This is a genomic window from Flavobacterium sp. J27, assembly GCF_004303025.1.
Lineage (GTDB): Bacteria > Bacteroidota > Bacteroidia > Flavobacteriales > Flavobacteriaceae > Flavobacterium.
On record NZ_PJQW01000009.1, the window covers coordinates 120,670 to 203,758 of the forward strand.

67 protein-coding genes and 2 tRNA genes (1 of these 69 cut by a window edge) are annotated in these 83,089 nt (G+C 31.0%); 24 read left to right on the plus strand and 45 right to left on the minus strand.

The genetic code is table 11. The features are described from left to right. Positions 1–494: the end of an adenosylhomocysteinase gene (gene ahcY / locus CX675_RS13395; RefSeq protein ID WP_130735753.1), read on the plus strand. It extends 823 nt beyond the left edge of the window; the window shows 494 of its 1,317 coding nt (coding positions 824–1,317); its start codon lies beyond the left edge, outside the window; its stop codon occupies positions 492–494. Positions 495–742: 248 nt separating this feature from the next. After that, positions 743–1,846 (plus strand): DUF4407 domain-containing protein, encoded by a 1,104-nt coding sequence (locus CX675_RS13400; protein WP_130735754.1) that lies wholly within the window; start codon positions 743–745, stop codon positions 1,844–1,846. Between the two features lie 83 nt (positions 1,847–1,929). On the opposite strand, the gene CX675_RS13405 is transcribed toward CX675_RS13400, so the two are convergent. The 4 genes from CX675_RS13405 to CX675_RS13420 form a co-directional block, all read right to left on the minus strand. Then, positions 1,930–2,130, minus strand: coding sequence for a hypothetical protein (locus CX675_RS13405; protein ID WP_130735755.1), 201 nt, complete (start codon positions 2,128–2,130; stop codon positions 1,930–1,932). Positions 2,131–2,136: 6 nt separating this feature from the next. Next, positions 2,137–6,672, minus strand: a complete 4,536-nt coding sequence (locus CX675_RS13410) for a T9SS type A sorting domain-containing protein (RefSeq protein WP_130735756.1) — start codon at positions 6,670–6,672, stop codon at positions 2,137–2,139. 118 nt (positions 6,673–6,790) lie between these two features. Beyond that, on the minus strand, positions 6,791–7,015 hold the full coding sequence (locus CX675_RS13415; RefSeq protein ID WP_130735757.1) for a hypothetical protein: 225 nt from the start codon (positions 7,013–7,015) through the stop codon (positions 6,791–6,793). A 383-nt stretch (positions 7,016–7,398) separates the two neighbouring features. Continuing rightward, positions 7,399–8,574 (minus strand): glycosyltransferase, encoded by a 1,176-nt coding sequence (locus CX675_RS13420; RefSeq protein ID WP_130735758.1) that lies wholly within the window; start codon positions 8,572–8,574, stop codon positions 7,399–7,401. Between the two features lie 191 nt (positions 8,575–8,765). On the opposite strand from CX675_RS13420, the gene CX675_RS13425 reads away from it, so the two are divergent. From CX675_RS13425 to CX675_RS13435, 3 genes are read left to right on the plus strand one after another with little or no spacing between them, the layout of a single operon-like run. Then, complete coding sequence (locus CX675_RS13425) at positions 8,766–11,855, plus strand: hypothetical protein (protein ID WP_130735759.1); 3,090 nt, start codon at positions 8,766–8,768, stop codon at positions 11,853–11,855. Further along, positions 11,855–13,084, plus strand: coding sequence for a hypothetical protein (locus tag CX675_RS13430; protein ID WP_130735760.1), 1,230 nt, complete (start codon positions 11,855–11,857; stop codon positions 13,082–13,084). Before CX675_RS13425 ends, CX675_RS13430 begins: the two co-directional genes overlap by 1 nt. Continuing rightward, positions 13,071–14,624, plus strand: coding sequence for a glycosyl hydrolase (locus CX675_RS13435; RefSeq protein ID WP_130735761.1), 1,554 nt, complete (start codon positions 13,071–13,073; stop codon positions 14,622–14,624). Before CX675_RS13430 ends, CX675_RS13435 begins: the two co-directional genes overlap by 14 nt. Here the strand turns inward: CX675_RS13435 and CX675_RS13440 are convergent. The 4 genes from CX675_RS13440 to CX675_RS13455 all read right to left on the minus strand — a co-directional run bounded on the left by CX675_RS13440 (position 14,621) and on the right by CX675_RS13455 (position 17,866). Beyond that, positions 14,621–15,829, minus strand: a complete 1,209-nt coding sequence (locus CX675_RS13440; RefSeq protein WP_130735762.1) for a glycosyltransferase — start codon at positions 15,827–15,829, stop codon at positions 14,621–14,623. The two genes, CX675_RS13435 and CX675_RS13440, sit on opposite strands and share 4 nt — an antisense overlap. Before the next feature lie 94 nt (positions 15,830–15,923). Further along, on the minus strand, positions 15,924–17,177 hold the full coding sequence (locus tag CX675_RS13445) for an oligosaccharide flippase family protein (RefSeq protein WP_130735763.1): 1,254 nt from the start codon (positions 17,175–17,177) through the stop codon (positions 15,924–15,926). Positions 17,178–17,217: 40 nt separating this feature from the next. Further along, positions 17,218–17,520, minus strand: coding sequence for an STAS domain-containing protein (locus CX675_RS13450; protein ID WP_130735764.1), 303 nt, complete (start codon positions 17,518–17,520; stop codon positions 17,218–17,220). Positions 17,521–17,563: 43 nt separating this feature from the next. Further along, positions 17,564–17,866, minus strand: a complete 303-nt coding sequence (locus CX675_RS13455) for an STAS domain-containing protein (protein WP_130735765.1) — start codon at positions 17,864–17,866, stop codon at positions 17,564–17,566. Positions 17,867–18,011: 145 nt separating this feature from the next. Here CX675_RS13455 and CX675_RS13460 point away from each other — a divergent pair, with 145 nt between their 5' ends. After that, positions 18,012–20,084: a tetratricopeptide repeat protein gene (locus CX675_RS13460; protein ID WP_130735766.1), complete on the plus strand. Its 2,073-nt coding sequence runs from the start codon at positions 18,012–18,014 to the stop codon at positions 20,082–20,084. 268 nt (positions 20,085–20,352) lie between these two features. Here CX675_RS13460 and CX675_RS13465 read toward each other — a convergent pair whose 3' ends face one another. From CX675_RS13465 to ruvC, 15 genes are all read right to left on the minus strand, one after another. After that, positions 20,353–22,785: a DUF4114 domain-containing protein gene (locus tag CX675_RS13465; protein WP_130735767.1), complete on the minus strand. Its 2,433-nt coding sequence runs from the start codon at positions 22,783–22,785 to the stop codon at positions 20,353–20,355. 117 nt (positions 22,786–22,902) lie between these two features. Further along, the gene (locus CX675_RS13470; protein ID WP_130735768.1) at positions 22,903–23,631 is read right to left on the minus strand and encodes a LytTR family DNA-binding domain-containing protein; all 729 of its coding nucleotides are present in this window, start codon (positions 23,629–23,631) and stop codon (positions 22,903–22,905) included. A 13-nt stretch (positions 23,632–23,644) separates the two neighbouring features. Then, positions 23,645–23,962: an Hpt domain-containing protein gene (locus CX675_RS13475; RefSeq protein WP_130735769.1), complete on the minus strand. Its 318-nt coding sequence runs from the start codon at positions 23,960–23,962 to the stop codon at positions 23,645–23,647. Position 23,963: 1 nt separating this feature from the next. Then, a complete protein-coding gene (locus CX675_RS13480) occupies positions 23,964–24,995 on the minus strand; it encodes an ATP-binding protein (protein ID WP_130735770.1) in 1,032 nt (343 codons plus the stop codon). Then, entirely contained in the window at positions 24,995–26,128 is a 1,134-nt protein-coding gene (locus CX675_RS13485) for an FIST signal transduction protein (RefSeq protein WP_130735771.1), read from the minus strand. The genes CX675_RS13480 and CX675_RS13485 overlap by 1 nt, the downstream gene beginning before the upstream one ends. Before the next feature lie 3 nt (positions 26,129–26,131). Beyond that, positions 26,132–28,822, minus strand: a complete 2,691-nt coding sequence (locus CX675_RS13490; protein WP_130735772.1) for a PAS domain-containing protein — start codon at positions 28,820–28,822, stop codon at positions 26,132–26,134. A 3-nt stretch (positions 28,823–28,825) separates the two neighbouring features. Further along, a complete protein-coding gene (locus CX675_RS13495; RefSeq protein WP_130735773.1) occupies positions 28,826–29,368 on the minus strand; it encodes a heme NO-binding domain-containing protein in 543 nt (180 codons plus the stop codon). 1 nt (position 29,369) lies between these two features. After that, positions 29,370–29,783 carry a response regulator gene (locus CX675_RS13500; RefSeq protein ID WP_130735774.1) on the minus strand — a complete coding sequence of 138 codons (414 nt, stop codon included), beginning with the start codon at positions 29,781–29,783 and terminating at the stop codon, positions 29,370–29,372. A gap of 188 nt (positions 29,784–29,971) precedes the next feature. Next, positions 29,972–30,727 carry a PH domain-containing protein gene (locus tag CX675_RS13505; protein ID WP_130735775.1) on the minus strand — a complete coding sequence of 252 codons (756 nt, stop codon included), beginning with the start codon at positions 30,725–30,727 and terminating at the stop codon, positions 29,972–29,974. 35 nt (positions 30,728–30,762) lie between these two features. Further along, positions 30,763–31,134 carry an MmcQ/YjbR family DNA-binding protein gene (locus tag CX675_RS13510; protein ID WP_130735776.1) on the minus strand — a complete coding sequence of 124 codons (372 nt, stop codon included), beginning with the start codon at positions 31,132–31,134 and terminating at the stop codon, positions 30,763–30,765. Between the two features lie 30 nt (positions 31,135–31,164). Continuing rightward, the gene (locus CX675_RS13515; RefSeq protein ID WP_130735777.1) at positions 31,165–32,631 is read right to left on the minus strand and encodes a glutamate synthase subunit beta; all 1,467 of its coding nucleotides are present in this window, start codon (positions 32,629–32,631) and stop codon (positions 31,165–31,167) included. 4 nt (positions 32,632–32,635) lie between these two features. Beyond that, positions 32,636–37,141 carry a glutamate synthase large subunit gene (gene gltB / locus CX675_RS13520; protein WP_130735778.1) on the minus strand — a complete coding sequence of 1,502 codons (4,506 nt, stop codon included), beginning with the start codon at positions 37,139–37,141 and terminating at the stop codon, positions 32,636–32,638. Positions 37,142–37,558: 417 nt separating this feature from the next. After that, positions 37,559–38,326 (minus strand): cyclase family protein, encoded by a 768-nt coding sequence (locus tag CX675_RS13525; protein ID WP_130735779.1) that lies wholly within the window; start codon positions 38,324–38,326, stop codon positions 37,559–37,561. Between the two features lie 11 nt (positions 38,327–38,337). Then, positions 38,338–39,486 (minus strand): radical SAM family heme chaperone HemW, encoded by a 1,149-nt coding sequence (gene hemW / locus CX675_RS13530; RefSeq protein WP_130735780.1) that lies wholly within the window; start codon positions 39,484–39,486, stop codon positions 38,338–38,340. Next, complete coding sequence (gene ruvC, locus CX675_RS13535; RefSeq protein ID WP_130735781.1) at positions 39,483–40,037, minus strand: crossover junction endodeoxyribonuclease RuvC; 555 nt, start codon at positions 40,035–40,037, stop codon at positions 39,483–39,485. The genes hemW and ruvC overlap by 4 nt, the downstream gene beginning before the upstream one ends. A gap of 52 nt (positions 40,038–40,089) precedes the next feature. Between ruvC and CX675_RS13540 the strand changes: the two genes are divergently transcribed. Then, a complete protein-coding gene (locus CX675_RS13540) occupies positions 40,090–41,037 on the plus strand; it encodes a lysylphosphatidylglycerol synthase domain-containing protein (RefSeq protein ID WP_130735782.1) in 948 nt (315 codons plus the stop codon). A 71-nt stretch (positions 41,038–41,108) separates the two neighbouring features. Beyond that, entirely contained in the window at positions 41,109–42,134 is a 1,026-nt protein-coding gene (locus tag CX675_RS13545; protein ID WP_240723641.1) for a glycosyltransferase, read from the plus strand. On the opposite strand, the gene CX675_RS13550 is transcribed toward CX675_RS13545, so the two are convergent. Together CX675_RS13550 and CX675_RS13555 are read right to left on the minus strand one after the other, a co-directional pair. Continuing rightward, positions 42,135–42,620, minus strand: a complete 486-nt coding sequence (locus CX675_RS13550; RefSeq protein ID WP_130735784.1) for a hypothetical protein — start codon at positions 42,618–42,620, stop codon at positions 42,135–42,137. Positions 42,621–42,700: 80 nt separating this feature from the next. After that, positions 42,701–43,183, minus strand: coding sequence for an energy transducer TonB (locus CX675_RS13555; RefSeq protein ID WP_130735785.1), 483 nt, complete (start codon positions 43,181–43,183; stop codon positions 42,701–42,703). 276 nt (positions 43,184–43,459) lie between these two features. Here CX675_RS13555 and CX675_RS13560 point away from each other — a divergent pair, with 276 nt between their 5' ends. Further along, positions 43,460–43,960, plus strand: a complete 501-nt coding sequence (locus CX675_RS13560; protein ID WP_130735786.1) for a DUF456 domain-containing protein — start codon at positions 43,460–43,462, stop codon at positions 43,958–43,960. A gap of 55 nt (positions 43,961–44,015) precedes the next feature. Here the strand turns inward: CX675_RS13560 and CX675_RS13565 are convergent. From CX675_RS13565 to CX675_RS13595, 7 genes are all read right to left on the minus strand, one after another. Continuing rightward, positions 44,016–44,089: transfer RNA gene (locus CX675_RS13565), tRNA-Asp, on the minus strand. Positions 44,090–44,331: 242 nt separating this feature from the next. Further along, positions 44,332–44,405: transfer RNA gene (locus CX675_RS13570), tRNA-Asp, on the minus strand. 97 nt (positions 44,406–44,502) lie between these two features. Further along, positions 44,503–45,429, minus strand: coding sequence for a DUF58 domain-containing protein (locus tag CX675_RS13575; protein WP_130735787.1), 927 nt, complete (start codon positions 45,427–45,429; stop codon positions 44,503–44,505). 149 nt (positions 45,430–45,578) lie between these two features. After that, positions 45,579–45,896, minus strand: a complete 318-nt coding sequence (gene trxA / locus CX675_RS13580; RefSeq protein WP_130735788.1) for a thioredoxin — start codon at positions 45,894–45,896, stop codon at positions 45,579–45,581. A 138-nt stretch (positions 45,897–46,034) separates the two neighbouring features. After that, positions 46,035–46,619, minus strand: coding sequence for a peroxiredoxin-like family protein (locus CX675_RS13585; RefSeq protein WP_130735789.1), 585 nt, complete (start codon positions 46,617–46,619; stop codon positions 46,035–46,037). A gap of 69 nt (positions 46,620–46,688) precedes the next feature. Then, complete coding sequence (dnaE, locus tag CX675_RS13590; RefSeq protein WP_130735790.1) at positions 46,689–51,209, minus strand: DNA polymerase III subunit alpha; 4,521 nt, start codon at positions 51,207–51,209, stop codon at positions 46,689–46,691. Positions 51,210–51,366: 157 nt separating this feature from the next. Beyond that, positions 51,367–52,053: a DUF6252 family protein gene (locus CX675_RS13595; protein WP_130735791.1), complete on the minus strand. Its 687-nt coding sequence runs from the start codon at positions 52,051–52,053 to the stop codon at positions 51,367–51,369. A gap of 170 nt (positions 52,054–52,223) precedes the next feature. Between CX675_RS13595 and CX675_RS13600 the strand changes: the two genes are divergently transcribed. From CX675_RS13600 to CX675_RS13610, 3 genes are read left to right on the plus strand one after another with little or no spacing between them, the layout of a single operon-like run. Continuing rightward, the gene (locus CX675_RS13600; protein ID WP_130735792.1) at positions 52,224–52,766 is read left to right on the plus strand and encodes a 30S ribosomal protein S16; all 543 of its coding nucleotides are present in this window, start codon (positions 52,224–52,226) and stop codon (positions 52,764–52,766) included. A gap of 16 nt (positions 52,767–52,782) precedes the next feature. Next, positions 52,783–53,310, plus strand: coding sequence for a ribosome maturation factor RimM (gene rimM, locus CX675_RS13605; RefSeq protein WP_130735793.1), 528 nt, complete (start codon positions 52,783–52,785; stop codon positions 53,308–53,310). Between the two features lie 25 nt (positions 53,311–53,335). Next, positions 53,336–54,043: a tRNA1(Val) (adenine(37)-N6)-methyltransferase gene (locus tag CX675_RS13610; RefSeq protein ID WP_240723642.1), complete on the plus strand. Its 708-nt coding sequence runs from the start codon at positions 53,336–53,338 to the stop codon at positions 54,041–54,043. A 2-nt stretch (positions 54,044–54,045) separates the two neighbouring features. Here the strand turns inward: CX675_RS13610 and dgt are convergent, their stop codons facing one another. The 5 genes from dgt to CX675_RS13635 all read right to left on the minus strand — a co-directional run bounded on the left by dgt (position 54,046) and on the right by CX675_RS13635 (position 60,267). Then, the gene (gene dgt, locus CX675_RS13615) at positions 54,046–55,386 is read right to left on the minus strand and encodes a dGTP triphosphohydrolase (protein ID WP_130735821.1); all 1,341 of its coding nucleotides are present in this window, start codon (positions 55,384–55,386) and stop codon (positions 54,046–54,048) included. Between the two features lie 47 nt (positions 55,387–55,433). After that, positions 55,434–55,664: a hypothetical protein gene (locus CX675_RS13620; protein ID WP_130735794.1), complete on the minus strand. Its 231-nt coding sequence runs from the start codon at positions 55,662–55,664 to the stop codon at positions 55,434–55,436. 110 nt (positions 55,665–55,774) lie between these two features. Further along, a complete protein-coding gene (locus CX675_RS13625; RefSeq protein ID WP_130735795.1) occupies positions 55,775–58,174 on the minus strand; it encodes a ribonucleoside-diphosphate reductase subunit alpha in 2,400 nt (799 codons plus the stop codon). Between the two features lie 276 nt (positions 58,175–58,450). Further along, positions 58,451–59,428 carry a ribonucleotide-diphosphate reductase subunit beta gene (locus tag CX675_RS13630; RefSeq protein WP_130735796.1) on the minus strand — a complete coding sequence of 326 codons (978 nt, stop codon included), beginning with the start codon at positions 59,426–59,428 and terminating at the stop codon, positions 58,451–58,453. 272 nt (positions 59,429–59,700) lie between these two features. Beyond that, a complete protein-coding gene (locus CX675_RS13635; RefSeq protein ID WP_130735797.1) occupies positions 59,701–60,267 on the minus strand; it encodes a DUF3109 family protein in 567 nt (188 codons plus the stop codon). Positions 60,268–60,372: 105 nt separating this feature from the next. Here CX675_RS13635 and CX675_RS13640 point away from each other — a divergent pair, with 105 nt between their 5' ends. The 3 genes from CX675_RS13640 to CX675_RS13650 are packed head-to-tail and all read left to right on the plus strand — an operon-like array spanning position 60,373 to position 61,815. Continuing rightward, entirely contained in the window at positions 60,373–60,960 is a 588-nt protein-coding gene (locus CX675_RS13640; protein WP_130735798.1) for a MarC family protein, read from the plus strand. 12 nt (positions 60,961–60,972) lie between these two features. After that, positions 60,973–61,170, plus strand: coding sequence for a hypothetical protein (locus CX675_RS13645; protein WP_130735799.1), 198 nt, complete (start codon positions 60,973–60,975; stop codon positions 61,168–61,170). Positions 61,171–61,203: 33 nt separating this feature from the next. Next, a complete protein-coding gene (locus tag CX675_RS13650) occupies positions 61,204–61,815 on the plus strand; it encodes an FAD-dependent oxidoreductase (protein WP_130735800.1) in 612 nt (203 codons plus the stop codon). A 74-nt stretch (positions 61,816–61,889) separates the two neighbouring features. Here the strand turns inward: CX675_RS13650 and CX675_RS13655 are convergent, their stop codons facing one another. Together CX675_RS13655 and CX675_RS13660 are read right to left on the minus strand one after the other, a co-directional pair. Then, on the minus strand, positions 61,890–62,393 hold the full coding sequence (locus CX675_RS13655) for a DUF6252 family protein (RefSeq protein ID WP_130735801.1): 504 nt from the start codon (positions 62,391–62,393) through the stop codon (positions 61,890–61,892). A gap of 14 nt (positions 62,394–62,407) precedes the next feature. Beyond that, complete coding sequence (locus CX675_RS13660) at positions 62,408–62,998, minus strand: hypothetical protein (protein WP_130735802.1); 591 nt, start codon at positions 62,996–62,998, stop codon at positions 62,408–62,410. Positions 62,999–63,115: 117 nt separating this feature from the next. On the opposite strand from CX675_RS13660, the gene CX675_RS13665 reads away from it, so the two are divergent. Together CX675_RS13665 and CX675_RS13670 are read left to right on the plus strand one after the other, a co-directional pair. Then, on the plus strand, positions 63,116–63,667 hold the full coding sequence (locus CX675_RS13665; protein ID WP_130735803.1) for an RNA polymerase sigma factor: 552 nt from the start codon (positions 63,116–63,118) through the stop codon (positions 63,665–63,667). Continuing rightward, the gene (locus tag CX675_RS13670) at positions 63,664–64,392 is read left to right on the plus strand and encodes a tol-pal system YbgF family protein (protein ID WP_130735804.1); all 729 of its coding nucleotides are present in this window, start codon (positions 63,664–63,666) and stop codon (positions 64,390–64,392) included. Before CX675_RS13665 ends, CX675_RS13670 begins: the two co-directional genes overlap by 4 nt. Here CX675_RS13670 and CX675_RS13675 read toward each other — a convergent pair. From CX675_RS13675 to CX675_RS13690, 4 genes are all read right to left on the minus strand, one after another. After that, a complete protein-coding gene (locus CX675_RS13675; protein WP_165396050.1) occupies positions 64,389–67,403 on the minus strand; it encodes a CHAT domain-containing protein in 3,015 nt (1,004 codons plus the stop codon). The two genes, CX675_RS13670 and CX675_RS13675, sit on opposite strands and share 4 nt — an antisense overlap. A 147-nt stretch (positions 67,404–67,550) precedes the next feature. After that, complete coding sequence (locus CX675_RS13680) at positions 67,551–69,122, minus strand: S41 family peptidase (protein ID WP_130735806.1); 1,572 nt, start codon at positions 69,120–69,122, stop codon at positions 67,551–67,553. Next, positions 69,123–69,548 carry a dCMP deaminase family protein gene (locus CX675_RS13685; RefSeq protein WP_130735807.1) on the minus strand — a complete coding sequence of 142 codons (426 nt, stop codon included), beginning with the start codon at positions 69,546–69,548 and terminating at the stop codon, positions 69,123–69,125. It abuts the gene before it with no gap. 1 nt (position 69,549) lies between these two features. Then, positions 69,550–70,143, minus strand: a complete 594-nt coding sequence (locus CX675_RS13690) for a HupE/UreJ family protein (protein WP_130735808.1) — start codon at positions 70,141–70,143, stop codon at positions 69,550–69,552. Between the two features lie 176 nt (positions 70,144–70,319). Here CX675_RS13690 and CX675_RS13695 point away from each other — a divergent pair, with 176 nt between their 5' ends. After that, positions 70,320–70,751: a TerB family tellurite resistance protein gene (locus CX675_RS13695; RefSeq protein ID WP_130735809.1), complete on the plus strand. Its 432-nt coding sequence runs from the start codon at positions 70,320–70,322 to the stop codon at positions 70,749–70,751. A 36-nt stretch (positions 70,752–70,787) separates the two neighbouring features. Here CX675_RS13695 and fbp read toward each other — a convergent pair whose 3' ends face one another. Beyond that, positions 70,788–71,792: a class 1 fructose-bisphosphatase gene (fbp, locus tag CX675_RS13700; RefSeq protein WP_130735810.1), complete on the minus strand. Its 1,005-nt coding sequence runs from the start codon at positions 71,790–71,792 to the stop codon at positions 70,788–70,790. Between the two features lie 263 nt (positions 71,793–72,055). Between fbp and CX675_RS13705 the strand changes: the two genes are divergently transcribed. The 5 genes from CX675_RS13705 (at position 72,056) to CX675_RS13725 (ending at position 81,635) form a co-directional block, all read left to right on the plus strand. After that, positions 72,056–72,538, plus strand: a complete 483-nt coding sequence (locus CX675_RS13705) for a GNAT family N-acetyltransferase (RefSeq protein WP_130735811.1) — start codon at positions 72,056–72,058, stop codon at positions 72,536–72,538. Between the two features lie 42 nt (positions 72,539–72,580). Then, positions 72,581–73,834 carry an aspartate kinase gene (locus CX675_RS13710; protein ID WP_130735812.1) on the plus strand — a complete coding sequence of 418 codons (1,254 nt, stop codon included), beginning with the start codon at positions 72,581–72,583 and terminating at the stop codon, positions 73,832–73,834. A gap of 69 nt (positions 73,835–73,903) precedes the next feature. Beyond that, entirely contained in the window at positions 73,904–77,305 is a 3,402-nt protein-coding gene (locus CX675_RS13715) for a hypothetical protein (RefSeq protein ID WP_130735813.1), read from the plus strand. Positions 77,306–77,376: 71 nt separating this feature from the next. Further along, a complete protein-coding gene (locus CX675_RS13720; protein ID WP_130735814.1) occupies positions 77,377–80,880 on the plus strand; it encodes a T9SS type B sorting domain-containing protein in 3,504 nt (1,167 codons plus the stop codon). Beyond that, positions 80,880–81,635: an enoyl-CoA hydratase/isomerase family protein gene (locus tag CX675_RS13725; protein ID WP_130735815.1), complete on the plus strand. Its 756-nt coding sequence runs from the start codon at positions 80,880–80,882 to the stop codon at positions 81,633–81,635. Before CX675_RS13720 ends, CX675_RS13725 begins: the two co-directional genes overlap by 1 nt. A gap of 121 nt (positions 81,636–81,756) precedes the next feature. Here CX675_RS13725 and CX675_RS13730 read toward each other — a convergent pair whose 3' ends face one another. Beyond that, on the minus strand, positions 81,757–82,380 hold the full coding sequence (locus CX675_RS13730; RefSeq protein ID WP_130735816.1) for a 2OG-Fe(II) oxygenase: 624 nt from the start codon (positions 82,378–82,380) through the stop codon (positions 81,757–81,759). A gap of 97 nt (positions 82,381–82,477) precedes the next feature. Here CX675_RS13730 and CX675_RS13735 point away from each other — a divergent pair, with 97 nt between their 5' ends. Then, positions 82,478–82,930: a 6-carboxytetrahydropterin synthase gene (locus CX675_RS13735; protein WP_130735817.1), complete on the plus strand. Its 453-nt coding sequence runs from the start codon at positions 82,478–82,480 to the stop codon at positions 82,928–82,930. The last annotated feature ends 159 nt before the right edge of the window (positions 82,931–83,089 follow it).

The following is an 83,089-nucleotide window of genomic DNA, read 5'->3' on the forward strand; positions in this document are numbered from 1 at the left end:
CTGATATTGTTATTACAACTACAGGTAACAAAGACATCGTTTTAGGTTCTCATTTCGAAAAAATGAAAGACAAAACAATCGTGTGTAATATTGGTCACTTTGATAACGAAATTGACATGGCTTGGTTAAACAAAAACCACGGTGCTAGCAAAGTTGAAATTAAACCGCAAGTTGACAAATATACTATCAACGGAAATGATATTATTATTTTAGCTGAAGGTCGTTTGGTTAATTTAGGCTGTGCCACTGGTCACCCAAGTTTTGTAATGAGTAACTCGTTTACGAATCAAACTTTAGCGCAAATTGAATTATGGACTAATAGTGCTGCTTATAAAAATGAAGTATACATGTTACCTAAACATTTAGATGAAAAAGTAGCAGCGCTTCACTTAGCAAAATTAGGAGTAGAATTAGAAACCTTACGTCCAGAACAAGCGAAATATATCGGTGTTGCTGTAGAAGGTCCTTTCAAACCAGAATATTATAGATATTAATCTTTTGTCATACTGAACTCGTTTCAGCATCTCAAAAATAATATAATTTAAACCCTTGCATGTATTTGTGAGGGTTTTTTATTGGGCGTTTCCTTGTTGTACAAAAACAACATAAAAACAAAACACCTACCCTACTATTTTTCAACATTTTAACACTAACATGAAACATTTGGCGTTATATTTGTACTAATCATCAGAAGCAATTCGAAACTTTCGATATACTTCAAAAATCAAAATCATCAATCATCATGTTAAAAGACTTTTTTATCCTTTGTTCTGGTGCAGACAGACAAATCATTCAATCTTCCTCTAATGGCGAACAAAACAAGTATGCAGGTATCGGTGCTACAGTATTCTTTACTGCTGTTATGGCATTTATAGCAGGTTCCTATGCTTTATATACTGTTTTCGACAATGCTTTTACTGCCATAGGTTTTGGCCTCGTTTGGGGTTTGCTTATTTTCAATCTCGATCGTTTTATTGTTTCTACCATAAAAAAAAGAGACAGTTTCTTAGACGAATTATTGCAGGCTTCGCCCCGAATTGTATTGGCCATTATTATCGCTATTGTGATTTCAAAACCCTTGGAAATCAAAATTTTTGAAAAAGAAATCAATACAGTTTTACTAAAAGAAAAAAATGCCATGGCTTTAAATAACAAAAAAGAAGTGGCCAATTATTTTCAAAGTGACTTGGATAAAAATAAAGCTCAAATAGACAGTTTAAAAAGCGATATTCTAAAAAAGGAAAAAGAAGTGAACGCTTTATATTCGGTTTACATCACTGAAGCAGAAGGAACAGCTGGAACTAAAAAGTTAGGCAAAGGACCGGTTTACAAAGAAAAAAGAGACAAGCACGACGCAGCCTTACAAGAACTTACGGCTCTTAAAGCAACCAATAAAGCAAAGATTTCTGAATTAGAAGCCAATGCAAAAACCATTCAAAGCGATTTAGATAAAAAAATCACAGAAACACAACCTGTAATTGAAGGTTTTGATGGTTTAATGGCTCGCATCAATGCTTTAGATAAATTACCTTGGTTACCTTCCTTTTTTATTATGCTATTATTTTTAGCCATAGAAACTTCTCCCATAATTGCAAAATTATTATCCCCAAAAGGAGAATACGATTTCAAGCAAGAAGACAATGAATTAGCGCTTAAAAGCGTTTTGGCACAAAATAAATATCAAAGTGAATTGCAACGCAAAACAGATGCTGAAATCTACGATAAAGTATATGCTGATATTAAAGAAGATAATGAACTGTACCAATACAAAAAGCAAAAAGCAACAGAATTACTTCAGTTACAAGCAGATGGCTTTGTAGCTAAACAAAAAAAATCGATGTCATAAACAACATCTTGAAGACAAAACATGTTACAAATTCTACTTTTATATTAAAAAAGCCCTTAATTGGGCTTTTTTATTGCCTCACTTTATATTTTTTTATGCTTATTGATTTGTTTTATCAATACATAACCCAAACCAATCGCTCCACCAATCGCTAAGATTAAATGATTATCTATGGGAGCAGCAGGACCTACATCATCAACATCGTCTCCAAATCCTGGCTGTGCTTTTATTTCTAAAATTGAAAATATAAATACGAGTAGCAGTACAATCTTTTTTTTTGCCATTTTATATTATTTTACTATTAATTTTTGAATACTTGTTTTTCCTGATGTTTTTATTGAAACGTGATAAACACCTGCAGATAAAGAGTTTTCAGTTCTCACTTCAATTTTTCCATCTACATTAGCTATTATTTTACTAAATATTTTTTGTCCTATAGCATTATAAATTTCAACCAAAGCCTCATTCACAGGTTGTACTACTTTTATAGTAAAACCTTGATTGGAATCTATAGGGTTTGGAAATAACACGAATTCGCTGCCTAATTCAGTATGAGGAGTAGACAAAATGGAATTTTGGAAGACAATTTTAAATCTATCGGTATCCATACTACCTGTATCAGTTGCAGAAACCGAATAATTATAAATCGCAGACTGGTTTGATGGAATAATCGTATAGTTTTGAGTATGTTTATCATACAAATACGTATATAATCCATTATCTAAACTAGATGTCGCTACAATGGTATAATTGGTGTTTCTATACTGATCTACATGTAACGGTAATTCATCTGTTTCAATTGGGAAATTACGTCTTTCAATACTTAAGGTTTTTGAATTGTTTTTTAATCCAAAATTTTCATCTTGATTGATCGGTTTCTCAGCATCGTATTCATCTATCGCATTTGAAAAGGAAGCATCAAAATGAACTAATAAAGCATCTGCTTCCGAACCTCCATCTAAAAATGCTTGGCTTTCATACAAAACCAATTTTAATTCTGGCACATCTAGCGTGTTTCTAAAAATAGTGGAAGATGAAGTATTTACTACTTTATCCGTTTCTTTAAACAGCATCTGAGAAGCGCCATTGGTTAAAGTTTGTACAAAAAAAGCTTGACCCGATTGCGCATATTTATTCGCTGAAGAACTTGGAAAATTATTGATATTATTTATCACATCAACCGTTACATAAGCCCCTCTAACGTTTCTTGTTGGGTCCCATACATAATAAAAGTTTTTATTCAAATTTGTCGAAGCTTGTAACACTACATTCATATCTACAGGACATTGATAAGGGTTACCAACAAAACTATAACCGTTTGCAACTGCACTTAAATTGGTTACAGCAAAATTTCCTGTTACTAAACTTCCTTTTACTCTCAAAGTCGTATTGGTAGGTGTTGGTGTATTGGTTGCTAAACTAATGGTTCGATCCCCACGCACTAAAATTCTATACGGTGTTCCTGCAGCAATAGTAGAAGACGTATTAGAAACCGAATTCCAAATTTGATTACTATTATCATAAGTAAATAAAGACGGATTTCCTGTATTAGTTACATCAAAACCACTTGCTGTTTGATTAGCACTCACATTACCGCCACCCGTTATATGTGTACCCCATCCTGGAGTATTCACTCCATTTTCCTGCCAATTTTCTTTTACTGTAGTAGTTGAAGTTACCGAAGAACTTAAGAAACGAAATGCTCTTTTAGCAGGAACAAATCGTTCCACTTCCACTATTCCAGAAATGGTAGCACCTCCAACTACGGGAGCCACAACGGCTGTAGTTAATGCGTTTGATTTTAGTGTTAATATTTTATTTGTATCAATTAGCAACTGTCCTGCTGTAAGAGTTAGAATTCCTGTTAATTTAGTATCCTGATTTAAAAGAACCTGACTTTTTGAATTGATTTCTAATCCATATAATGTATTCGTAACTAATTTATTAGCATCCAAAGATTGTGCAGTAATACCTTTCATTATCAAAGTAGAGCCCAAAGCAGTTGCATCAATTAAACCATCACTTACACCACCTGTCAATACTAATTGATTCGTTACGGTAACTCTATTTCCATTTAATATGAACTGTTTTGAAGAGGCATTTCTTAATGACCCAATTGTTTTATCAGAAAGTAAAATACAATCATTTAAAGGAGTCGTTGCAAATTGAATATCAGCACCAGAAATAGGTACCGCATTTCCAACCCAATTAGAAGCAACTGCAAAATCAGTACTACCTGCTGCTCCCATCCAAACGGAAGAAGTTATATCTAACGTCGTTGACCCAAAAGCCGTTGGATCTAGAGGATTTATGGCATTTATTTTTATTCCAGTGCCAATAGTTCCTAATGTCATGGTATGAGAAGCAAGCACACCATTTACAAATGAAAGCGTCTCGCCTCCACCTGATAATATTGAAGTGGAACTACTAAGTACTACTTTACCTGTAAAACTGGTTACCACTGAACCGGTTCCGTTTAAACCGTCCATTGCAGTGATTTTTATATTAAAAGGTATACCAGAAACTTGGTTTCCTAAAACACCATCTGAAGTATTAGTAATTTTAAAACTAGCCACTCCAACAACGGTAACTTCAGCCGAACGAACCGAAGTAACTCCGCTTACTGTATTCGTTGCAGAAATTTTGGCACCTCTATATATTTCAGATGTACTGTAACCTGTTAATCCAGCTGCCCCATTCCAATTCGCAGCAGTAGTGGTTAAAACTGTAGTACCTGTTGGATTTCGCAACCGAACTCCATCTACATAAACCGTTACATCTCCTTGACCTAAAGTTCCTTTTATTAATGTAGCATAAGCATTTATGGGTGCGCTAACTGTTGGAGCAGCAGGTAAACTTGTTGCTACAGTTACGGCATTTGAAGTAGTACTTATTAATTTCCCATCTGCTACCGCTTTAGCCGTTAAAACATCTCCTCCAACCAATGTAAGTCCGGAAATACTCCAATTACCATATGAATTTACAACAGCAGTTCCAATTTGTGTACTTCCTTTGAAAAGCGTAATTATAGTACCTGGAAGTTCGGATGAAGTTCCAGTCACAGTAGCATTGGAACCAGCCACATAGCTACCCGTTATTACAGGGCTATTTGTAAGCGTTGTAGTATTTACAGTTACTTTCACTGTATTGGAATTATCTGACAACACAAAACTTCCAGTTGTAGCAACGGCTCTTGCTTTAACAATATCTCCTTGAAGTAATCCTGAAACACTTATATTAGCTGTAGCACCTGTGGCAAAATTAGTGCCAGCTAATGGCGCAACAATTTTTCCATTTACATATAAATAAATTTTTACTGCTGAACCATGATTATTGGTTACACTAATATTTTGACTTCCAGAAGCAGCATAAATAGGATTGGTATTTACCGTAGGAGCAATGGTAGTTGGCGAACCATTTTTAACAGATGCATTCGAATAATCAGAAGTACAAGTAGCAGATTCCACAACTGCAAAATAATCCGAATTATTAAAGGTACTTTGTGGAGCATCTACATCAAAACTCCAAGTTCCGTTGGTGTTAACATATGAAATAGCTCCTCCTAATGCAAAAAATTCTGTTGCTACCAATCCATTATTAGCCAAAGCATATAATCTTATTCTATAAGTGGTTGCGTTAGGTATAGGATTTCCATTAGACCAAGTTCCATTAATTAATTGCGTCCCATTGGTTCGAGAAGTAATTACAGGTTCTGGTAAATAACAAACTGGAACACCAGTTACTGTTTTTGCATTTGAACTTATAGATTCCGTTTTACTAGTTGCAGTAGCTTTAGCTGTTATCACATCGCCTACATTTAAACCCGCAACTCCTGTTAGGCTCCAAGTTCCTGATGTAACCGTAGTTGATCCTATTTGACTAGCTCCATTAAAAACTTTTATGATAGTTCCATTACTTTCACTTGAAGTACCAGAAATTGTTGAACTTGCCGTATTTATTGACCCTAAAATTACAGGTGCAAGTGTAATACTTGGACCAAAAGTAGCCCCTTGTACCAATGTCGTTAAATCTGTTGGTGGGAAAGTACTGATTAAGCTGTTCAGCATAGAGGAAGTGTTACCTCCAAAATTAATTCCGTCTACCCCATTAACATCTGCAAGGTTCCCAATAACACCACTTTGAGTACTCGTTACAGTTGTAGCTGCAAATCGTACAGGGCCTGAAATTCCCAAATCATCCAAATTGACAAAGAAATCATAGAAATAGTCGAGGTCTCCATTATTAGTACTTAAAGCAATCGTTCTTTGATGGCGTTCTTCTACATCATATGAAATGGTATTGGTTATGGTTCCTAAAGCCACATTAAGCGTATTAATTTTAACACCAACCCCTGTTTCCAAAATAATTTCTTTTTCAAATCCTGGATTAGAAGAAGTAGTAGACCCAAATTGATTATTCGTATCTATCAATAAGGAATATCCTTTTCTAGCGGTTGACGCTTTATCCAATCTAAAACGAACTATAAAATAATTCGTTCCATTCACATTTTTAGTGAGTACAAAAACAGAGTTAGTTCCGTTAAAACTAACAATATCTAAGTATCCGCTACTTCCTCCAGAAGCCAAATCTAATCTTGGTTCGCTCGTAATCTCAGGAATGGCAATCATTTGTAATTCACTTTCAGCACCATAGTCTATGGTAGCAAATCCAGAAGTAGTCACAGAGGCAAAACCATCTCCATTAAAATCCAATACACTTTTACCAAAAGCAGTTGAAGAAGGCTTATATATCAAACCTGGAGTTTGTGCCTGTAATAGGAATAAATTTCCTAAAAGGAGGAATAACAGAAAATCTTTTTTTATCATAAAAACACGTTTATTTAATTATTTAGTTATAATCAATTGATTTTTAAATTTTCAACATTAAAAAGCACTGCAAATAGCATTTTCATACTAAAGCAATTTTCATTTATTGTAAAAAAATTTAGTGGGAAGTTGAAAAAGAATAGGATGCTCTTTTCATTGGAAAAAAGTGTTTATTCTTTTTAAGTAAAGAAAAATCAAATTGATTTTGATTGAGTTCTTTAGGATTTAATAGGTTGCATCCAAAAAGCGATTTGGGATAATCATTTTTTTCTACTGTAGGATAACCATCTGCATTTAAATTGCCTTTTCTCAATGAAAAAGCATTGAGTAGTGTTAACTTCATATTCAAATTTAATTTATGTTTTATAGAAACATGATACTTTTTGGGTGGTTAATAACAAAAAAGCAATTTGAACTAGCAACAAAACAAAATTGAAGTAATCAACACTACAACAATTAGTCTCTAAATACTCGTGAAAATAGAATTAAAATAAACGATATTATTTTCAAGGCTAAAGTAAAAATAAATAGTTTATTAGCACTATAAAAGTAGTTAAATTTAGTACATATAATCTTTATTTAACAAATACGAATCACAGTAAAAACTACTACAGATTTTACATGTAAAAATTCTTTACTAAATTTATAATAAACAAGAATGATTATACAATAAAAAAAAGAGCCGTTAAAAAAACAACTCCTTTTCTATTTAAAACTACCTACTTTTTATTTGTATTTCAATGCAATTTGTCCAATTTGCCCAACAATTTTAAAAGAGTCTTTCATACTCAATTTTGAGCCATCTGCATGGATCCATCTTTTTAAAGGTTGTTCACAAATTAATTTTTTTGCTTGTTGTAAACCATACACTTTTTTCATACGCATAAATATTTCAACATCAAAAAGCCAACGAGTTAGAAATTTAGTTTGAAATGTTTTCTCAACAATTTCTTTAGTCATTATTTTAGCACCACATTGTGTATCATTAATTTCCATACCCAATGTTTTTCTAATAATAAAATTAATTGTTTTGCTAATGATTGCTCTGGCAGATTCTTTAGTAATATTAGCTCCCATTCTCGACATTCTTGAACCACTTACAATTTGAAATTCTGAATTTGAAATTGTAGTAACTAAATCTTGAAAATCATCAAAATTGGTTGACAAATCAGCATCTAAAAACCCAATATAGTCAAACTGTTGAATTTTAGAAAGATGCAACATTCCTAAACGTACCGCTTCTGCTTTTCCTCCATTTTTTTCACAATTATAAACACTAATTCTTTCTTCATGTTCTGCAGCTAATTCATTCAGTATTTCCAGTGTATTATCCTTGCTACCATCATTTACAAAACATAAATGATACCCTAAATTTTTATCAATAAATTGTTTAAATGCTTCACTTTGTAATCTTTCAGCTTCATTATAACAAGGAATTACTACACCTATCACTCCTTTTTGTAATAATTTGTTAGTTTGTTCCACTTTATAAATGGTTCCTGAACCAATTAATCGTTTTACTCTCAGACCAATTTCAGTTAAACTTAATGGTTTCTTCATATAATCCTCTGCACCTAAAATAAACCCTTTTTCTATAATTGCTTCATCAGTATTGCCAGATAAAATCATAACTGGTGTTTTTGCTTCACGCAATATCTTTATATGTTCAACAACATCTAAACCAGAAACATTTGAAGTTAATTCGTGATTATTTTGAACCATTTCATTTTCATTCTCTGGAATATTAATATCGACAATTACTAAATCTGGCAAATGATTGTCATACTTTAATATACCATTAGTTACACTTTTAGAAGTAATTACTTCATAACCTAAATCTGTTAGCGATTTTTCTAAAGATAGTAATACTAAATCTTGATCGTCTATTATTAAAATTTTCATATTGGGGTAGTTTTAAATTAATTCTTTTTAATTATTTGATTCAAAGGTACATACCTATTAAAATAAAATACTCAATTTTAGATGAATGGAAAATTACTGTAGACGAAATGAAGTTTTAATAAGATAGTAAAAATTGAAGAGTATTATCTTTATTATTATCTTTATCTTAGAGAGATTTTAAAAATGATGTATTGAAAGAAAAGTCTAATAAATATTTAATAGTTGCTTTACTTTTTGGAATTACATTCCACGGTAGTGCTATTTTTTTCACTCTTGAAAACACATATGACGCATTAATCCATCTTTTTTTTGGGAATCATTATGCAACGAGTTGGTTTGAACCTTGGAATTACAGTTGGTACACAGGCTTTACTGTTATGGGTTACCCGCCTTTAGTACATCAAGCCATAGGATTATTCTCATATATAGGTGGATTAAAATTTGGTCTATATGTTGTTGCTATTATTGCTATTATACTATTTGTTACAGGTAGTTTTAGGTATGCAGTTTTAATTACAGGTAATAGAACCGTTGCTGGTTATGCTTCAATTGTTGCAGTAATTTCCTCTTCATTTGTAGAAACCTTACACATATTTGGACAATTACCTAGTATTATTGGTATTTCTATTTTAATGCACGCTCTTCCTGAAATCTATTTGTACATTAAAACAGGTAAGTGGAAGTATTTTTTTACTTCTTTATCTTTAATTGCAGTTACTGTTTGTTCACATCATGTGACTCCTTTATTTGGTATGGTCTTTTTTATTTCACCTTTAATTGGGATGATTATTATGGATGCTTCCAGAGAAAAAGTAAATTCATTTAAGGATGTTACGTTTGTAGTTTTTTTTAAAACCTTTTTATCTTTATTAAAACGAATTGTTCTTTTTTGTGGATCCGCTGTTTTCTTAATTGTCTTTTGCATTCTACCCTATTGGATAAATTCTAAAGCAAATCCGATTACCCAAGTACCTATTCCACATGGAAGTAGAGATAATTTCATAGAAGTTACTTCGTCTGGATTGATGTTCTTTCTAATTCCATGGGGAATTTTACTCTTTATTTTACCTTATATTTTTTATCGTTACTACTCTAAAAGATATTTGTTTTTTGGTCTATCCTTAACGTTATTAACCATTTTAGGGACTGGTGGTACAACTCCTATTCCCTTAAAAATTTTGGGAACCAATGCTTTTAACATTCTTACATTAGACCGTTTTACATTATGGGCATCTATTATGAGTTTACCTATTTTCGGTGAATTTGTTTACCGATTAGTTGAAGGAGACTTAAAAACCAGCCTACAAAATCGTTTCGGAACTGTGTATCATAGAATTTTAGGTGGTTTATTTGCTGGGTGTTTTTTATTGTTTTCTATTTTCACCATCACATTAGGTTATTTTAGACCTTTACAACCCGATAAAATTAATTTCTTACCCATAGTTAATTTTTTAAATCAGGATCAACACGATCAATGGCGTTTTTTACCTCTTGGTTTTGGTGATCAAATGGCGTTTTTATCTACACAAACTAAAGCAATGACAGTAGATGGTAATTATCATTCTGCTAGAAGACTACCCGAGTTAACCACAAGAGCTGTAGAGCGTTTAGAAAACTCAAAATTTAGAGGTATTGAAGGTATTGGCTCATTACAGCAGTTTTTAACTGTCCCTGAAAAATACAACTTAAAGTATGTGTTCTCTAATGACAAATTTTATGACCCCATTTTATATTTCTGTGGTTGGCATCGCTTAACCCAATTAGAAAATGGAATTATGGTTTGGGAAAAGCTAAACGTACAACCTTTATCTAAAATTTTACCAAAGGAAGATGTCTCACTAGCTTTAAAACTTATGTGGGGTATGTTACCTCTTTTAACAGTACTTATAGCTTTTATTTTAAACATTCAAATGATTTGGTTTCAAGCGCTAAAAATCAAACCATTAGAAAAACCTGCTTTTTTACATCATGGAATCATGTATACTGATTTTAAAAAGAAAATGATTGAACTCTTACATGTTTGGGTATTTATAGTATTGCTCATTTTTGGCTTTGGTATTTATCGAACTTACCTCAAAAATGCAACACAAATAAGTCCAGAAAATGTGGTACATTCCTATTATGACGCTTTGGATTTTAAATTCTTTGAAAAAGCACATACTTATATTGTTCCTACAAAAGAATATTCATTAGCACAATTTATGTTAGAAATATCTGTCTCAGATGGTATTTTAAATTCCTATGGGAAATTAGATGCGATAGAAACTAAGATAAAATATCAATCTAAAAATAAAGCACAAGTAATTGCCTATACTAAATGGATAACTCCTCTTGAAATCATTGAAAAAAAATACACTCATGATGTTCAAAAAATAAATGGTAAATGGTTTATCATCGCAGAAAAAAAAGATACCGATTTACCTCCAGATGAACTTATCTCTTCAAATAATACCACTTATTATAAACAAGGAAGAAGAAAAATTTCAACACAACAAACTTATCATGAAGATATTTTACGTCAACCTGACCTTGAGATAATAAAAGCTAATTTAATTTATTTCCAAAACAAATACATGATTGTTGGAGAAGTTCAAAACATAGATAACGTAGCTGCTGATGTGGTAGTAAAAGCTACTTTGTACAATCAAAATGATCAATCTTTAGCGTCTCATAATGCAAAATATGTTATAAAACACAAATTAATGCCAAAAGAAACCACAAGCTTTAAAGTAAATTTTGAAGACATTGCTTGGTTAAATACTTCAGATGTAAAACCAACCAGTTTTAATCCAAATGAATTTACTGATCAATATTTTGAAGAAGAACCGATTACTTTTGACATCCAGAGTGCTGGAAATGTAGCCATCTCTGACTTATATACTTCGGTAGCTATAACAGAAATAAATTGTGATAAAACTAAGGTTGAAGGTACCTTATTTAATTTTGGTATTCAAGAAGTAACAGTCCCTGAAATTTTGATCTCATATTACGATGACAAAAAAGAACTACTTTATGTAGATCATCAATTTCTAAAAGAAGGTATTCGCGTACAAAGAAAACAATATTTTACTTATTCTTTTCTAGATTTAACCTCTCTAAAAAGTATTTTATATTCTACAGAAAATTGTTTTGTAAATGGTATTTCAAACGAAGCCATTGCAAGAGATGTTATTTCAAATAGAAAACCAGATCAAGAAGAAGCGCAATTACAAAAAATTGATGGGAAAGGTTTTTCATATATAAAAATAGAATTAAACAACTATATAGGTAATCCAAAATGATGAAACAAAAAATACATATTCTTATTTTAAACTGCATCATTTTTGGATTAGTAGCCATAACAATGGTTGCCACCAAAACTCCCACAAAAAAAACACTTACCTGTCTTACCAAGCAGGAACAATTTGTTGCTGGAACTCCCATTTCTATTTTCTTTAAAGGTAATCTACAAACTCCGCGATTATTTCTGATTCATTCTTTTGGAAAAACTATTTTAGATGGACAAATTAAAAACGATACTATTCAATTTACGATACCTGTTAGCTATACGAAAAAAACGGGACTAGTATCTTGGTTTTTACTTGAAAATAAAGAAGAAATAGTCAAAGGAAGTTTCTCAATTATTCCAAATAACACTACAAGAACACATTTAGAATCTTATCTCGGACCGCCAAGTACTCTAGCTGGTGACAATCATTTTGTTATGTTTGTTACTATTCCAACTGATGATTTTGACAATCCTAAAGCATCGAATACAGCTGTAGCTATACAACATCAGTTTTTAAAATCTATTGAAAAGGAAACGGTAAAAACGAAAAATTTTATTGCTTGGAAAAATGTTCAAGCACCAGAAAAATCGGGAACTGTATTAATTGCATCTCAATGCCATGATGCTTTAAGTAAAGAATTTGACGCAGTAATTTATCCTTCTATAGCTACAGATTTCAATATTTCTTATACTAGAAATCATGAATTCGCAGATGGAAACCAAATCACAATTATAAGTACTTCTCCAATAAAGGATAAATTTGGCAATATGGTAAGTAATGGTACTTTGGTTTCTTTTTTAATTACCAATAATCAAAATATGATTTTAAAGACATTTGGAACAACAATTAATGGTATTGCTGAAGGTCAAATATTACATCCTGAACAAGAGAATGAATATACCGTTACTGCTTATATAAATGGCATTAGTAAAAGCAATTCTTTACAAATTAAATATCTTCCTATCACGCCAACCATTACCTATTCCTTTTCTAATGGGAATAGAACTATTTTAGTAGGACCAATTAAAAGCTTTATGGACCAATTGGTTCCAGATGGAATTAAAGTCAATGTAAACGTATATCATGATGAAAAACTAATAGCGCAATTAACTGAAAACAGCAATAGAGGAATGGCAAAATTTCAACTTCCAAGTGAATTTTATACTGAAAAGACCTACTCTATAACCATTGAATCTTTAGGTAAAACCATAAAAATCAACCCATTTAATGTCTCTAATTAATAATAAAAACAGTTATCGTATCTTTTTAATCACTTCATTCATTGCTGTAAATGTATTTGTTTTGTTTGCTATTAGTCAAATTTTGGGTTACTTAAATAAAGGAGCAGACAGAAATAACATGTTACATTTGGATAAAACAACACAAAGCACCTATTTGCCAAAAATAAAATGGTTACGTTTAGAAAATCCAGGCAGAAAAATGGAAAAACAAACTTTAGCGACTTTAGAAAAACATTATCTATTTTCATGGTTTGTTAAAAACAATGCTTTACAGACTAATTCTCCGGAAGGCATTGCAGATTATTTTACAGAAAATCCTAGAAAAGTTCTAGATACCATTTTACAAAAGAATAAAGAAAAAAAAATTACAATTGAAACAACTACTTTAGCACATCATCCTGTGTTAGATTTTTATAGTGAAGATGGGCAATTAGTCGTTTTTACAGATCAAAATGTGATCGAATTTCAAAATATTTACAAAGACAAAAAGTTAATTACTTCAATTAAAGATACTGCATCTTACAAAATTTTAATGCTTTTAGAAGATGGTTTTTGGAGAATTAGACATTGTGAAAGAATGTCCAAAATACCTGATACTTTGCAAGCCAATTTAGTAAAAAAAACATTTGAAATAAGCGGGAAAAAAATAATTAAAGAGGGTAAACCCTTTCATATTAAAGGCATTAACTATTATCCTAAAAATTCAGCTTGGAACATGTATGGAGATACGTTTAATACAGACACTATCGCAGCTGATTTAGACCTCATCAAAAGAGCAAAACTAAACACGATTCGCATTTTTGTGCCTTACGAAGATTTTGGTAAAGGTGAGGTAAAAGTTGAAAAAATAGAAAAATTAAAGCAAGTTTTAGATTTGGCCAAAGCCAAAGAATTAGCTGTAATAATAACTTTATTTGATTTCTATGGAGATTATGCTATTAATAATTGGACATTAACACAACGGCATGCAGAAACTTTAGTTTCTACATGCAAAGATTACACCAATATTCTGGCTTGGGACATAAAAAACGAACCCAATTTAGATTTTACCTCTAGAGGCAAACAAAATGTAATCCCATGGTTAGAAGAAATAATTCATGTTATTAAAGAAAACGCCCCCAATCATTTAGTAACTATTGGTTTTTCAAACATAAGTTCGGCTACAATTTTAGAAAACAAAGTCGATTTTATTTCGTATCATTATTATGAAGACATTACCCATTTTGAAGAAAAACACAATCAACTTGAAAAAACGACCAGCAAACCTATACTACTTGAAGAATTTGGAATTTCTTCTAATCGAGGACTTTGGAGTTGGTTTGGCAATTCACAAAATAAACAAGCAGAATACCATAAAAAAATGCAAGCTATTTTTAAAGAAAAACAACTTGCATTTATGTCTTGGACCTTATACGATTTCCCAAATGTTCCAAATGCTGTAGCGGGAAAATGGCCTTGGATAAAAAACAAACAAAAACAGTTTGGTTTTATTGATGTTTATGGCAAAAAGAAACCTTCTTTTGAATATATTTCTAATTAGATATATTCTACCATGTTTTCTTTTTCAATAGCAACCTGCGCTTTTATTTGATGGAATTCTTTTACATACATCGCCGTTATTTTATCCATAGAAAGCGCACTTGCGGCTTTGTAATTTGCTATGGCCAATCTTCTTCTGTAACCATCGTCATCTAAAATTGTAGCAATAGCCTTAGCCAGAGAGGAAGCACTTGTAGGATTAAAAAATTCTCCTTTATATCCTTCCTCATCCACTAACAATGCCAAATCGCCTAAATCGGGCATGACAACTGCTTTTCCATAACTGCCTGCCTGATGCAACACACCAGAACTACCTGTTGTAGAAGTATAGGGAAACACCACGATAGTACTTTCCGTAAAAATACGCTCCACATCATTTTCTTCCACATATCCTGTAAATGTTATTCCTTCAACAGATGCATATTTTTCTTGCACACTTTGTAAATAACCTGGTGTATTCGGACTGTCGGTTCCAGCAATTACTATCTCTATGGCTTCATTATTTTGCTTTCTTATTTCTTGAACCGCTTCAATTAAAATTTCGACTTTCTTATAGGTTCCAAATTTACCAAAAGCCATAATTTTTTTAGGTCCAGAGGGCAAATTAAAGTTGGGTTGTTTTATCGATTCAAATGTACCATGAGGGATTAACACCACATTATCAGACTTATATTTTGCATTCAAAACAGCAACATATTTATTAATTGTAACAGCAACTTTATTTGCTTTAAGAATACATCTAGTTAGCGTCGTTCCAATAAAATTATAAACAATTTGAGCTACTTTATTTGAAGTAAAACCAGCTTTTTGTAAGTCTACTTGTTCTAAAATGTTGTGCATTAGAACCATAGTTTTAAAACCTAGAAAACGCAACATCATTGGTAATAATAATCCTAAAGCTGCGGGTATTTTTTTATCGCCAAATTTCACAAACTGTAAGTTAAATAAAATGGTATCTGGTTTTTCCTTTATTACTTGTCTTATAACTGAAAAAATGGTTTTATAGCTATTGAATGTCCAACATTCATTTACTTTTACTTTTTCTTTATTCTCAAAATCTAATTGTTTTGGTGCTGTTGTTTTGTCGCATAACAAAACTAATTCTGAGATTTCGTCTTTTTGAACAAAATTTTTCACTAAATGATATCCATATTCATTTAAAGTTACTTTACTCGGCGGAAACGCTGTTACAACTGCTATTTTCATATGTTTGTCTTTTAAATTTATATTATGTTCTTGATTACATTACAAATATCTTCTGAAAAAACATCAAAATCAGTGTTTTTCGATAAACCGTAATTTACTGTAGACGAATCCTTTTCTTCTGTTGATAAATGAAATAGATAATTTGTAATGCCAATAGAAAGATCATTGCAATTATTTGCATATACACTACTTGATGTAAGGAATTGTGAAAAAACAATAGTAAACCCACTTGTACAATTCCTAAAAATGCAGATACAATAACAGGCACATAATTCCCAATAGAAAGAAAATAATACGCAAAAACATTAGCTACTGCAAAGACAGCCGTAGCCAATGCATATTTCCACAATAAAGGAGCGATAGCTAAGTAAGCATTACCAAACATTATTTTTACAATTAGTTCTGGCATTATGAAAGTTACCAAAACAATACTACTGGAGAAAAAAGAAATGAATAAAACATATTTCATTAGCATAGGCTCTGTTTGCTTGCCTTCTTTTTGTAATTGAATTACTTTAGGCAATAAAAGCATTACAAAAATCCAAGTAACAAAATAAACTACTCTTCCTATTAGTGCTAATGAAGCATAATAACCTGCTTCGGTATTATTAAAAAAATGTTTTACTAAAATAACATCACTGTTATTGATAATTATTTGTGTTAATTCATAAAAAGCCGTCAAAACAAAAAATGTAAGTATCGGTTTCATTTCTAAAACAGCTCTTTTCGCTTCTTTTTTTTGAAAAACTCTTTTTTGTAACGGAAATAATCCAAAAATAAAAGAAACAACAATTCCAAATGCTACCAAAACCGTATTAGGTAATTGCAATGTAAAATACAACAAAACAACAGTGAGAAAAAGTCTGGCAACCATTTCAGTAATATAAGTAACTGATAATTGTTTTAAATTTTGTGCACCTTGATATATTCCTCTATTAACGCTCATTAAAAAATAAAACGGAATTCCGATGCCAAATAATTGAAACATCGTTTGTGTTTCAGTATGTAATACATTTTGTAAGTCTTTACTGAAAAACATAAAAAAGGAACCGATGCCTATACCTGCTAAAATGGATACCTTGGTCATCAATTGAATAAATTTATTCTTTATAGGTTCTTCTAAAAGCACACTATATTTTGTAGTTACAATCTGAAAAGTCATCCCTACAAAAGAGAGCACTAACAAAAAAGTAATTAAAATAGCAGCATCAGCAAAAGCCTTTGGTCCTAAAAATCGTCCTAGTAATAGGTTGTAAAGATAATTTCCTGCATTAACCAGAAACATCGTGAACATAAAAATTTGTTCTGAAGAAATTTGTTTTGTTTTTATAGTAATGGTAGTTATCATTTTTTATTTTTTTTTACAGTTTGTAATTAACATTCCAAAATTAAGCTGCTCTATTTTGAAGCACATAATTCATTTTTTCAGACTGGAATAAAGAAGTAACTTCTTTGTTTTTCTCACTAATAATGTAGAATACTTTATTTTTAGATAAAGCTTTTTTGTATAAATTAATTAAGGTATCAAAACCAGATTTATCCATTTCAGAAACTTTATTTAATGAAACAATAATAAAGCTAGAGTGCATGATTAGAGCATCAAAATAATTTTTCAATGAGAGGGCATTTTGAGCATTTAATTTCCCTTTTACTTCTATAATTCCTGCGTTATCATTAATTTGTAAAGCCATGATTTCTTGATTTTAAACGTTATAATTTTTCTTTTCTTTTGAGTTATAAAATATCTCTTCTTAAAACATAGAACATCTTTTCTTCTCTAAATCGATCTCTCACATTTTTATTTTCAGAACCAATAATGTAAAATATCTTGTTTTTAGCCATGGCTTTTTTATACAAAGAGCCTAAACATAAAACAGCTGTAGCGTCTATATCATTTATCTTGTCTAATGAAATCGTAATTGCTCTTGCATTCTCAATTAACGATTCAAAGTAATGCTTCATTAAAGATGTGTTTTGTGCGTTTAACAAGCCACAAATCTCAAAAATTCCCTGATTATTATTAATTTGAAGTGCCATAACATTTAGTTTTATGATTAATACTAGTACAAATATCGCTTCAGAATTAAAATTAAATGGGTCTTTTTCGACGAATGACAAATTACTGTAGGTGAATATTCTAAGTTTATACTTAAATTGCATATAGAACCATTTTATAAACAGAATGAAAATTATATCACCAATCATTTTTAGTATAATTCTATTTATAACTTCAATAGCCTACACGCAAAATATGCAAGAAGGTTTTGAATACTTAGAACAAGGTAATTTTCAAAAAGCTACATTATTTTTTAAAAATATCCTTATAGAATATCCAAATAATAAAACGGCTCAATTATGTTATGCTAGAGCAATTGGACTAAGTGAAAATCCTATTTTAGCATTAGATCTTTTCGAAACTTTAAAGAACGAGTATCCTAATGATTTAGAAATAGAACTAAACTATGCAGAAGCCTTACTTTGGAATAAAAAATTTGAAGAAGCTAAATTATTTTACGAACAATTAGTTGCTGAAAACCCAAATAATTTTGTAGCTCACTTAGGCTTAGCAAATACGCTTTCAAACTTAAAGATATATACAGAAGCATTGATCCATATTAATAAAGCCTTAACTATTTCACCCAAAAATGAGGGTGCAATGGTTTCAAAAAAATATATTTTGTTAGGTTATGCATCTGAAAAAATTAAAGAAAAAAAATACGATGAAGCTGAAAATTTATACGATGAAATTTTAATCTATTTTCCAAATGACAAAGAAACATTACAAAACAAAGCAAACTTATTTTTAATAACTAAACAAATAAAAAAAGGAAAAGAAGTATACTTACAATTAGAATCAGATAATCCAAATATTGCTTTAAATGGATTGGCTCTTTTAGCTCATTTAGAAGATAAAAATAAAAAAGCGTTAGCAATAGCAACAGAATCTTTAAAACGAAGTGATTCCATTTCAAATCAAACGATTGTAAAACAAACGAAAGAACGTTATGTTCAAGCTTTAATTTGGAATAATAAATATAAAATTGCTACAGAAGAAATCAATATATTAGAACAACTATATCCTAATGAAAATTGGGTTTTAGCTTTAGCCGCAACTTTAGCTATCTATAAAAGTGATTACTCAAAAAGCACTATTTATTATACCAAAATTCTTCAAAATGATACCCATTCTTTTGATGGTAATTTAGGGATTGCCAATGCCTATTATGCTTCTGGAAAAATAGACAAAGCATATGAAGCAGGTTATAAAACGTTAACTATTTTCGAAAATCAAAATGATGCGCTTCAATTTTTAAAAAAACTAGATCGAGAGCACACTCCGTTTTTAGAAGAAAAAATGAGTTACTCTTTTGATAACGGAAAGAATACTGCTTTTACTACACTAACCAAAATACATTTTCCTACTTCTTTTAAATGGTCCTTTTTTTCTTCATATCAATTCAGAAGAACAAATAATAAAGTTACTGCTGCTCACGCTACAACAAACGACATCAGTCTAGGAGCAACCTATAAATTTTTGCCTAAAATTAGTTTTTCATTAGCTACTGGTGTAACAAATGCTTCTAGTTTTACAACTAGTTATAATCAAATAGTATTACATAGTTACTTTAAAATAAAACCGCTTCCTTTACAAGACTTAGAAATTGGATTTAAAAGAGAAATGCAAAATTTCAATTCCGATTTGATTGATCGGGAAATCGTTACTAATAATACCTATCTAAATTATAATGTAAGTACTAATTTTAAACTCGGTTGGTTTACCCAATATTTTTACACGACACAATCTGATTCAAATACTAGAAATTTATTATTCACCTCTTTATACTATAGTTTTTTATCTAAACCAGTCTTAAAAGCGGGATTGAATTATCAATTTATTGCTTTTAAAAATCAAGTACCAACTGCTTATTTTAGTCCAAAAAAGTTTAATGCTTTCGAAATTTTTGTTGATCTGTTGAAAGATGAAAACAACATGGCTTCAAAAAATATTTTTTATAACATTAATGCGGCTACAGGTATACAATACATCGAAGATAATGATCAACAATGGACTTATCGTATACAAACAAAATTAGGATATCAGTTTTCAGAACGCTTTTTAGCTAACTTATATGGACTAAGAAGTAATATAGCTTCAGCAACAGCTGCTGGTTTTACATATAATGAATTTGGTTTACGTATAAAATGGTATTTCTTAAAGAATCCGATTTTTAAAACTAAAAAAGCCGAAGATTAATCTTCGGCTTTTTCTTGGTTAATAACATCATTTATTCCATATTCCGATGTTTTATATGAGTTATTTTAAGTGTGTGTGCAAAATAACTTCTTTATTTTTATAATAATTTATTTTCTATTTTGATACTGCTAAATTATTAAAAACAATTTACTTCCTATTTTACTCTTCGTCAATTCCATTTTTTGTTTCGACAAACGGTAAAAAAGTATAGACGAACAAACGGTGCAAAATTAGGTTTTCTTTTTCAACTAATACTATTTTTTTTAATTTATTTTATAACACATCTTACCTTATATGCTCTATATAAGTCATCTATAATTAAAATCGTATATATACCGCGTACTTGGAACGCATTGGTAAAAATTATTTTTTTATCTGACACCTTCTGCTTTTTTTGATACACGATTCTTCCCGTAATATCTAATAATGTTAAAGTCGCTTCAGAAGCAGTTTCGGGTAACACTAATGTTGTTTGGTCACTAAAAGGATTAGGATAAGCGTATACTGTTCTTGATAGTTCGGGGAAAGAGGAATTACTCAGTACTGTATTGTTCGTTAATTTTAGCTCGGAGACATGCAATTCAAAAGGCTGGAACTGATTATAATTGCCTATAACAGAAAAAACAATCCCTTTTATTCTTTCATTGTTAAAGCTATTTCCATTTGGACTATAAAAATCTTGAAAAGAAATAACTATCTCCGTATAATTACTATTAGGATTCAGTTGATATCGTAATCTCTCGTTCCAATCTGAAGTATTTTCAGTTACTAAAACCAGTTCAACAGGTAAGGTATTCAGAATTGAAAATTGTAAAGCGTCAAAATTAGAAGCGTCAAAAAATAATTCTCCAGGCAAAATATTTCTAAATAAATTAGCCGTTCCTTTCACTTCACCTACAACTGTAGCATTTCTTTCAACAACATATATTTCCGAAGAGCTTACAGAAGTAGAAGAGGTTAATTGAAATGTATTTATGGTAGTTTCTGTATCTATATAATCTATTCCCCAAGGACCATCAGCCAAATACAAAGCATCATCTTGTATGTCATTATTTCCTAAAATTGTAAAACCAATATCAAAAAGAGAACCAGTGGTAATTTCTATCTCACTTTCATAAGAGGTTGAGATTGGAATATTCATACTAAAATTAGTTTCAAGAGACAATTCTGTTTCTTTTTTATTCCCTTCAAATTGTAAGCTAGACGCTCCTGCTTTATTGATTAATGTCAATTTTATTTTTCCATCTTTATAAACTCCTTTTTTCACAAAAAGTTTAGGAATTCTATGACTCACATTATCTTGAGATAAAGTCCCTTCTTGTAAATAGGCATTTAAAATGGCATAAGCAATATGCGCCACTTGCCCCATAGATGAACCCCAAATTTGAAAATTATTATAATCTCCCGATGGATATTGATTGATATTCCAATAACTATGAATTTTATTTTCATTCGCTAACGTTTCAATGGAAAAATGAAGTGCAAATTCAACTTCCCCGTTAATCCTTTTTAATTTAGACATTATAATTTCGTATCCATTTAAGCTAATAGTTCGAATATCCTCTAGTTCAGAATCGTTTAATCTATCACAAATAACCTTAGAATGATTATAAACTTCACCAGACGTTTTTGTTCCTAAGGCTGCAGCAACTCTATAATTTCCATCATAATAATCAATTGAAAAAACTTCTTCAGCATTTGTAATTTGAATTAAATCAGTTGGACTAGAAACAAAAGCCGTTTCTGTTCCAAACATGCCCGTAGCAGGAAAAAGAGTATTCAGGTTTAAAAGATTTGTTTTATTCAATCCATAAGTAACGGTATCTTTTACAAAAGGTCTTTGAAGTTGTTTTTTATTTGCGAATTTTTGTTTTTTTATGCGATTAAAATTTCTTTTTGCTATCAATGTTGCTAAACTTCCTTCACTCTCTAGACCTCCTTCATTGGCAGAAGTTATATTAGCTCTGCTACTCACATCGGCAACATTAACCGTTCGTATAGCTGTATATGGATTAGCTGTTACATAAAAAATAGCATCATTAAAATCGTTGTCACAACCAGAATTATCTCTTCTAATATCTTCAAAGCCTAACAAAATTCGTTCGTTATCTGGATCATTTAATAATACATTATGATATTGCAAATTAGGATCTGCCTCTGGATTAAAACTTGGGTTTGAAAACAATCGCCATAAGCCATTCGTTACTTGGCTCCCATTCCATCCATTAGCTAAAAGTACCCAACCGATACCTGTCCCAGCTGGAAAATTACCTATTTTCACTTTATTCCCAGCAAGTAAGCTACCACCACTTCCTGCTCCAGAAACATTAGGAAAAACAATTGTAATGTCTGAATCTGTAGGTGGAGTGACTGGAGGATTATTTAAATCATAAGTATAGAAGCCTAAAACATTTTTATATCCAGCACCTTCGCTCACAAAAGTGACCCAAACTTCAGCGGTTTCATCTATAATTAAATCCGTATCATATCCTGAAGAAATATACTGTGGATTATAAACAGGTACTGGGTAATTTTCTGGTAATGAACTGGCAACTAAGTCTAACGTTTCTTGACTCACCGTATCATTTGTTGCAAAATATAAAGGAGTACCGTCTGCTGTATAGGGACCTAAAAACTGATAGTTTTGAGATTGCAATGAAAAAGTGAATATCAGTATCAAATAGAATAATGCTTTTCTCATAATATTTCTTTTTTATTATGAAATAAAATTACTTCTATCTTCTCTTAAAAATTTATTTTTTAGATAAACTTAAGCTAAGTAATGCCCAATTGTAGATATGTATAGATGAATGTTTTTCTACAATAAATTTAATCGTTTCATTAATTCTGGTCTATTAGCACGGCTTACAGGAATTACTTCTTTTCCAATTAATACACTATTGTCTTCTATATCGATTATTTTTTGGGTATTAATAATGTAAGAACGATGTACTTTTAAGAATAAATTATCTGGTAGTTTATCTTCGATTTTTTTTAAAGTCGAATGAACAATATAATTTTTATCATCTGTTTTTATATGAATATAATCTCCTTTGGCTTCCACCACCTTTACCGATTCAAATTCGATTTTAATCAATCTCCTATCAATATTTACATAAAACTCTTTGGTATTATCTTCTGTCACCTCTTTCTCAATCTTTTTAGCTACAGTTACCGTTTGGTCTACAGAAATAGATTGAGCTGTTTTAGCTTTTTGTAGCGCTTTCAAAAAACGTTCTTCTGTGATTGGTTTTACCAAATAATCTACAATACAATCATATTCAAAAGCTTCAATAGCAAAATTCTTATCAGAAGTTACTAAAACTATTTTGGGAGGGTTTTTAATCGTTTGAATAAAATCAAAACCCGTAAAATCGGGCATGTGAATGTCTAAAAAAATCAAATCAACTTGATTCTGATTTAAAAATTTTATGGCTTGGATTGCATTAGAAAATTCATCAATCAAAGTTAGTTCTTTATGTTTAGAAATCATTTGAGCAATAATTGCTCTAGCCATTTCTTCATCATCAATTATAATGCAATTCATGTAAATAAAGTTTTTATAGTGATTTTACAAAAGTGTCCATTGCGTTTAAAATTGTTTCAAACTCTTTCTGCAATTGGATACTATTTTCTTTTAAATTTTCTTCAAACGTTTCAGCAAGATAATAACTTTTTTCAAGTCCTAAAATAGACACTTTATGTTTTAATTTATGGACACTTTGGGCCGCTGCCAAAAAATTATTCTTTTGAATTTGTTCTCTATAAATTTGAATTTCTTCAGGTAATTCTCTTTTTAAAATAGCAATCATTTTTTCTCTAAAAGCAACATTGTCTCCAGATAATTGATTTATATATGTGGTGTTTGGTTGTTCCATTTTATTTTGCAATTGTAAAAAAGAATGTGGTTCCTTTACCTAATTCACTTGCTAACCAAATTTCTCCTTGATAATAATGTACTATTTTTTTAACGATAGAAAGACCTATTCCAGAGGAAGAAGTATTGTTTTCTAATTTAGTAAAGACTTTAAAAATGCGATCAAAATAATTAGAATCGATTCCGATACCGTTGTCTTTTATAAAAAATTCAAAATGGGCTTCTTTTTCTATGGCGCCAATTTCAATACATCCTTCCTCTTTATCGTTGTATTTAATGGCATTTTGAATTAAGTTTTGAAAAACCTGTTTAAAGCGCCAAGCATTTCCTGTTAATTTTGGCAAATCATCCTGAATGATAAACGTAATATTTTTTGGAATTGAAATGGTTCGTAAAACATCTTCTATCACAAGATTAATACTTAAAACCCTATCTTCAGATTCTAATTTATCAATGGTAGAATAATCTAAAATACCTTTGATTAATAAATCCATTTTTTCCACATTGGATAATACTAAATTCAAGGAATTCAAACCACTTTCGCTGATTTCTCCTTGGTTATCGTCAATTACCCAGTTCACCAAAGTATCGATATTTCGTAAAGGTGCTTTTAAATCATGAGAAACAACATGTGCATACTCGTTGAGTTCTTGATTCTGAGCTTCTAAATTTTTAAATAATTGTTCTCTTTGATTTGTTATTGCGATTATTTCTAAAGCTTGTTTCTTTAAGTATTCAGTCTGATTAAAATTCTTTTCATCTTCTAATTCACTGGCGTCTAAATTTAAAGAATTGAGAACATTCGATAAGTTTTGATTAATTTCTTTTAAATTATTCGTTTCCTCTCTCAGTTTTTTATTCGCTTCAAAAAGTTCATCTGAACTAATTTGCATGGCACGTTGCAACATACGCAATTGATCTTCGTAATTTTCATAGGAATCGTTGACCGCATCAAAAAACGGAGCTAATTCTTCTAGTATTTCCGGTTTGGTTTTAATTAATTTGTCTATTTGTCTTTTTAACAGTGATTTCATTATTCACTTATAAGGGTTAATGTCATGGTTTGATTATGCAAGTCGCAAAAAGTGTTATTTGAAAAAGGAGCCATTTCTCCATAGGAGTAAAAACCCGTAATAGCTGTATCGTTTCCAACTACTTCTTGTACTCTTTCTATTTCTTCTTCTACTCGTTGATTCATCACTAATTTTCTACCCACACAACTAACTAAAAGAGCTAATTGGGGTTTATTTATTCTTTTAAACATTGCTCTTTTAGCCGCTTCACTTGCCCCTTCTGCAATAGCATCTACGGAAGCCATCATGAGTTGTACTTTTGAATTCTCTGGCACATCTCCAGCTAAGGTCATAGATTGTTTTTCGTTATCAATTCCTAAAATGGTACGAACAACAGCTGCTTCTTTCCCTTCTGGAGTAACATTTAATGGATACAACAACGATGCTTGAGGCAATTGATTTGCTTTTTCTCCTAAATATTTTTTATATAAATCTAATGCTGGTTGTCCGTCTATTTCGTATAAAATATTAGCCTCTGATTTTGTAATAATTCGTTCTGGACCAAAGCTTGTCCATCCGCCAAAACTGGCAAACGAAATTTCTAGAGTTGCTCCATAAAAACCAATTAAAACGACTTCTCCCTCTTTAGGATTTTCTTTATAAGAAGCCAATGTTTTTTCAAACTTTGCATCATCTCCACACATCCCACCTGAAATAGGAATACTATTTTGTATCTTCTCTTCTAATCCTTCAATTAGAGAACTTCCGTTAACAAAACTACCTTCAGATAATACAAACAAATGCTTTAATTTTTCTTTTGGCATCGCTTCATACAAAGCAACTCCTAATTTTTTAGCATCCTTATTATAATTGAAAATGTTTTCTGTACGAATTTCGAAAGTACTTTTTTCAAATTCTATTGCAGTTACTACAACCGAATTATCATATACATTATTATCAATAATTTCTCCTGAAGTGGAACCAAATACCAGATGTTCATAAGGAAATTCTTTTCTTATCCCATCTATAACGTCCTTCTTTTCTAATACCATTCGGTTACCAAAAATTAAAACTAAAGGATTTTTCAATACTTCCTTTTTTTGAAGATACTGCCATGCTTCTCCTTCTAGTTGATATGCTTGATTGATTTTCATACTTTATAATTTAGGTAATTTAATAAAAAAAGTAGTTCCTTCATTTAATTTGCTCTCAATCCAAATTTTTCCATTATAATTGTCTACAATTCTTTTTACTATCGACAGTCCTATTCCTGTAGATTGTTCATGGTTTGTAAATGATTGAAAGATTTTAAATATTTTTTCCTGATTTTCAGGAGCAATTCCTGGTCCATTGTCTTTTATTGAAAAAACATAACTGTTCTTTTTCTCGATACAATCAACCTCCACAATACCTTCTGGTTTATCGATATAATTAACCGCATTACTTATAATATTTTGAAAAAGTTGTTGCATCCTAAATTTTTCGACTTGTAATATTGGCAATCTATTTTTGATAACAACCTCAATATTTTCTGGAATATGTATAATTTGAATGCAATTTTCCACCACATCATGGATACTTACTTTTTCACCAATAGTCGCATCAGAATGTACTTTAGAATACATTAAAATGCCTTGAATTAAGTGATCCATTTTTTCGACTTTGCTTTCAATCATAGCAAGATATTGTGTCGTTTGCTCACTAAACTCTTTATCATTATCTTCTTTTATCCAAGTTATAAGCGAATGAATACTTCGTAGTGGAGATTTAAGATCGTGGGAAACAATTTGTGCGTACTCATTAAGTCGTTCATTTTGTTTTTCCAATTTAGATAATAATTGCTCTTTTTGCAATTCCAAACTTTTTTGTGCTGTAATATCTAAATGAATTCCTATGGAACCTGTAACCTCACCGTTTAAGTTGTAATTTGGAGCACCACTTATTAACCAGTGTTTGATTTCACCAGTTTTGGTTTGCGAAGTGATTTCATACGAATCAGAAACTCCGTTTCTTCTTACATTATTCTTATTTTTGATAATATCTTTACTATCATTTGTTAAAACTAAATCAGCGGCCTTATTTCCTAATAAATCTACTAACGAATACCCGCTCATATCACAAAACGATTGGTTGGCAAACAAGACAACATCATTATTATCTACTTCTAGCAAGCCCATATTCATATTTGCAATAATGCTACTGTATTTTTGTTTTTCTGCTTCTAGACTTTCTTTATATCGCTTGGTAATAGTTACATCATCATAACTCCATAAATGTCCTGCATAAGCACCATCTTTATAAATAGGCAAAAAACTTCTTTCAAAAATTCTACCATCTATTAGTTCAATTTCTTCAGAAACAATCCTTTTCTTCTCTTTTAATATTATTGCAATTCGTTCCAAAAACTGTTCAGGATTTTTAAAAAAATGTTTAGACTCTTCAGCAGCTATTTCACAATCAACTCCTTTCATTTGTTCAGGTTCAACTGGAATATGAAACATTGTACAGAATTTTTTATTCACAATACGTATTTTTCTATTCTCATCTTCTAGTAAAATACCTGATTGCAAGTTCTCAATTAAAGAAGTAAGTCGGTTTTCTGAATCAATTAATTGTTGCTGAAATTCTTTTTCTAACGTAATATCTTCTTCAATGGCAAAGAATTTGATGATTTCCCCAGCTTTATCAAGTAATGCCTGACCTTGGATACGAACCCAATATTTCTTTTTATTTTTTGTATAATTAATTATTTCACAATTAAAAGGTAAGCCTTTACGAATTCTTTCTGATAAATAATGAATTGTATTTTTATCGGTTTCTGGTCCTTGAAGTAAATGCCCTGGTTTCCTCCCAATCAGTTCTTCATTGGAAAAACCAGACATTTTAAGAAAACTATCATTTACCCATTCAATAGTACCTTCTTTATCGCAAATAATAACAGAATTCATGTTTTTTTCTGCAATAGAAGACAACATCAACAATTGCTCTTCTCTGTACTTTTCATTAGTATGATTTTCAATAATAGCAAAATATTGAATTAATTTTCCGGCTTCATTATATACGGGTTGTCCTTTAATTTTGGAACAAAAAGGAACTTCTGTTTTATGCGCATGATAGCCTTCTACATCAAAATGTTCACCTTTAAAAAAAGCAGTAACCATTTTATTAATTTCTTCTGGATTAGACAAATGGCATTTACCTATTTGCACAGGTGTTTTTCCTATGATTTCTTCAGAAGAAAAACCAGTTAAATCGATATAAGATTGATTACACCAAAATATTTTCCCCATGGGATCAGTAAAAACTACACCATTTTTATTAGCACTAGCTACTAAAGAAATTTTATTCAATTCTTCTTTGTCTTTCTTTAGTTTTTTTCTTTGGAAATTGACGGTATCTAGTAACTCTTTCAGTTCTTGATTATTTATTTCTTGATTTTTTAATACGTGCAATAAATCTAATAATGGATCAAAAACAGCAAAGTCGTGTAAAGTTAGTTTTTTTTCGATTACATGCTCCATTCTTTCAAACCATGGTGTACCAATGAAAAGAAAATTATCCTCATGAGGATTAATCTGACCTCTTAGAGATACAGATGGGTCATTGATTGCTTTAAAAACAACTAAGGTGTGAAAAGTTTCATGAAAATTGAGAGATGACAGTTTTTCAAGATGTGGTCTTTCTAGTTGAAAAATTTCAGTAAAAAGAATATCTTCTTTTAAGTTTGGTAAGATTTTCTGCAAACTCTTACCTAAACTGATAATATGTAGATTTTTATCAATTAAAATGTAAAATGGAAAAATAGTGTTAAAACTAGTAACATTAAAATTGAATTGAAAATCTTGCATAATTTACCAACTTACTTTAAAAATTTCGTGACTATTGCCAGAATCTCTAGTTTGCAAAAGTTCGATAGTTGCTGGAGTATGAAACATAATTCCTAAACCTTGCAACAAACCTCTTACAAATTCTTGCAATCCTTCTCTTTTTGAAAAGTAATGTAAGTTAAGACTATTTTCTGATATTTCACTAATTTTAAACTCAGGAGGTGTTAATTTTGGATAAATTAACATAACTCGATTATGAAAAAGAGGCAAATTAATTAAAAACTCTTTGAACGTTGTTCCACCAGATTCCATTAAACCACCATATTTTTCTTTGGTAGTTTTCACAACCCACCATTCTCCAAAAGCGATTAAAACCTCTTTTATTGGCATTTTCATTTCGTCTGAAACGGCTTGAGCTAATTTAAAAGTAATATCATCGTCATAAGCTTCATTACTTATAAAAAAATCTTCTTCAATACCGCTTTTCTGTAGGATTTTCTCCCATTTTTCAATTCCAAAATTTGTGATTACTAAATCCTGGATAGCTTTATTAACAATACCATACATCTTATTGAGATATTAATTCGGTAATACTCCAGTATTCTATAAGTTTTTTAATCCTGTCTATATAATCTTCATATTTTAAAGGTTTTAAGACATATCCAGCGATTCCTATTTTATAGCATTCTAACATATCTTTATGATTACTAGATGTGGTTAAAATTACGGCAGGAATATATTTTAATATTTCGTCATTTTTAAGAATTGTAAGAAATTCTATTCCGTTTAATTTGGGCATATTTAAATCTAAAATAATGATATCGGGAATAATTTCTTTTGTTTTTAAAATCGTTACTGCTTCTTCGCCATTATTAGCTTCAATGATTTTATGATTTAAGTTTAAGGTTTTCAAAACCCTATTAAATTTCATTACTTCGATAGCATCATCTTCAATTAAAAGTATGTTTAAAGATTTGATCATGTTGTTTTTAATTATTTTTAGTTATAGCAGACACTTATTCAATCACAAAGTTATTTTGAATTTTATATTTTTAATCTGATTTTCGATTATAACTAAATAACTGTAGACGAATGGAAAAAAAGTGTAGACTAACGGCATAAAAAAAGCCTACAAATTGTAGGCTCAATGTGCAATATCGATTTTATAAATTACATATACTTTAAAATTGACGCTTTTAATTTATCATATTCTCCTTGTAAAATAAGACCATTATCGAGTAAACGTTTATAATTTTGTAATTTTTCGAATAACTCTTCTGGAGACAATTCACTTAATTTATCATCCGAATCATTTATTTTGCTTACTTCTTCGAAAGATTTTTTTCTATTATCAGCAGGAATAATTTCTGCAAAATCAAAAACTTCTTCTGTCATAGTTTCTTCAACCTCATCCTGATTAAATTGTGTTTCTTCAGCTAAAAAACTAGGTTTATCAATTTCTTTTTCATTAGCTTTTCTTTGATTGTCTTCCAAAACAGTAATCTTATTTATGATAGTGTTGTGATCTATTTTTTTAAATTGATCCAATTGTTCTTTAGCATAAGTATACAATTTCCTAGCTTGATTTTTAGGCAAATAATCTATAGTTTGGGTAAGTTGTGTTTTGGTTGTAAAAGTAAAATCGGTACCTAAAATTCCTTCTTTTACAAAAGCGGCCTCAATATCTTCCCAATCATAATCAACAAATTCCATAGATAATCCAAGATTTTTTGGCTTACAAAGAATAATTCTTTTGTTTGTTACCACGATACTGTCTGGAAATATGGTAATGGCAGGTTTTTTTTGAACCGCTATATAACCTACTTCTTCATTAGTCATAATTAGATTTTCTAATTTAGAAGTAATTTTTTCGATAGCCTTTGGATCCTGATCCTCGTTTAAAATCTTTTTTAAGTTATCTAACATGGTATTGATTTTTATTCCATTAGCAAATGTAATGGCTAATTTTCTGTTTTTTCAATTTCTTGCTTGATTTTTTTGGGAAGACTTTCAAAAACTAGATCATACGAGTGATTGATTAATTCTACCATCATTTTAGTAGGAACATCACTATGAAAAAAAACCGTATTCCAATGTTTTTTACTCATGTGAAATCCAGGCTGAATCGCTTCATGTGTTGCTCTCAACTCTAACGCTTTTTCTGGATCACATTTTAAGTTTAATGACGGATTGCCTTGTTCCCATTTTTGCAAAGATGTTAAACAAAACATTTTCCCTCCTACTTTAAACACTAAAGTATCTTCATCGAAAGGAAAATGTTCGGAAACACCTTTTTTAGAAAGGCAAAACTCATATAATTGTTGTATATTCATTCTTTTAAAAAGAACTAATATACTAAAATATTAGAGTCTAGGTAAATCATTTTCGTCTTTTAACGGTAAATTAGAATTTCCCATTAAAAAGGCATCTAAATGATATGCTGCTTGACGTCCTTCAGAAATGGCCCAAACAATTAAAGATTGTCCTCTTCTCATATCTCCAGCAGTAAAAATACCTTTTACTGAGGTGGCATAATCTTTTGTAGTTGCTTTTACATTTGTTCTGAAATCCATTTCAACGCCAAATTGTTCTGCTAAGGTTTTTTCAGCACCAGTAAAGCCTAAAGCTAACAATACTAAATCACATTCCCATTCTTTTTCAGTATCTGGAATTTCGATTAATTGAGGACGTTCTCCCTGATTAAAAACCCATTCTACCTCAACCGTTTTTAGACCGATAAGATTCCCCTCTTTATCTCCCATAAATTCTTTGGTTGATATACTAAAAAAACGTTCTGCTCCTTCTTCGTGGGAAGAGGTTGTCTTTAATTTCATAGGCCAATAAGGCCAAGGTTGATGAGCTGGTCTTCCTTCTGACGGCTTGTTTAAAATTTCAAAGTTAATTACTGAAGTAGCGCCATGACGATTACTAGTACCAATGCAATCGGAGCCAGTATCTCCTCCACCGATAACAATAACTTTTTTATCTTTTGCTGAAATAATTTTGTTAAAATCAATCAAATTATCTACATACTGATTATTTAATTTTAAAAAATCCATAGCTTGATGTATTCCTTTCAAATGAATTCCTTTTACTGGCATACTTCTTCTTTCCGTAGCGCCTCCACATAATAAAACGGCATCGAAATTGGCTTTAATTGTTTCTACACTAATATTTTTCCCAACATGTGCATTCGTTTCAAAAACAACACCTTCTTCTTTTAAAATGGCCAATCTTCTATCTATAATTTTCTTTTCTAATTTAAAATCGGGAATACCATAGCGTAATAAACCTCCTATTTTTTCATCTCTTTCAAAAACAGTTACCCAATGTCCTGCTCTATTTAATTGTTGCGCGGCGGCTAAACCTGAAGGCCCTGACCCGATAATTGCTACTTTTTTATCGGTTCTTTTTTTAGGCACTTTTGGTGTAATCCAACCTTCTTTAAAAGCGGTTTCTACTATATTTTTTTCAATATTCTCTATAGTTACTGGATTTTGATTAATCCCTAATACACAAGCCTCTTCGCAAGGAGCAGGACACAATCTTCCAGTAAATTCTGGAAAATTATTTGTAGCATGTAAGATGGCTGCTGCTTCTTTCCATCTTCCTTTATAAACTTTGTCATTAAAGTCGGGAATTAAATTTCCCAAAGGACAACCACTATGGCAAAAAGGTATCCCACAATCCATACATCTAGCTCCTTGCGTATGTAATTCATTTTCAGGTAAAGGAACCGTAAATTCATTATAATTTTGAAGTCTTTCTTCTACTTTTAGGTAGCTTTCGTTTACCCGTTCGTATTCTAAAAATCCTGTTGACTTTCCCATATTATTATTGTTTTACGAGGTTTTCTTGTTGTATTCTTATTAAGGCTTGTTTATATTCTTCCGGTAAGACCTTTATAAAGTGCTGCAATTCATTTTCCCAATTTTCTAAAATCCGTTGTGCTAGAGGACTCATTGTAGCATTATAATGATTTTCAATAAGCTGCTTTAATTCTAAAATATCTTCTTCTAGTACAACTGGTTCTAAATTTAATCCTTCTGTATTACACTGTTTTACAAATGTTTTTTTATTATCATACGCATACGTTATTCCTCCACTCATTCCAGCACCAAAATTGCGGCCTACTTGACCTAAAATAACTGCTCTTCCTCCTGTCATGTATTCGCAACCATGATCACCAATACCTTCTACCACAGCTGTAGCTCCAGAGTTTCTAACACAAAAACGCTCTCCTGCTTTTCCATTTATATAAACTTCTCCAGAAGTAGCACCATATAGAGCCACATTTCCAATGATTATATTATCTTCAGGAACAATAGTGGCTTCTTCAGGAACTTTAACAATTAACTTTGCCCCTGACAAACCTTTTCCTAAATAATCATTAGAATTCCCATTAATTATTAAGGTTAATCCTTTAGTTGCAAATGCTCCAAAACTTTGTCCTGCCGAGCCCGTAAAATTAATTTTCAAAGTATTCTCTGGAAGACCTTGTGAACCATAAATTTTAGAAATTTCGTTACTTAAAATAGCTCCAAAAGCTCTGTCTCTATTTGTTATTTTAGACTCTAAAACTGTTTTTTCTTTTCTAAACAAAGCAGGATGTGCCTGACGAATTATTTTAAAATCTAGTGCCTTTTCTAATTGATGATCTTGAGATTCGGTATGGTATAACTTCGTCTCATGAGACACGTCAACCTTGTGTAAAATAGGTGTTAGATCTAATCCTAAAGCCTTATAATGTTTAATGCTTTTATTTCGGTTTAACTTTTGCACTTGACCCACCATTTCATTTACAGTTCTAAAACCAAGTTGGGCCATAATTTCTCTTAATTCTTGTGCTACGAAATACATAAAATTGACTACATGTTCTGGTTTTCCTTGAAATTTCTTTCTGAGTTCGGGATTTTGTGTGGCAATTCCTACTGGACAAGTATTCAAATGACATACCCGCATCATTACACATCCTGAAGCCACTAATGGAGCTGTAGCAAAACCAAATTCTTCAGCGCCTAATAAACAAGCAATAGCCACATCACGACCCGTTTTTAATTGTCCGTCACACTCTAAAACAACTCTATTTCTAAGATTGTTCATTACCAATGTTTGTTGGGCTTCGGCTAAACCTAACTCCCATGGTAATCCAGCATGTTTTAAAGAAGTTAAAGGAGACGCTCCCGTACCTCCATCATGACCCGAAATTAAAATAACGTCTCCTTTTGCTTTGGCAACACCAGCCGCTACTGTCCCAATTCCTACTTCAGAAACCAATTTAACATTTATACGCGCCTCTCTATTGGCCGATTTTAAATCATAAATTAATTGAGATAAATCCTCAATAGAATAAATATCATGGTGAGGTGGTGGAGAAATTAATCCCACATAAGGTGTAGAATTTCTGGTTTTAGCGATTTCAGGATTTACTTTTGGACCTGGAAGCTGTCCACCTTCACCTGGTTTTGCTCCTTGTGCCATTTTTATCTGAATCTCAGAAGCATTGGTAAGATAATTTGAGGTTACACCAAATCTTCCAGAGGCAACTTGTTTTATGGCTGAGTTTTTCCAATCTCCATCAACATCTTTATAAAATCGTTCTTCATCTTCGCCACCTTCACCAGAATTACTTTTACCACCTATTCTATTCATAGCAATGGCTAAATTTTCATGAGCCTCTTTACTTATAGAACCATAAGACATGGCTCCCGTTTTAAATCGCTTTACGATTTCTGTCCATGGTTCTACTTCTTCTAAAGGAATTGGATCATAATTTGTAAATTCAAATAGACCTCTTATAGTCATTAATCGTTTCGATTGTTCATTGATAATTTCTGAATATTCTTTAAAAGTACTATGCTTATTACTTCTAACTGATTCTTGTAATTTTGCTACAGACAGTGGATTAAATGCGTGTTTTTCGCCATTTCTTCTCCATTTATAATCTCCACCAAACTCTAAACTTAATGTTGCATCAATATCACTTGTTGCATAGGCTTTGTAATGTCTTTTTGAAATTTCGCTTTCGATTTCCTTTAAACCAATTCCTTGAATTCTAGTGATGGTATTTGGAAAATATTCTTCTACTAGTTTTGTATTTAATCCAATGCATTCAAAAAGTTGTGCACCACGATAAGAGTTTAAAGTAGAAATACCTATCTTATTCATTACTTTTAAAATTCCCATTCCAATGGCTTTATTGTAATTTTGTATCGCTTGAATATAATCGATAGATTCAATTTCTTTTTGTTGCACCTGATCATATACAATTTCATTTACTATATAAGGGTTTATAGCACTCGCACCATAACCAAATAACAATGCAAAATGATGCACTTCACGAGGCTCAGCTGATTCAATAATAATACTTACTTTGGCCCTTTTACCCATTTTATACAACTCATGATTAACATAAGAACAAGCTAGTAGAGCAGGAATTGGTGCCAACTTATTAGTAACCCCTCTATCAGATAGAATAATAATATTACCTCCTTCATCAATCACCTTTGATGCCGTTTCCACTAATTTAGTTAAAGCCCTTTCTAATTCATTTAATCCTTTACCTACTTCATATAAAATTGGAATAGTCGTTACTACAAAATCTGGATTTGTCGTGTAATTTTTGATTTTATCTAAATCATGTTTTGAGATAACTGGATTTTGGATTTTTAATTTTCTACATTGATCTTCATTAATCTTAAAAATATTGGTATCGCTACCTAATGTTAAACTAATATCTGTAATTAACTTTTCTCGAATACCATCCAAAGGCGGATTGGTTACTTGAGCAAACAACTGTTTGAAGTAATTATATATTAATTGTGGTCTTTGAGATAAAATAGCAATTGGGGCATCATTTCCCATAGAACCAATAGGCTCTTTACCAGTTTGAGCCATAGGTAAAATAATAGTTCTTAGATCTTCCTCAGTATATCCAAAAACAATTTGTCTTTTTTCTAGAAGGTCTTCTTTGTGCTTGATAGGTCCTTTCTTTGCAGGTATCTCTTTTAAATGGACTAAATTTTTATCTAACCATTTTTTATAGGGTTGTTGAGAAACAATTTTTTCTTTAATCTCTTCATCATTTACAATTCTTCCTTGATTCATGTTTACTAGAAACATTTTTCCTGGTTCTAATCTTCCATGTCGCTCAATATTTTTGGGATCAATATCAATAACACCCGTTTCTGAAGACATAATCACATAACCATCTTTGGTAACAGTGTAACGAGATGGTCGCAATCCATTTCTATCCAAAACGGCTCCTATATAATTTCCATCGGTAAAAGGAATAGAAGCAGGACCATCCCAGGGTTCCATGATACAAGAATTATACTCATAAAATGCTTTTTTGGCTTCAGACATATTTGGGTTTTTTTCCCATGCCTCTGGCACTAACATCATCATCACCTCGGGTAGAGAACGGCCTGTCATGAGCAACAATTCTACCATCATATCCATTTGAGCTGAATCTGATTTACCTGGTAAAATGATAGGGAACAAACTTTTAATTTCTTCTCCAAACCAATCACTTTCCATTAATTCTTGTCTTGATAATGTTCTAGATACATTTCCTCTAAGTGTATTAATTTCCCCATTATGACACATATATCGAAAAGGTTGTGCTAAATCCCAAGTAGGAAATGTATTTGTTGAAAATCTTTGGTGTACTAGGGCTAATCGAGTTACTAATAAAGGATCTTGTAGATCTTTATAGTATAATTTTATATCCTCAGGTATTAAAAGTCCTTTAAAAATAATTGTTTTAGTAGATAAACTTGGGAGATAAAATTGTTTACTTTCAGAAAGTTTAGACGTATTAATATCGTGTTCGGCTTGCTTTCTAGCCGTAAATAGTTTAAGATTAAAAGTAAAATCATCTTGCTTTTTATCTTGTTTACCAATAAATATCTGTTTAATATACGGTTCCGTTTCCGCCGCTATTCTACCAATAACAGTAGTATCTACAGGTACTTCTCTCCAACCTAAAACCGTTAATCCTTGTTTTTCGATATAGAATTCTAATTTTTGAATGCAATAAGCTCTTTGGTTTTCTTTTTTTGGAAGAAACACATTACTTACTGCATATTCTCCTTCTTTAGGAAGTGTAAAATGACATTTTTTAACAAAGAAATCATGAGGAATATCAATTAAAATACCAGCTCCATCACCAGTTTTACCATCAGCGCTCACTGCACCTCTATGCTCAAGTTTTTCTAAAATTTCTAACGCTTTATGAATAATATCGTTTGATTTATTCCCTTTTAGGCTACAGATAAAACCAGCACCACAATTATCGTGTTCAAACTCTGGCAAATAAAGTCCTTGTTTTTTTAACATAGTTGTTGATTTTTAGATTTTTAACATCCCTTTCACAACTAAATTATAACTAAGATCTTTAATAATAAAATATCGGTTTCATTATTATGATTTTAAAAATATAGCGCTTGAAAAATAATTAATTTCGTATTTTAAACTTTGTTTTTTTACGAATTTCAAACATAATAAAATATCGTTTTGACAAAATAATTGCGTTTAATTCAATTTTAAGTATAAATACTTAAAAATAATTACTTAATAACTTATTTTTACTAATAATATATTAAAATATTAACAAAACAAAAAAATAGAAAGTAACACATTTAAAAATATACCCTTTTAAAAATAGGGGTTAATATGTAAATTTTAAAAAAAATAAAAGAAGAACCCTTAAAAAAACAGGGTAAATAAAAATATTTTTATTTTAAAAAATATTTCCTACATCATTTTATACAAAACTGGCTTACTAGGTGATGCATCATTTTCAAAAGAAACAATTTGCAAATTCAATAGGTAGCTTCCGTCCAAAATTGCATTATCTACATAAATCATTTCCGTAATCGTTGCATTAAAACGTGCTGTTTCATTTACTTGATAAACGTCTTTTACATTCCAAAACGCCTTATGAGCCAATAATTTTCCTTCGTCATGCTCTTTGTCAACACTTGGCAAATCGATTAGAAGATGCAATACCTTAATTTCTCTGATAAAAATAGCCGCTTCCTCTGAAAGAAAAGGAGGGTTTGTATTAGAGTAATTCAAGTGTTTTTTATACTCTTTATTCGGCAATGTCCTTATAATTAAGGCTTCTGGTCTTTTAGTTTCTAAAAGTACTTCCACTTGCTCTTTTGTTATAATAAGATCCTCTCCAAAAACCTCTGGATATACCGAAATTACTTCAGCAGTAAAGAAAAATTGTTTTAACGCTTGATTAACGCTATAAAAATCATTAGTAATATGTCCTAAACATTCGGTATGCGTTCCATGCGCATGAGGGTTAAAAAAAATATTATTAAAATTGGTCGACGATTTTCCTTCAGAGACTTTTCCAATCCAATCTCCCATTTTAACAGGTGTTATTTCTGGAACACCTTGATACCAAGCTATAGGGTTTTGAGCATCATTGGTAAGTGAAATAGAAATATCTAAAGGCTTTGATAAATCGATTTGAATCGTTTTATTTTGATACAGAATTGTTGTTTTCAAAAGAATATGTTTTATTTCAAATGTACTAAAAACAGATCACTTGCAATTCCATCACTTAAAAACTTTCCTTTTTTTGTAGTTACTAAAACCGAATCATTTTTAATTTCTAACAACCCTTCTTGTAAGTGACGCTGCATTTGGCTTTGTAAGTAATCAACATAAACTGTTCCAAACTCTGTCTCGATTCGCTCTAAAGAAACACCCCATATCGTTCGCAACCCTGTCATAATATATTCGTTATAACGATCTTTTTGCGTTAATACTTCCACTTCTGCCGGAAGTCTCCCATCAGTAACCGACTGTATATACAATGTATTATTTGCTATATTCCAACTCCTGTTTTTTCCATCATAACTATGAGCCGAAGGACCAATACCTATATATTTCTTTCCTAACCAATACGCTGAATTATTTTTAGAAAAATAATTTGGTTTACCAAAATTAGACAACTCATAATGCACAAACCCATTTTGTTCCAATGTTTGAATTAATATATGAAATTGCGCTTCAGCAATTGCATCATCTGGCACCTTAACAATTCCTTTTTTCACAAATGCATCTAAAGCTGTTTTGGGCTCAACCGTTAAAGCATAACTAGAAATATGAGGCACTCCAAAAGAAATTGCTTTTTCTATATTTGCCTTCCACTTTTCATTATCCGAACCTGGAACACCATAGATTAAGTCGATTGAAATATTATCAAAATATTGTGTAGCAATTTGTAAACATTTTTCTGCTTCTGTTGCGTTATGTGCTCGATTCATTAGTTTTAAATCATCTTCAAAGAAAGATTGCACACCAATAGACAAACGATTGATTCCATTTTTAGAAAATGCAATAATTTTTTCTTCCGTTAAATCATCTGGATTGGCTTCAACTGTTATTTCTGGGAAAGCAACAACTTTATAGTTTTGATAAATTGTATCTAACAAAAAATTCAAATCTGTAACTGTTAAAATACTAGGTGTTCCTCCTCCAAAATAAATAGTTTCAACTGCTAAAAATTCGGGATCATATTGAAATTCATTTTTCCGCATTTTAATTTCTTCTGCTAATGCCAAAATCATAGCTTCTTTCTTTTTCAAATTTGTAGAAAAGTGAAAGTCACAATAATGACAGGCTTGTTTACAGAAAGGAATATGAATATAAATACCGCTCATTTTTTTACTCTATCTTCATTTTGTTTTACAAAAGCTTCCCAACCCGAATAACTTTTTCCCACTTCCACACGACCGGAATTAAAGAAATGACATACTGCTGCTGCTAAACCATCTGTAGAATCAAGATTTTTAGGTAGTGTTTTTAAACCTAACAATTGTTGTAGCATTTTAGCCACCTGTTCTTTACTGGCATTTCCATTACCTGTTATTGCCATTTTAATTTTTTTCGGTTCGTATTCCGTAATTGGAATTTGTCTAGATAAACCAGCTGCCATCGCTACTCCTTGTGCGCGTCCTAATTTCAACATTGATTGTACATTTTTACCAAAGAAAGGCGCTTCAATAGCAATTTCATCAGGATGGTGCGTATCGATTAATTCTATAGTTCGCTCAAAAATGACTTTTAATTTAGTATAATGATCATCGTATTTATTAAGAATTAGTTCATTTAACTGAAGAAATTCCATTTTCTTATTTATCACTTTTATTAAACCAAAACCCATAATGGTTGTTCCTGGATCTATTCCTAATATTATACGTTCGTGAGCCACAATTTTTTAACAATTTAAGCAACTAAAGCACAAAGTTTGTTATTTTGCACTTATGAATGCAATTTCACACAAAGCTAAACAATTCTTATTAGTTATTATCAAACTTTTAGTTGCAGGCTTTGCTTTATATTACATTTACCAACAAATAGAGACAAAAAAACCAGATTGGTCATTAATCCATCAATATCTTTCTTGGAAGCATTTTTGTTTTTTAAGTATACTATCCTTTGGAAACTGGTTGTTAGAAATTTTAAAATGGCAGAATTTGGTTTCTTATTTTAGAAAAATTTCATTTATTGAGGCTACCAAACAAAGTTTAGGTTCATTAACAGCCTCTATTTTTACCCCTAATCGAATAGGAGAATATGGCGCAAAAGCTTTATATTATCCTAAAAAAGACGTAAAAAAAGTTATTTTTTTAAACTTTATTAGCAACACTTCTCAAATGATAACCACTTGTTTTTTTGGACTATTAGGTTTTATTTTACTTCAAATAAAGACTTCCGAAACGATGTTTTGGTTTGTCATAAAAATAAAAGTAAGTCATATTGTTATTTTTCTATTTCTGATTATTGCAGCTATACTGCTATTCCGATTTAAAAGAATAGAATTTTACGGATATTCAATTGAAAAATTATTCGCAAAAATAAAGGATTTTCCAAGTAACATTCTTGTAACAAATTTTCAGTTGGCCACATTCCGTTATTTACTATTTTCACATCAATTTTATTATTTACTTACACTTTTTGATTGCCCTATTAATTACTCAATTGCCTTAGGCTGTATTTTTTTAATGTATTTTTTAGCGTCTATTTTACCTAGTATACACATTATGGATGTTGCTATTAAAAGTAGTGTTGCTGTATTTTTATTTACTAAATTTGGTATAGACGAATGGAAAATTCTTACTATCAGCACATTGATGTGGTTTTTCAACCTATTTATTCCTGTTGGCATAGGAAGTTATTTTGTCTTTCGATTTAAACCTTATAAAGAATGATTTATATATTGTTTATTATATTAAGTATTTACACATTGATTATTGGCGTTCTTATCTTTGGTTTTACCAAAATGAAAACAATAACCATTCATGAAACAACACCTAAAAATTCCTTTTCCATTATAATTCCTTTTCGAAATGAAGCTCAGAATTTACCACAATTATTAAAATCTATTTCTCAATTAAACTTTCCCAAAGAACATTTTGAAGTTATTTTAGTTGATGATGATTCGGAAGAAAAGTTTCAAATTCAGAGTTACAAATATGAAATTACACTTTTAGACAATATTAGAAAATCTAATTCTCCAAAAAAAGATGCCATTGAGACCGCAATCAATATCGCTAAACACGATTGGATTATTACTACTGATGCGGATTGTTTGGTACACCCAAATTGGCTCCTTATTTTAGATAATTACATTCAACAAACCCATGTTAAAATGATAGCAGCTGGTGTGGCTTATTTGGAAAAAAAAGGGTTTTTACATGCTTTTCAAAACTTAGACTTTTTAAGCCTTCAAGGAGCAACTATTGGTAGTTTTGGAATCGAAGAACCATTTATGTGTAATGGAGCCAATTTTTGTTATAGAAAGGATTTTTTTTTCGAATTAGAAGGATTTCAAAACAACAACAACATAGCTAGTGGCGACGATGTTTTTCTACTACAAAAAGCTATAAAAAAAGACAAGAAAGCCATTGGTTTTTGCTTACACCAAGAAAGCATTGTACATACAAGTAGTGTTGATACATGGAAAAAAGTTTTTTTTCAAAGAGTACGTTGGGCTTCCAAAAGCACAGAATATCATTCCTTATTTGGAAAATCAGTAGCTATTATTGTTTTTCTTGCTAATTTATTCTGGATTATATTTCTGATGTTGCATTTATTGAATCAAATAAACACCAATTATCTACTAATTTATGTGGGTGTGAAATGCATTATAGATTACATCATACTATTACAGACTGCTACAAGTTATCAATCAAAATTACGTTGGTTACTAATCAGCATGATTGTATACCCTATTTTTAGCACAACTGTTGCTTTTTATTCTTTATCAGGTAAATACCAATGGAAAGGAAGAACGTTCAGGCGCTAACTATTCTTCTACTTTTAAAATAACTGGTAAAACAAACTGAGATTTCACTTTAACACCTCTTTTAACAGCAGGTTCAACTTGAGGAAAATTTACTAATTTACTTTGCAAAATACTATCTATCACTTTAATATCATAAGTAATGGTATCTGTTGGCTTTTCAGTAGTAAATACAATTGAAGCATCTGGATTGATTGTTACCATCAGATTAATTGTATCCACTTCAGGATATAAAATTTGCAAGGTATCAAGACCTATTCTTTCTTGAATATTTTGAATAAGATAATCGAAAAAGCAATGTTTCTGTGCTTCCTTATCTAACAATGAATCACAGTTGTTCACAGTAGGAAACTCATCAACTTCTTCCCAATTAATTTTTTTTAATTCCTCTTGCAACAATTCTTCTTTATTAGGAACTTTTTTATCAAAAAACTGACATGAAAAAAAAGCAAAGAAAAGTAGTAATAAAATATAAGTTTTTACCTTCAAAATGTATTTTTTGTAAAAATAATATTTTTTATTTACAAATATTTTGAAACACTAAAATATAGAGACAATTAATAGATGATTTACATCATTCTAAAAGTAATTGGCAAACCATACTTTACATTAACCAATTTACCTTGATGTTTTCCTGGTGTAAATTTAGGTAGCATCGAAATAATTCGTTTTGCTTCATATTCTAATAATTCTCCATCGCTTTCTCTATCATTTGATGCTTTTGCAGTGATATCTTTTATTAATCCTGCATTTGTAATAATAAAACTAACATCAACCCTTCCTTCTATTTTTCTATCAACAGCTTCTTCAGGATAAGTAAAGTTTCTTTTTATATGATTCATCATCTTCTTATTAAAACACTCCACTGCTTCTTTTCTTGTCATAAATCCATCACATCCTTTAAATTGAGGAATTTCTTCAGCAACAGCAAAATCAACAAAGTCTTCTATAATAAACATTTCAACCCTATTTTTAAATGAAGTTAAACTAAAAGAAATAAAAAAAAGTAGCATCGAAACTACCCATTTTGTTTGAATAGTATTTTTTAACATAGTTGTTTGGTTTTAGGTTAATAATTCAGTTAAAGTGTGTCTTTTTTTCGAACAATTGTTCTTGTATTAGTAAAAACCCTTTACCAATGTACAAAAAAATGTTAAATCAGCAACCAAATAAACATAAATTTAATAATAAAACATAAAATGAATTAATAAAAACAATTATTAACAATAAAAACATCAGTTTATTATGAATTATAAAGATTTAAAACCACCTGATAATAAAGATTTATTAAATATACTTTTTATATTTATAAGAATTATATTTATAAAATGGAGTATTTATTATTAATTATTGGTTTTTGCTGTATGATTATAGGAATTATTGGAAGCTTTTTACCTGTACTACCAGGACCACCTATAAGCTGGATTGGGATATTGCTACTTTACCTAACACCTGAAATAAAATTGAATTATTGGGTTTTAGGAATTACACTAACCGTAGCCTTAGGCATTTCGATTTTGGATTACATCATACCCGCAAAAGGAACTAAAAAATTTGGGGGCAGTAAATATGGTATTTGGGGAACCAATATTGGTTTAATAGTAGGATTAATAGCCCCAATTCCTTTTGGCTTCATCATTGGTCCATTCGTTGGCGCATTTATTGGAGAATTGCTTTACGATAAAAAAAATCATAATCGTGCTTTAAAAGCCGCAACAGGTTCCTTTTTTGGCTTTGTAGCGAGCACTTTTATGAAGTTTTTAATTTCCATAATCTATTTTGGTTTATTCTTTGTAATTGTTTGGAAAAACTCAAATGTTTATTTTTAAGTTTTTATCATAAAAAAAGCATCTCAAAAATTGAGATGCTTTTAAAAAATTGAAGCGGTCTGGACGGGACTCGAACCCGCGACCCCATGCGTGACAGGCATGTATTCTAACCAACTGAACTACCAAACCCAATTTTATATTTCCTATTAAAATTAACAAATACTTTAAATTAATCTCAATATTTTAATATTTTCAATAAAAACAACACTGTTTAAACAAAAAAGCCATCCACCTTTAAGGTGAAAAGCTTTTCATCGGTCTAACTACTAAACCATTCCGATTTTACTCGGAACTAAACAACACAACTATTTTAGATGCTTTTAAGGGGCAAAAAAGCATTCCGATTTCTCAGAATGCTTCTCCCAATTAAGCGGTCTGGACGGGACTCGAACCCGCGACCCCATGCGTGACAGGCATGTATTCTAACCAACTGAACTACCAAACCAGTGCCTTATTGCGAGTGCAAATATACAACGCTTTTCTAATCTTGCAAATATTTTTCAAAAAAAAATTCAAAAAAATTCAAAATCAAGAAACAAAAATTAGCCAAACTTTTGTTTTTCAATCAAATACGTGGTTAAAATTTTTTCAAATTTTTTCCCAGCCTCAACAGGTAAATACTGAATTTTATATTGCATACAGGTATTTTTTATCTGTTGAAAATAATCTTGCACCTTTTTTTCATATTCTTCTTTAATATTTTCAGTAAACAATTGAACACTTTCACCTGTTTCTACATCTATAAATTTCCTTGGAACATTGTTAAAATCAAAATCAAGCTCTGTTTTTTTATCATAGACATGAAAAACTACTACTTTATGCTTATTGTGCTTTAAATGCTGAAGCGCTTTAAATATTTTTTCTTCATTCTCGTACTGAAACATATCCGTAAATAAAATCACCATAGAACGTCTGTGAATATTTTCGGCAATTTGATGCAATAAACCAACTGTATCCGTTTGCTTTTTAGGAGAAACATCATTTAAAACGGTTTCCAGTTTATTTAAAATCATACGATGATGTCTTTCACTCCCTTTTTCATTGGTATAAAATTCATATGTATCTGAATAAATACTCATTCCTACTGCGTCTCTTTGTTTTTTTAACAAATTCATCAAAACAGCTGAAGCTAAAACCGAAAAACCAATTTTATTCTCATAAAAATTTTCATCCTTTCGCAACATTGGATAATGCATAGAAGACGAATTATCTATAATTAAATGACACCTTAAATTAGTTTCTTCTTCATAGCGTTTGGTATACAAACGATCTGTTTTTGCGTAAAGTTTCCAATCTATATGCTTTGTACTTTCTCCAGCATTATAAATTTTATGCTCGGCAAATTCAGCTGAAAAACCATGAAAAGGGCTCTTATGCATTCCTGAAATAAAACCTTCCACTACTTGATTAGCAAGCAATTCTAAGTTTTTAAAACTGGCTATTTTTTCTAATTGAGATTCTAATTTCATATCGTAAAGATAAAGAATTCTATTTACCTATTAAGAACACATAAACAAGATTCTGATAATGTAAAAGAATAAATAATACTTTTTTTACATAGAGACAAAAAAAACCCAACTTAAAAAAGCTGGGTTTTTACTTTCTTTTTCAATATATCTTATAACAAAGCATCTATTGCATCTGTATATGTTTTTTTAGGTGCTACTCCTACTTGTCTTCCTACTACTTCTCCGTTTTGGAATACTAAAACAGTTGGAATGTTTCTAACACCATATTTTGCTGCGAATTCTTGGTTTGCATCTACATCTACTTTCCCTACAACAGCTTTACCGTCATATTCTGTAGCTACTTCATCTATAACTGGTCCTACCATTCTACAAGGACCACACCAAGCTGCCCAAAAATCTACTACTACTGGTTTATCTGATTTTAATACTACTTCTTCAAAAGTTGCATCTGTAATTGCTAATGCCATTTCTTTCTTTTTTTATATTTTTAAATTGCTTTACCTAACTTTGAGTTTGTTTGAACTCAATTACAAATTTAGAAATAAAAATCCCAAATTTGCTATTTTAATATAAATTTTACCTATGGTTCAATTTATAAAACGAATTTATAGATTCTTTAACACACTTACTAACAAACTCCCTTTTAATCGTTTAGTATAATCTGGATTGATATATAAAAAGTCAATTTCTTGATTCTCATTAACCACATACACGGTAGGAACTGGCAACCAACTGGTGTTTTTATTATCTGAATATTGTCCTAACATTTTGCCATATTTTTCAGGTGAAGCAAAGGCTATTCCTAAAGCTTTCGAAAAAAAACCATCACTATCAGAAAACAAACTATATTTTAATTTGTCTTTTTCAGTAGTTTCTTTTAAAAAAGAAGGCGCATCTGGACTAACTGCTATGATTTGGTAACCCAAACTCAAAATATCTTTTTCTATCTCTTGCATATCGGCCAATTGCGCATTACAATAAGGACACCAACCTCCACGATACATAATTAAAACTGTCTTTTTTGCAAAAAGAGAATTGGTAGCTACTTTTTTTCCATTAACATCCCGAAGTTCTACGTTTGGTATTTTTTCCCCAATTAATAAAGGAGCAATATTTTCAGGTTTATCTGCTATTTGTGCTTGCAATGATACCATTAGAGTAAACACAATAATTGTAAATACTTTTTTCATTTTATTATTTTATAAATTCTAATACAAAAGTATCTCATCTATTGTTTTAGGTTTGTTGGCTAGCTAACATTAATTGAGTTTAAAATTAATTTGCATATTTTCTAGTTCTTGCAACAATTCATTAGAAATCTTAATTTTCATTTTTCTACTAGGCATACTCAGTTTTGTGACCACTTTTATCTCTTCCACTTCCTTTATTTCTGGTTCAATCTCTACTGCTTCAAATTCCGATTCTGATTCTGTTTCATCACTCACATCAATCGTTTCATTTTCAATAGTTTCTATAATTTGTTTTTTTACTTTTTCCAATTCCATTACTTCAATAGTCACCGTATTTTCACCTTTTTCTTTGGTAAACAAATCATACAACGCCTGAATCAGATGTTCACTTAAATCGGTTATACTAAACTGTAAAATCAATTTTTTAGCAAAAGTTGTTAGTACATCTTGTAACATTTTTACTTCTATAAATTGCAATCTAGGATCTCCTTTTTTACCTTCCGCATTGACCCAACCTTCTTTAACAACTAACTTTATAAACGTAAAATTATTTTGAATTAAAAAATGTCTAAATTTTAAATACTCTTCCCCAAAAATCCTGAATTCATAGGTTTCATCATAACCTTCAAGCGTAAACATTCCCCAACCTTTCCCATTTTTTGCCACACGGTGTTCCACTTTTGTAATAATTCCACCAATACTAATATTTTTACCAACGAAATTATTTAAATCTTTCAGCTCTTCTAATTTAGCATTACAGAAATATTTCATTTCGTATTTATAATCATCTAGAGGATGCCCTGAAATATAAATACCCACTACTTCTTTTTCTTTTGCCAATTTTTCCATAGTATTCCATTCTTCACATGGCGGAACAACTGGCTCAGCAATTTGCACTTCAGAAGCATCACCAAACAAACTTACTTGAGAGGAATTCTCATTTTCTTGAAATTTAGCTCCGTACTTCATCGCTTTTTCTAAAAATGTAACATGATCTCCTTCATCATGAAAATATTGCCCTCTATGTGTGTCAGAAAAACAATCAAATCCACCGGCTAAAGCTAAATTTTCAAAGGCTTTTTTGTTAGCAGCACGTAAATCGATTCGTTTGGCTAAATCAAAAATAGATTTGTACCTACCCTCTTTTCTACTTTCAACAATGGTATTTACCGCTCCTTCACCCACTCCTTTTATCGCTCCCATTCCAAATCGAATGGCATAATCTTCATTAACAGTAAATTTATAATACGATTCATTAACATCTGGACCAAGAACAGCTAATCCCATGCGTTTACACTCTTCCATAAAGAAAGAAACTTGCTTAATATCGTTCATGTTATTCGAAAGTACTGCAGCCATATATTCTGCAGGATAATGTGCTTTTAAATAAGCTGTTTGATAAGCAACCCAAGCATAACAAGTCGAATGTGATTTATTGAAAGCATAACTTGCAAAAGCTTCCCAATCTTTCCATATTTTTTCCAACACCGTTGCATCGTGTCCTTTCGCTGCTGCTTGTTCCACGAATTTAGGCTTCATCTTATCCAAAACATCCTTTTGCTTTTTACCCATAGCTTTACGCAAGACATCAGCTTCACCTTTAGTAAAACCTGCTAAAGATTGAGATAGAAGCATTACCTGTTCCTGATACACTGTAATACCATAGGTTTCTCCCAAGTATTCTTCACAAGCATCTAAATCATACACTATAGGTTCCTCTCCATTTTTTCTTCTTACGAATGAAGGAATGTATTCCAAAGGACCTGGTCTATATAACGCATTCATTGCAATTAAGTCACCAAATACCGTTGGTTTCAAATCCTTCATATACTTTTGCATTCCAGGAGACTCATATTGAAAGATTCCTACAGTTTCCCCTCTTTGAAATAATTCGTACGTTTTGATATCATCAATCGGAAATTCATCTGGATTGAGTTGAATTCCAGTTCGGTATTTCACTAATTTAACCGTATCTTTTATCAAAGTTAGGGTCTTCAAACCCAAGAAATCCATTTTTAATAACCCAGCACTTTCTGCTACAGAGTTATCAAATTGAGTTACATATAAATCGGAATCTTTTGCAGTAGTTACTGGAACATAATTCGTAATATCTGAAGGTGTAATAATTACTCCACAAGCATGAATTCCAGTATTACGCATGGAACCCTCTAGAATTTTAGCCTGCTGAATCGTTTCCCCTGCCAAATCTCCTTCATTTGCGATGGTAATTAATTCCTTTACTCGGTCAAACTCATCAGAACGCAAGGCTTTTTTCACATCTTCTTCCTTTTCAGAAATAAATCGGGCCAAATTCCATTTGGAAGGCATCATTCCAGGAATTAATTTTGCAATTCTATCTGCTTCAAACAAAGGTAAATCCAGTACACGAGCCGTGTCGCGAATAGCTGATTTAGTAGCCATTTTACCATAAGTAATAATTTGCGCTACCTGATTGGCTCCGTATTTTTTAATTACATAATCCATCACACGTCCACGTCCTTCATCATCAAAATCAATATCAATATCGGGCATCGAGACACGATCAGGATTTAAGAAACGCTCAAAAAGTAAATCGTATTTAATAGGATCTATATTCGTAATTCCTAAACAGTATGCTACCGCAGAACCCGCAGCTGAACCACGACCAGGACCAACAGAAACATCCATTTTTCTAGCTTCAGCAATAAAATCCTGTACAATTAAGAAATAGCCAGGATAACCCGAATTCGAAATCGTTAATAATTCAAAATCCAAACGTTCTTGAATATCAGGGGTAATTTCGACATACCTGCGTTTGGCCCCTTCCATAGCGAGGTGTCTCAAGTAAGCATTTTCACCTCGAACACCACCATCTTCAGCATCGGCAGGATCTACAAATTCATCTGGAATATCGTATTTTGGTAGTAATACATCGCGATAAAGTGAGTAAATTTCGACCTTGTCAATTATTTCTTGGATGTTTATAATGGCTTCTGGTAAATCGGTAAAAAGTTTTTTCATTTCTTCTTCCGACTTAAAATAATATTCTTGATTGGGTAAACCGTAGCGATATCCTCTTCCTCTACCAATAGGAGTTGCCTGTTTTTCTCCATCCTTCACACACAATAAAATATCATGTGCATTCGCATCTTCTTTATTCAGATAGAATGTATTATTGGTTGCAACCAATTTTACTTGGTGCTTTTGAGCCAATTCAATTAAGGTTTTATTTACCCGATTTTCATCTTCTTGATTGTGCCTCATGATTTCCAAATAGAAATCGGATCCAAATTGATTTTTCCACCAAATCAAAGCTTCTTCGGCTTGGTTTTCACCAATATTTAAAATTTTACTAGGAATTTCACCGTATAAATTCCCTGATAAAACCATAACATCATCTTTATATTTCTCAACTACCGTTTTATCAATCCTAGGAACATAATAAAACCCATCTACATAAGCTATGGAAGCCATTTTTGCTAGATTATGATATCCTTTTTTGTTTTTTGCTAACAAAACAACTTGGTATCCGTTATCCTTTTTGGTTTTATCCAAATGATTCTCACAAATATTAAATTCACAACCTACGATTGGTTTAATTTCTATATCAGTAGGCTCTTCTCCTGCTTCAATCGCTGCTTCAATCTTTGCTTTGGCCGCCTTATTGTGATTCATAACCGCACTCACAAAATGAAAAGCTCCCATCATATTACCCGTATCTGTCATGGCAACGGCTGGCATATTATTTTTAGCCGTAGCTCCTACCAAAGCAGGAATACCAATAGTGGACTGCAATACTGAAAATTGTGTGTGATTGTGTAAATGAGCAAACTTTGCATTAGAAAAATCTTTTTTATCTTCTTCAGAAATCGTCGTTTGTACATTTTCTTGTTCAATTTTTTGCAGTCTTTTACGTATAGCGTCTGAAGCAGCTTTTAAATTGATATGCTCTAACCCAATTAATTGAATTTCAGCAGGATTACTTTCTTTAAAACGTGTAAAATAATCAGGAGTTACATCTAATTCTTCTTTTGTGAATACTTCCCTTTTGATTAATTCTAAAAAACAACGCGTAGTGGCTTCCACATCGGCCGTTGCATTATGCGCTTCTGCAAAAGGTTCTCCAAACAAATACTCATGCAATTCAGTTAAGGTTGGCAATTTAAATTTACCACCTCGACCTCCTGGCAATTTTAATAATTCAGCTGTTACTTCTGTACATGTGTCTAAAACAGGCATTTTAGACATTTCAGAAGCGACACCCATTCGGTAAAATTCGCACCCCATAATATTGATATCAAACCCTACATTTTGACCCACAATAAATTTTGCTTTAGATAGCGCTAAGTTGAATTTCTCTAATACTTCACTTAAAGGCACCCCTTGCTCTTCTGCTAATTCTGTAGAAATACCATGAATTCGTTCCGCATCATAAGGTATATTAAACCCTTCTGGTTTTACTAAATAATCTTGATGTTCGACAACATTCCCCATTTCATCATGCAACTGCCAGGCAATTTGTATACAACGCGGCCAGTTATCAGTATCGGTTATAGGTGCTGCCCAACTTCTAGGTAACCCTGTGGTTTCAGTATCGAATATTAAATACATAATCTGCTTATTTCCAAATGATTAAAACATCTTTGCTTTTCAAAATGACAAACTTCAAAATTACGACTATTAAAAATAAGGAGCAATTTTAGTTGTTAACAAGAAAACAAAAAAGCCATCTCGGTATGAGATGGCTTTAAATTGTATTTTTTACTTATTAATTTACAGGAATTCTATAGAAAACCCCTTGAGAAAAAGTAATCACTTCACCATTATCATCAACAGCATTCAGTTTAAATGTACCCGTATAAGTTCCATTTTCAACTTTTTGAATTACAATTTCTCCATTGCTTTGTTGGGTATTTACCACTCTAAAAGTAGCATTATTATTACCACCATCTAAAGTAACAATATCACCCGCAACATAGTTAGCACCTCTCGCTTTAATTGTATCAGTAACTATCGCTCCTAAACTATTTACTGTTACTTTAAACACTAAACCAGCACCTGAACCTCCTGTAGTTAAAGCAGAGGTAGAAGCCGAATAAGCATTTCCAGAAGTTAACTTTCTAGTTAAGAAAGCTGGTCCAGGAAAAATATCTGTATCAAAAACATCAGTACTATTACCTGTTTTTAAAGTATAAGTACCAAAATTAGCTTGGTTTGTAGTTCCTAAAAGATAGGTTCCAAGATTTGCAGAACTTGTAGTGAGCACTAATTTTTCATTTCCTCTTAAAGCTGTGATAATTAAACCTCCATTGACTCCAATAGACAAATGTGTTTCTTGAGATTTCCAATTAGCATCATTTAATTTTGCTTGAAATGCAGGATTATTAACTTGTGTTTCATTAACACAAGAAGTAACCAACAATACACAACCAAATAAAGCAATTATTTTTTTCATTTAATATCTTGTTTAGTACATAATTAGACAAAAATAATTTTTTTAATTTAAACTTAACATAAAAATCACAAAATTTTTTTTCAAAAACATACACCATTGTAAAACAAAGTTTTGTACATTTGCACCCTTAAATAACTGAGGTCGGGTACCTCAACATTAATCAAAAGATTATGCCTGTAAAAATTAGATTACAAAGACATGGTAAAAAAGGAAAACCTTTTTACTGGATCGTAGCAGCAGATGCTCGTTCAAAAAGAGATGGTAAATTCTTAGACAAAATTGGAACTTACAATCCTAACACAAACCCAGCAACTATCGATTTAAATTTAGATAGCGCTGTACAATGGTTACACAATGGTGCTCAGCCAACTGACACTGCAAGAGCAATTTTATCTTACAAAGGTGCTTTATTAAAACACCATTTAGATGGAGGTGTTCGTAAAGGTGCTTTAACTCAAGAGCAAGCTGACGCTAAATTAGCAGCTTGGTTAGATGAGAAAGCTGGAAAAGTTGATGCTAAGAAAGATGGTTTAAGCAAAGCACAAGCTGACGCTAAAGCGAAAGCTTTAAAAGCAGAAAAAGAAGCTAACGAAAAACGTTTAGCTGCTCAAGCTGAGGCTGCAAAAGCTGCTGAAGCTGAAGCTGCAACTGAAGAAGCAGCTGCTGAAGAGGCTCCAGCTGTAGAAGAAAACAACGAAGAAACAGAAGCTTAATTTTTAATTCGTAATAATGCATAAAAAAGAGTGTTTCTATTTAGGCAAAGTTGCGAGAAAATTTAGTTTTAAAGGGGAAGTTTTGATCTATTTAGATACAGACGAACCTGAATTGTATCAAAATTTGGAATCAGTATTTGTTGAATTAAACAAATCACTGGTTCCATTTTTTATTGAAAAAAGTGCACTTCATAAAGATAAATTTTTACGCGTTCGTTTTGAAGATATAGATTCTGAAGCAGCGGCTGATGAAATCATGAATTGCGATTTATATCTTCCTTTAACCATGTTGCCTAAATTAGACGGAAATAAATTTTATTACCATGAAATCATCGGTTTTGAGGTAGAAGATATTCGTTTAGGAACTATTGGCACTATGAAAGGTGTAAATGACAATAACGCACAACCTCTCTTTGAGATTATAAATGGCGAAATTGAAATTTTAGTTCCTATGATTGATGATTTCATTGTTAAAATAGACCGAACTAACAAAAAAGTCATTTTAAACACCCCACAAGGCTTAGTGGATTTATACTTGAGTTAAAATCCAAACAAAAAAATTGGGACTTATGGAGTTCAAATTCAAACAATTCACTGTAAATCAAGACCGTTGCGCTATGAAAATTGGCACAGACGCTGTTTTATTAGGTTCTTGGACTCCATTAATTAACAATCCTTATGCCATTCTTGACATCGGTGCTGGGACAGGCGTTTTAGCTTTAATGTTAGCACAACGAAGCTCAGCAGAGCAAATTGATGCCATTGAAATTGACGACGACGCTTTTGAACAAGCTACAGAAAACTTTGAAGCTTCACCGTGGAATGACCGCCTCTTTTGTTTTCATGCAGGTTTAGATGAATTTATGGAGGAACCTGAAGACGAATATGATTTAATCATTTCTAACCCTCCATTTTACACTGAAGATCACAAAACATCAAATACAAAACGAGATTTAGCACGTTTCGAAGACGCCTTACCTTTTGAAGATTTAATTGAAGCCGCCGATTTATTACTTTCTGAAAATGGTGTTTTTTCCATTATCATTCCTTATAAAGAAGAAAATCGTTTTTTAACTTTAGCAGCCTCTTTTGAATTGTATCCTTTACAAATCACTCGTGTAAAAGGAACTCCAACTACGGAAATAAAAAGAAGTTTACTGGCTTTTTCAAGAATCCAACAAACTCCTTTAATTGACGAATTAACTATTGAAATTTCTCGTCATGAATACACTTTAGAATATATCAATCTTACCCAAGATTTTTATTTAAAGATGTGATATCAATTCGGATTTCCCTCTATAATATTATATGTTTGCAACGCTTTTCCATCCGTTAAAAGAGAAACAAAATGACATATATGCAATAATTGATCATACACCTTTTCTTTCTGATATAAAAAACGTTCTGGTAATAATTTTAAGACAATCGTATCATAATTAGATGCATTTCCTTGAATTTTATTGTGATAAGCTGTACAAAATTTATCCAATAAGGTGTTGATTATTTTGTAACCAATGACTTCTTTTTGAACCACTTCACGACATTGGTACACATTTTTAATACTGATATTAATAATATCTTTCATTTGAGCAATATATTGGCTCTTATCCATTAAAGAGTAAGGAAAATCGCCTTTTAAAATCGCTTCTTCATTTTCCATAAAAACCTTTACCGCATCGTTAATTAAACTACCAATAGCCAAAGCCCTCAAGTAACTGATACGATCTTCTTTAGTCGTAAGTTGACGGTATTTGTGAGTATCAATTCCATTTTTAACCAATTTAATTAAGTATTCCAAGGCAAATTCTTCCTGAATCAAACCTAAATTGATTCCATCTTCAAAATCGATAATCGTATAACAAATATCATCGGCTGCTTCTACCAAATAAGCCAAAGGATGGCGTTCAAAACCAATATCTTTTCCTGATTTATTAGAAACAAGCCCTAATTCTTCTGCCACATCAGTAAAAAATACTTTGTCTTGTTGAAAAAAACCATATTTCTTATCGCATATTTTTGAGGTGGGTTTTTTGGGTAAACTTTCTTTAGGATATTTCATAAAAGCTCCTAATGTGGCATAGGAAATACGCAACGAACCTTCAATACCTTCTCTAGAAGTAGCCAAAACCGAAAAACCGTTGGCATTTCCTTCAAAATCGATTAAATCTTGCCATTCTTTATTAGACAATTGCTCTTTAAAACGCTGTCCGTTTCCTGTTTTAAAATATTCTCCAATCGCTTTTTCTCCTGAATGTCCAAAAGGTGGATTTCCAATATCGTGTGCTAAAGCTGCTGCCGCTACTATGGCTCCAAAATCGTTCATTTGGTAACCCAAATCTTTCAAATAGGTATGCTTTTCTAAAACCTGTTTACCAACCAAACGTCCTAAGGACCTTCCTACTACAGAAACTTCTAAACTATGCGTTAGTCGATTGTGTACAAAATCGGTTTTAGAAAGTGGAATTACTTGTGTTTTATCTTGCAAACTGCGGAAAGCTGCGGAAAAGATAATACGATCATAATCCACTTCAAAACCCAAACGGGTATCGTCTTGGTCTTTTCGTAATCGTTTTGCCGTATCACCTTGTCTTTTTAATGATAGTAATTGTTCCCAGTGCATCATTTGAAATTAGAAATTTGAAGTTAGAATTTAGAAGTAGGAAAAAATTATTTAGCAGGTTTATCGTTAGCTAAAAAGAAATCTTTCGATTTTTTTGGATATTGCTCATAGCTAATATCGCTTGGGTTTTCAATAACCGATTTAATGGTTATTTCATCTCCTATTTTAAATTTTGTCATGGTGTATTTGTAATCTAACAAATAGGTTCCACAGAAAAAATTTCCTTTTTCATCTTGCTCAATTTTTCCGGTATAAATTCCTTTTTTTTCTTTTGACATGATATTTTTATTTGGTTCCAAAGGTACGAATTGAAACGCAATTCTACTTTACAAAAAACAGCCATCTAACGATGGCTGTTTTTTTTATTTTCATATAATAAAATTAAATATTAAGAACCACACATTTCACAATCTTCTGGTCCTGCATTTTTAGAACGCTCTACCATCGCTTTAAATTCAGCAGCGGTCATTTCTATTTCTGGTTCAACTTCAACTGCTACTGGCACTGGCTGTTCTTTTTTATCGTTATTTAAGGTGAATTTAATGGCGTCTACTGCTGCTTTAGTTCTTAAATAGTACATTCCTGTTTTTAAGCCACTTTTCCATGCATAGAAATGCATCGACGTTAATTTTGCCATGGTAGCACCTTCCATAAATAAGTTTAATGATTGAGATTGATCGATAAAATAACCTCTATGTCGAGACATATCAATAATATCTTTCATACTCATTTCCCAAACTGTTTTATATAAATCTTTAATATCTTGAGGAATAATATCTATATTTTGGATAGAACCATTATTTCTCATAATCTCTTGTTTTAAACTTTCGTTCCACAATCCTAAAGCCACTAAATCATGTAATAAATGTTTGTTTACCACGATAAATTCTCCAGATAACACTCTACGAGTATAAATATTAGAAGTATATGGTTCAAAAGCTTCATTGTTTCCTAAAATTTGTGATGTAGAAGCTGTTGGCATTGGAGCCAACAACAAAGAATTACGCACTCCGTTTGTCATAACTTCTTTACGTAACGAAGCCCAATCCCATCTTCCTGATAAATCCTCATCTTTCAAGCCCCACATATTGTATTGGAATTCTCCTTGAGAAATTGGAGAACCTTCAAATGTAGAATACGGCCCTTCTTCTTTCGCTAATTCCATAGAAGCAGTAACTGCCGCAAAATAAATTGTTTCAAAAATCTCTTGATTTAATTTTTTAGCTTCATCACTTGTAAATGGCATTCTTAACAAAATGAAAGCATCTGCCAAACCTTGCACCCCTAATCCTACTGGACGATGACGCATGTTAGAATTTTCAGCTTCTTTAACAGGATAATAATTTCTATCAATTACTCTATTTAAATTTCTTGTAATTCTTTTGGTTACATCGAATAAAAATTGGTGATTGAATTTACCTTCTTCCACAAACATAGGCAACGAAATTGAGGCCAAGTTACACACCGCAATTTCATCTTCAGATGTGTACTCTAAAATTTCTGTACATAAGTTTGAAGAACGAATGGTTCCTAAATTTTTCTGGTTTGACTTTCTGTTTGCTGCATCTTTATACAACATATAGGGTGTACCCGTTTCAATTTGAGATTCTAAGATTTTCTCCCAAAGTTCACGTGCTTTTATCGTTTTTCTACCTTTTCCTGCCGATTCATAAGAAAGATATAATGCTTCAAACTCTTCACCATACACATCATATAAACCAGGACATTCGTTAGGACACATTAATGTCCATTTCGCATCTTCCTCAACTCTTTTCATAAATAAATCACACATCCACATCGCATAGAATAAATCTCTAGCTCTCATTTCTTCTTTTCCATGATTTTTCTTTAAATCTAAGAAATCGAAAATATCTGCATGCCATGGTTCAACATATACAGCAAAACTTCCTTTTCGTTTTCCTCCACCTTGATCTACATATCTTGCGGTATCATTAAACACACGCAACATAGGCACAATACCGTTAGAAGTTCCATTTGTACCGCGAATATAAGAACCTGTTGCTCTTACATTATGAATTGAAAGACCAATTCCACCAGCAGATTGTGAAATTTTTGCGGTTTGTTTTAAGGTATCATAAATACCGTCTATGCTGTCATCTTTCATGGTTAACAAGAAACAAGAAGACATTTGCGGTTTTGGTGTACCCGCGTTAAATAAAGTTGGCGTAGCATGCGTAAAAAACTTTTTCGACATTAATTCGTATGTTTCAATCGCAGACTCAATATCATTTAAATGAATTCCTACAGAAACACGCATTAACATATGCTGTGGTCTTTCTACAATTTTACCATTTATTTTTAATAAGTAAGAGCGTTCTAGTGTTTTAAAACCAAAGTAGTCGTAATTAAAATCGCGGTTATAAATAATTGTTGAATCTAATCTTTCTGCATTTTCCATGATTACCTGATAAACTTCATCCGATAACAAGGGTGCTTTTTGATTGGTTCTTGGATTAATGTAATTGTACATCTCAGTCATAGTCTCTGAGAATGATTTTGTCGTATTTTTATGTAAATTTGAAACAGCAATACGAGCTGCAAGTTGTGCATAATCTGGATGCGTGATAGTCATAGAAGCTGCTGTTTCTGCTGCTAAATTATCTAACTCTGATGTGGTTACACCATCATACAAACCTTCAATAACCCTCATTGCAACTTTTACAGGATCCACCAACTCATTTAATTCATAGCATAAAAATCTAATTCTATCAGTAATTTTGTCAAACATTACTGGCTCTTTTCTACCGTCTCTTTTTACTACATTCATATTACAACTTATTTATATATAATGGTTAATCAGCCAAGACTTTGTTTTACTTCCCGTCTTATAGGAAGCCACATATTACTACCACAAAAAACCCAGTTAGAAAACTGATTGCATTTTGCAATAATAAATAGATACGAATCTCTAGAAAACATGGGGTTTCCTAAAATTTGTTTAAAAAAATTTAATTATTTATTGTTTGTAAGTAAACAATAAGTTTATTTGTTTGTCTTGTTATTATCGAAATTAAATTCTGATAGAGCTCACCCTTAAAAAAAGCTAGAAATCAGCATCAAAGCTAATTTTACCAGCTTCAGAATCGTTATTCATTACTCCAGCTTTTTGATATTCTGCCACTCTTTTTTCAAAGAAGTTTGTTTTTCCTTGAAGTGAAATCATATCCATAAAATCGAATGGATTAGAAGCATTATACACTCTTTCACATCCTAATTCTACTAAAAGTCTATCGGTAACAAATTCTAAATATTGTGTCATAAGAGTAGCATTCATACCAATTAAACTAACTGGAAGTGATTCTGTAACAAACTCTCTTTCAATATTTAATGCATCTACAATAATTTCTTTTATTCTGTCTTTTGAAACTTTATTTACTAAATGATGATTATGCAAATGAACAGCAAAGTCACAATGCATTCCTTCATCACGAGAAATTAATTCATTTGAAAAGGTTAAACCAGGCATTAAACCACGTTTTTTTAACCAAAAGATAGAGCAAAAAGCTCCAGAAAAGAAAATTCCTTCTACAGCGGCAAAAGCAATTAAACGTTCGGCAAAAGAATCAGACTCTATCCATTTTAAAGCCCATTCCGCTTTTTTCTTAATCGCAGGAAAAACTTCAATTGCATGAAATAATTTATCTTTTTCAGCTTCATCTTTCACATAGGTATCAATCAACAAAGAATAGGTTTCACTATGAATGTTTTCCATCATAATTTGAAAACCATAAAAGAATTTAGCTTCTGCATATTGCACTTCGTTAACAAAATTTTCTGCTAAATTTTCATTTACAATTCCATCGGAAGCTGCGAAAAAAGCTAAAATATGTTTTATGAAATATTTTTCATCATCATTTAACTTATTATTCCAATCCGTAACATCTTGGTGTAAATCAATTTCTTCAGCAGTCCAAAAGCTGGCTTCCATTTTTTTATACCATTCCCAAATATCATGGTGTTTGATAGGAAAAATTACGAAACGATCTTTATTTTCTTGTAAAATTGGTTCTACTGCCGACATAATTGTGTTTTTGTTTAAACGAAATTTTTGTTATAGATTTTTGATTGGTTTAGAGTTTACAAAGTTTGCAATTTGTAACGAGAAATGAAAGTCAAACTTATTCACAATTAAGGCAAGTTTTTAACAACCGGTACAAATTTTCCTACTCAAAAAACAATTTTCAAAGTATTGATTTACAATAAATTACATTTTTAATAAACAACTGTTAAATAGCCGTAAACAGTAGTAAATACATTTGCTAAGAAGGGTTTTTTTATCTCAAAAAGAGAGGTTTATTTTTTTAAATCTGTTGCCACTTTTTCTAATTCTTCATACCATTGTTTTCCAAATTTACGAATCAAAGCCTCTTTGACAAATTTATAAATAGGCACTTCCAATTCTTTTCCTAAAGAACAAGCATCATCACAGATATGCCATTTATGATAATTCACAGCAGAAAAATCAGAATATTCTTTAACACGAATAGGGTACAAATGACATGAAATAGGCTTTTTCCAATCAATAATTCCTTGATTATAGGCTTGTTCTATACCACAAAGTGCTGTTTCTTTATCAAAAATAACATAAGCACAGTCCCTGCCTTCTATTAAAGTAGTTTCAAATTCGCCATCTTCACCTGTTACAAAAGTCCCTTGTTCCTCAATAGCTTTGATTCCTTCAGGACGAAGAAAGGGTTTAACTTTTGGAAAAATAGTTTCCAATATTTTTGTCTCGTCATCATTTAACGGAGCGCCTGCATCACCATCCACACAACAAGCTCCTTTACATGCAGACAAATTACAAACAAATTCTTTTTCTAAAATTTCTTCCGAAACTATGGTTTTATTTAGCTGAAACATATTCACAAATATTATTTGGCAAAGATACAAGTTTGCAACTATTAAATAAGCATAGTTTTATTTACGAACCTCCGTTTCTTTCTTTCTTATTCTTATCTTTGCGCTATGAATATTGCAGAATCATTAGATTGGACACATGTTTTTACTGTAAGTATGATTTTATTTGCGGTAATAGATATAATAGGAAGCATTCCTATTATTGTAGATTTACGCAGTAAAATTGGACACATCCAATCTGAAAAAGCCACTTTAGTTGCTGCAATCATAATGATTGCCTTTCTTTTTTTAGGCGAAGAGATTTTAAGACTCATTGGAATCGATGCAAACTCTTTTGCTGTAGCTGGATCCTTTGTCCTTTTCTTTTTAGCTTTGGAAATGATTTTAGGTATTAGATTATACAAAGAAGACAACCCAACGACAGCTTCTATAGTTCCTATTGCTTTTCCATTAATTGCGGGTGCAGGAACCATGACTACCTTGTTATCATTACGTGCTGAATATGCTAAAATTAACATTATTATAGCAATTCTAATTAATGTAATAGTGGTTTATATTGTTTTAAAGTTGTCTGGTAAAATTGAAAAAGTTTTAGGTCCAAACGGTTTAGGCATTATTCGTAAAATTTTTGGTATTATCTTATTGGCTATTTCTGTAAAATTATTCGGAGCCAATGTTAAACAGTTATTTATTTAATCCTCATTAAAAATGAAAATATTTAGTATTGTTGTTATTATTTTAGCCTTTGCATTGATTATTTTTAATGCGACACAAGTTAATTTTGACACACCTTTAGAAGGCAATAGTTCTGTTGCTTTAATAGGTATTGTATCTGGTTTTTGTGCTATTATTTTAATGTTAATCTTTTTGGTCTCCAAAAAAATAGAAGAAAAAACTAAAGGATAATTTTAATCCACATTCAAAAAAATCAATTATATTATGTATGATGTTTTAATCCTTGGAGCTGGAGTTTCAGGAGTTTCATGTGCCTTAGTTTTAGGCTCAGCCAAAAACAAACCGTTTGCTATAGATAAAAAAATAGGTATTATTACCCATCAAAAAGCTTCTTCTTTACAAAATGCAGTTTTTAACAATGCTTATGGAATTCCAGCAGGAAAACTAGGCTCTGAATTATTAGAAGAAAGCTTATCTCATCTAGAAAAAAGTTACCCTCATGTAATTCAAATTGCCAATGAAAAAGTGGTAAAAATAACTGGAACAGCAGGAGATTTTAAAATTATAACCAATAAGGATGAATATAGTACAAAAATGGTAGTAATTGGTATTGGTTCAGGAAATCCGTTTACTATTGAAGGATTAGAAAATCACATTATACCTCATCAAAAGGCTATACCAGAAAAAAACAGAATTCAATTACGCAATGTAGATCATTTGGTAACAGAGGGAATATATGCTTGTGGCACACTGGCAGGACTTAGGAGCCAGCTTTCCATTGCTGCTGGTAGTGGTGCGAGTGTAGCTGGCGATATTTTAACCTTATGGAATAATGGCAATCATGCTCAAGTACATGATGCAATAAATAAAAAATGAGAGCACTGCTCTCATTTTTTTAACCAACTCATATTAAACAATAAACAAATTTTATTTTTTTGCTTCCTTACACTTTACAAATTTTTATATGTTATATTAAAAGTTCCCTCAGTAACATTCCAAACATTATTTCCATTGATAGATGGATCTGTTACAAAATGAAAAGTCCCTTTAATTTTTTTGTTGTTTACATCATGTTGTGTGATAACTAATTCTCCTGAAGTCGCAAAACCATCATCATCTGCATCATTAGAATTTGGTGGCGAATAATACATTTGGATAAATTCATCTGCGTTATAATCATAAAATTGGGTATAGGTTCCTACAGCTATATCCTTAGGCAAAAAAATCTGAATTTTCTGTGAATTTGATCCAGTTGAACCTGTAATAACTAAGGTATTTGTTATTGTTGAAATTAACCCTGTAGCATTAGGAGGATTGTAAGCTGTACCATCTAGTTTACAAAAGAACGTATTTTCAGATGTTGGAGGATTATTGTCATCATTTTTAGAACAAGAAAATAAAGACAAAGAGAAAAAAGTAAAAATAGCGAATGTGTTAAAAAAAATTGTTTTCATAATTTATTTATTTATTAATCTACTAAATTGAAATAAGCCTTTGCTTGCTCATAATTGGAAAGGTCAGGTAATCTATTGGTTTGATTAGAAGGAATGATTACATATCTAAAGTAATTCCCTCTAGCCACATCATATTGATAATCAGTTAAGTCAACTCCATTTTCCGTTGATTTAATTTCAATTAAAATTCCATCAGCATTCGCTGAGTTGGAACCAAAATAGAGATTATACGCTACATTAGACCACCTTCCTGGTCCCGGAATACTATAAACTGCCGAGGTACCATATTGTCTTGCATACACCATTACTAAGCACTCATTTCTTAATTCTGATTGTGTAAATTGATTCACAACCACACGCATGATTTTCTTGTGAGGTGTATCATAAAAACTCCAATCTGCTGGCAACCAACCAGAAATTACCACATTTGCATTTCCGTCTTGACCGTTTGTTCCATTCGTGCCATTTATTCCATTGGTACCTGGAGGTCCTTGAATTCCTTGTGGACCTTGTTGACCATCCACTCCGTCTTCTGCTGAACAGGATATCAATGTAAAAACATAGAAAGCCGTTAAGAGAAAGCTACTAATTTTAAATTTTTTCATTATAAATTTTGTTTGATATTTATTACTTAATGACGAATTGAGAAATAGGTTAACATTTTTAATTTAATTATCTATTTTTGTCTGAAGTATGTTAACTTTTTCAATTAAAAAGCATTAATGAGTAAAACCTTCTCTATTGAAGATTTAAGAAGTGGGAATGATAAATTCTATAGTATCTTGTATAAAGAACACAAAGATGCTTTCATGAACTATGCTAGAAAGTTTGGTCTTACAGAAGAAGAAATGGAAGATATTTATCAAGAAGCGCTTATTGTTTTTTACGAAAATATAGCGACAGGTAAATTAACCTCTTTTGAAAGTACAATTAGAACGTATATTTTCAGTATTGGTAAGTATAAAATACATGAATTGTTACGTACAAAAAAGAAGTTGATAAACACAATCGTATTAGATGAAATAGAAAACATGGAAGCTATTGAAAATTGGAATAATACAGAAGCACAGCTAGACCAATATCAAGAGCAGCTAAAGTTCGCCTTTAAAAATTTAGGCAAAAGATGCCAACGTATATTAGAATTATTTTATACTGAGAATAAAAGCATTAAAGAAATTGTGCAATTAGAAAATTATGAAAATGAGAATACCGTAAAAGCACAAAAATCGAGATGCATGAAAAGTTTACGTGAAATGATAAATAAAAAATCATGAACAAAGAGCAGTTAATTCAAAAATATCTTGACCATTCTTTAACAGATGAAGAGAAGATTTTACTTGAAAATGAAACAAGTATTAATCCTGATTTTGAAAAAGAGCTAGAAGAAGCAAAAAACATAAGAGTAGCCATAATTGCTCATAAAAAAGAAACTTTAAGAACTACTTTTAAAAAATTGGAAAATCAAAAAAAGCCAACCTTCTTTTCTGCAATTAAATATGGAATAGCCGCTTGTTTTGTTATAAGTATATTTACTATAGCCTATTTTCTTTTTACCGTTCCTAGTTCTAATAATACGCTTTTTTTAGAAAATTTTGAGCCCTATAGAAATATCATTATACCAATTGAAAGAGCCGCGATTCCAAATCAAAATAAAAACAAAGAATATTTGGCATTTTATGATTATGAAACAGGAAATTACAAAACTGCTTTACTTGAATTTACAAGTTTATATCAAACAGAAGAAATATCTTATTATCTCTTTTATAAAGCTATTTGTGAGTTGCGACTTGATCAGGTTGATAACGCGATTGATTCATTTTTAACGCATCAAAAATTAAACGACTCATTTAAAGAAAAAGGCAAATGGTATTTGGCTTTAGCCTATTTAAAAAACAACGACATACCAAAATGTAAAATTATATTGGAAGATATTGTGAAACATAAAAGTTATAATTACCAGAAAGCGAAAGAAATTTTAGAGGTATTAACCACAAACTAAAAACGTTTTTTCTTTACATAAAAAAATATTCCAAGGCTTAATACAAGAGTACTAAAAACAACATATATCCAGTAACTTTTTGCTACTGGCAATGCTTCAACATTTCCAGCAACAATAAATCCTGCCCAATAATAAGGGTGTTTTAAGTCTTCATCTTGTTGTTTCTCTAAATATTCTAATTTTGCTAATTGTAATGCTTCGTCTTTTGGTTTACCCAAAGTTAGATTATTATAAAAATAAACCATTATTTCTGAGGTTTCTTTATCTGGAACCTTCCACATACTCATCACTGTACTTGAAACTCCTGCATAAGTAAATGATCGAGACATGCTCATTAACCCTTCTGATTTTTCAAGTTTACCAAAACCTGTGTTACAAGAACTTAAAACAGCTAAATGAGCAGGAATCTTTAAATTATAAACCTCAGCAGCAGTTAAAGAATTATTCTTAGTCGTGTTACTGAATCTCATTTGATTAAACATTGGATTTAATTGATTCAATTCAGTATGTGTTGCCAAGTGAATGATTCCATTTTGACTACTCTCAGCAATAAAATTTTCTTTTGAAGCACTCGTTTTTACATAAGCCTTTCCTCCTATAATCTCCTGAACAGCTTCCACTTCTCTTTCATTATTAGGCAATTCTGCAGTAACATATTGCGGAGCAAACCCCACCCAATCTGTATTCGTATTGGAAAGCATCATTTCCATTTGCTTGTTTAGTAGTTGGACAGAACCTGCATAACGAACCGCTACTTTTTCAAACAGGAATTGATCTTTAACTTGCAAAATTTCGAAAGGGATAATATTTAGAAAATCGTCTGCAATGACAGTAATTCTTTTGATATTTGGTTCTAACTTTGGAGCAATCATATTTGCCAATTCTTTAGATAAACTAGCGATTGTTTTTCTTTGCTTTATGTTTTCTTGTAATTGCAATGTTTTTTTTAAAACTTCTTTTCCTGTCTTAAACTGTTCCAATCGCACCTCTTTTTGAGACAACAATAAACGATACCAAATAGTTCCATCGATAAAATAAAGTAAAACCACCTCATCGTCTTGGATTTTATTTTTTACAAAATTAGAATAATCCTGAATTACGTTTAATTTTTTAGCATTTGCGTAGTTGGGATATTTTTCTTCAACATCAAGTAAAAAAGTAGCGTATTCTTTTTCATAAGTCAATTGTTTATGAAAAAGTTTTCGAATCGAATCCTGATTTGCTTTGGAACTATTTTTATAATAATGAATATATTGATAATTATTATTAATTTTTTCTTGTAGTGCCTCTTCTTTTTCAAAAATTTCTTTTGGAATACCTGTTACATTTTTAAACGAAACATATTGCAATCCTTCCAATAACACTGTGTTCTTATTTACTTCTATTAATTGATAGGCTAATTGCAAGTAATCTTTATCGTTTGTCTTTTTAAAATGATAATAAACGATTTGTAATACTTTAGCGATTGGCTCTTTCAATTGGTTAGAAAAAAACACTTTGTTACTTGGGTTTTGATATTTATTCTTACTATTAATTACCAATTTAATAAATGATTGAACTTCTTTTTTTAGCGTAAAACTGTTATTGTTAAAAATAGCAATTTCATACGCTTTTAACTGTATTGCTATTTCTGCATAAAAATTTTCTTTTTTGATTAGTTTTGACAAATTAGCATAAGTTAGTTTACTATGAAAAGTATCCTTGTTTCTCTCATAAAAACTTAATTTTTGCAACTCATTCTCCATTTTATATTTAAATGCATCTTCAAATTTTTCAGAAAAAAGAGCATCTTGTCTAGAAAAAAAAGTTCTTACCTCTTGAGGCTCACGGCTTAAATTAATAAGTTGTTTATTCGCTTGGACTTCAAATACACCTCTTTTTATTTCTTTAGCAATTTGAGCTGTTTTTTTAAAATAAGTAATGGCATTTAAGGTGTCTTTATTTTTCAAATGAACATTCCCTAAATGAAGATTAGCATTACATACATATCGATGCTTTTCTGGTGTGTTTTTTATAATTAAATCATATCCTTTTTGTGCAAAATCCAAAGCCTCTACTACCTCATTATTGTCAGCATGCACAGTAGATAGTGTAAAATAAGCAATTGCTTTTCTATAAAATTCTGTATCAGGTAATTTTTCTTTCGCTATAGACAAGGCTAACTCTGCATAAATCTTAGCATTATTAAAATCATACTTTGCCAAATAAGCCGCTGCTAAACTCGTGTAATCATCAACTAAATAAGATTGTTGCGCTTCACTGGCTTTATCATAATCTACTGCTTTGTGAAGGTAATCGATAGCTTTAACAGCATTCCCTAATCGATCTTGATACATTAAACCAATATTGTAACTATTGCTAGCTAATACAGAATAATTTGGTTCCTTTAACTGCTCTCCTATAGCTACCGATTTCTTATAAGCTTGTAATGAGTTTTCAATATCTTCTTTTCCATCATAAGCAACACCTAAAACAGAATAAGCAATAGAAGCTGACAAATTAAAACCTTCTTTTTCAAAGTATTGAATCGCATTTTGCAAGTTAAATATGGCTTTATCATAATAGGCTGAATCAATATAGACTCTAGCTAAGTATTCTTCAGACAAAGCAAAAACATATTCGTCTCTAGGTTTTGTTTTATATTTCTCATAAACTGCAACGGTTTCATCAAAATGTAGTTTTTTAGTATGTTGCACTTTGGAATAGACTTTATAATAATCTATACTATGCTTCAACTTATTATCTCTAATTTTATGATATTGGTACAAACTATCAGCAAAAACAAAACTATGATAAGCTTCAGATGGTTTGGAAAGTGCTAAACTTGTTCTTCCTAAATAATGTAATGCGTTTATTTGGTTTTGATAGTCATGTATCGAATCAAAAAACACAACAGCTTGTTCAAACTTCTTATTTAAAGCAGTCATCTTACTCATATTACCCACTTTATAAACCGTTAGAAAAGTATCTTGTAAAGAAATAAAAACATCTTTATCAAATAGCTTTACCATTTTGGTTTGTGAAATGGTTTCCTGTTTAACTTGACCCTTGTTTTTAGGATTATCAATACAGCTATAAAAAAATAGAATAAAAAGAAAAAAAGGGATTTTTAACCGCATAGTTTTGAATTCAAACAACTGTACTCAAATATAAAAAAACTAATTTAGTTCTAAAACCTTTTTAATCATAGCATCTTCAGAAAGAATAACTTCATAGTAGCTATTATCATCAAAAAGTTGTTTTACGAATTCGGCATACAAGTATTTTTTAATTTTTTCTTTATCAGAAAAGTTTAAAATGACTCCACTTTCGGAAACATATTGTTTAAACGCATCTAAATAGGTATCATTTTCAAGCACCTCAGCTTTTAACATCTTAAAATCTAAAGCATTAAAAAAAGTTCGTTTCTTATCCAATTGTTCAAAAACAAAATAACTCACTACACCAGACTGCATAATCATTATAGTAGCTTCTTCACCATGCTTTGCTTCAAAGGGAACAAAAACATCTGGTGTAATACCTCCTCCTCCATATACAATTCTACCTTTTTTAGTTTTAAATTTTAAACTATCTGCTACTTTTATACTATCCGCTTCATACAGTTCTCCACTTTGAAATCGTTTTTCAAATTCATTAAAATAACCTTCTCCTTTATCTTCATAAGGTTTCTGTATAGAACGTCCAGAAGGTGTAAAATAGCGCGCAATGGTTAATCGAACTGCAGAGCCATCTCCTAAAGGCATTTCTCTTTGAACCAACCCTTTTCCAAACGAACGTCTTCCTACAATTGTTCCTCTATCATTATCTTGAATAGCACCAGCTAAAATTTCACTAGCAGAAGCACTGTTCTCATTAATTAACACATATACTTTCCCTTCTTCAAAATCACCTTTTGAAGTAGCAAAGGTCTGGTCTTCAGAACCTTTTTTATTTTTAGTTTTTACAATTAACTCTTTATTTTTCAATAATTCATCAGCGATTGCAACTGCCATTTCTAAATAACCACCACCATTATCCCGAAGATCTATAATTAAATCTTTTATATTTTGTCTTTTCAAAGACAGTAAGGCTTTATGAAATTCATCAAATGTTGTTTCTGCAAAACGATTGATTTTGATGTACCCAATTTCATTATTAACTTTCAAAGCAATATCCACACTTTTGATAGGTATTACATCTCTTTTAACTTTAATTTTCAGCTTTTCGTTCGTCGTTTTTCTGTAAACAGTTATATCAACTATTGATCCTTTTTCTCCTTTTAATTTAGAAAATAAACTATCATTTTGAATTTTTTTGTCAAATAATTGATACTTATCAGCAAACAAAATTCGATCCCCTGCTTTAATACCTGCATGTTCAGAAGGCCCATTTTTAATTGGTTTAATAACTGCAACGGTATCTTTATAAACATAAAAATTGACACCAATTCCTACGAAATCTCCTTTCATATTCTCTGTAACCGCCTTCAGATCTTTTTTACTAATATACACTGAATGAGGGTCTAAATTTTCAAGAATACCATTTACCGTTAAATCTACAATAGAATCTGTATTAATATCGTCTACATATTCTCTGTCTATAAAATCGATTAATTTGTTAAGCTTGTTTTTTTTGGAATTATTACTTAAAAAGTCAGAATCATAAAATGAGTGCAATGCATTTCCCAATAAAAGTCCAATCGCAACAGCTGTTGCAACAATGATTGGAAAATATATTTTATTTAACTTCATTTAATTCAAATCTTCTAATAATTCTACCTCAACTCCTGCTTTTCTTAAAAAGTCAACACCTGAAGTATCTTTATATTCTTCATGATACACCACTCTTGTAATACCAGACTGATGAATTAACTTACTACAATCTTTACACGGCGACAAAGTAATGTATAATGTTGCATTTTCACACGATTGAGTAGAACGAGCCACTTTTAAAATAGCATTAGCTTCCGCATGAAGCACATACCACTTTGTCAAACCAATTTCATCTTCACAACAGTTTTCAAAACCAGAAGGTGTTCCATTATAACCATCTGAGATAATCATTCTATCTTTAACAATAATCGCGCCAACTTGTTTTCTTTTACAATAAGAAAGTTGCCCCCATTCTTTTGCAATACGTAAATATGCTTTATCGTATTTTAATTTTTTTTGTTTCATTTTATCTATTCCAAATTTCGCTATGTATAATCATAGGCGTAACTACCCCTATAATAAAAGCCGACATAACCAATGCCCAATCTCGTTTTGAAAATCTAAAGAAGGTTTGCACAATATAGGCTAAAATTAACACTACAAAGACAACAATAATTTGTGCCGTTTCTATACCCAAAGCAAACTCTAATAATGGCAACAATTTATCTGTTGCTTTACCTGGTAAAATGGTTTTAAAATAATTAGAAAACCCTAATCCATGAATGATTCCAAAAAACAAAGTAATAAGAGCTACAAAAGTAATGCTTTCATTTTTAGAAGATTTACCTGCGGTAAAAAGATGAAATACTGCGGTAATCAAAATCGTTATTGGAATTAAAAATTCAACCAAAGTGGCTTTAACAGAAACAATGCCAAAAACTGACAAAATCAAAGCTAAAGTGTGCCCTAAAGTAAATAGAGAAACTAAAATTAATACTCGTTTCCAATCTTTAAAAGCATAAGGTACCATTAAGGCAATTAAAAAAAGTACATGATCATAAGCATGTATATCCAAAACATGATGAAGACCTATCTTAAAATACAACCAAAATTCTGACATAATTCTATTTTTTTGGGGAATTCAAACATACAATTTATTTTAGTAAAAATAAATGGCTTTATCAAAAGCTTAGCAAAAATTACAGTATTTATTTGTGTTCCTGTCAAAAATTATTTTTTTGCTTGTTTTAAAAGCTAAATTATATGTAATTTTGTGCAACTTTTAAAAAAAACGATATGCCATTTTCAGATTTATTTGATAACGAATTTAAAAATAGAAATAAAGGTCATTTTTCTGCAATTGTAAGAGTTGCTTTATCTGATGGAGCTTTAACTGTAGAAGAAAAAGAATTTTTAGATAAATTAGCCACTCGTTTAGAAATTTCTGCAGCTGAATATGAGGAAATTTTAGAGAACCCAACAAAATACCCTATTAATCCTCCTGTCCTTCATCTAAGCAGATTAGAGCGTTTGTATGATTTAGCAAGAATGGTTTATGCAGATCATGTTTTAGGTCCAAAACAAAAACAAATTTTAACTCGTTTTGCTTTAGCTTTAGGATTTACTCCAAGTAACGTAAACTATATTGTAGATAAAGCATTATCCCTACTTGTTTTAAATGTAGATTTAGACACTTTCATTTATGAAATGCAACATATGAATAAATAAAAAAAAAGCTCTGAAATTTCAGAGCTTTTTTTTTATTTAAGAGTTTTTCATAAATTCTTCTGCTTTTTCTACCATATTTTTGCTTCCACAGAAAAAAGGCACCCTTTGATGTAATTCTTTAGGTTCTAATTCCATAATTCTATTAAACCCATCAGATGCTTTTCCTCCAGCTTGTTCCGCCAAAAATGCCATAGGATTACATTCATACAATAATCGTAACTTTCCATTAGGTGCTTTTGAACTTGTCGGATAAATATAAATCCCTCCTTTAATCATATTTCTATGAAAATCAGACACTAAACTACCTATATAACGAGAAGTATAAGGTCTATCTCCTTCTTCCATTTGACAATATTTTAAATAATTTTTCACTCCTTGAGGAAAGTGAATATAATTTCCTTCATTAATAGAATAGATTTTACCATCTGGAGTAAATTGCATATTAGGATGAGACAAATAAAAAGTTCCAATCGCTGGATTTAAAGTAAATCCGTTCACACCATGACCTGTAGTATATACTAGCATAGTAGAAGTACCATAAATTACATATCCAGCAGCCACCTGATTGACTCCTGGTTGTAAAAAATCTTCTAACTGAACAGGCGTTCCCATTGGAGTAATTCTTCTATAAACAGAAAAAATAGTCCCTACAGATACATTTACATCAATATTTGAAGACCCATCTAAAGGATCCATTAAAACTACATATTTATTATTATGTCCTTTATCAGATCCAGCAACAGTAATAAAATCGTCATTTTCTTCGGAAGCAATTCCGCAAACAATCTCTCTATTAATTAACGTTTGAATAAATGTTTCGTTGGCAAAAACATCTAACTTTTGTTGATCTTCACCTTGAATATTTTGTTCTCCAGCTGCTCCTACTATATCCACTAAACCAGCTTTATTCACCTTATAATTTACCACTTTAGCAGCTAAGCGTATCGAATTAATTATTCTAGAAAGTTCACCTGTAGAATATTGAAATGAATTTTGATTTTCAATAATAAACTCGCCAAGGGTTCTGTTTTTTTCTTCCATTTTACGAAATCGATATAGTTGTGTTTAAGTGGCAAATATCGCTTTTTATAAAACATTTAAAAAGAAATAAATTATAAAAAAAAATTAAAACAGCATTATTACATGTAAAAAATCATTTTAATACAGAAATATCAAAAAATGTTATAAAAAAATATTTAAATGAAAAAATATAAAATATTGTTTAATTTTGCATAAATAAAATATACCATTATAAACTTTGTGATACAGATAAACTATGGTAATTTAGCGTAAAAATAAAAAAGATGATTATTCGTAAAGGCACCATACAAGACATGCCCTCAGTATTAGAATTAATAAAGGAATTAGCCATATTTGAAAAAGAACCCAATGCTGTAGAAATTAGTGTTACCGATTTAGAAAGAGACGGTTTTTCAAAGCAGCCTTTATTTCAGACTTTCGTTGCTGAAGAAGAAAAAGAAATTATTGGGGTAGCCTTATATTATTACCGTTACTCTACCTGGAAAGGCAAAACAATTCATTTAGAAGACTTAGTGGTAAAGGAAGACAAAAGAGGAACAGGTGCTGGTTTTGCGTTATATTCTGAGATTATTAAACAAGGGCATAAAGAAAACGTAAAAAGAATGGAATGGAATGTATTAGATTGGAATACTCATGCCATTGCTTTTTATGAAAAAAGTGGTGCTCATATTTTAGAAGATTGGAAAGTGGTGCAAATGGATAAAGAAGGAATAGAAAATTTTGTAGCTACATTGAACAACAAATAAACGAGTTATATATTAATAAAAAAGATCAATCAGGGTTTTACTATGAAAATTTTTAAATTTGGTGGTGCTTCTGTAAAAGATGCAGAAGGTGTAAAAAACGTAACTTCTGTCCTTGGAAAAGTAGGTTATAGAAATACATTAATCGTTGTTTCCGCCATGGGCAAAACAACCAATGCTTTAGAAGTAATTATTAAAAATTATTTCGAAAAATCGAATCAATTAAATGCTTCAGTTCAAGAAGTTCGCAAATACCACAATCAAATTTTACAGGATCTTTTTGAAGATGAAGATCATGAAGTTTTTTTTACTGTAAATGCCCATTTTGATGATTTAGAATATTTTTTAAGAAGTAATAAATCTCCAAATTACAATTTTGTGTATGATCAAATTGTAAGCTATGGTGAAATTATTTCTACTACTATTGTAAGTTATTATTTAAATGAAAAAGGCATTAAAAATACTTGGTTAGACGTTAGAAACTTTATAAAAACCGACACTACTTATAGAGATGCTAATGTAAATTGGGAACAAACTCAGAATGTAATAAATAAAAAAATTGAAAAAGATGAGTTGTATATCACACAAGGCTTTTTAGGGTCAGATGCTAACAACTTCACTACTACTCTTGGGAGAGAAGGTTCAGATTATACAGCGGCTATTTTTGCTTATTGTTTAAATGCAGAAAGCGTAACCATATGGAAAGATGTACCTGGTGTTTTAAACGCAGACCCGCGTTATTTCGAAGAAACAGCGCTTTTAAATCAAATTTCATACAGAGAAGCTATTGAACTAGCCTTTTATGGAGCAAGTGTAATACATCCAAAAACATTACAACCATTGCAAAACAAAGAAATTCCGCTATTTGTAAAATCATTTATTAATCCACTTTTACCTGGCACAAGTGTCTCAAAAGGAGCCGATTTAGAACCGCAATTACCTTGCTATATTATCAAAAAAAACCAATTATTATTATCGCTATCCTCTTTAGATTTCTCATTTATAATGGAAGAGCATATTAGCGAAATTTTTGCTTTGTTTCACGAACATAAATTAAAAGTAAATTTAATTCAAAACTCGGCCATAAGTTTTTCAGTATGCATAGAAGATAAATTTCAAAATTTTCTAGAAGTGAAAGAAATTTTAGAAAAGAAATTTAAGATTTCGTTCAGTGAAAATGTATCCTTATATACCATTAGACATTTTGATGAAAATGCAACTCAAATTGTAGAAACTAACAAGACTGTTTTATTAAAACAAATTTCGAGAGAAACCTTACAAATTATTACAAAAGAGTAATAAGCCAAAAGATTTATACAATAAATTAATCCATAAATACTACTTTTGAAAAATAGGAGTTATCTATTTATGATAAAAAAGTGGTTTTTATGGATTTTTTTTCTGTTTTTTTCTGTGGTCTTTTCTCAGGAAAAGCCATCTAATAATCGGTATCAATTAAAAAAAATAATAACTTCAAAAGATACTATCTTTTTAGAAAAAGTGAGTATTAATCCTGCTTTTTTCTCACTCAAAGATAAAAACCAGAAAAAAATTGATTCTACATACTATAGTGTAGATTTTCAAAAGGCAAGTCTTATTTTTAATAAAAACTTTACAACTCAAGACACCTTACTTGTTGAATATTTAAAATTCCCAGACTTCTTAACCAAAGAATATACTATTTATGACGATAAAAAAGTAGTCTCAAATGAAGCAGGAAATTTGTATACTATTAAAAATCCAGACAAGCCTTTATTCCAACCTTTTGATGGCTTGAACACTTCAGGAAGTATTTCAAGAGGCATTACTATTGGTAACAACCAAAACACAGTAGTTAACTCAAATCTAGATTTGCAAATTACAGGTAAAATATCAGACAAAGTAAGTTTAAGAGCCTCGATACAAGACAGTAACATTCCACTTCAAGAAGGAGGTTATTCACAGAAATTAGATGAGTTTGATCAAATTTTTATAGAATTAGCTTCGGATCAATGGAGCATTAAAGCGGGCGATTTATTCTTAGAAAATAGACAATCTCAATTTTTAAATTTTAATAAAAAAGTTCAGGGTCTATCGACTCAATTTACTTTGGGAACACCCGAAAAAAAAACAACTATTTTTGGTTCAGCAGCCTTAGTAAGAGGGCAATATGCTCGAAGTTCATTTATAGGTCAAGAAGGAAACCAAGGTCCTTACAAATTAAAAGGAACCAATGGTGAGTTATTTGTATTAGTAATTTCTGGTTCTGAAAGAATATATGTAAATGGCATTTTATTAGAAAGAGGTGAAAACAAAGATTATGTTATAGATTACAATGCTGGTGAAGTTATTTTTACTTCTCTATTTCAAATAACCTCAGAAATGCGTATTATAATTGAGTATCAATTTTCAGATAGAAATTACACGCGTTTTGTAGCTTACTCTGGTGTTACACACGAACAAGAGTCTTTTAAAATTGGTGGATTTGTATATTCAGAAAATGATATTAAAAATCAACCATTACAGCAAAATTTATCTGAAGAACAAGTAACTATTTTAAAAGATGCTGGAGACAACCAAAATTTAATGACTGCTCCTTCTGCTTACATAGATTCGTATTCAGAAAATAAAATTTTATATCGAAAAACAATGGCAGGTGCTGTCGAAATTTTTGAATTTTCAAACGACCCAAATGATGTACTATATAATGTTCGTTTTACTTTTGTAGGTCAAAATACAGGAAATTACATTTTATCAAACACAAATACCATTGGAAAAATATATGAATATATTGCACCTATTGCTGGTGTTCCACAAGGAAATTACGAACCAATTATTCCTCTTGTCTCACCAGACAAATTACAAATTGCCACGATACTAGGAACATACAATCCTTCAGAAAAAACCAATTTAGACTTTGAACTAGCTGTTAGTAATTATGACAGAAATCTTTATTCCAATTTAGATGACAATGACAATAAAGGAATTGCTGGGAAATTTAATTTTAACAAAAGACTATATACTGGAAAATTCAATTGGGATGGTTTTGCCAATTTTCAACTAATTAACAAAGATTATAAAACCATCGAGCGATTATTTAATATTGAATTTAATAGAGATTGGAATTTAAATAATCCTTTAGGAAATCAAAGTTTGTTAACTACTGGGATTACGCTAAACATGAAAAAAAATGGCTTTACAAAATATCAATTTGAAAAACTTGATTTTAGTCAAAATTTCTCAGGCAACAGACATCTAATAGAAAGTTTTATAAAATTAAGTAAGACAACAATTACAACCAATTTCAGTGCTTTAAATAGTAATAGTGAAATTACAAACTCAACATTTATCAGAAATCAATCTAGGATAAAACATCATTTTAGAAAGAATTGGATTGGGACTTCTTTGCGTTTAGAAAACAATAAAGAAAAAATTATTGTTACTAATGAATTTAGTAATTTAAGCCAGCAATTTACAGAATATGGTGTCTTTGTTGGGCGTGGTGATTCGACAAAAGTATATGCCGAAATAGGCTACTTAAATAGAGTAAATGACAGTTTAAAAAACGGACAAATAAGACGTGTAAATCATTCCGATTCTTATTATTTAAAATCACAATTAATAAAAACAACAAAAAGCAATCTTACTGTTTTTGCTAATTATCGAATTTTGAAATATGAAGAAACCAAGTCAAATGAACCATCGCTCAACTCAAGAATTTTATATAATACTACTTTTTATAATAATTTAATACAGTCTTCTACTGCTTACGAAACAACTTCTGGAACGATAGCACAGCAAGAATTCACCTACTTAGAAGTTGAGCCTGGGCAAGGTGTGTATATGTGGAATGATTACAACAATAATGGTATTCAAGAATTACAAGAATTTGAAATTGCCACTTTTTCTGATCAGGCTAAATATGTAAGAGTCTTTTTACCCAACCAAGTTTTTATTCGAACCCACCAAAATAAATTCTCTCAATCTTTAAATTTTAATGGTTTAGTCTGGCAAAATGAGAAAGGCATTAAAAAATTACTCTCTTATTTTTACAACCAATCATCCATCTTAGTTGAACGAAAAATAATAAGAAATGGCAATGATTTTGACTTAAATCCTTTTTCAAAAAATGAAAATAGTATCGGTTTAAATAATACATTTAGGAATAGTCTTTTTTACAATAGAGGTAAACAAAATCATTCTATGATTTACACCTATTTAAACAGTAAAATTAAAAGTTTATTAAATATCGGCTCACAAGAAAACAATCTTTACTCTCATCAATTTCAATACAATCATTTATTAAGTGAGAATTGGTTAATTCAGTTTAAATCTAGCTTTGGTAAAACAGAAAGTAATTCAGAAAATTATTCTAATAGAAATTTTCAAATTGAAAATTATTTAATAAATCCAAAGTTGTCTTATTTATTTTCAAAAAATGCTAGTTGGGATATTTTTTATGAATATCAAAACCAAAACAACACTATAAATGCTTTAGAATCATTACAACAAAACAAAATAGGCTCCTCTTTTTCATTTAATAGTGAGAAAGGGTTTACGATAAATGGAGAGTATTCATTTTACAACAACAATTTCACTGGCAATCAATTATCTCCTGTAGCGTTTCAAATGTTACAAGGATTACAAGCTGGAAAAAATAGTGTTTGGAGATTACTTCTACAAAAAAACATTACTAAATATTTAGACATTAACATTAACTATCAAGGAAGAAAATCTGAAACAAGTAAAACCATTCACAATGGAAATATACAGCTAAGAGCATTTTTTTAACTTTTAAAACAAAAGAAAAAACAATATTCTTACTAAATTTACTAAATTTTAATTTTTCATCAGAATTACAAATGAAAAAATTATTCGCTATTATATTATTATCATTATTAACTTCAGTTGGATTTGCACAACTTAGTAATAAACACTGGATACCTCCTTTACATTCAAGAGAAGATGTAACGGTGAATGATCACTATATTTATTTATCAACCCCAGAAACTACTCCATTTCAAGTTACTATTACTTATGGTAATGGGATTCCAATAACTGGTTCACCTTTTACTTTATCTCAATCCAATCCTGTACGAGTAACTATAGGAAACACACAACCTTCTGCGATGTTTGTAGCACAAAACAATGTAAATAGCATACAGTCTGATAAAGGGTTAATACTTGAAGCTTCTGAAGATTTCTATGTAAGTTTTAGGGTAAAATCACAAAATCATGCTGAAATATTAGTACCAAAAGGAAGGACCGCTTTAGGAACATCCTTTAGAGTAGGTAGTGTACCACAACAATATGATAGTTCAATTCGAAATTTTGTAACTAGTTTTATGGCTACTGAAGACAATACAACAGTTACAGTATCAGATTACAATCCAAATGTCACATTCGTAAGTGCAACAGGAACCATCAATCCTTCTTCACAAAATTTCACCTTAAATAAAGGTCAATCAGTAGTTTTATCTGGCTATACAGACAATGTAGCTAATAGAACGGGGTTTATAGGTGCCTTGATCAATTCTTCCAAACCAATAGTTGTGAATACTGGTAACGCAACAGGAGGTGCAGGACCAATGCCTAGCACAGGCTCTGGTCAAGATTTTAATTTAGATCAAATTGTAGGTTTTGAGAATATTGGGCAAAAATATGTTGTAGTTAAAGGTAATGGAAGTAATAATTCTGAAACTCCAATAGTAATTGCAACAGTAGATAATACAGCTATATATGTAAATGGAAATACCGTCCCAATTATAACTTTAGATGCTGGAGATTATTATCCTATACCTGCATCAAATTATCAAGGAAGTGGAACAAATAGAAACATGTACATAGAAAGTAATCAACCAGTATATTTATACCAAGTTTTAGCAGGAAGTATAAATGATGCTACTTCTGGTTTGAATTTTATTCCTCCTTTAAGTTGCTATTGGCAAAAAAGTGTCAACATGATTCCTCAATACAATGCTATTGGCGGTAAATCATATAACGATAGTGGTATTATTATTGTAACTGAAGTAGGTTCAACAGTTTCAATTAATGGAAACCCAACGACAGCCACACCACAATTAGTAAATGGAAACGCTGGTTGGGAAACCTATCGAATTGATGGTATAGGTGGTGATATTATAGTTGAATCAACTGGAGCTTTAGCCGTTGGCGTTTTTGGTTCAGACGGAAATGCATCAGGATATGGCGGTTATTATTCAGGTTTTGGAAGTCAACCAAGAGATACTTTTATAGATATTTGTTCTAACTCAACTATAGATTTATATGAAGCTATTGAAGGAAATCCTTTACCAAATGGATCATGGAATCCTGCATTAGCTAGTGGGAACAATATATACGACCCAAATATTGATGCTCCTGGCACTTATCAATATACATATGACATTACTTGTGATGGATTTACTGTTACAGAATCAGTGGATATAACCATAACCATTCAAACAGCTCCAGATGTAGGATCTGATACTTCTAAGGCATACTGTACAATTGATCCTGATGAAGATTTATTTACATTATTAGGAACATCGGATTCTTCTGGAACATGGTCATTTAATGGAAACCCAAGACCCGATGGAATTATCCATCCTGCTACAGATAGTTCTGGAGATTATGTTTACACAATATCTACCAATAATGTTTGTGAAACCGTATCATCCATAGTGACAGTTATTATTAATCAAGCACCAGAAATTACGGTAGTTACTCCATATGAAATATGTGATGACAACGTGGATGGAGATGACACAAATGGCTATGCAAACTTTGTTTTAAACACAAAGAATCTAGAAGTTATAAATGGACAACCAGACATTACTGTAAGTTATCATTCATTACAAAATGAAGCAGAATTAGGAATTAATAATTTACCAAACAATTTCTATTCCAATTCCAAAACTATCTATGTTAGACTTAGAAACAATACTACTCAATGTTACGCTGTAACAACCTTAGATTTAATTGTAAATCCGTTACCAACAATCCAAAACAATGTAACATTAAAACAATGTGATACAGATAACGATGCGATAACTACATTTAATTTGTCTCAAGCAAATTCAATTATTGCTACTGATACTAATTTAACTTTCACTTATCATACTTCGCAATCTGGTGCCATAAACAACATTAATTTAGTTACTGATGAAATGAATTATGTTGCCGCAAATGGAAGTATAGTTTGGGCAAGGATTATAAACGACAAAGGTTGTTATAGAACCACACAAGTAAATTTAACAGTTTCAGCAACTACTCTTTCAACTAATGATAGCTTTGATTTATATCAATGTGACGATTATATTGACTTAAATGACCCTGACGACGACGGTTATGATTATTTCAATTTTAATGATCCAAATAATTTAGCTAATAATGCGGAATTGCATTTCAAAAATTTATTTCCGTCCAATCAAAATTTAGTGGTTACTTTTTATGAAACAGAACTAGATGCATTAGCAGAACAAAATCAAATAGTTAATAGTACTAACTATAGAAATAATACTCCTACAAATCAATCAATATGGGTTAGAATAGAAAGCAGTTTAAACAACGAATGCTTTGGTGTTGGCCCATATTTAAACCTCCATGTAGTATCAATTCCTGAAATAAATCTAGGAGTTGATTTTACATTATGTGTAGATCCAATAAGCGGACTAGGCTCTCAATTAGTAGATGCTACACCTGCTACTTCTGGAAATTATTCTTACCAATGGACTCCAGCAAACCCAAACACTAATTCTGGAGGAAATGAAAGTCCTTTATACACCATAACACAAGAAGGAACCTATTCGGTAATCATTACAGATAACACTACAGGCTGTAGTAATTATGACAGTATTGTAGCTACATATTCATCAGAACCTGTTCATTTTGAAGCAAACTTGGTTAACCCAACATTTTCATCTGGATTATCAACAATTCAAACAATAACTTCTGGTGGTTACGGCACCTATGAGTATAGCCTAGATCAAATTAATTGGCAATCAAGCCCAACATTTACTGGACTTACAAATGGAAGTTATATAGTATATGTACGAGATATTTTAGGGTGCGGTATATTGTCTTCAAATTTATTATATGCCATAACGTATCCTGCTTTTTTTACTCCAAATGGAGATGGATATAATGACAATTGGAATATTAAAAACTTACCACAATCTTTTGAAGCCAAACTATACATATTTGATCGATATGGCAAATTAATAAAACAAATAAGTCCTTACGGAGAAGGATGGAATGGCACATATAATGGTCATTTATTACCATCAACAGACTATTGGTTCAAACTAGAATACAAAGATAACGGCACAATAAAAGAATTTAAATCGCACTTTAGTTTAAAAAGATAATGGAAGCCACAATACAAACAAGTATACATAACAACATAGCAACTATATCATTCTTTCATCCAGCTGGAAATTCTTTTCCTAGTTCCCAATTAAATCGTTTAACAAATGAAATTAATACCATTGGAAAGAATGATAAAATCAATTTAATTATTCTAAAAAGTGAAGGTGAAGGAGCCTTTTGTGCTGGTGCTTCCTTCGATGAATTATTAGCTGTTACAAATTTAGAAGAAGGAAATCATTTTTTTTCTGGCTTTGCTAATGTAATCAATGCTATGAGAAAGTGTCCAAAACTGATTATTGGCCGTGCTCATGGAAAAACTGTTGGTGGAGGTGTGGGTTTATTAGCTGCATGTGATTATGTTTTAGCCCATGAAAATGCAGCTATAAAACTATCTGAAATAGCTATTGGCATAGGCCCTTTTGTAATTGAACCTGCCGTCTCTAAAAAAATTGGAAAAACAGCAATGGCAACTATGACCTTAGAACCTACTGCATGGAAAGATGCTAATTGGGCATTTGCAAAAGGTTTCTATGCTCAGGTTTTTTCTACTGTTGAAGCCTTAGATAATTCTCTCAAAAAATTTACCGAACAACTCGCTAGTTATAATCCGGAAGCCTTAGTAGAAATGAAAAAAGTACTTTGGGAAGGAACAGAAAACTGGGAAACTCTTTTGTATGAACGTGCAGCTATTTCTGGCAGATTAGTACTTTCAGATTTCACAAAACAAGCCTTGTCTCAGTTTAATAAAAAATAAAATTAAAACAATAATACAAATCTATAAAAAGAGGAAAATACTATTTTAGCCCCGGTTGAAGCAAGTTACCATGTAACGCTGAAAACGGGAGAGTTTACTACTGAAAAAAAGTGCTGTGCTTCTAGAAATTTAACTTACGTGTTTTTAACCAACCCGTAATACTTAAGCGCTCTCTACAAACTGGCTTTACTTCGTGTTCTAATAATTGGCTTTCAAAAACAACCATTCTTCCTTTTAAAGGAAAAACTGTAATCGTTTTGTCATCTTTATAAATGGCCAACTCTCCTCCGTATTCTTCCTTCCAATCTTCGTCATTAAGATAACAAACAATAGACAATTTTCTACTATCATCATTCTGAAAAGTATCTAAATGCCTTTTGTAAAAAGTCCCTTCTGGATACAATGCATAATGGAATTCGCGTTCTTGAATCCCTAAAAAACAAGTACGATTTAAATAATTAGTAAAATGGGCTACCTTATCAAAAAAAACAGATTCAGCCTCGTTCTTTTCTGACTCATCAATCCATGAAATGAAATCACCTCTAATCGTTTTAATTATTTGTTCATTAAATTGATTACCAATGGCTGCTTTTTTAAACTCGTCTTCATCGTATTTTTTTAGCAGACTATTCCGAAGATTTTCAACTTCCTCAACTGAAAAGAAATTATCCACAATACTATATTGTTCCTCTAAAAGATCTTTTATAACCTTTTCATACATTGGAACTAAGACAAATTCACTCATAATTATATTCAAAAAAGTGAGCAAATATAATGCGAAAAAAGGAATAAAAAACAAGAATTAAAATTTAGTAACTTTGTAAAAAAATAGATTAGCAAAAATGAGTAAAATAAGAATTACTAAACAGTTTTCGTTTGAAACAGGTCATGCATTATATGGATATGATGGTAAATGTAAAAATGTACATGGTCATAGTTATAAACTTTCTGTAACCGTTATTGGTATGCCTATAACAGATACTTCAAATGTAAAATTTGGAATGGTTATCGATTTTACGGATTTAAAAAAAATAGTAAAAGAAGAAATTGTCGATTTATTTGATCATGCTACTGTATTTAATAAAAACACACCTCATATTGAACTTGCTGAAGAATTAAGCAATAGAGGTCATCATGTTATTTTAGTAGAATATCAACCTACAAGTGAAAATATGGTTATTGATTTTGCCAAAAAAATAAGACACAGACTACCTTTTGGAATAAAATTACACTCTTTAAAACTACAAGAAACTGAAACTTCTTTTGCTGAGTGGTATGCTTCAGATAATGAATAAAAAAACCCTTAAAGAATTCTTTAAGGGTTTTTATAGAATTATAAAAATTGCAATATAACTAATTCACTATTTTTTCACGATTAAGAATTCTGAGCGTCTGTTTTGTGCGTGTTCTTCTTCGGTACACTCTTTACAAGGTACTTTTGGTTCGCTTTCTCC

What these genes read in the sequence shown, in the direction of transcription:
- CX675_RS13490 (WP_130735772.1), bottom strand. Translation starts at nt 28,822, where the DNA reads ATGCAAGATTTTCAATTCAATTTTAATGTTACTAGTTTTAACACTATT.
- CX675_RS13435 (WP_130735761.1), top strand. Translation starts at nt 13,071, where the DNA reads ATGTCTCTAATTAATAATAAAAACAGTTATCGTATCTTTTTAATCACT.
- CX675_RS13710 (WP_130735812.1), top strand. Translation starts at nt 72,581, where the DNA reads ATGAAAATTTTTAAATTTGGTGGTGCTTCTGTAAAAGATGCAGAAGGT.
- CX675_RS13560 (WP_130735786.1), top strand. Translation starts at nt 43,460, where the DNA reads ATGGAGTATTTATTATTAATTATTGGTTTTTGCTGTATGATTATAGGA.
- CX675_RS13450 (WP_130735764.1), bottom strand. Translation starts at nt 17,520, where the DNA reads ATGGCTTTACAAATTAATGATAACGCAGGAATTATAGAAGTAAAAGGG.
- CX675_RS13455 (WP_130735765.1), bottom strand. Translation starts at nt 17,866, where the DNA reads ATGGCACTTCAAATTAATAATAATCAGGGAATTTTTGAGATTTGTGGC.
- CX675_RS13485 (WP_130735771.1), bottom strand. Translation starts at nt 26,128, where the DNA reads ATGAAAATCAATCAAGCATATCAACTAGAAGGAGAAGCATGGCAGTAT.
- dnaE (WP_130735790.1), bottom strand. Translation starts at nt 51,209, where the DNA reads ATGTATTTAATATTCGATACTGAAACCACAGGGTTACCTAGAAGTTGG.
- CX675_RS13510 (WP_130735776.1), bottom strand. Translation starts at nt 31,134, where the DNA reads ATGAATATACAACAATTATATGAGTTTTGCCTTTCTAAAAAAGGTGTT.
- CX675_RS13610 (WP_240723642.1), top strand. Translation starts at nt 53,336, where the DNA reads ATGGAGTTCAAATTCAAACAATTCACTGTAAATCAAGACCGTTGCGCT.
- CX675_RS13655 (WP_130735801.1), bottom strand. Translation starts at nt 62,393, where the DNA reads ATGAAAACAATTTTTTTTAACACATTCGCTATTTTTACTTTTTTCTCT.
- CX675_RS13660 (WP_130735802.1), bottom strand. Translation starts at nt 62,998, where the DNA reads ATGAAAAAATTTAAAATTAGTAGCTTTCTCTTAACGGCTTTCTATGTT.
- CX675_RS13405 (WP_130735755.1), bottom strand. Translation starts at nt 2,130, where the DNA reads ATGGCAAAAAAAAAGATTGTACTGCTACTCGTATTTATATTTTCAATT.
- CX675_RS13465 (WP_130735767.1), bottom strand. Translation starts at nt 22,785, where the DNA reads ATGAGAAAAGCATTATTCTATTTGATACTGATATTCACTTTTTCATTG.
- CX675_RS13635 (WP_130735797.1), bottom strand. Translation starts at nt 60,267, where the DNA reads ATGTTTCAGCTAAATAAAACCATAGTTTCGGAAGAAATTTTAGAAAAA.
- CX675_RS13430 (WP_130735760.1), top strand. Translation starts at nt 11,855, where the DNA reads ATGAAACAAAAAATACATATTCTTATTTTAAACTGCATCATTTTTGGA.
- CX675_RS13595 (WP_130735791.1), bottom strand. Translation starts at nt 52,053, where the DNA reads ATGAAAAAAATAATTGCTTTATTTGGTTGTGTATTGTTGGTTACTTCT.
- CX675_RS13555 (WP_130735785.1), bottom strand. Translation starts at nt 43,183, where the DNA reads ATGTTAAAAAATACTATTCAAACAAAATGGGTAGTTTCGATGCTACTT.
- CX675_RS13410 (WP_130735756.1), bottom strand. Translation starts at nt 6,672, where the DNA reads ATGATAAAAAAAGATTTTCTGTTATTCCTCCTTTTAGGAAATTTATTC.
- CX675_RS13540 (WP_130735782.1), top strand. Translation starts at nt 40,090, where the DNA reads ATGAATGCAATTTCACACAAAGCTAAACAATTCTTATTAGTTATTATC.
- CX675_RS13600 (WP_130735792.1), top strand. Translation starts at nt 52,224, where the DNA reads ATGCCTGTAAAAATTAGATTACAAAGACATGGTAAAAAAGGAAAACCT.
- CX675_RS13415 (WP_130735757.1), bottom strand. Translation starts at nt 7,015, where the DNA reads ATGAAGTTAACACTACTCAATGCTTTTTCATTGAGAAAAGGCAATTTA.
- CX675_RS13735 (WP_130735817.1), top strand. Translation starts at nt 82,478, where the DNA reads ATGAGTAAAATAAGAATTACTAAACAGTTTTCGTTTGAAACAGGTCAT.
- CX675_RS13715 (WP_130735813.1), top strand. Translation starts at nt 73,904, where the DNA reads ATGATAAAAAAGTGGTTTTTATGGATTTTTTTTCTGTTTTTTTCTGTG.
- CX675_RS13400 (WP_130735754.1), top strand. Translation starts at nt 743, where the DNA reads ATGTTAAAAGACTTTTTTATCCTTTGTTCTGGTGCAGACAGACAAATC.
- CX675_RS13470 (WP_130735768.1), bottom strand. Translation starts at nt 23,631, where the DNA reads ATGAATTGCATTATAATTGATGATGAAGAAATGGCTAGAGCAATTATT.
- CX675_RS13620 (WP_130735794.1), bottom strand. Translation starts at nt 55,664, where the DNA reads ATGTCAAAAGAAAAAAAAGGAATTTATACCGGAAAAATTGAGCAAGAT.
- CX675_RS13690 (WP_130735808.1), bottom strand. Translation starts at nt 70,143, where the DNA reads ATGTCAGAATTTTGGTTGTATTTTAAGATAGGTCTTCATCATGTTTTG.
- CX675_RS13670 (WP_130735804.1), top strand. Translation starts at nt 63,664, where the DNA reads ATGAACAAAGAGCAGTTAATTCAAAAATATCTTGACCATTCTTTAACA.
- CX675_RS13500 (WP_130735774.1), bottom strand. Translation starts at nt 29,783, where the DNA reads ATGATCAAATCTTTAAACATACTTTTAATTGAAGATGATGCTATCGAA.
- CX675_RS13725 (WP_130735815.1), top strand. Translation starts at nt 80,880, where the DNA reads ATGGAAGCCACAATACAAACAAGTATACATAACAACATAGCAACTATA.
- CX675_RS13420 (WP_130735758.1), bottom strand. Translation starts at nt 8,574, where the DNA reads ATGAAAATTTTAATAATAGACGATCAAGATTTAGTATTACTATCTTTA.
- CX675_RS13680 (WP_130735806.1), bottom strand. Translation starts at nt 69,122, where the DNA reads ATGAAGTTAAATAAAATATATTTTCCAATCATTGTTGCAACAGCTGTT.
- CX675_RS13645 (WP_130735799.1), top strand. Translation starts at nt 60,973, where the DNA reads ATGAAAATATTTAGTATTGTTGTTATTATTTTAGCCTTTGCATTGATT.
- CX675_RS13650 (WP_130735800.1), top strand. Translation starts at nt 61,204, where the DNA reads ATGTATGATGTTTTAATCCTTGGAGCTGGAGTTTCAGGAGTTTCATGT.
- hemW (WP_130735780.1), bottom strand. Translation starts at nt 39,486, where the DNA reads ATGAGCGGTATTTATATTCATATTCCTTTCTGTAAACAAGCCTGTCAT.
- CX675_RS13685 (WP_130735807.1), bottom strand. Translation starts at nt 69,548, where the DNA reads ATGAAACAAAAAAAATTAAAATACGATAAAGCATATTTACGTATTGCA.
- CX675_RS13665 (WP_130735803.1), top strand. Translation starts at nt 63,116, where the DNA reads ATGAGTAAAACCTTCTCTATTGAAGATTTAAGAAGTGGGAATGATAAA.
- CX675_RS13440 (WP_130735762.1), bottom strand. Translation starts at nt 15,829, where the DNA reads ATGAAAATAGCAGTTGTAACAGCGTTTCCGCCGAGTAAAGTAACTTTA.
- CX675_RS13445 (WP_130735763.1), bottom strand. Translation starts at nt 17,177, where the DNA reads ATGATAACTACCATTACTATAAAAACAAAACAAATTTCTTCAGAACAA.
- CX675_RS13625 (WP_130735795.1), bottom strand. Translation starts at nt 58,174, where the DNA reads ATGAATGTAGTAAAAAGAGACGGTAGAAAAGAGCCAGTAATGTTTGAC.
- CX675_RS13695 (WP_130735809.1), top strand. Translation starts at nt 70,320, where the DNA reads ATGCCATTTTCAGATTTATTTGATAACGAATTTAAAAATAGAAATAAA.
- CX675_RS13705 (WP_130735811.1), top strand. Translation starts at nt 72,056, where the DNA reads ATGATTATTCGTAAAGGCACCATACAAGACATGCCCTCAGTATTAGAA.
- gltB (WP_130735778.1), bottom strand. Translation starts at nt 37,141, where the DNA reads ATGTTAAAAAAACAAGGACTTTATTTGCCAGAGTTTGAACACGATAAT.
- CX675_RS13730 (WP_130735816.1), bottom strand. Translation starts at nt 82,380, where the DNA reads ATGAGTGAATTTGTCTTAGTTCCAATGTATGAAAAGGTTATAAAAGAT.
- trxA (WP_130735788.1), bottom strand. Translation starts at nt 45,896, where the DNA reads ATGGCATTAGCAATTACAGATGCAACTTTTGAAGAAGTAGTATTAAAA.
- CX675_RS13505 (WP_130735775.1), bottom strand. Translation starts at nt 30,727, where the DNA reads ATGTTAGATAACTTAAAAAAGATTTTAAACGAGGATCAGGATCCAAAG.
- CX675_RS13480 (WP_130735770.1), bottom strand. Translation starts at nt 24,995, where the DNA reads ATGAAATCACTGTTAAAAAGACAAATAGACAAATTAATTAAAACCAAA.
- fbp (WP_130735810.1), bottom strand. Translation starts at nt 71,792, where the DNA reads ATGGAAGAAAAAAACAGAACCCTTGGCGAGTTTATTATTGAAAATCAA.
- CX675_RS13720 (WP_130735814.1), top strand. Translation starts at nt 77,377, where the DNA reads ATGAAAAAATTATTCGCTATTATATTATTATCATTATTAACTTCAGTT.
- CX675_RS13640 (WP_130735798.1), top strand. Translation starts at nt 60,373, where the DNA reads ATGAATATTGCAGAATCATTAGATTGGACACATGTTTTTACTGTAAGT.
- CX675_RS13585 (WP_130735789.1), bottom strand. Translation starts at nt 46,619, where the DNA reads ATGAAAAAAGTATTTACAATTATTGTGTTTACTCTAATGGTATCATTG.
- CX675_RS13545 (WP_240723641.1), top strand. Translation starts at nt 41,109, where the DNA reads ATGAAAACAATAACCATTCATGAAACAACACCTAAAAATTCCTTTTCC.
- CX675_RS13460 (WP_130735766.1), top strand. Translation starts at nt 18,012, where the DNA reads ATGAAAATTATATCACCAATCATTTTTAGTATAATTCTATTTATAACT.
- CX675_RS13495 (WP_130735773.1), bottom strand. Translation starts at nt 29,368, where the DNA reads ATGTATGGTATTGTTAATAAAGCTATCCAGGATTTAGTAATCACAAAT.
- CX675_RS13630 (WP_130735796.1), bottom strand. Translation starts at nt 59,428, where the DNA reads ATGTCGGCAGTAGAACCAATTTTACAAGAAAATAAAGATCGTTTCGTA.
- dgt (WP_130735821.1), bottom strand. Translation starts at nt 55,386, where the DNA reads ATGCACTGGGAACAATTACTATCATTAAAAAGACAAGGTGATACGGCA.
- CX675_RS13515 (WP_130735777.1), bottom strand. Translation starts at nt 32,631, where the DNA reads ATGGGAAAGTCAACAGGATTTTTAGAATACGAACGGGTAAACGAAAGC.
- CX675_RS13575 (WP_130735787.1), bottom strand. Translation starts at nt 45,429, where the DNA reads ATGAAATTAGAATCTCAATTAGAAAAAATAGCCAGTTTTAAAAACTTA.
- rimM (WP_130735793.1), top strand. Translation starts at nt 52,783, where the DNA reads ATGCATAAAAAAGAGTGTTTCTATTTAGGCAAAGTTGCGAGAAAATTT.
- CX675_RS13675 (WP_165396050.1), bottom strand. Translation starts at nt 67,403, where the DNA reads ATGGTAAAGCTATTTGATAAAGATGTTTTTATTTCTTTACAAGATACT.
- CX675_RS13475 (WP_130735769.1), bottom strand. Translation starts at nt 23,962, where the DNA reads ATGGAACAACCAAACACCACATATATAAATCAATTATCTGGAGACAAT.